This is a genomic window from Nocardioides sp. (genome assembly GCF_035576065.1).
Lineage (GTDB): Bacteria > Actinomycetota > Actinomycetes > Propionibacteriales > Nocardioidaceae > Nocardioides.
Genome location: NZ_DATLWX010000013.1, coordinates 1 through 83,659 on the forward strand (window position 1 = coordinate 1; position 83,659 = coordinate 83,659).

Annotated in this window: 70 protein-coding genes and 1 tRNA gene; 36 read left to right on the forward strand and 35 right to left on the reverse strand. The window is 69.7% G+C overall.

Annotated elements, in window-relative coordinates:
- The first annotated feature begins 358 nt into the window (after nt 1–358).
- Nucleotides 359–706, forward strand: a complete 348-nt coding sequence (locus tag VNJ48_RS06325; RefSeq protein ID WP_325600227.1) for a hypothetical protein — start codon at nt 359–361, stop codon at nt 704–706.
- A gap of 87 nt (nt 707–793) precedes the next feature.
- Nucleotides 794–2,185, forward strand: coding sequence for a PIN-like domain-containing protein (locus VNJ48_RS06330; RefSeq protein WP_325600229.1), 1,392 nt, complete (start codon nt 794–796; stop codon nt 2,183–2,185).
- 858 nt (nt 2,186–3,043) lie between these two features.
- On the opposite strand, the gene VNJ48_RS06335 is transcribed toward VNJ48_RS06330, so the two are convergent.
- A tRNA-Leu gene (locus VNJ48_RS06335) sits at nt 3,044–3,132 on the reverse strand.
- Between the two features lie 90 nt (nt 3,133–3,222).
- Here VNJ48_RS06335 and VNJ48_RS06340 point away from each other — a divergent pair.
- On the forward strand, nt 3,223–4,554 hold the full coding sequence (locus VNJ48_RS06340) for a M20/M25/M40 family metallo-hydrolase (protein ID WP_325600231.1): 1,332 nt from the start codon (nt 3,223–3,225) through the stop codon (nt 4,552–4,554).
- A gap of 55 nt (nt 4,555–4,609) precedes the next feature.
- Here VNJ48_RS06340 and VNJ48_RS06345 read toward each other — a convergent pair whose 3' ends face one another.
- The 3 genes from VNJ48_RS06345 to VNJ48_RS06355 are packed head-to-tail and all read right to left on the reverse strand — an operon-like array spanning nt 4,610 to nt 6,479.
- Nucleotides 4,610–5,296 (reverse strand): MOSC domain-containing protein, encoded by a 687-nt coding sequence (locus VNJ48_RS06345; protein WP_325600233.1) that lies wholly within the window; start codon nt 5,294–5,296, stop codon nt 4,610–4,612.
- Nucleotides 5,297–5,301: 5 nt separating this feature from the next.
- Nucleotides 5,302–5,529, reverse strand: a complete 228-nt coding sequence (locus VNJ48_RS06350) for a DUF5703 family protein (protein ID WP_325600235.1) — start codon at nt 5,527–5,529, stop codon at nt 5,302–5,304.
- A 2-nt stretch (nt 5,530–5,531) separates the two neighbouring features.
- Entirely contained in the window at nt 5,532–6,479 is a 948-nt protein-coding gene (locus tag VNJ48_RS06355; RefSeq protein ID WP_325600237.1) for an aldo/keto reductase, read from the reverse strand.
- Between the two features lie 74 nt (nt 6,480–6,553).
- Here VNJ48_RS06355 and VNJ48_RS06360 point away from each other — a divergent pair, with 74 nt between their 5' ends.
- Nucleotides 6,554–7,378 carry an undecaprenyl-diphosphate phosphatase gene (locus tag VNJ48_RS06360; RefSeq protein ID WP_325600239.1) on the forward strand — a complete coding sequence of 275 codons (825 nt, stop codon included), beginning with the start codon at nt 6,554–6,556 and terminating at the stop codon, nt 7,376–7,378.
- Between the two features lie 18 nt (nt 7,379–7,396).
- Here the strand turns inward: VNJ48_RS06360 and VNJ48_RS06365 are convergent, their stop codons facing one another.
- Together VNJ48_RS06365 and corA are read right to left on the reverse strand one after the other, a co-directional pair.
- Entirely contained in the window at nt 7,397–8,623 is a 1,227-nt protein-coding gene (locus VNJ48_RS06365) for an MFS transporter (protein WP_325600241.1), read from the reverse strand.
- Nucleotides 8,620–9,597, reverse strand: a complete 978-nt coding sequence (gene corA / locus VNJ48_RS06370) for a magnesium/cobalt transporter CorA (RefSeq protein ID WP_325600243.1) — start codon at nt 9,595–9,597, stop codon at nt 8,620–8,622. The genes VNJ48_RS06365 and corA overlap by 4 nt, the downstream gene beginning before the upstream one ends.
- A 32-nt stretch (nt 9,598–9,629) precedes the next feature.
- Here corA and VNJ48_RS06375 point away from each other — a divergent pair, with 32 nt between their 5' ends.
- Genes VNJ48_RS06375 through mshC form a run of 4 tightly spaced genes read left to right on the forward strand, consistent with a single transcriptional unit; the run spans nt 9,630 to nt 12,966 of the window.
- A complete protein-coding gene (locus VNJ48_RS06375; RefSeq protein ID WP_325600245.1) occupies nt 9,630–10,358 on the forward strand; it encodes a histidine phosphatase family protein in 729 nt (242 codons plus the stop codon).
- Nucleotides 10,359–10,368: 10 nt separating this feature from the next.
- A complete protein-coding gene (locus tag VNJ48_RS06380; RefSeq protein WP_325600247.1) occupies nt 10,369–10,947 on the forward strand; it encodes a DUF3090 domain-containing protein in 579 nt (192 codons plus the stop codon).
- Between the two features lie 2 nt (nt 10,948–10,949).
- The gene (locus tag VNJ48_RS06385) at nt 10,950–11,702 is read left to right on the forward strand and encodes an SCO1664 family protein (RefSeq protein WP_325600248.1); all 753 of its coding nucleotides are present in this window, start codon (nt 10,950–10,952) and stop codon (nt 11,700–11,702) included.
- A 19-nt stretch (nt 11,703–11,721) separates the two neighbouring features.
- Nucleotides 11,722–12,966: a cysteine--1-D-myo-inosityl 2-amino-2-deoxy-alpha-D-glucopyranoside ligase gene (gene mshC, locus VNJ48_RS06390; protein ID WP_325600249.1), complete on the forward strand. Its 1,245-nt coding sequence runs from the start codon at nt 11,722–11,724 to the stop codon at nt 12,964–12,966.
- Between the two features lie 9 nt (nt 12,967–12,975).
- On the opposite strand, the gene VNJ48_RS06395 is transcribed toward mshC, so the two are convergent.
- Complete coding sequence (locus VNJ48_RS06395; RefSeq protein WP_325600251.1) at nt 12,976–13,821, reverse strand: PAC2 family protein; 846 nt, start codon at nt 13,819–13,821, stop codon at nt 12,976–12,978.
- A 255-nt stretch (nt 13,822–14,076) separates the two neighbouring features.
- Between VNJ48_RS06395 and metH the strand changes: the two genes are divergently transcribed.
- Complete coding sequence (gene metH, locus VNJ48_RS06400; RefSeq protein ID WP_414689920.1) at nt 14,077–17,751, forward strand: methionine synthase; 3,675 nt, start codon at nt 14,077–14,079, stop codon at nt 17,749–17,751.
- Between the two features lie 19 nt (nt 17,752–17,770).
- Here metH and VNJ48_RS06405 read toward each other — a convergent pair whose 3' ends face one another.
- Entirely contained in the window at nt 17,771–18,421 is a 651-nt protein-coding gene (locus VNJ48_RS06405) for a histidine phosphatase family protein (protein ID WP_325600255.1), read from the reverse strand.
- 163 nt (nt 18,422–18,584) lie between these two features.
- Here VNJ48_RS06405 and VNJ48_RS06410 point away from each other — a divergent pair, with 163 nt between their 5' ends.
- The 4 genes from VNJ48_RS06410 (at nt 18,585) to VNJ48_RS06425 (ending at nt 24,372) form a co-directional block, all read left to right on the forward strand.
- On the forward strand, nt 18,585–20,459 hold the full coding sequence (locus VNJ48_RS06410) for a lysophospholipid acyltransferase (RefSeq protein ID WP_325600355.1): 1,875 nt from the start codon (nt 18,585–18,587) through the stop codon (nt 20,457–20,459).
- A complete protein-coding gene (locus VNJ48_RS06415; protein ID WP_325600257.1) occupies nt 20,456–21,907 on the forward strand; it encodes an HAD-IB family hydrolase in 1,452 nt (483 codons plus the stop codon). The genes VNJ48_RS06410 and VNJ48_RS06415 overlap by 4 nt, the downstream gene beginning before the upstream one ends.
- On the forward strand, nt 21,900–23,330 hold the full coding sequence (locus VNJ48_RS06420) for a wax ester/triacylglycerol synthase domain-containing protein (protein WP_325600259.1): 1,431 nt from the start codon (nt 21,900–21,902) through the stop codon (nt 23,328–23,330). Before VNJ48_RS06415 ends, VNJ48_RS06420 begins: the two co-directional genes overlap by 8 nt.
- Before the next feature lie 91 nt (nt 23,331–23,421).
- Nucleotides 23,422–24,372 carry an FKBP-type peptidyl-prolyl cis-trans isomerase gene (locus VNJ48_RS06425; RefSeq protein WP_325600261.1) on the forward strand — a complete coding sequence of 317 codons (951 nt, stop codon included), beginning with the start codon at nt 23,422–23,424 and terminating at the stop codon, nt 24,370–24,372.
- Nucleotides 24,373–24,392: 20 nt separating this feature from the next.
- Here the strand turns inward: VNJ48_RS06425 and VNJ48_RS06430 are convergent, their stop codons facing one another.
- Nucleotides 24,393–25,211: a bacterial transcriptional activator domain-containing protein gene (locus VNJ48_RS06430; protein WP_325600263.1), complete on the reverse strand. Its 819-nt coding sequence runs from the start codon at nt 25,209–25,211 to the stop codon at nt 24,393–24,395.
- Between the two features lie 354 nt (nt 25,212–25,565).
- On the opposite strand from VNJ48_RS06430, the gene VNJ48_RS06435 reads away from it, so the two are divergent.
- Both VNJ48_RS06435 and VNJ48_RS06440 read left to right on the forward strand, forming a co-directional pair.
- Entirely contained in the window at nt 25,566–31,268 is a 5,703-nt protein-coding gene (locus VNJ48_RS06435) for an eCIS core domain-containing protein (protein ID WP_325600265.1), read from the forward strand.
- The gene (locus VNJ48_RS06440; protein ID WP_325600267.1) at nt 31,265–34,087 is read left to right on the forward strand and encodes a DUF4157 domain-containing protein; all 2,823 of its coding nucleotides are present in this window, start codon (nt 31,265–31,267) and stop codon (nt 34,085–34,087) included. The genes VNJ48_RS06435 and VNJ48_RS06440 overlap by 4 nt, the downstream gene beginning before the upstream one ends.
- 6 nt (nt 34,088–34,093) lie before the next feature.
- Here the strand turns inward: VNJ48_RS06440 and VNJ48_RS06445 are convergent, their stop codons facing one another.
- The 20 genes from VNJ48_RS06445 to VNJ48_RS06540 form a co-directional block, all read right to left on the reverse strand.
- Nucleotides 34,094–36,109: an ATP-binding protein gene (locus tag VNJ48_RS06445; RefSeq protein WP_325600269.1), complete on the reverse strand. Its 2,016-nt coding sequence runs from the start codon at nt 36,107–36,109 to the stop codon at nt 34,094–34,096.
- Complete coding sequence (locus VNJ48_RS06450; protein ID WP_325600271.1) at nt 36,110–37,570, reverse strand: hypothetical protein; 1,461 nt, start codon at nt 37,568–37,570, stop codon at nt 36,110–36,112.
- Nucleotides 37,560–39,197 (reverse strand): hypothetical protein, encoded by a 1,638-nt coding sequence (locus VNJ48_RS06455; RefSeq protein ID WP_325600273.1) that lies wholly within the window; start codon nt 39,195–39,197, stop codon nt 37,560–37,562. Before VNJ48_RS06455 ends, VNJ48_RS06450 begins: the two co-directional genes overlap by 11 nt.
- Nucleotides 39,194–41,341, reverse strand: a complete 2,148-nt coding sequence (locus VNJ48_RS06460) for a hypothetical protein (protein WP_325600275.1) — start codon at nt 41,339–41,341, stop codon at nt 39,194–39,196. The genes VNJ48_RS06455 and VNJ48_RS06460 overlap by 4 nt, the downstream gene beginning before the upstream one ends.
- Before the next feature lie 49 nt (nt 41,342–41,390).
- Complete coding sequence (locus VNJ48_RS06465; protein ID WP_325600276.1) at nt 41,391–43,856, reverse strand: phage tail protein; 2,466 nt, start codon at nt 43,854–43,856, stop codon at nt 41,391–41,393.
- Nucleotides 43,857–43,863: 7 nt separating this feature from the next.
- Complete coding sequence (locus tag VNJ48_RS06470) at nt 43,864–46,410, reverse strand: putative baseplate assembly protein (protein WP_325600278.1); 2,547 nt, start codon at nt 46,408–46,410, stop codon at nt 43,864–43,866.
- Entirely contained in the window at nt 46,407–46,826 is a 420-nt protein-coding gene (locus tag VNJ48_RS06475; protein WP_325600280.1) for a GPW/gp25 family protein, read from the reverse strand. The genes VNJ48_RS06470 and VNJ48_RS06475 overlap by 4 nt, the downstream gene beginning before the upstream one ends.
- Nucleotides 46,823–48,463, reverse strand: coding sequence for a hypothetical protein (locus tag VNJ48_RS06480; protein WP_325600282.1), 1,641 nt, complete (start codon nt 48,461–48,463; stop codon nt 46,823–46,825). The genes VNJ48_RS06475 and VNJ48_RS06480 overlap by 4 nt, the downstream gene beginning before the upstream one ends.
- Nucleotides 48,460–49,161 (reverse strand): phage baseplate assembly protein V, encoded by a 702-nt coding sequence (locus tag VNJ48_RS06485; RefSeq protein ID WP_325600284.1) that lies wholly within the window; start codon nt 49,159–49,161, stop codon nt 48,460–48,462. Before VNJ48_RS06485 ends, VNJ48_RS06480 begins: the two co-directional genes overlap by 4 nt.
- Nucleotides 49,158–50,237, reverse strand: coding sequence for a phage late control D family protein (locus VNJ48_RS06490; RefSeq protein WP_325600286.1), 1,080 nt, complete (start codon nt 50,235–50,237; stop codon nt 49,158–49,160). The genes VNJ48_RS06485 and VNJ48_RS06490 overlap by 4 nt, the downstream gene beginning before the upstream one ends.
- Nucleotides 50,237–50,398 (reverse strand): hypothetical protein, encoded by a 162-nt coding sequence (locus VNJ48_RS06495; RefSeq protein ID WP_325600288.1) that lies wholly within the window; start codon nt 50,396–50,398, stop codon nt 50,237–50,239. The genes VNJ48_RS06490 and VNJ48_RS06495 overlap by 1 nt, the downstream gene beginning before the upstream one ends.
- A 10-nt stretch (nt 50,399–50,408) precedes the next feature.
- Nucleotides 50,409–51,272: a LysM peptidoglycan-binding domain-containing protein gene (locus VNJ48_RS06500; protein ID WP_325600290.1), complete on the reverse strand. Its 864-nt coding sequence runs from the start codon at nt 51,270–51,272 to the stop codon at nt 50,409–50,411.
- A complete protein-coding gene (locus VNJ48_RS06505) occupies nt 51,272–51,904 on the reverse strand; it encodes a phage tail protein (protein ID WP_325600292.1) in 633 nt (210 codons plus the stop codon). Before VNJ48_RS06505 ends, VNJ48_RS06500 begins: the two co-directional genes overlap by 1 nt.
- A gap of 1 nt (nt 51,905) precedes the next feature.
- Nucleotides 51,906–54,167 (reverse strand): phage tail sheath C-terminal domain-containing protein, encoded by a 2,262-nt coding sequence (locus VNJ48_RS06510; RefSeq protein ID WP_325600294.1) that lies wholly within the window; start codon nt 54,165–54,167, stop codon nt 51,906–51,908.
- Nucleotides 54,168–54,177: 10 nt separating this feature from the next.
- Nucleotides 54,178–54,630 carry a phage tail protein gene (locus tag VNJ48_RS06515; protein WP_325600295.1) on the reverse strand — a complete coding sequence of 151 codons (453 nt, stop codon included), beginning with the start codon at nt 54,628–54,630 and terminating at the stop codon, nt 54,178–54,180.
- A 25-nt stretch (nt 54,631–54,655) separates the two neighbouring features.
- Nucleotides 54,656–56,569, reverse strand: a complete 1,914-nt coding sequence (locus VNJ48_RS06520; RefSeq protein WP_325600297.1) for a phage tail sheath subtilisin-like domain-containing protein — start codon at nt 56,567–56,569, stop codon at nt 54,656–54,658.
- Between the two features lie 52 nt (nt 56,570–56,621).
- Complete coding sequence (locus tag VNJ48_RS06525) at nt 56,622–57,410, reverse strand: hypothetical protein (RefSeq protein ID WP_325600299.1); 789 nt, start codon at nt 57,408–57,410, stop codon at nt 56,622–56,624.
- Nucleotides 57,407–57,982 (reverse strand): DUF4255 domain-containing protein, encoded by a 576-nt coding sequence (locus VNJ48_RS06530; protein WP_325600301.1) that lies wholly within the window; start codon nt 57,980–57,982, stop codon nt 57,407–57,409. Before VNJ48_RS06530 ends, VNJ48_RS06525 begins: the two co-directional genes overlap by 4 nt.
- Nucleotides 57,983–58,181: 199 nt before the next feature.
- Nucleotides 58,182–58,349 carry a hypothetical protein gene (locus VNJ48_RS06535; RefSeq protein ID WP_325600303.1) on the reverse strand — a complete coding sequence of 56 codons (168 nt, stop codon included), beginning with the start codon at nt 58,347–58,349 and terminating at the stop codon, nt 58,182–58,184.
- Entirely contained in the window at nt 58,346–58,597 is a 252-nt protein-coding gene (locus VNJ48_RS06540; RefSeq protein ID WP_325600305.1) for a helix-turn-helix domain-containing protein, read from the reverse strand. Before VNJ48_RS06540 ends, VNJ48_RS06535 begins: the two co-directional genes overlap by 4 nt.
- A gap of 216 nt (nt 58,598–58,813) precedes the next feature.
- On the opposite strand from VNJ48_RS06540, the gene VNJ48_RS06545 reads away from it, so the two are divergent.
- On the forward strand, nt 58,814–59,440 hold the full coding sequence (locus tag VNJ48_RS06545; protein ID WP_325600307.1) for an HAD family phosphatase: 627 nt from the start codon (nt 58,814–58,816) through the stop codon (nt 59,438–59,440).
- Between the two features lie 57 nt (nt 59,441–59,497).
- Here VNJ48_RS06545 and VNJ48_RS06550 read toward each other — a convergent pair whose 3' ends face one another.
- Nucleotides 59,498–60,397 carry a PD-(D/E)XK nuclease family protein gene (locus tag VNJ48_RS06550; protein WP_325600309.1) on the reverse strand — a complete coding sequence of 300 codons (900 nt, stop codon included), beginning with the start codon at nt 60,395–60,397 and terminating at the stop codon, nt 59,498–59,500.
- Between the two features lie 63 nt (nt 60,398–60,460).
- On the opposite strand from VNJ48_RS06550, the gene VNJ48_RS06555 reads away from it, so the two are divergent.
- The 6 genes from VNJ48_RS06555 (at nt 60,461) to VNJ48_RS06580 (ending at nt 65,553) form a co-directional block, all read left to right on the forward strand.
- The gene (locus tag VNJ48_RS06555) at nt 60,461–61,603 is read left to right on the forward strand and encodes a site-2 protease family protein (protein WP_325600311.1); all 1,143 of its coding nucleotides are present in this window, start codon (nt 60,461–60,463) and stop codon (nt 61,601–61,603) included.
- 25 nt (nt 61,604–61,628) lie between these two features.
- The gene (locus tag VNJ48_RS06560; protein WP_325600313.1) at nt 61,629–62,609 is read left to right on the forward strand and encodes a tRNA (adenine-N1)-methyltransferase; all 981 of its coding nucleotides are present in this window, start codon (nt 61,629–61,631) and stop codon (nt 62,607–62,609) included.
- Entirely contained in the window at nt 62,606–63,154 is a 549-nt protein-coding gene (locus VNJ48_RS06565; RefSeq protein WP_325600314.1) for a GrpB family protein, read from the forward strand. Before VNJ48_RS06560 ends, VNJ48_RS06565 begins: the two co-directional genes overlap by 4 nt.
- Nucleotides 63,155–63,286: 132 nt before the next feature.
- Nucleotides 63,287–65,041, forward strand: coding sequence for a proteasome ATPase (gene arc, locus VNJ48_RS06570; protein ID WP_325600316.1), 1,755 nt, complete (start codon nt 63,287–63,289; stop codon nt 65,039–65,041).
- A complete protein-coding gene (locus VNJ48_RS06575) occupies nt 65,038–65,406 on the forward strand; it encodes a hypothetical protein (protein ID WP_325600318.1) in 369 nt (122 codons plus the stop codon). Before arc ends, VNJ48_RS06575 begins: the two co-directional genes overlap by 4 nt.
- 18 nt (nt 65,407–65,424) lie before the next feature.
- Nucleotides 65,425–65,553, forward strand: a complete 129-nt coding sequence (locus VNJ48_RS06580) for a hypothetical protein (protein WP_325600320.1) — start codon at nt 65,425–65,427, stop codon at nt 65,551–65,553.
- Between the two features lies 1 nt (nt 65,554).
- On the opposite strand, the gene VNJ48_RS06585 is transcribed toward VNJ48_RS06580, so the two are convergent.
- Nucleotides 65,555–66,181 (reverse strand): class I SAM-dependent methyltransferase, encoded by a 627-nt coding sequence (locus tag VNJ48_RS06585; protein ID WP_325600321.1) that lies wholly within the window; start codon nt 66,179–66,181, stop codon nt 65,555–65,557.
- Between the two features lie 48 nt (nt 66,182–66,229).
- Here VNJ48_RS06585 and dop point away from each other — a divergent pair, with 48 nt between their 5' ends.
- Nucleotides 66,230–67,741 (forward strand): depupylase/deamidase Dop, encoded by a 1,512-nt coding sequence (dop, locus tag VNJ48_RS06590; protein ID WP_325600323.1) that lies wholly within the window; start codon nt 66,230–66,232, stop codon nt 67,739–67,741.
- Here dop and VNJ48_RS06595 read toward each other — a convergent pair.
- A complete protein-coding gene (locus VNJ48_RS06595) occupies nt 67,728–67,895 on the reverse strand; it encodes a hypothetical protein (RefSeq protein ID WP_325600325.1) in 168 nt (55 codons plus the stop codon). The genes dop and VNJ48_RS06595 overlap by 14 nt on opposite strands.
- A 49-nt stretch (nt 67,896–67,944) precedes the next feature.
- On the opposite strand from VNJ48_RS06595, the gene VNJ48_RS06600 reads away from it, so the two are divergent.
- From VNJ48_RS06600 to prcA, 3 genes are all read left to right on the forward strand, one after another.
- Nucleotides 67,945–68,142 carry a ubiquitin-like protein Pup gene (locus VNJ48_RS06600; protein WP_325600327.1) on the forward strand — a complete coding sequence of 66 codons (198 nt, stop codon included), beginning with the start codon at nt 67,945–67,947 and terminating at the stop codon, nt 68,140–68,142.
- Between the two features lies 1 nt (nt 68,143).
- On the forward strand, nt 68,144–68,974 hold the full coding sequence (gene prcB / locus VNJ48_RS06605) for a proteasome subunit beta (protein ID WP_325600329.1): 831 nt from the start codon (nt 68,144–68,146) through the stop codon (nt 68,972–68,974).
- A 73-nt stretch (nt 68,975–69,047) separates the two neighbouring features.
- A complete protein-coding gene (gene prcA / locus VNJ48_RS06610) occupies nt 69,048–70,088 on the forward strand; it encodes a proteasome subunit alpha (RefSeq protein ID WP_414689919.1) in 1,041 nt (346 codons plus the stop codon).
- Between the two features lie 9 nt (nt 70,089–70,097).
- On the opposite strand, the gene VNJ48_RS06615 is transcribed toward prcA, so the two are convergent.
- Nucleotides 70,098–71,558 (reverse strand): FAD-dependent oxidoreductase, encoded by a 1,461-nt coding sequence (locus VNJ48_RS06615; RefSeq protein WP_325600331.1) that lies wholly within the window; start codon nt 71,556–71,558, stop codon nt 70,098–70,100.
- A gap of 102 nt (nt 71,559–71,660) precedes the next feature.
- On the opposite strand from VNJ48_RS06615, the gene pafA reads away from it, so the two are divergent.
- From pafA to VNJ48_RS06660, 9 genes are all read left to right on the forward strand, one after another.
- Nucleotides 71,661–73,022, forward strand: a complete 1,362-nt coding sequence (gene pafA / locus VNJ48_RS06620; RefSeq protein WP_325600333.1) for a Pup--protein ligase — start codon at nt 71,661–71,663, stop codon at nt 73,020–73,022.
- A 147-nt stretch (nt 73,023–73,169) separates the two neighbouring features.
- On the forward strand, nt 73,170–74,135 hold the full coding sequence (locus VNJ48_RS06625) for an FKBP-type peptidyl-prolyl cis-trans isomerase (protein ID WP_325600335.1): 966 nt from the start codon (nt 73,170–73,172) through the stop codon (nt 74,133–74,135).
- A gap of 34 nt (nt 74,136–74,169) precedes the next feature.
- A complete protein-coding gene (locus VNJ48_RS06630; protein WP_325600337.1) occupies nt 74,170–75,141 on the forward strand; it encodes a helix-turn-helix transcriptional regulator in 972 nt (323 codons plus the stop codon).
- On the forward strand, nt 75,138–76,124 hold the full coding sequence (locus tag VNJ48_RS06635) for a WYL domain-containing protein (RefSeq protein WP_325600339.1): 987 nt from the start codon (nt 75,138–75,140) through the stop codon (nt 76,122–76,124). The genes VNJ48_RS06630 and VNJ48_RS06635 overlap by 4 nt, the downstream gene beginning before the upstream one ends.
- Before the next feature lie 39 nt (nt 76,125–76,163).
- Complete coding sequence (gene tatA / locus VNJ48_RS06640) at nt 76,164–76,451, forward strand: twin-arginine translocase TatA/TatE family subunit (RefSeq protein WP_325600341.1); 288 nt, start codon at nt 76,164–76,166, stop codon at nt 76,449–76,451.
- 27 nt (nt 76,452–76,478) lie between these two features.
- Complete coding sequence (tatC, locus tag VNJ48_RS06645; protein ID WP_325600343.1) at nt 76,479–77,318, forward strand: twin-arginine translocase subunit TatC; 840 nt, start codon at nt 76,479–76,481, stop codon at nt 77,316–77,318.
- 23 nt (nt 77,319–77,341) lie between these two features.
- Nucleotides 77,342–77,752: a hypothetical protein gene (locus VNJ48_RS06650; RefSeq protein ID WP_325600345.1), complete on the forward strand. Its 411-nt coding sequence runs from the start codon at nt 77,342–77,344 to the stop codon at nt 77,750–77,752.
- A gap of 55 nt (nt 77,753–77,807) precedes the next feature.
- Complete coding sequence (locus tag VNJ48_RS06655; protein WP_325600347.1) at nt 77,808–78,680, forward strand: diacylglycerol kinase; 873 nt, start codon at nt 77,808–77,810, stop codon at nt 78,678–78,680.
- Nucleotides 78,677–81,415: a DEAD/DEAH box helicase gene (locus VNJ48_RS06660; RefSeq protein ID WP_325600349.1), complete on the forward strand. Its 2,739-nt coding sequence runs from the start codon at nt 78,677–78,679 to the stop codon at nt 81,413–81,415. The genes VNJ48_RS06655 and VNJ48_RS06660 overlap by 4 nt, the downstream gene beginning before the upstream one ends.
- On the opposite strand, the gene VNJ48_RS06665 is transcribed toward VNJ48_RS06660, so the two are convergent.
- Both VNJ48_RS06665 and VNJ48_RS06670 read right to left on the reverse strand, forming a co-directional pair.
- Nucleotides 81,394–82,029: a hypothetical protein gene (locus tag VNJ48_RS06665; RefSeq protein WP_325600351.1), complete on the reverse strand. Its 636-nt coding sequence runs from the start codon at nt 82,027–82,029 to the stop codon at nt 81,394–81,396. The two genes, VNJ48_RS06660 and VNJ48_RS06665, sit on opposite strands and share 22 nt — an antisense overlap.
- A complete protein-coding gene (locus tag VNJ48_RS06670; RefSeq protein WP_414689921.1) occupies nt 82,026–82,937 on the reverse strand; it encodes a 5'-3' exonuclease in 912 nt (303 codons plus the stop codon). The genes VNJ48_RS06665 and VNJ48_RS06670 overlap by 4 nt, the downstream gene beginning before the upstream one ends.
- Nucleotides 82,938–83,019: 82 nt before the next feature.
- Between VNJ48_RS06670 and VNJ48_RS06675 the strand changes: the two genes are divergently transcribed.
- On the forward strand, nt 83,020–83,457 hold the full coding sequence (locus VNJ48_RS06675; protein ID WP_325600357.1) for an Lrp/AsnC family transcriptional regulator: 438 nt from the start codon (nt 83,020–83,022) through the stop codon (nt 83,455–83,457).
- The last annotated feature ends 202 nt before the right edge of the window (nt 83,458–83,659 follow it).

Genomic DNA, 83,659 nt, shown 5'->3' on the forward strand with positions numbered 1-83,659 from the left:
ATCAGCTCTTGGGCTCACCACCCCATCATCAAGCCGGGCGGCGTCAGCAGTGGTCATCGTCATCAGGTGTCTCGCCTCTCGCCCCGTGCAGAGGGATCGAACTCAGAAGTGGTGTCTCACCTCAGCCTGACGCACAGGGGAGTCGCCGGGTCCGCCGCAGTCTCTGCCGCACGGTGGCCCCTACTGACCGGAGACGACGAGTCCCCCCGGTGGTGTTGACCTCCGACCCCGGTGACCTGTCCAAACTGGTGGACGGGTCAGACGTGTCATCCTCAAAGTGTGAGCGCAGGGCGGGGGACACACTTTCGTCCGCGCCCCGGCGAACACCTGCCTGCCGGGTCACCCCTACGCTCGCTCGATGGCCACCACAACGCCCGCAGACCTCGCCGCTGCCCGGTACGCCCTCGCTAACGGTTGGGACATCCTTGACGACGAACACGAAGACTTCGCAATGGGCAACCACGGCTCCGTCGCTCGGGAGTCCTATGACCTACTCATCGGAGAGGTCAACTGGGAGTACGCGAAAGAGAGTCACGACGAAGACATCTCTGACGGACGCGCTTGCGGCATCTCGTCAGACCCGGCGTGGTGCCCCCACTGCACCCCCGGTGGAACCGAAGCGGGAACCATTGCCGCCATCGTCGAGATACTGGACGCGGACCAAACCCGCCCGCCTCTTGCTGATTACCCACGCCCTGGTCGTTAGGTAAGCCGCCAGACCCGCGCACCTACTGGTGGGCGTGTGCGCGTATACATTCGTGTAAGCAGGCCGGTACTGGGGAGAGGGCACCAAGTGAGGGACAGATTCCCTGAGTTCTACGCGCCATCGAACGACGACCTGAAACGGTACGTGACCTCGGGCGTCATCATTCCTGACGCCAACATCCTCCTTGGTCTCTACCGGCTCAGCACGCCTGAGCGTGACGAGGTGTTCACGGCGATGGAGGCGGTCAAGGACCGCCTGTGGCTGACCTACCAAGCCGGGCTTGAGTACCAACGCAACCGGATGGGTGTCATCCGGCAGCAAGCGGCGCACTACGAAGCCTTGACGCGGTTGCACGGACTCAAAACCCCTGACGAAATGGGCGCGGCGCTGAACGGCAAGGCACTGCCAGACGACGTCAAGGAGGCAGTGTCTCCACTCCTGACTGGCCTGCACGCCAAGTTGAGCGAGGCAGCACGGGACTACACCGCTGAAGTTGAAGCGGTGACAGCCCGACACGTCGTCACGGTCGAACAGGGACAGTCCAACGACCCCGTACGAGCACGACTCGACGCCCTCTTCGCCGGACGGGTCGGGGAGGCACCTCGTGCAGAGGACCGAGCGAAGAGTGTCAAGGAAGCGCAGCGCAGATACGCCGAAGGCATCCCGCCCGGGTACAAGGACTCCGGCAAGGAAACTGCCGAGAGCGCCGCGGGGGACTACCTCATCTGGGCAGAAATTCTCGACCACGCTTCGACAGTCCAAGATGCAGGCAAGCCGGTGCTCTTCGTGACCAACGACGCTAAGGAGGACTGGTTTGAGCGGTCGGGTGGGGAACCCACCGGCCCACAGCCCGCCCTGGTGCGCGAATTCGCCGCGAGAAACACCCACGGGTATCACCAAGTGACCCTGTCGACGTTCCTAAGGCTCACCAATGAGCACCTAAACACATCAGTGCTGGAAGCAACCATTGAACGGACCTCCGAACTCGACGACACCAATGGGCAGTTCGAGCGCAACGCATCCGTACAGGAAAGACGCTTCGGGGAGTGGCTCGCCACCGAGTCGTTGACGGCACACCCCAACGGTCTTGCGGGCCTCATCGACCCAGACGACGTCAAGAGGGCTGCGGGTCTCTGGCGGTTTGACCCGGAGGCGTTCAAGGCGGCTGCTGGTTTAGGGCGCATCGACCCTGAGACGTTCGGGGCGGCGGCGGGCCTACGCGGCATCGACCCGGAGACGTTCAAGGCCGCTGCGAACCTCTGGCGAATCGACCCGGACACAATTAGAGCGGCTCAGGGTTTAGGCCGAATTGACCCCGAAATGCTGCGGGCGGCGCGAAGAGCGATTTCAGAGGTCGACCCGGAAACCATTCGTCGCGCCAACAAGGCCCGTGACGACGCTGAAAGGTCTTGGGCTCCTGAGGCCGACGACGCGGACGAGGGTGAGAACGAAGAGTCACCCGAGCCAACCGACGACTAAGGACACATTCGCGCCCCTCTCTTGTTCACGACGACCTGTCAGTGGCGCGGTCTACCGTTACACCGATTGGGATAGATGTAGCAGTGCAGGTCAGAGCGTCGGGACACTGGAAACGGTCCGCAAAGTCGACTTGGCGGAATTGCTGGTCTCGAATGTCCGTGGCAGCACGGAGCGGCAGGTCGACGAGAGCAGTGCACCGGTAGCAGGACCCGACCTGCGAGTCGCTCGAACAGGCGTTCTAACATCCTCACATGGTGTCAGAAGGGCGGGGTCATGCCACGCCCGTCCCGGCTGGACCTGCGCTGACCCGGCCCCAACACGTGTGGGTGTGCGTCACCGGCGTCTGGGGAGACACGAGGAATCCCGGACTGCTGTTGGAGTGGCGGCGAAGAAAGGACCAAGGCTGGGAGGGCCTGGTCATCTGGGTAGCCACGTACTCCGGTGGGTGGGACCTCAAACAGGGCTGGATGCTGGCGGAGCACGTCCGGCGTCGAGACTGAACTGAACCGACACCTGAGCGGACTATTCGGACACGTCCCCGACGTGGCGGTCCGCGCGGCGTTTCTGGAACGTTAAGATTGACTGCCGTGTTGACCTCGTCATAGAGACTCACCGCTACGACGCGCTGAGGTGCTGCATCTGTGCCGCGAACTCATCGGTCCTGTCGATGTAGGGCGACGCCGATGGCCTAGAACAGGTCTTCGGGGACACCGCCGACTTCGGTGACTTGTCCGAGTTCCTGTCCGCCCTTGGTCTGCGTATCGACTACGACTCCCAGACGCGTGCCGCTGTCGCCTCCGTGAGCCTCACCGGAGAAGCAGGTAACCCCCACAGCGGGGAAGCCGTGGGGGTTAACGGTGGTGTCCGAGGGGGGACTTGAACCCCCACGCCCTAATACGGGCACTAGCACCTCAAGCTAGCGCGTCTGCCAATTCCGCCACCCGGACGAGTGCTGGGGAACAGTAGCAAAGTGAGCGACGAACTTCCGCATCGGGGGAGGCCGGCAACAGCCTCCGAATCCGGGGCAGGATGGGGGTATGTCGCAGTCCTCGGAACCACGCCCGCACGGTGCCGCCTACGACCCCGCAGCGGAGGTCGTCGACGTCTGCCGCGACCTGATCCGGATCGACACCTCCAACTACGGCGACGACTCCGGACCGGGGGAGCGCAAGGCCGTCGAGCATGTCGCCGCACTGCTCGACGACGTCGGCATCGACTCCAACGTCTACGAGTCCGAGCCCGGTCGGACCTCGCTCATCGCCCGTTGGGGAGGGGGCGACGGGCGACCACCGCTGCTCGTGCACGGACACCTCGACGTCGTGCCGGCCGCTGCCGAGGACTGGCAGGTCGACCCGTTCTCGGGCGAGGTCCGCGACGGCTTCGTCTGGGGCCGCGGCGCCGTCGACATGAAGGACTTCGACGCGATGCTCCTCAGCGTCGTCCGGGCGCGTGCTCGCGCTGACCGTGCCCCCCAGCGCGAGATCGTCATCTGCCTGACCGCCGACGAGGAGGCGGGCGGCCACAAGGGCGCAGAGTTCCTGATGGACCACCATCGTGACGAGCTGGCCGACTGCACCGAGGCCGTCGGTGAGGTGGGCGGCTTCAGCGCCACCATCCGCGGTCGACGGGTCTACCTCATCGAGGCGGCGGAGAAGGGCATGGCCTGGATGAAGCTGACCGCGCGTGGGCGAGCAGGCCACGGCTCGATGATCAACGACGACAACGCGGTCACCAGGCTGGCCCAGGCGGTGGCCAGGATCGGTGCGCACCAGTGGCCGGTGCGGCTCACGCCCACCATGGAGGTGCTCCTGGCAGCGGTCGCGGAGATCGCAGGCACCGAGGCGACACCGGAGAACGCGGAGTCGTTGATCGACGAGTTCGGCAGCGCCGCCCGGATGCTGGGCGCCGTCATCCGCAACACCGCCAACCCCACGCAGCTGGGCGCCGGCTACAAGGTCAACGTGATCCCGACCGAGGCCACGGCCCACATCGACGGTCGCTTCCTGCCGGGCTACGAGGACGAGTTCTTCGAAACCCTGCGGGCGCTCGCCGGCGACGGGATCGAGTTCGACTACGTCTCCCACCAGCAGCCGTGGGAGACGCCCTACGACGGCGACCTGGTCGCGGCGATGACGCGGTCGTTGCTCGCGGAGGACCCGCAGGCCGTCGTGGCGCCGTACCTCATGAGCGGTGGCACGGACGCCAAGCACTTCAACAAGCTCGGGGTGCGCTCCTACGGCTTCGCCCCGCTGCGGCTGCCCGCCGACCTGGACTTCACCGCGCTGTTCCACGGCGTGGACGAGCGGGTGCCGGTCGACGCGCTGGAGTTCGGGGCCCGCGTCTTCGACCGGTTCCTCGAGGACGCCTGACCCGGCAGCAGGTCGTCTGTGGGTCGGGTGTCGCCGGGTGACACCAATCCCACCATCAGTCGAGGACGGTGACCCTGTCGCCGACCCGGATGAGTCCTGGGCGGGTGACGTCCGCATAGACCCCGAGCGCGAGGTCGCGCTCCGCACCGAGGCGCTTGAGCAGTCGGTCTCCGGGAGTGAACCCGTCCTGCGCGATGTCGACCATCCGGCAGCGTGGTGTGCGCGACACGACGTTCAGGGCGACGGGTCCCAGGGAGAGCGCCTTCCCCAACCAGGACTCCTCGATGAAGGGCTCCGTCGTGGCGACGACCGCGTTGACCCGCAGCCGTCGCGGATCGGCGTCGATGCCCCACTGGTCGGCGCACCACTGCAACGTCGCGGTGCCGACCAACGAGAAGGCGCCGGCGTCCTGGTGTGGCACCGAGCGTTCCGGGACGACGCGAACCGGCGCCCCCATGTCGACACCGAGCTGTGTGTCGAGCTCCGTCGACCCCGCGGTCCAGGCCCCAGCAGGCCCCGTCACTGACACCGCCCCGTCCGGACGTGTCTTCGCGGTGTAGCTGAAGACCGCGTCTCGGCGACGGAACCGCCGCGTGTCCTTGCCGGACGCGAAGTGACCACTGGAGTCCTCGACCGCGAACCACCGATCGCCGACCAGTCCCCGCGCGTCGATCTCGACGGCGCCCAAGCGCTCACCACCCATGGACTTCACGGGGTAGCGGCGAAGGGCAATGAGGTGCACGACGCTCAGCCGGCGAAGAGCGTCAACCGCTGGCGGATGATCTTGCGGCGCAGCACGACGCGGCGGACACCGTCACTGTGGATCCGCACCCGGTCGAGCTCCCATCCGCCGTGCTCGGCGCGCTCGACGAGCATCCTCGTCACGACGTTGCGGGAGTAGTCGCGGGGGAGCGTCAGGGTGTCGAACTCCCACTCCACCCCGGGTCGCGGCGGGCGGCGGAGCTCGCGTGGCATGGTCAGTCCCCGCTCACGTCGTCGAGGGCGTCGATGATCTCGGCCGGCAGCGTGAGGTCCTCGACCCCGAGGGCGCTGTCGAGCTGGGCTGCGGTACGGGCGCCGACGAGGGGGGCCGTGACCCCCGGCCGGTCGCGGACCCAGACGAGTGCCACCTCGAGCGGGGTCCAGCCGAGGCCTTCCGCCGCCCGAACGACGCTCTCCACGATGCCGCGGCCACGCTCGTCGAGGTAGAAGTTGGCGAACCCGGCGAAGTGCGGCGTCGCGGCCCGTGAGTCGGACGGGGTGCCGGTGCGGTACTTGCCGGTCAGCACGCCCCGCCCGAGCGGTGACCACGGGAGCACGCCGAGGCCGAGCGCGGCGGCTGCGGGGAGCACCTCGTGCTCGACCCCGCGTGCCAGCAGTGAGTACTCCACCTGGGTCGAGGCCAGCGTCGCGCGGCCGGGCACGGCGCGCTGCCACGTCGCGGCCTGAGCGGTCTGCCAGCCGGTGTAGTTGGAGATCCCGACGTACGACGCACGGCCGGACGACACGGCACGGTCGAGCGCTGTCAGGGTCTCCTCGAGCGGGGCCTCGTCAGTCCAGACATGCACCTGCCAGAGGTCGACGTGGTCGACGCGCAGCCGCTTCAGCGAGGCATCGAGGGCAGTCAGCAGGTGGCCGCGCGAGGTGTCCAGCACGCGTTCGCCCGACCGGCGGGAGATGCCGGCCTTCGTCGCCAGCACGATGTCGTCGCGGCCGACGACGTCACCGATCAGCGTGCCGATGAGCTCCTCGCTGGCGCCGTCTCCGTAACCGGCGGCCGTGTCGAGGAGGGTGCCGCCCTTCTCCGAGAAGGCGATGAGCTGGTCGCGTGCCTCGTGCTCGTCGGTGTCACGACCCCAGGTCATGGTCCCGAGGCCGAGGCGCGAGACCTTCAGGCCGGTCGAGCCGAGCGTGCGCTGCTGCATGCGCCGAGATTAGCCACGCCAGTCGAGCGCGCCCACGCGGCTCGCCGTGATCGCCCCGCGTAGGCTCCTGCGACGTGTCAGATCTCCTCAAGGCCGTGGTGCTGGGCACCATCCAGGGCCTGACCGAGTTCCTGCCGATCTCCAGCAGCGCTCACCTGCGCATCTTCCCTGAGCTCTTCGGCTGGGGTGACCCGGGAGCGGCCTTCACAGCCGTCATCCAGATCGGCACCGAGCTCGCCGTCCTCATCTACTTCCGTCACGACATCTGGCGCATCGGCAAGGCGTGGGTGCTGTCGCTGGTCAAGCCCGAGTGGCGAGGACACCTCGACGCCCGGATGGGGTGGTTCATCATCATCGGCTCGCTGCCGATCGTGATCCTGGGCGTGCTGCTCAAGGACGTGATCGAGAACGACTTCCGCAACCTGTGGATCATCGGCTCGACCCTGATCGTGATGGGCGTCGTGCTAGGCATCGCCGACCGCTTCTCCCGCAACGACAAGACGATCAAGAACATCACCCTCCGCGACGCCGTGCTGATGGGTATGGCGCAGGCGCTGGCCCTCGTCCCCGGTGTCTCCCGCAGCGGCGCGACCATCTCGATGGGCCGGGCCCTCGGCTACGAGCGGGAGGCCGCCACCCGCTACGCGTTCCTGCTCGCGATCCCAGCGGTCGTCGGCGCCGGGCTCTTCGAGCTCAAGGAGATCCCGGGTGGCGACAACTCCTACGGCTGGGGCCCGACCCTGGTCGCCACGGTCGTCAGCTTCGTCGTCGGATACGCCGCCATCGCCTGGTTGCTGCGCTACGTGTCGACCAGGTCCTACACGCCGTTCGTCGTCTATCGCATCGCGCTCGGCACGGCCACGCTCGTCCTGGTCAGCGCGGGCGTCCTCAACCCGTGAGCGGGCGCCTGACTGACGTCAGTCAGGCGCGTGCAGGGTGCTCACCAGCAGCCCGAGCGCCACGATCTGGCTGACGGCGACCGCGACGACCAGGGCTGGCAGGGAGCGGTCGTAGAGCCAGCCCGCGCCGGCGCCGCCGACGATGGCCAGCGCGCCCTGGATGCCCGCGAACACGCCGTACGCCGTCGCGCGACGGTGCGCCGGCACGAGGTCGGCGACCGCGGCCTTGATCGTGGAGTCCTGCACGCCGTGCGCGAAGCCCCACACGGCGACTCCGACCAGGACGAGCCCGACCGATCCTCCGAGCGCGAGCGCCGGGACACCGGCGACCAGCACCGGCACGACGAGCAACACCCGGGCGCCCGTGCGGTCGTAGACCGCGCCGACCACCAGCGCCGCCACCGCCTCGACCGCCATCGCCCCCGCATAGATCAGTGGCACGGCCGCCACCGGCACCAACCCGTCGACGGTCAGGTGGTAGCCGATGATGCCGAAGGTCACCAGGGCACCTGTGGTCAGCGAGCATGCCAGCGCATAGCGGAAGAAGACCGGTGGCAGGCCGGCACCCATCGCGTCCGCCAGCCAGGCTCGCGGGGGCTCGGCCGTCGCCGGCCGCGGTGAGTCGTCGTACACCGAAGGATCCGGCACGCGCCAGCACAGGACCACCAGGAGGGCCATGGCCAGGGCCCCTGGGATCGCGAGCACGGCCATGCCGGCCCAGATGGAGGTCCCGGTGACGACGGCGGCCACCAGCAACGGCCCGGCGAACGCCCCGACCTGGTCCAGCGCCTTGTGCACCCCGAACCCGCGGCCACGTCCCACCGCCCCGGCAGCGTGCGCGAGCAGCGCCGACTTCGAAGGCGACCGCACGGCCTTGCCGAGACGCTCGAGCAGGATCATCGCGACGGCGAAGGCCAGCCCGGCGGCACCGAGACGGGGAGCGAACCAGAGCAGTGGGACGCACAGGGCGGTGAGCGCGTAGCCGGCGATCGTCAGCGACCAGTAGCGACCGGTGCGATCGGCGACCGGTCCGAAGACCAGCCGCAGCACCAGCGCCATCGCCTCACCCGCACCGGTCACCAGGCCGACGACGAGGCCGGACGCGCCGAGCGCCGCCAGGAGTGGGCCGTACATCGACCGTGCGCCCTCGTAGACCATGTCGGCGGCCAGGCTGACGAAGCCGAACCACCACACGACCTGCCACGCGCTCAACCGCCGCCCGGGAGGCGCCAGGGGAGCGCTCACAACCACCCGGACTTCTTGAACAGCGCGACGAGCGACAGGGCGGTGCCGATCATCAGGGCCCAGGCGAAGCCGTAGCCGTACTTCCAGTGCAGCTCGGGCATGTGGTCGAAGTTCATCCCGTAGATGCCGGCGATCATGGTCGGCACGACGACGATGGCGGCGCCGGCGGAGATCTTGCGCATGTCGTCGTTCTGCTGCACGGAGATCCGCGCGAGGTGGGCGTCGAACGCCGTGGAGAGCAGCGTGTCGAGGTTGTCGACGACCTCCGAGACGCGGTGGAGGTGGTCGGCGACGTCACGGAAGTAGGTGGCCGTCTGCTCGTCGATCCCCTCGAGCTGGCCCGCGGCGAAGCGGCGCATGGGCTCCCGGAGCGGCATCACCGCGCGGCGCACTTCCGCGATCTCCCGCTTGAGCGCGTAGATCCGGACCGAGTCGTCGCTGCGAGCAGGGGAGAAGACCGACTCCTCGACCTCGTCCACGTCGATCTCCAGCGCGGCGCCCACGCGTTCGTACTCGTCCACGACCCGGTCGCAGATGGCATACATCACGGCCATCGGACCGTGCTGGAGCACCTTCGCACGGTGCTCCAGATCGCGGCGTGAGGTGGCCAGGTCGATCCCCTCACCGTGGCGCACGGTCACCACGAAGTCGGGGCCTACGAAGAGGTTGATCTCCCCGGTCTCGACGGCGTCCTCCTCGTCGATGTACCAGAGCGTCTTGAGCACGAGGAACAGCGTGTCGCCGTAGCGCTCGACCTTGGGTCGCTGATGGGAGTCGCCGGCGTCCTCGACCGCGAGCGGGTGCAGGCCGAACGTGGTCGCGATCTGCTTGAGCTCCGCTGGGGTCGGATCGTGGATCCCGATCCACTGGAAGTCCCCGGACGCGCACGGCACCCGGGCGTCCCCGAGGCTTGCGCCGTCCCCGTCCACGGGGACACGCACGCCCTTGCGGTACAACGCGTTGTCGACGATCACCGCCTCAGGCTAGTGCCACTAGGGTCGCGGGCATGGCAACCGTGATCCTGGTCCGGCACGGCCGAACCACCGCCAACGCCACCGGTGTGCTGGCGGGCCGGCTCGCCGGTGTGCGGCTGGACGAGCGCGGCGCCGAGCAGGCGACGGCGACCGGCATGCGACTGGCGCCCGTGCGGCTCGCAGCGGTGGTCTCCAGTCCCCTCGAGCGGTGCAAGCAGACCGCGCGGGCGATCGGCAGCCACCAGCCCCAAGCGCCGACGATCACGACCGACCGCCGGCTGAGCGAGTGCGACTACGGCGAGTGGCAGGGTCGTGCCCTCAAGGACCTCGCCAAGGAGCCCCTGTGGAAGGTCGTGCAGTCACAGCCCTCGGCCGTGGTGTTTCCCGGCGGCGAGTCGATGCGGGCCATGCAGGACCGCGCTGTGGAGGCCGTACGCCGCCACGACCGACTCGTCCAGAAGGAGCACGGCGACGACGCGGTCTGGGTGGCGGTGAGCCACGGCGACGTGATCAAGGCGATCCTCGCCGACGCGCTGGGCACCCATCTCGACCTGTTCCAGCGGATCCAGGTGGACCCGGCGTCCGTGTCGATCGTCCGCTTCACCGAGGCCCGGCCCTACGTGCTCGGGATCAACACCACCGGAGGCGACCTGTCGTGGCTCACGCCCGCGCCGTCGCCGCGCAAGCGTCGCAGGAAGGTGGGCCAGGACGCGGTGCTCGGCGGGGGAGCCGGACCCGCGGCGGCTGGGACGCCGTCCTAGGGTGAGTGACATGCCTCTGGTTCACGCCTTCGACCCGCCTGAGCGATTCGTCGTGGGCACGGTCGGCCCTCCGGGCGCCCGCACCTTCTTCCTCCAGGCGCGCGCAGGTGCCCGGATCACCAGCATCGCGTTGGAGAAGCAGCAGGTCGAGGTGCTCTCCGAGCGCGTGGACGAGTTGTTGGACGAGGTGATGCGCGCCGAGGAGACCACCACCCTGATCCCGGCGGTCGCGCCCTTCGACCAGATCGACAACGACCCGCTCGAGCAGCCGATCGAGGAGGAGTTCCGGGCTGGGACCATGACCTTGTCGTGGGACGTGTCGTCCGAGCGTCTCGTGATCGAGGTCTTCCCGTTCACCGAGGCCGCTGTGGTCTCCCCTGACCAGCTCGACGAGGAGCTGGCGGAGCCCGAGCCAGACGAGATCTTCATGGTCCGGCTGACCGCGGGGTGGGCTCGCGCCTTCGTCGCGCGGGCGCGCAACGTGGTGAGCGCCGGCCGTCCGGACTGCCCGTTCTGCGGCACGCCCGTCGATCCCGACGGCCACCTCTGTGTGCGTGCCAACGGGTTCCGGCGTCGGGAGCCGCAGTAGCCGTGGACGATCCGCTCGTCGGCGAGCTCACGCTGCACGGCCGGGTGATGCCTGCCTCCAACGCGACGTTCGTGGGCGAGGTCGGTGCCCATCGGGTGGTCTACAAGCCGATTGCGGGAGAGCGCCCTCTGTGGGACTTCCCCGACGGCACCCTGGCGGGGCGCGAGGTGGCGGCCTACCTCGTGAGCGAGTCCCTCGGCTGGAACATCGTGCCGCGGACCATCCTGCGCGACGGGCCGCACGGCCCCGGCATGGTGCAGGTCTGGCAGGAGCCCGATCCCGAACAGGCGGCAGTGGCGATCGTCCCCGCCGACAGCACCCCTGACGGGTTCCGTCACGTGTTCGACGGCGTGGACGCGCAGGACCGCGAGGTCTCACTCGTCCACGAGGACACGACAGTCCTGCGGTTGATGGCCGTCTTCGACGTCCTGGTCAACAACGCCGACCGCAAGGGCGGACACGTGCTCGCGATGGCCGACGGACACCGCTACGGCGTCGACCACGGCCTGACCTTCCATGTCGAGCACAAGCTGCGCACCGTGCTGTGGGGCTGGCTGGGGGAGCGTCTCAGCGAGCAGGAGCAGGACGGTGTACGCCGCGTGCTGGCAGACACCGAGCTCCGCGAGGCGCTCGCCGAGCACGTGACCCGCCTCGAGGTCGCGGAGTTCGTCCGGCGCTGTCACGCGCTGCTCGAAGCAGACGAGCTGCCGTCACCGCGTGACGAGTGGCCGGTCATTCCCTGGCCTCCCTTCTGAGCCGGATAGGCTGCCCGCCATGCGTGCGTGGTCATCTCCTGACGTCCCCCGACTGACCGCCAGCGGTCCAGCCGTTCGGATCTACGACACCACCACGGGTGGCCCGGTCCTGACCAGGCCGGAGGGCCCGGCCCGTCTCTACGTCTGCGGGATCACTCCCTACGACGCGACGCACATGGGCCATGCGGCGACGTACCTCGCCTTCGACCTGCTCAACCGCGCGTGGCGCAACGCGGGTCACGAGGTGGCCTACGTCCAGAACGTCACCGACGTCGACGACCCCCTGCTGGAGCGCGCCGACAAGGTGAACATCGACTGGGTCGAGCTGGCGGAGCGTGAGACCGAGCTCTTCCGACAAGACATGCAGGCGCTGCGGGTCCTGGCGCCCGACCACTACATCGGTGCGGTGGAGTCCATCCCGCTCGTCATCGAACTCATCACCCGGTTGCAGGAGCGTGGCGCGGTCTATCGCGTCGAGACCGACCTCTACTACTCGGTGACGGCCGACCCCGACTTCGGTGCCGTCTCAGGCTGGACCCGTGACGAGATGCTGCGCGTGTTCGGCGAGCGTGGGGGAGACCCCGACCGCGAGGGGAAGCGTGACCCCCTCGACTGCATCGTGTGGCGCGGCGAGCGCGAGGGCGAGCCCTCGTGGGACAGCCCCTTCGGGCCGGGCCGCCCCGGGTGGCACATCGAGTGCGCCGCGATCGCCACCGAGCACCTCGGTGCCGGGTTCGACGTGCAGGGCGGCGGCAGCGACCTGATCTTCCCGCACCACGAGATGTGCGCCGGTGAGGCCCAGGTCGCGGACCCCGGGCAGAGGTTCGCGCGCGCCTACGCCCACGCCGGGATGGTGGCCTACGACGGGGAAAAGATGTCGAAGTCGAAGGGCAACCTCGTCTTCGTCTCGGCGCTGCGCCACAGCGACGTGGACCCGATGGCGATCCGGCTGGTGCTGCTCCGCCACCACTACCGCAGCGACTGGGAATGGACCGACGACCAGCTCTGGGACGCGGTGGACACCGTCGACCTGTGGCGCAAGGCACTGTCCTTGGGCGCGGGTGCTCCCGCCGCGCCGGTCGTCACCGCTGTGCTCACGGCTCTTGCCGACGACCTCGACGCGCCCACCGCCCTGGTCGCGGTCCAGGAGTGGGTGGCGTCCACTCTCGGGGACACCCAGCACGGGCTGGCGGACGCCAGCGACCCGGACGCCGCAGCGGCGGTGCGCCAAGTCCTGGACGCAGCGCTGGGCCTGGCACTCTGAGCCGGCGGCTCAGTCCTCCGTACGCCGCTTGAGGTAGCGCTCGAACTCCCGGGCGATGGCCTCGCCACTGGCCTCCGGCAGGTCGGCGGTGTCGCGCGACTCCTCCAGCGAGCGGATGTATTCGGCGACATCCTCGTCCTCCTCGGCGAGCTCGTCGACGCCGCGCTCCCAGGCACGCGCGTCGTCGGGCAGCTCTCCGAGGGGGATCGAGCAGTCGAGCAGGTCCTCCAGCTGGCCGACCAGGGCCAGCGTCGCCTTCGGGCAGGGCGGCTGCGCCACGTAGTGGGGGACTGCGGCCCAGTAGGAGACTGCAGGGATGTCGAGCTGCACGCAGGCGTCCTGGAAGACGCCGACGATGCCGGTAGGTCCCTCGTAGGTCGACTGCTCGAGCTTGAGCCGGTCGACGAGGTCGGGCTCGGTCGCGGAGCCGGTGACGGGGATCGGCCGGGTGTGGGGCGAGTCGGCCAGCAGCGCTCCCAGGGTGATGACGAGCTGGCTGCCCAGGTCGTCGCACGCCGCCAGCAGCTCGGCGCAGAACTGTCGCCACCGCATGTTGGGCTCGATGCCGCGGATGAGGATCACGTCGCGGTCCATGTCAGGAGGCGACGCAACAGCGATGCGGGTCGTCGGCCAGGTGAGACGTCGGTAGCCGAACTCGTCGGAGGCGACCACCGGGCGGTTGACCTGGAAGTCATAGAACTCCTCCGGGTCGATCGCGCCGACCACCCGGGCCTGCCACACCTCCATGAGGTGGTCGACCACCCCCGAGGCCGCGTCGGCTGCATCGTTCCAGCCCTCGAATGCCGCAATGACCACCGGGGAGGTGAGCTCCTGGACGCCGTCGAACTCGATCACTCATCCACCCTAGGACCCGCAACCACCTCCGCGGCGATTTCGCGGTCCCTCTGGCGCGGTGGAACCATCGTGGCCTGCGTCCAACCCGTGGAAACGCCGTCCGCACTGTGGACGGCGATCCGTAGGCTGGGCACCCCGAGAGGAGCTCAAGACCCTGTGACTGCCACGCCCTCGACCCCCGTCGACGCTCTCGCTGCGCCCCATCACCGTCCGGACGCCACCGAGACGCTGTCACGGCTGCTCGGCGAACGGATCATGGTGCTCGACGGAGCCATGGGCACGGCCATCCAGCGCGACCGCCCAGACGAGTCGGGCTATCGCGGGGAGCGGTTCAAGGACTGGCCGAGCGACGTCCAGGGCAACAACGACCTGCTGACCCTGACGCAGCCCGAGATCGTCGCCGGCATCCACCGCGAATACCTCGTCGCCGGCGCGGACATCCTTGAGACCAACACCTTCAACGCCAACTCCATCTCGCTGTCGGACTACGGCATGGAGGAGCTCGCCTACGAGCTCAACTACGAGTCCGCCCGACTGGCGCGTCGGGAGTGTGACGCCGTCACCGCGGAGCAGCCCGACCGGCCGCGGTTCGTCGCGGGTGCGCTCGGGCCCACGACCCGGACGGCGTCCATCTCTCCCGACGTCAACGACCCGGCCGCCCGCAACGTCTCCTACGACCAGCTCGTCGAGGCCTACATGGAGGCCGGTCGTGGGCTGCTCGACGGCGGCGCCGACCTGCTGATGATCGAGACGATCTTCGACACCCTCAACGCCAAGGCCGCCATCTTCGCGGTCGAGACCCTCTTCGAGGACTACGGCCGCCGCTGGCCGGTGATCATCTCCGGCACCATCACCGACGCGTCCGGGCGCACGCTGTCCGGCCAGGTGACCGAGGCGTTCTGGAACTCCGTGCGCCACGCGAAGCCGCTCGCCGTGGGCCTCAACTGCGCGCTGGGCGCCAAGGAGATGCGGCCCTACATCGAGGAGATGAGTCGCATCGCCGACACGTTCGTGTCGTGCTACCCCAACGCGGGCCTGCCGAACGCCTTCGGTGAGTACGACGAGGCGCCGGCCGAGACCGCGGCGATCATCAGCGAGTTCGCCGGAGCCGGGTTCGTCAACCTCGTCGGGGGTTGCTGCGGCACCACCCCGGCCCACATCGCCGAGATCGCGCAAGCCGTCGAGGGCAAGCCCCGACGCGAGGTCCCCGAGGTCCCGGTCGCGATGCGGCTGGCCGGGCTGGAGCCGTTCACGATCGACGACGACAGTCTCTTCGTCAACGTCGGCGAGCGCACCAACATCACGGGCTCGGCCAAGTTCCGCAACCTGATCAAGGCGGGCGACTACGACATGGCGTTGAGCGTCGCCCTGCAACAGGTCGAGAACGGCGCTCAGGTCATCGACGTCAACATGGACGAGGGCATGATCGACGGCGTCGCGGCCATGGACCGGTTCCTGAAGCTGATCGCCAGTGAGCCCGACATCAGCCGCGTCCCGGTGATGGTCGACTCGTCGAAGTTCGAGATCATCGAGGCCGGCCTCAAGTGCGTCCAGGGGAAGGCGATCGTCAACTCGATCTCCATGAAGGAGGGCGAGGACACCTTCCGACAGCACGCGCGTCTGTGCCGCAAGTACGGCGCCGCGGTGGTCGTGATGGCGTTCGACGAGGAGGGACAGGCCGCCGACCTCGAGAGCCGCAAGCGCATCTGCGAGCGGGCCTACAAGATCTTGGTGGACGAGGTCGGGTTCCCGGCCGAGGACATCATCTTCGACCCCAACGTGTTCGCCGTGGCGACGGGCATCGAGGAGCACGCCAACTACGGCGTCGACTTCATCGAGGCGGCTCGCTGGATCACCGAGCATCTCCCGGGCGCCCAGGTCTCCGGGGGCATCTCCAACGTCTCCTTCTCCTTCCGCGGCAACAACGCCGTCCGCGAGGCCATCCACGCCGTCTTCCTCTACTACGGCATCCAGGCCGGTCTCTCGATGGGCATCGTCAACGCCGGCGCTCTGGTGACGTACGACAGCATCGACACCGAGCTTCGCGAGGCGATCGAGGACGTGATCCTCAACCGCCTGTCCGACCCGATGGCCGCGACCGAGCGCCTCCTCGAGATCGCCGAGAAGTACCGCCAGACCGACGCCGTCGAGGAGAAGGCGGCGGCCGAGTGGCGCTCGCTGCCGATCCGCGAGCGGATCACGCACGCCCTGGTCAAGGGCATCGACGCGCACGTCACCGAGGACACCGAGGAGCTCCGCGCCGAGATCTCGACGGCCGGCGGCCGCCCGATCGAGGTGATCGAGGGGCCGTTGATGGACGGCATGAACGTCGTCGGCGACCTCTTCGGCGCCGGCAAGATGTTCCTTCCCCAGGTCGTCAAGAGCGCCCGGGTGATGAAGAAGGCCGTGGCCTACCTCCTGCCCTACATCGAGGCGGAAAAACTGGCGTCGGGGGACCTCGATTCTGGAGAGACGAAGAACGGCACCATCGTGATGGCCACGGTGAAGGGCGACGTCCACGACATCGGCAAGAACATCGTCGGCGTCGTGCTGCAGTGCAACAACTACGAAGTCATCGACCTCGGCGTCATGGTGCCTGCCCAGAAGATCCTCGACGCCGCGAAGGAGCACGACGCAGACATCATCGGGTTGTCCGGCCTGATCACCCCTTCGCTCGACGAGATGGTGCACTTCGCGGCCGAGATGCAGCGCACCGGACTGACCATCCCGCTGATGATCGGCGGCGCGACGACGTCCCGCGCCCATACGGCGGTCAAGGTCGACAAGAAGTACGACGGCCCGGTCATCTGGGTCAAGGACGCCTCCCGGTCCGTGCCGACCGCGGCCGCGCTGCTAAGCGACGAGCTGCGGCCGAAGCTGATGGCGGACATCAAGAGCGACTACGACTCACTGCGCGAACGTCACGCAGGGAAGAACGACCGGCCGATGCTGTCCCTCGAGGCGGCCCGCGCCAACCGGACGTCGATCGACTGGGACGGCTACACCCCGCCGGCGCCCAGGTCACCCGGAGTGCAGATGTTCGAGGGCTACGACATCGCCGAGCTGCGCGACTACATCGACTGGCAGCCGTTCTTCAACGCCTGGGAGATGAAGGGCAAGTTCCCCGACATCCTCAACAGCCCGACGGCCGGCGAGACCGCGCGCAAGCTCTACGACGACGCGCAGGTCATGCTCGACCGCATCATCGCCGAGAAGTGGCTGACCGCCAACGGCGTGATCGGGTTCTTCCCTGCTGCGGCGTACGGCGACGACACGCTCGTCTACACCGATGAGTCGCGCACCGAGGTGCTGACGACGCTGCACCACCTCCGCCAGCAGGGGCAGCACCGCGACGGCATCCCCAACCGCTCCTTGGGCGACTTCATCGCGCCCGCTGACACCGGGCTCCAGGACTACGTGGGCGGCTTCGCCGTCACCGCCGGGCTGGGCAGCACGGACAAGATCCTGGAGTTCAAGCAGGACCTCGACGACTACTCGGCGATCCTGCTGGAGTCGCTGGCCGATCGTCTGGCCGAGGCCTTCGCCGAGCGGCTGCACCAACGCGTCCGCACGGAGTTCTGGGGCCACCAGCCCGACGAGGACCTCGACCACGAGGCGCTGATCCGGGAGAAGTACGTCGGGATCCGGCCGGCTCCGGGCTACCCGGCCTGCCCCGAGCACACCGAGAAGACCACCCTCTGGGAGCTCCTCGGCGTGGACAAGATCGGCATCGAGCTGACTGAGTCGATGGCGATGTGGCCGGGGGCCTCTGTCAGCGGGTGGTACTTCTCGCACCCGCAGGCGCAGTACTTCGTCGTGGGCCGCCTCGGCCGCGACCAGGTCGCCGACTACGCCGAGCGCAAGGGCTGGGACCTCGCGACGGCCGAGCGCTGGCTGTCCTCCAACTTGGGCTACGACCCGGAGGACTGAGTCCCCCCCGGCCCGGCCCCTACAGCTCGTCGCCGGTCGGGTCGGGCGCGGTCACGTCGTCGAGCCGGGCGCCGCCGATCGGCTCGCGCTGCCAGGACACGATCACCCACCCGTCCTCGGGGCTGCCGTCCAGGGTGACGCACCCGGTGTTGTGGAGGCCCTCGTGGACCGGCGCGTGCTCACCTGTCGCCCGATGGGTGACCCACGTGCGGATCGCGGCTCCGTGGCTGACGACCAGCGCTGAAGCAGGATTGCCGGTGCAGATCTCGGCGATCGCTTCGTCATACCGCGCGAGGAACCCCGTGCCGGTCTCGCCGCCGGGCATCACGCGGTCCAGGTCCCCGTCGAGCCAGGCGCCGATCGTCTCGAGGAATGCGTGGACCGAGACCTGGTCGCTGCACATCTCGAAGTCACCGGCGGAGATCTCGCGCAGCCCGTCGTGCACGGTGGGCGTCAGGCCCGACACGTCGGCCAGCGGGCGCGCTGTCTGGCTCGTGCGCGTCAGGGTGGAGACCGCGATCGCGTCGATGCCCGCTCCGTCGAGCTCCCTGGCGGCTGCCCGAGCTTGCTGCTGGCCGAGGTCGGTGAGCTCCAGACCGGGGTGGGCGGTGTCGAGGGCACCCGAGACGTTGGCGTGGGTCTGGCCGTGGCGCAGCAGGTACAGACGCATGGGGAGCAGCCTAGGGTCGGTCGGGTGACGATCGGACGGGACCGTCCGCCGTGTGCTCGATCCTCGGAAGTCAGGGCTGGTGCATGTATGTTCCCGCCATGTCTGGACATCGGATCACGCCGGTTGCCGCCACGCCGCCGCCCGCGGAGGATCGGTGACCGCGATGATGCGTCGGAGCCGCGGGCTGGCCGCCAGGGCCGTCGAGCGTGTGCGTCCGGGCAGCCTGCCACGCGAGGCCGTCGAGCTCCTCGAGGACGACGCCTTCGACCTTGAGCTCGCCGAGGTGGCGCGTGAGCAGGGCACCGACGTGGGTGCCGCTCGGGCCGAGGCCACCGCCTACCTGCGCGAGATGGCCGCAGATCACGGCGACCGGATGACCGAGCAGTGGGCCAGGCTCGGCGCCTGGTTCATGCGGGCCTACGACATCGTGGTCGACGAGGAGCAGATCCAGCGGCTCCGCAAGCTCGACAGCCAGCACAGCCTGGGCATCGCCTTCAGCCACCGCTCCTACCTCGACGGTATGGCGATCCCCAACGTCCTGGGTGCACGCCGGTTCAGCCCCACGTTCACCTTCGGCGGCGCCAACCTCAACCTTCCCGTCCTGGGCGCCGTCGCCAGCCGGACCGGGATCATCTTCATCCGGCGGGCGACCACCGACCTGCCGGTCTACCGGCTCACGCTTCGCTCCTACGTCCGACAGCTCGTGAGGAACCGGCGCAACGTCGCCTGGTCGATCGAAGGCGGACGGACCCGTACCGGCAAGCTCAGGCCGCCGGTCCACGGGATCTTGAAGTATCTCGTCGACGCGGTCGAGGGTCCCGGCTCGCCCGACACGCAGGTGGTGCCGATCTCGATCGTCTACGACCAGCTGCATGAGGTCTCCGGCATGACGGCCGAGGCCCGCGGCGCTCGCAAGCGACCCGAGGACCTCCGGTTCGTGGTGCGCTTCGCTCGACTCCAGCGAACCCGGATGGGCCGTGCCTACCTCACCGTGGGGGAACCCTTCTCACTGCGCGAGCGGCTCGACCAGCTCCATGGCCACGGTCTGTCGTCCCACCAGGCGATCGAGCGGATCGCGCTCGACATCTCCCACCGGCTCAACCGGGCCACTCCGGTGACGGTCACGGCCATCGTGTCCCTCGCGCTGCTGGGGGCTGACCGGGCGCTCACCCTGGACGAGGTCCTCGAAACAGTGGAGCCGCTCGCGGTCTACATCGACGAGCGCGAGTGGCCCGTTGCCGGTGGTGCCAACCTGCAGGACCGGGCGACCGTCCGGAGGGTGTTGCAGGAGCTGTCCACCAGCGGTGTTCTTCGCCAGTACGAGGGGGGCACCGAGCCGGTGTGGAGCATCCTCGACGATCAGCACCTCGTCGCGGCCTTCTATCGCAACACCGTCATCCACATCCTCGTCGACCGGGCGATCGGGGAGCTGGCGCTGCTCACGATCGCGGAGCTCAGGTCGGACGCCACCCTGCCGGCGGGTGGCGCCGTGGAGGTGGGCTGGGACGAAGCCAAGCGGATCCGCGACCTGCTCAAGTTCGAGTTCTTCTTCCCGGGCCGCGTCCAGTTCGAGGAGGACCTCCGCACGGAGCTGCGCATCCTGGCGGGCGAGGAGCTGCTCGACATCACCCCCGAGCGGGCCGCCGATCTGTTGCGTCAGGCTCGGCCGCACCTGGCCCACCTGGTCCTGCGTCCCTTCCTGGACGCCTACCTCGTGCTCGCCGACCGTCTTGCGGAGCAGGGGGACGCCGAGATCGACGACGACACGCTGCTGGCAGACGCCCTGGCGGTGGGTCAGCAGTGGCAGCTCCAGCGCAAGGTCGGCTCGGCGGAGTCGGTCTCCCTCGAGCTCTACCGGACCGCCCTGGCCCTGGCTCGACACCGTGGCCTGCTCGACGCGGGACCGGAGCTGGCCACCCGGCGCGAGGCGTTCCTGGTCGAGATCCAGGACTCGCTGCGTCGGCTGGCCGTGATCTCCACCCTCAGCACCCCCGACCGCGCTGACGTCCCCGTCAGTGCGTCGGACTCCGTCCGGTGACCGCACTCTCGCCGGCGGTCGATGCTGCCATCGAGGAGATCGAGGCCGGCGAGAGCGGGCCACACGTGGGGGCCTTCTTCGACCTCGACGGCACCTTGGTGGCCGGCTACACCGCTGCGACCTTCTACGGCGACCGACTGCGCAAGGGTGAGGTCTCCGCAGCCGAGTTCGTGCGCACGGTCGTCACCGCCTTCGACGGGGAGATCCTGGGCGGCGATCCCACCCGGGTCGCCGACGTGGCGTTCGCAGCGCTGCGCGGGATCAGTGAGGAGACGTTCTCCGAGCTGGGGGAGCGCCTGTTCCTCCAGAAGATCGCCGGCACCATCCGGGCCGAGGCACGAGCGCTGGTCCGGGCACACCAACGGATGGGCCACACCGTGGCCGTGGCGTCCGCTGCCACGAGCTACCAGATCGCACCCGTGGCCCGCGACCTCGGGATCGAGCACCTGATCTGCACCCGGCTCGAGGTCGAGGACGGGGTGCTCACCGGGCAGCCCGTGGGCACCATGCTGTGGGGGCGGCACAAGGCCGCCGGTGTGCGCGCTTTCGCCCGCGAGCACCAGGTGTCGTTGGCGGACTCGCACGCCTACGGCAACGGCTACGAGGACGTGGCCTTCCTCTCCAGCGTGGGTCACCCGGTCGCCCTCAACCCGCACCGCGGCCTGCGGATGGCGGCCCAGCGCCTGGGCTGGACCGTCCTCGACCTCCGCGACCCCGTCACCCCGTCGCTCGCGGCCCTGGGCCGGACGGTGGCCGCGCTCGGCGCGATGAACGCCGGTGCCGGCGCCGGGCTGGCGGTCGGGCTGCTCACGCGGGACGGCCAGCGTGGCCGCAACACCGCAATCGGCCTGGGGAGCACGCTCCCGCTGGCTTTCGCGGGCGTGGAGCTCAACGTCCTCAACGCCGACCGCCTGTGGTCCCATCGGCCGGCTGTCTTCGTGGTCAACCACCAGAGCGCACTCGACGTCCTGGTGATGGGGTCGCTCCTCAAGGAGGACTTCACGGTCGTGGCGAAGAAGGAGGCCAGGTTCGACCCACGCGCGATGCTGGGCTCGCTGCTCATCGCCCCGGCCTTCGTCGACCGCTCCGACTCGGCGCAGGCGCTCGCGGCCCTCGACGCGCTCGTCGACCGGATCCGGGGCGGCACCTCGTTGCTGATCTTCCCCGAGGGCACCCGTTCCGCCACCCCGGTGCTGGGGCCCTTCCGCAAGGGTGCGTTCCATCTCGCGGTCCAGAGCGGAGTCCCGATCGTCCCCGTGGTGCTGCGCAACACCGGCGAGCTGATGTGGCGCCGCTCGAAGATCGTCAACCCCGGCGTCGTCGACGTGTGCGTGCTGGAGCCCGAGAATGATTGGACGGCTGACAACATGAACGACAAGGTCGCTCGCCTGCATGCCCGCTTCGCCGAGACGCTGGCCAGGTGGCCGCAGGTGGACGACGATGCCTGACGAGCCGAAGGCCACCGATCTCGAGCGCTGGGAGGCCGCCGCGGCGTGGTCCCGCCGGCCCGTGCTCGATCCGCTCGAGACCATGACGTGGCGCTCCGAACGCCACCCCGCGCGATCGGGGACCTCCTGCACCGTGATCCTGCTCGACCGCGAACCCGACTGGGAGCGGTTCCGTGCCGCCCACGAGTGGGGGACGTCCCTGGTGCGCCGGCTCCGACAACGGGTCCTCGACCCGACCGTTCCGACCACTGCGCCGATCTGGGTCGACGACACGCACTTTGCCCTGGACTACCACCTCCGGCGCCAGCCGGTCGGGGGCAGCGGCTCGATGGACGACGTGCTCGACGTGGCTCGCCAGCTCGCACTGCGCCCGTTCGACCGGTCCCGTCCGCTCTGGGAGGGGGTGCTGGTCACGGGGCTCGAGGGCGGCGGTGCGGCATACGTCCTCAAGATCCACCGCGTCCTCACCGACAGCGCCGGCACCGTGCAGCTCCTGTCGTTGCTGCAGTCACCGACCCGGCGGCACACGCCGAACAAGCCAGTCCTCCCGCCGGACGAGGACATGCCGGAGACCGATGCCCTCACACTGGCGCGGGCGGGCCTGCGCGACAACCTCGCCACCGCACCGACCCGGGCGGCACAGGCACTGGGTGCCGGCCTGTCGGCGTCGCTGCGTCCACAGACGGTCGTCGCGGAGGCGCTGCGGTACGGCGCCTCGGTCCGCCGTCTCGTGGCGGCACCCCCAGCTCCCAACTCACCGCTGCTCGCCGACCGTGACGGCCGCTCGTGGCGGTTCCTGGCGCTGTCGTGCTCGCTGGCCGAGCTGCGGGCCGCGGGCCGCGTCGGCGGGGGGTCGCTCCACGACGCGTTCGTCGCGGCCCTGGCCGGGGGCCTCCAGCGCTATCACGCAGCCCACGGCGTCCACGTGGACGAGATCCCGATCCGGTTGCGGGTCTCCCTCGACCGCGCCGAGGACCCGATGGGTGGCCTGCGCTTCGCGGGAGCAATGATCGCGGCCCCCGCCGGGATCGAGGATCCCGCCGACCGGATCGCGGCCGTGCGTGGCGAAGTGCTCGCCCTGCACACCGAGCGCGCGCTCGACGCCGTTCGGGCCTTCGCCCCCCTCGTGAGTCGGCTGCCCTCCGACATCGGGGCCGCGGTCCTGGGGGTCGGCGTGGCGGCGGACGCCTCCGCGGCGACGATGCAGGGGCCCGTGCGGGCCACCTACATGGCGGGGGCGAAGGTGCAGGGCATGTACCCCTTCGGGTCGCTGCCCGGGGTGGCGCTGGCCGCGACCCTTCTCGCCCACGGCGACCGGGCCTGCATCGGGGTGAACATCGACGAGATGGCGGTGCGGGACCCCGAGGTGCTCCGGGCGTCCCTGCAGGATGGACTGGACGAGGTGGCGGCGCTGGGAGGCTGAGCGCCAGCGACACCCCGGCTCAGGCTCCTCCCAGGATGGCTTCGTAGGGTGGACACGTCCTTCCCGACTAGCAGTTCGAGGTCTTCCCTTCATGCGTCGTTCCCTGGCAGCACTTCCGCTCACCGGTGTCCTCCTTGCAGGGTTGGTGGGCTGCGGCGACAACAGCTCCGAAGAAGCCAGTCCTGCTGAGCCCGTCCCCACAGTCGTCGACGGCGTCTCGGTGACCGGTGACTTCGGCGAGAAGCCGACGATCGAGGTCGACGGCCTCGACGTCGACGAGCCCGTCGATGGCGTCGTCATCGAGGGTGAGGGCGCTGAGGTGACCGAGACGACGATGCTCGACTACCGGTTCCACATGGTCTACGGCAGCAACGGTGAAGAGGTGGCGAGCAACTACGCCGAGCCAGCAGCGCAGCAGATGGACTTTGCCGAGCAGGCCGCCGCCATCACCGACGCCGTCGTCGGCACGACGGTGGGAAGTCGCGTCGTGATCGCCCTGCCGGTCGACGACCTCGTCGGGGAAGGCGGGGCCGAGCAGTTCGGGCTCCGCGCCGACGACGACCTCATCATGGTGCTGGACCTCGTCTCGGAGAGCGAGGAGCCGCTCGCGGGCCCCGACGGTGAGGCGGTGGAGGCCCCGGCGGATGCCCCGACGGTGGTCGAGTCGGACGGCGTCGTCACTGGCATCGACTTCAGCACCGCAGCACCGAAGCCGTCCGGCGAGCTCCAAGTCATCCCCCTCATCGAGGGCTCTGGCGATGCCATCAGTGAGGGCGACAGCGTGACCGTCGACTACTACGGCGCGGTGTACGGCGAGGACAAGGCGTTCGACGAGTCCTACTCGGGCGAACCCGCTTCCTTCACCCTGGCCGAGGGCAGCCTGATCGATGGATGGGTCACGGGCCTTGCGGGAGTGAAGGCCGGCAGCCGGGTCATGCTCATCATCCCGGCGGAGCAGGGATACGGGTCGGAGGGGACCGGGGGCATCCCGGGGGGCTCGACGCTCGTGTTCGTGATCGACGTGCTCGGCGTCAACCTCTAGGACGATTCGGGAGACACGCCCTAGGCCGAGGCGGTCGGCCGCGACAGGTGGCTGGCGATGCTGCTCTTGCGAGGAGCACTGGCCCACTCGGTGGTGGAGGCGCCGGCCAGGGCGCCGGAGATCAGGTCGTCCATGGCCGCCGACGGACGGACTCCGAGCTCGAGGTCGAGCAGGTCGGCATAGCCGCGATATTGGCGCAGGGCCTCGGCGAGGTTGCCCTCGCACAGGTGGGCTCGGACGAGGAGGCGGTGGGCGCTCTCGCGCAGTGGCTCGGAGGCGACCGCGAGCAGGCCGACCTGGACGGCCTCGGAATATCGGTGGGCGCGCAGCAGGAGCTCGCCGCACTGGTCGAGGACGTGCAGTCGAAGCTGGCGGAAACGCTCGCGTTCGAGCAGCAGCCAGTCGTCATACCACCCGACGAGGATGTCCTCGGTGAACCACGACAGCTCGTGGTCTAGGTCGATCATCGTCGGATCGAGGGCGGGGGCATCGAGCATGCTGCGCGCGAGGCCGATGGCCGTGTGCAGATCGACCTGGACGTCCTCACGGAGCCAGACGTGAGTGTTGGAGGCGAGGACCAGCGGACCGTCGGCGAGGACCGGGCTGCGCCAGATCGCCGAGCGGAGACTGGCGTTGGCGCGCGTCTCTGTTGCGTCGAGCCACAGGGTCCCGCTGACCAGGCTGCGGCGCACCGACCGGGGCCCCTGCAGGGCGAGGAAGCCGATCAGGCGCTGTGCGGTCGGTGGCACGTCGATGAAGGCGTTGCTGTTGCGGAGCTCGAAGTCGCGCACCAGCGACAACGTCAAGCAGTTGCTCGTTCCCGCTGTTCCAGCTGACATGGGCCGTCCCCGAGTTGACTCAAGTGGTCTGCCCTCACCTGCACCACTCCCTAGCGCACGTCCGCGACGAGGACTGATCGATCGTGATGCATCCGACTCGGCGCTGTCCATAGTCAATATGGGCGTAGACATCGGACCCCTCGTTTCCGGCTCTCCCGAGCACCCCCCTGGTGCAGATCCAACGTGACGGGCGCCGGTCACTGCCGTGTGGGCCGTTGCGTCACGCCTGCGGTGCCGCCGCGTGACGGCTCCGTCGCAGCATCGTCACGGTGCCGTCACGAGAGCGTCACCGTCTCGAACGCGACGTCGCCCGATGGTGACGGCGCGGTGACTGGGCGGGCCGAGAGTGGTCGGGTGGCCGTCGAACCGCTCATGGCTCCGCCGGCACCGGAGGCCCAGCCCATGGAGCGGGCACGTGCGGTGGTGGAAGCAGGCTGCCTGCGTGACCTGCCGGCCTGGGTCGCCTCCGTCGGGGCCGAGGATCCCGACTGGGTCACCAGCCATGACGACGCCGACGAGCGGCTGGCCGAGAGCGTGGCCGATGCGCTACTCGCCGTACCGCCGCCGGGAGCCGACCCGCCCGACGACCCGGAGCCGCGTGACGAGGTGCCGGACCGGCCGCACGTCGAGATCCCGGAGGCCTTCCGGCCGCAGGGTGGACGCCCGCTCCCCGATGCCGTACGGCGCTGGGCGGAACCGGCGACGGGACGTGACCTCTCCCAGGTGCGGGTCCACGACTCCCCGAGCGCCCAGCGGCAGGCCGACGCGATGCACGCCCACGCCTACACCCTGGGCCGCGACATCGTCCTCGGCAGTGCCGTCGGGCGGGTCGAGACCGCACTCACCGACCCGGTCGGCCGGCACACCATCGCCCACGAGATCGGGCACGTCGTGGCGCCCCCGCGCGGCGGAAGAGTGGGGCGCGACGAGTCCGAGAAGCCCGTCGACAAGAGCACGACCTGGAGGCCCTACGTGCCGCCGCAGGACGTGGAGAAGGTCATCGGCGAGGTGCGTGCCTACATGGAGACCCTCGGCGGGGTCGAGTGGGACAAGACGGTGCGCGACGCCTTCGGCGAGGAAGAGGTGGCCAACGGGACACCGGCTCAGGTGCTGGAGCCGGTGTCGATCACGATCCTGTGTGACAACTACGAGATCGTCGTCGACGGGAAGGGCTCAGTCATGTCCGTCCGGCCCCAGGAGGAGGCGAAGCTCCCGCCCGGAGACGCCACGGGGATCGCTCTTGCCTATCCGGCACTGGGATTGGTGTGGCAGGTAGGGGTGCAGACCCGGGCTGACAAGTCCCAGGCGTTGCTGCTGCGCCCCACCGCCAAGAGGCCGGCAGTCACCGGCGCGACGCCGGGCCAGAGCTTCCTGGTCGTCTACCTGCCCGGTGTCTCGGCCCCTCAGGAGCTGATCGACAAGCTCCGCAGGCCGAAGTCGAACACGTCCGACACCCCGGGCTGGACCAAGGACCAGCTTGCGCAGATCAAGAAGCGCAAGGCACAGAAGGCGGCCCAGAAGTCGTCCGAACCTCCGCCGGGCAGCAAGGAAGGAAGCGAGCAGGGGGAGGGCAAGGGCGACACCGGCGAGGGCAAGGGGGCCGGCCACGGCCAAGGGGAGGGAATAGGTGACGGGACAGGCCCCGGCGAACAGGGTGGCGGCGGCGAGGCGCCGGCTGCGGAGAAGGAGGACCCACTCCGGGGTCCGGTGAAGTACAGCTCGTGGCAGGGAGAGAAAGGCCCGCCCCAGCTGGTGATGGAGATCGACCGAGCCTGGACCTCGGTCCCGCTCAAGGAGGGGGAGAGCACCGAGGACCTCGAGGCTCGCGCTGACGCGGCGCTCACTGCGCTCCAGGCATCCCGGGACCCCGCCAACTCGACCCGGATCGAGAAGGGGGTCACCGAGACGGGGATCGTCCAGCCCAAGGGCAGCACCGAGGGCGTCATGCAGACCAAGGCCCAGGCCGAGGCGCAGGCCAGTTCGACCCCGACCCACGCAACGCCCGGCGAGATGGGCACCCCGGGCAAGGGCGGCATAGCGAACGCTCCGGAATATCCATCCAAGATCATCATGACCGGACGCGACGAACGCTTCCCGGCAGTGACCACGTCGGGCGCGACCAACGAGTTCACGATGGACGTGAACTACGCAGCCCGGTCGATGGGCACCATGGACGAGGTCTTCAACCGGATGCAGCGCATCCAGTTCTACTGGGAGGTCATCGACGTCACCGGGCTCACCGTCGCCAAGGCGAAGGAGATGAGCGAGGGCGAGGACAAGAAGCGCCAGGAGGAGGCGGAGAAGCTCGCCGCGCAGACCGCGATCGGGAAGGGCGAGCAGGAGACCAGCCTCGGCGCGACGGGCACCAACCTCGAACGCGACCTCGACGCCATCGCCGAGGACCAGGCCAACGACATCGAGATGATGTCGGAGGAGGACTGGCCCTGGGAGGCGCGGGCGGCCTACCTCGGAGTCATCGGGATCTCCAACGTGATCCGCACGATCGGCTCGATCGTCGGCAGCTTCATCGACGTCCTCACCCAGCCGCTCGACGCACAGTCGATCGGGTTCGACCACGACGGCGACTACATCGTGCGCTGCGTGGCGACGCCGGTGGTCTCCGACGAGGCACGTGAGGACCCCGATCACCACGTGATCCGCAAGTCGAGCATCTCCGTCCTGCCGATCCGGGTCTCCCAGGTCAAGGCCCGTGCGGTCGAAGCGCTGAACCGCGAGGACGACGTGATCGCCGCGAAGGAACGCAAGCTCGAGGAGGCGAAGGCCAAGGGCGAGCAGTGGGCCATCGACAACGCCCAGGCCGAGGTGGACGCGCTGAAGAAGGCCAAGGGGCGCAGCGCGAGCGAGGAGTTCAGGACTCGCGTCGACTACCTGCGCGACCAGGTGCGCGTCGCGGAGTCGCTGCAGAAGCGCCGGACCGCGCCGCTGCCGACGACCCCAGCCGGCGAGAAGCATTCGCCGTACGCCGATTGGGACGACGCCGAGGTCGACCTCGCCTTTCGCCTGCACGGGATGGGCAAACCGCTCCAGGCCTATCTCCAGGAGATGAAGACGGCGCTCGAGCAGATGACCAAGAGCGGTCACGCAGCGTGGGTCAAGGAGCACGCCACCTTCGAGCCGGTCGGCTCGGTGAAGGCAGAGTTCCGGCCCCGGTTGGTGCTGGCCAGCGAAGTCACCGGTCAGGTGACCGACGTGCTGTGCATGCTCGGCCAGGTATCGAAGGGTGACAACGCGCCCTGGAAGTGGAAGCTCGTCGACATCACGAGTCCCGGCAGCCGAGACGAATATGTCGGCACCAGCTCGAAGCCGGGCGAGGAGGGACGCGCCGAAGCGATCCGGGACTGCTTCAGGAGATTTGCGGAGAAGTCGGGCTACGGCAGAGGCACGCTGGCCATCCGACTGTCCGACGACCTCCGCGCGGCCGTGCCTACCGCCTCGGTCGAGGCGACAATGAGGTCCGCCCCGGGCGGCGCCGATCGGGGACTTTCCCGGCTGGGTGACCTCGCCAAGGCAGCGATGATCGCGGGCCTGTTCGTCACCGGCCCGGCCGGCCTTGTCATCGGGGCCGTCGGCGGCGTCGCCGGGGCCGTCGTCGCGGCCAACTCGCTCGTGAAGCGGGCACGCACCGGTCACCTGCTCGAGATCGGCACCGTCTTCGACGCACTCGGGGTCATCGGCAGCGCTGCTGCCTTCCTCAACTCAGGTGTGGCGCTGATCAGGGGCAGCGCCGAGTGGAGCAAGCGCCTCCAGAACGCACCGAAGTGGCTGTCGCGACTGGAGAAGCTCGAGAACCGGCTGCACATCTACGGCAAGTTCGACAACGTGCAGCAGCTGTTCTCGATCCCGGTGCAGCTCGCCGTGGAGTGGCACGAAATCGAGGAGAGCGGTGGTAGCGAGGGCCAGAAACGCTCGCGCAAGATGAAGGCGCTCCTGCACGCGATCGAGACCGGCGCCATCACGGTGACCATGATGGGAGGCGGGCTCCGAGCCAAGGACGAGCACGCCGTCAATCCCCCGGACAGCACCGCACCGCTGCCGAAGGGCACCGGCGAGGCCGACGCTCACGCCCGCGCTGACGGAACCGGGCCGGCCAAGCCGCCGACCGTGCACCCGGACGAGGGGAAGGGGGCTGCGCAGTCCGAGGAGTCCGCGCCGCCCGCGAAGCCGATCACCCCCGACGATGCCAAGGCGCTCGCCAAGAGCAAGCTGGAGGCGACGGCGCAGGCCGAACGCAAGGCGGCGCACGACAAGACCGACGCGACGAGCAAGCCCAAGGGAGACGAGAAGGTCACACCCGACGAGGACAGTCGGACCACTACCGGCACGGCGAAGCCCACCCCGGAGCGCCCGTTCGAGCCGATCGCGGACAAGAACGTGGCCGAGAAGCAGAAGGTCGTTGAGACGCTCCAGGGTCGGCTCGGCAAGGAGGTCGCACAGCCGAGCAGTCAGGGCAAGCCCGCACCACAGGGCGAGTACGGCGCGAGGACCATGAACTCCAAGGAAGCCGTCGAGAACTACGACAAGGCAGTTGCCGAGTCGGCCGGGCGTGAGGTCGGGTTGTTCTTCAACCCGAACACCGGCGAGTTCCAGGTCATGGTCGGCACCGAGAACTCGGTCCGTGGCCCACGCGGCGACGGCTGGCAGGCCCTCGTCCACCTGCACCCCAACCCCGAGAACGTGATCACCTTGCGGCTCCCCGCGCCGGCCGACGTCTGGGGCGCGGTCAAGGCGGCCATGCGCACCGGCAGCCACACCGAGTTCGTGCAGTCGACGCGTCCAGACGGCAGCACCGGTCTCGCGAAGGTCACGGTCACCACGCCGCCGCTCAAGATCCTGGTCGAGCTGCCCGCCTCGCCGGGTGAGCCGGCCCGGACGATCGTGGCCAAGACGCCCGATGAGTACGTCGCGGAGTATGGCCGCGACTCGTCCTACATGGAGCCGGGGTCCGACCTCTACAACTGGGTGATGAGGGACCTCGACGACTACTACGACCTCAAGCGCAAGGACGCAGACGAGCGCACCGCCGCCGGCGTCGCCGGGAAGCCGACGCAGACCGAGCCGGGACCGGCAGAGCAGAAGGGCGCTCACAGCAAGGCCATCGAGGCGTTGCGACGCGAGGTCCTGCGTCAGCAGGAGCAGGCCGACCCGGCCACCAAGAAGATGTATGACGACGTCCTGGCCGACCTAGCCAAGCTGGCTGACGACGATGCGGCCGGCACGTTGCCGAGCGAGGTCAGGAAGCGGATCAAGGAGAAGCAGGACGACCTCGCGCAATATCACGACAAGTTCAAGCCGGTGCCCCTGCATGCCGTCGAGTCCAAGGCGCAGCGCATGCGCACCGAGGCCAGCGAGACCAAGAAGTCCGACCTCAAGCCGAAGCTCATCGACCTGGCGACGAGGTTCGACAAGCTCGCCGAGAAGATCAAGAAGAACCCGAAGTTCGACCCCCGGCTGGAGTACGCAGCGCTGGTCAGCGAATGGGCAGGGCTCAGGGCACGGGAGGGCGACGTCGTCTTCGACCTCCGCGACCCCGTGCTCCGCAAGCAGACCGTGGACTGGTTCACCGCCAACGCCGCGAAGCTGACGACGGACAGCATCGGTGAGCTGGTGCTCAAGCGCCTGGTCGAGCACCTGGGCTCGACCGACCTGCTGGTCCTCGGCCAGTCCCCGAGGAGTGCGGCGCGTGGACAGGGGCTCGAGAGCGACCTGCAAGGCGCGGTCAAGGCAGCAGTCAAGGGCGGCCGCTTCCCCGACTGGTATCTCGCCGAGTTCGCGAAGGGGGTGGACCGCGGCAGGGAGGACGGGCGCACCGACGGCTGGCCCAACGACGAGGTGGGCGTGGCCTGGGAGGTCGACCACGTGATCGAGCTGTGGCTCTCCGGCGCCGACGACGTGTCGAATTTCCTGGCGATCCCGAAGCGGGTGCACAACGACAAGAACGCCATGATGGCGAAGTTCCGTGCCGAGTACCGTGCCAGGGCGGTCGCGGGTGAGTCGACCGATGTGCGCGCCACCGATCCGAGGGAGCAGGGGCAATGAGCCCTGCCGGGGAGCGCGACCGACGGCCAACGCCCGGGACTGCATCGACCACATCGGGCACCAGCGGCAGGGCCGAGGAGAGTGCCGCCGAGCCGACTGCCACGACGCCGCTGTGGGCGCGCACCCCTCGACGTGTCGATCGCGAGGTCGAGGCGGACTCACTGGCGGCGCATGCGCTGCGATCGACGCCGGAGCCAGGGCGTGCGCTGCGCAACCTCCACCCGGCACCTGCCCCCGCGGAGGTCGAGAGTGGTGCTGATCGGTTGCCTGTGAGAGAGCGCGCGGACTTCTCCGCGCGTTTCGGCTACGACCTGTCGGAGGTCCGGTTGCACGGTGCGTACGACGGTGCGCGCGACCTGGGTGCCGACGCCTTCGCTCTGGGCCGGGTGGTGGCGTTCGCCCCCGGCGCCTTTGACCCGACCACACCACGGGGCCGGGCCCTGCTCGCGCACGAGCTGGCCCACGTGGTGCTCGAACGGGGTGAACCGCCCGCCGTCTCGACGCAGAAGTCGCCCCCCACGCCGACGACCTTCTATCCCGAGGTGGAGGACGCGTTCCAGCGCAGCTGGGGGCACCATGAACTGGCGATCAGGCCGGTGCTCCAGCTGTGCCAGGTCGTGGAGTCCGAGCAGGGCGCGGAGGTGGAGAAGGCGCTCGTCGCAGTGGAGAAGACGAACGTCCACCTGTTGCCGACCTTCGTCCCACGCACCAGCACCGCGGCCGAGCTGATGGCCCGACTCATGCTCATGGGGCGTCCGGCCCAGGCAATGCGGTTCCGGACCTGGCAGGTGTCCCTGCTCGATGTCTATGGCAGATCTGGGACCGTAGCGACGACCTTCGACACCGAGGCCTGGCTCACCGAAGATGCTCTGGGCAGGCTTCGCACCAAGATCAGCTGGTCTGACCCGAAGGGTGCTCTGACGCTGCTCGACGCCGAGCTCGGTCTCATCCCGGTCCTGGTGCGAGAGCTCCAGGGCCTGGATCCGAAGCAGGTCGCAGAGGACCGCAAGCGGCTGGCCGCGAACACCGATCCGTTCACGCAGCCGGGCTTCGGCAACCAGAGCGGCGACCACCTCACGATCCATCTCTGGGAGCTCAAGCTGGCCGCGCTCGCGAGGGCGGCGTTCATCGACGCCCAGGCACCGGTGCAGGCGCTGATGGACCTCGCTGCCGCGGACCTGGCTGCCGGGCGAGGGGACGCGACGCTCGTAGCCCTCGAGCAACGCCTGGCCACGATGGCGGGTCTGTCCATGCCGCAGACCGGGCTGGAGAACAACACGACCGAATATCGCAGCAAGGGTCGCAAGGACGTGCTGGTGCAGGTGGACTCGTGGCTTGACCAGCCCGGAGCCAAGGACCGCAAGGCCCAGCTCGACTCCTATGACGTCGAGGACGAGCGGAGCAACATCTATCCGCGCCCGGACCAGCCCGTCGAGCCCGGGCGGATTCTCGCCCTGCGACAGCGGCAGATCAACGTGCTGAAGCTGATCCATGGGCAGGAGTTGGACAAGAGCGGCAAGAACAGGACGAGCGATACGCTGGAGAACGAAGCGGCGGCCAAGACGCTCGGCAAGGACGGGCTCAACCTGCACAGCGACGACGACTGGCGCAGGTTCCTGCTCGCGAAGTACACAGCTCGGCGCGCGACTTCCAGCGCCGAGGTGGCCTTCGAGTCGCTGCTCGACCTGCTCAAGGTCTATCTCAAGACCTTCACCACCCACTCGCCGTTCAACATGGACGACTTCGGCGACAGCTTCCTCACCATGCAGTTCCCGCGGGCCCTCACCGGGCAGCTCGTGCACGACTGCGGTGTCTACGCGTTGCGGATCGCCTACATGCTCTCGCTCGTCCGCGAGGAGCCCACCTTGAAGCTTCAAACGCGCTTCGTGCAGCTGCCGGTGCACATCGGGCTGATCATCACGAGCTCGACGGCTCCGATCGGCGCCTACCTCGTGCACAACGACGACGTGACCCACTACGACCAGACCGCCATCGACGCGATGCGTGCGAAGTTCGACGTCACCGACGAGCAGGGACAGCCGCGTCCCGCAGCCAAGCACAATGCCGCGACCGACGACGCGTTTCTGGGCGAGCTGGCGACTGATGCGTTCGTCCAGATCACCGACGCGCCCTATGCCGTGAGCGCCGTTCCGCACCTGTCGGGAGCGGCCGCCGCCGACAAGTCGAGCCTGTGGGCGGCGTACCAGCAAACCCTGAAGGCCAAGCTGTTCGGCAAGGTGGCCGAGGATCCGAAGAGTCCCTACTACCAGTTCCACCTCCGCTACCTCGACCTCCTGAAGGCCACGAAGACCCATCACAACGAGAAGCTGGTGCCGTTCTGGAAAGAGGGAGGGCACGCCGCCTGGAAGGCGCACAAGGACAAGCTGAAGGCAGCCGACGACGCGCGGACCAAGGCAAGCACTCCGGCCGAGAAGGGCCAGGCGGAGGCTAACTTCGCATCGGCTCGCAAGGCCTACCTCGAGGCAGAGACCGAGCGCGAGGAGCTCCCGGCGGGCAGTCAGGCGAAGGTGAAGGTGAAGCGCCAGCTCGAGGCGTGGTTCGACGAGGTGGATGCGGCCTACACGAGTCACGTGGTGCCGAAGTCGCACGCCATCAGCAACGACGTCGTGGCCGACCCGAGCGTCATCGGTCCCGGAGCTTCTCGTGCCTCGGCCCTGCGTCTGATGGAGGTGCTGGACCCGGACATCGACCCGGGGTGGAAGGTCGAGGTCGGTCGGCACTTCACGGCCCTGAAGGCGGGGTCGTTCGACGAGCCGAGATATGCCGACGAGAAGGAGTTGCTCGACCGGATCGACTGACCGCGACTACCAGCTCGGCAGACTCACTCGTCGGTCCCCGTTCGCTCGGTCCCCGTTCACGTCGTTCACCCCGCGCCCGCCGTCTGCACCCGAGTTGAGTGGGCAGGCCGCTCCTGCCCGACGATATTCGCGGCGCACGGCATCGGTCACGAAGAGACCGCCGATCACGGCCCCCTCGTCGAGAGCGAGCAGCAGGGCATGCAGCGACGCGTTGCGGATCTGACCGCCGGTGAGAGCGCAGCGCCGGGCGATGTCGCGCAGCACGGCGGGATCGACCTCGTGGTCGGCAGGCAGGTGGGTGTGCCACAGCTGGAGTCGCTGCTCGGCGTCGGGTGCGACGAAGTCGACGGTCACGTCGATGCGGCGCAGGAAGGCCGGGTCGATCCGGGCTGCGGCGTTGCTGGTCACCACGACGATGCCATCGAAGGTCTCGAGCCGCTGAAGCAGGAAGTTGGTCTCCAGGTTGGCGTAGCGGTCGTTGGCGGTGGACACCTCGGTCCGGCGGGTCATCAGGGCGTCGCCCTCGTCGAGGAGGAGCAGCACGTCGAGCTCCTCCGCCCGGCCGAGGACCCTGTCGAGGTTTCGCTCCGTCTCACCGATGTACTTGTTGACCACCGAGGCGAGGTCGACCCGGTAGACGTCGAGCTGCAGCAGCGCGGCGACATGACGCGCGGCGAGCGTCTTGCCTGTACCGCTCGGTCCGGCGAAGAGGGCCCGCACACCGCGATTGAGACCCCCGTGGCTGCCTCCCGTGACGACGGAGAGCCGCTCCCGGTTGCGGCAGCGACGCACCAGGGTCTTCAGCTCCTCCGCGGCGTGGTGGGGCAGGATCGGCCTGGACGCTTCGGGGAGCGGCTCCAGCAGGGTGGCGAGCGTCTCGAGGTCCTGCCGGCGCAGTGAGCGGGTGGCCGCTCGCACGTCGCCGACGGTCGGCACAGCACGCCCCTGCGCTCGCGCGGCCATCGAGGCGAGCGGGGCGGCGCGAACGATGTCACCGGGATTGAGCAGGAACCGCTCCACGATCTCGGGCAGGTCGGGTGCCTCCGCCGGCACCCCGGCAGAGCGCCAGAGGAGCCGACGGTCGTCGGGACCGCAGGGACCCAGGACGAGGGTGACGGCGCGCTCCAGGGCAGCCCCGGTCACGCTTCCCGAGCACCCCAGGACCACCCCGGGGGGACGAGAGCCCGGCGGGAGCGCTGGCAGCACGATCGTCTCGCCCGGACCGGGGTGGCAGCGCGCCACCAGGGTCAGGTCCGCCAGTCTTGCCAAGGCACCGGCCAGCTGCCATGCGGGGTCGCCGGGATCACCGTCGTAGACGAGAAGGTCAGGGCCCGCCAGAGCGGCGAGCACCGTGGTGCGGCCGCTGCCCGTCTGGCCGCGTACGACGACGGCCGACACCACACCGTCGGCAACGAGCTCCGGCAGGCGCACGGCTGCGGCGTACGAGGGTTCGCTCAGGGCGAGCTCGGACAGAGGCGGGAAGCCGCTGCGCAGCTTCAGCTGCTGCGGCAGAGCCGACCCGTCCAGAGAGCCCGTGGCCAATAGCTCCCAGACCGCGGCGGGGAGTCGCAGCGTCCACTCGGCCCGGGGGTCGCCAGGATTGTCCACCAGCAGGACGCCACGGGCGATCAGGTCGTGGCAGCCTCGGGCATAGGCCGCGGGTCCGCCAGAAGCAGGCGACCCGAGCACCCAGCCGACCAGGCCGACGCAGGGTCGACGACTGCGGAGCGGCTCCTGCAAGGTGGCGAAGAGACTGCCGAAGCGAATGTCGTCCTCGATGAGACCCGCCATCGTGACCACCAGAGCCTCGTCGAGGCTGAGGCGGCCGAGGGGTGTGCTGGGGTCTGTCGCGGACAGGGCCGCAGCGGTCCACCACGTGTCGGGGTCGGGGATGTCGTCGGGCGCGCACGTGGCGGCCCGGTCGTGGAGGGTCTCCAGCCAGGGGGCCTCGGTGCCGGCCTCGGCCAGCCGGTCCAGCAACCGGCGCTGGACGACAGCTCGGACCAGGGCTGCGTGTTCCATTCAGCCCACCTGCTCGAAGTGGAAGAGCACGACGCGGCCGAGACTGGGGACCCACCCCGGGTCCTGGTCCAGCCCCGCGGAGCGAGCGGCAAGGTCGATCCGGTCGAGGTCGAGGACCACGTCGACGTGCGTTCGCGACACCAGGATCTCGCCGGGCTGGGTGAAGGTGTCCACGCCGATCCGGCGTTCGGTGAGGAACTGCCGGACCGGTCGCACGGCCCCGAGTCGCACCGGAGTCCGCCGATCGGCTGGCCGGCCGTCCAGGTCGGCGAGCAGCTGCAGGAGCGGGTCGGCGAGGAGGGTCCTGCGACGAGGCGGGGGGACAGTGCGCAGCAGCCAGCGGCTCAGCGCCTCGACGACCGCCCAGCCGGTCGCGGCGTCGGCACTGGCAGGACTGAGTCGGTCGAGCCCGAACCTGCGCACGAGATTGACGGAAAAGAGCATCGTCGCCAACTCGCTGTGGATCGAGGGCCCGCTGCCGGCCCAGGGTGCGTGGCGCCACGATCGGTCGGCTGGTTCCGTCGGCGGCGTGCGTCGACGGGGCTTCCAGGCAACGACGGGTTCGCGCCCCGGCCCCGGCGGGCGTTCCTCGTCACGCGGGTCGGCTGCGGGGTGGGGCGGTTCCGGCGCGGAAGGCTGCAGGCGCAGGGTGGGCAGCGGATCCGGCGCCGGGACTGGGCGCACTGGGTCCGTTGGCGCCTCCGGCGATGTGGGTATGGCGGACGCCAGCCGGACCGCCTGCTCGACCCAGGTCCGCAGCCCTGAGACACTGGCCGGTCGTTCGTCGAGCAGGCGCACCAAACCCAGCAGCAGCCTGGTGGCAGGCGGCCCCGCCGGCAGGTCGGACTCGGGGACGCACGCCGGTGCCGGCTTGAGCGCGGTGTGTTCGCGGGCGGCCGTCGGCTCGGTGGTGCGGTCTTGAGCATCGACGGCATCTCCGGCATCGCCGGCATCGCCGACATAGGTGGTGACGATGGCGGCGACGACCCGCGCCACCTGCTCCGGGGTGAGCAACGAGACCATCGCCACGGCCAGCTCGGGGTGCTCGCGCAGCACTGGTCCGAGGGCGGCGGGCAGCCAGTGCGGTGATCGGAGCCAGGCGGTCGTGAGCGCCTCGCCGGCGTCACCTGCCGGCAGGCTGTCGCGCCACCACCAGCGATGGCGCGCCACCCCGTCGGCGAGGTCCTCAGACAGGCATCGGAGGGCTTCGGCCTCGTCGGAGAACTCCACCGCCTCGGCGCGCGGGTCCACCGGACCGAGGGCCGGTCGCGCTGCGCGACGGCGCAGCTCGTCGAGGGCCCGGCGGGCCTCGAGCGGGTCGTCTACCGACACCGAGAGTCGGCGTACGACGAGCACGCGCCGGTCGTCGCCTCGGACGAGGTCGAGGCGTCGCACGGTCGCCTCGGCGTCGAGTCGCGGACCCGAGACTCGAAGGACACCGATGCTGAGCTCAGCGGGCACCGGTCATACCCGTCGGGTGGTAGGACAGCCATGGTGGCCGCGACCGGGTCGCCCAGCGGCGGTTGGCGATGAACACGACGTACAACCTGGAGGCGGAGAAGCCGCCGTTCGCCCGTCGTTTGCGGCTGCTCATCTGCCGGTAGAGCGCCGTGTTGTCGGCGGCTGTCTCGAGGTTCTGGATGACGTAGTAGTAGGTGAAGGGCGTCGCCCGGCGCATGTCCGCGTGGTCGCGCCGCTCCCTGTTCGACTTGGCGTCGGCGATCGCGTCCGGGTCGTCGTCCTCGCGGGTCCGCGTGGCCACGGGCATGGCCCGCCATGACTGCTCGAGCGCCCACTCGGCCAGCTCCCAGTCGAGGAAGCCGCCGGAGCGCCCCAGGGACCCGAAGAAGCGCTCCGGGTCGTAGCCGTGGCCGACCGAGGCGTCCGCCACCGCCAACAACTGCTTGAAGGCGCTGATGTGCTCTTTGCGTAGCGTCTTGACGGCTTCCTTGACCCCGCTGACGATCTCGATCTGCTGGAGCTCATTCTCGGCGGACTCGCCGGGCACCGAGTCCGTCATCCGGTAGCGTCGCGAGGTCCAGGCATTCTCGGCCGCTTCCGCCGCCTCCTCATAGGTCGGATGGGCGGGTTGCTTCGCGAGGTCGCGCACGCCCTCCTCGGCGAGCTTGCGAAAGCCCGAGTTGTCGACCGGCAGGAAGCCGACGGGTGGCAGCTGGCCGAAGAACGTGTCGGCCCTGGCCGATCCGGCGAGCGCCCGCGACACCAGCTCCTCGGCCTGGTCCTGGAACTGCAGGAACCTCGCGATCCCGTCGGACTCACGCCGCTCCGAGACCGTCGCCGACCACGCCGAGGGCACTGCGTCCGGCTGGGTGACTCGGCGCCGCGCGGACCAGTTGTCGAGGTCGATGACCGCGTGGCCGTCCCAGTGCAGCACGGCCAGCGGCACGTCGTACGGCGTGAGGTCGGCCGCCGCGAGCCGGTCGAACCCGCCATAGGCGGGATCGAAGGCGAAGGGGTCGCGGCCGAACCGCAGCAGCTGCTCGGTGCCGAAGCACCAGTGCGCGACCAGGTTGCGGCGGTTGGTGTCGGTGACCGCCGCGCCGGCGACCACGCTACCGACGGGCAGCACGATGGCCCGAAACTCCACGCCCTCGACCTGCCACTGGGCGGCGCAGCACGACGACACCTGGGTCGTGGGTGGCGGCACCAGCGGGGCCTGGCCGTCGAGACGGCAGCTGGCTCGTGCGGTCAACAGCAACATCCCCTCGGTGAGGGCGGAGCCCTCTTCCCCGCCGGGTGCGCCGCCACAGCAGCTGAAGTCGGAGTCGTCGACCGGCTGCGCGGCCACGGCGTGGGTGAGCTTGAGTGTCACCGCACGCGGCACCACGACCGGGCCGCCCGCCCGGCACAGGGCGAGGCCGGGCTGGATCGTCAGCGTCGTCTGGCTCCCGGTGACCCACAGCCCGCGGACGGTGCCCGCACCCGCTGCCTCGCCGATCCGCGTGTCGCGGGTGCGCAGGCTCTGTTGGCTGGTGGCCAGGTCCTCGGCCACCAGCAGCCGGCCGTTGACGTAGTTGGGCAGGAGCGCGCCGTCGGTGAAGTCGGCACCGACGACCTGGCTGCTCATCGGGGACCGCCGCCCTTCTTGGCCGGCGTCTTCTTCGCGGGCGTCTTCTTGGCCACGGTCTTCTTGGCCACGGTCTTCTTGGCCACGGTCTTCGCCGCTGTCTTCTTGACTGCCGTGCGGGGCACCGTCTTCTTCGCCGCGAGCCTTCGCTCGTCAACGTCCGAGTGGATCGGGGAGCGGTCGGTCGGCGGGGAGGCGTCCCGGAAGGCGAACGGGCCGACCAGGATCCGGCCCGGCGCGGGGGGTTCGCGCCTTGGCCGGGGGAAGACCTGGCCGTCTTCGAAGAGGTTGGAGACCTCGACCTCGCGGAACGGCTCCGATCTGCTGAACGCGACCACCTCGGCACGAGTCTCGTCCCAGCCGAGGTAGAGGATGTCGGCGCGATCGATCCACTCGTCGAGCTGCACCTTGTTGCCGTCGGGGTCCTGCACGACCGCCTCATGGGTGAGGAAGAGATGGCGCAGCAGGATGGGCACGTTGCGACCGGGCTGGGGGTGCTTGAGCTCGAAATACCACAGGTTCGGCGACACCGACGACTGGACCTTCTGCCCGATGGAGACCTGGTTTCCCGTCGTCTCGTCGAACATCTTGACCTCGAAGTCGAGCATCGCGACGTTGTCCAGCCACTCTCGCGGCTGCAGGTGGAACCACATCTCCAGGATCAGCCGCTCACCGTCGTTGAGGATCGTGGTGATCTCGACGAACTCCTTGCTCGCCACGGCCGCGGCCTGCACCTGCTCGGGGCCGTGCACTGCGGCATACGCCGTGACGTCGCCCTGCGAGTCCTGGTCGAGGAACGGCACGCCGGTCGCGTCCTCGAAGTCGAGCAGGGTGGTGCCGAAGTCGGCGATACGGACGCTGGTCGCCGGGAACAAGGCCCGCAGCTGGAGTCCGGGACGGGCGCTGATCCTCGGCTCCTTGGCCGTGAGCGTCCACACGAACGCGAAGTCGACCGGGTTGCCCTGGTCGTCGAGCGCCGAGGTGACGAACTCGCTGTCGCCGCCGTCCTCGTCGGTGACGTTGATCGTCTCGGGCAGGTGCACCGGCTTCTCGAGCTGGAACCACGCGTCGATCTTGGTGGGGTCCTTGCTGGTGCCCCCGGTCGCGAAGAGCGTCACCAGCGTCACGGGCGGGTTGGGCTCCGACGGCGGGACCGTCTCGCTGCGCTCACCGAGCCAACGGAGCTCCTGGACGAGCTGGGTGTGCAGGAGGAACGGGCGTCCCTCGTCGACCGGGTCTTCGCAGGACACGATCTCCGGCGCGGCGGAGTCGAAGGGCTGGGCCGGCTCGAAGGTGATGGTGGCCAGCAGGATCGCGGGGTCCGAGGCAGGGTCGGGCTCGATCAGGTCGGGGGTGAGGCCGTCGGCGGGGCCGGGCCGCACCCGAGTCACCCACACGGTGAGCAGTCGGTCGAGGGTGGCCGCGGCAGTCTCCAGCGGGAGTTTCCAGGTGGTGCCGGGAGCCGGGTCGAGGTCGCCCGGCCCGTCATCGGCGCGCTGGGCGAGTTCGAGTACGGCGGCGAGGATGTCGTCCTCGTCGGAGCTAGCCGCCGGCAGCCCGGCCACGAAGTCCACCGAGCCGAGCAGCCGCGCCAGCCGGCGGTCGGTGTCCCACCGCGGCATCGGCGGCGGCTCCCAGCGCAGCTCGACGTCCCAGGCGTCGCGCACCCGAGACGGCACCATCGTCTGGTCGCTGCTCGAGCACGGCTGGCCCGGCAGCGGCACGAGCGCGTCGAGGCACTCGGCATAGGACGCCACGACATAGACGGTGGCCGTGCCGTCGGGCTGCAGGTGCCGGCCGAGGGTCCCGGGGTCGGCCTGCTCCTGGACGCCGAGCCAGGCTCCGAGCCGCGCGCACTGGTCGCAGCGGATGACGATCTCGCGTCCCCATTGGTCGACGGCTATGCCGGTGGTGACGCTGATCGTGTAGTCGGTGGTCCCGGTCGGCGCCACGGAGACGGCGAGCCCGGACACGGTGCCGAAGCCGTGCTGGCCGCGCTCGTGCAGCCCGTCCCTGGTGAGGCGGTGCAGCTGCTCCTGGAGGAACTCGTCGAGCCCGAGGACCATGCCATAGGCGTAGTTCACGCGCAGGTCGGGACCGAGGGTGCCGGTCGTCGGCGAGACGCACGGTTCGGTGACGGTCATGGTTGGCTCCTTGCGGTTGCTGGGAACGGTGGGAGGAAGGGTGGGTGTGTCACAGGACCGGCGCTCCTGAGCCGCGTGCCACCCGGTCGCGGTCGGAGACGATCCGGTCCGTGAGGTCGAAGGGGTGCGGATGGGCCAGGTGACCGGCCGCCAGCGGGGTGCTCCCGGTCTTCACCGGGACGTAGGACGGGGCGTGCCCGATCTCGGTGTCGAGCCCCAGCCGGGCCTGGCCGATCACGAACAGCTCGTAGTAGTGGCGCAGGCTGAACGCCGCGTGGGCTGGGCGAGCCAGCTCCACGATCCGTTGGACCATGGCGACGTCCTGATCGGACAGGCCTTGCGGGACGAGGACCTCGAAGCGGTGTGCCGCCGCACGCACCCGGGCGCGCAGGTCCGGGACGGGGGCGTCGGCTGCGGCGCCGTACGACACTCCGCCGGTGTCGCGGGTCAAGAACCGCTCCACGACCCGGATGCCGCCGGTGCCGAAGGCCGCGGAGCGGAACACGCCCTCGTCGACCACGGGCTCGAGATAGACCCGCAGGGTCGCGACCACCCCGAGGGCGGTGCCGCGGATCCGATAGAAGCGGTCGATGTGGCGGATCAGGAACCGTCGCCGCGACTCGTCCCACAGCGGGTCGAGGGCCAGACCGAACCAGGCGGACAGCCACGTCAGGTCGGGGCCGGGCGCGGTGCGGCTGTCGAGCAGGAGGTGGCTGTGCTCGATCTTCTCCTCGAGGGCGGTGAGCACCCCCTCGGGGTTTGCCAGGAACCGCTCCAGGAACCGGTCGGGGCCGTCGTGCTCGGCAAAGACCGCGGGGAGGTAGTGCTCGGGGTAGGAGAACCGCGGATACCACACTCGCAGCGAGCGCAGCCAGGGCGTTGCGCGACCGCTGCCGGTGAAGGTGAGCTCGAGCTGGACGTAGCGGCCGACGACGTTCTGGAAGAGCAGCTCGTGCGTACCCATCCCCTCGGGCAGGGGCGCCGGATCTCGGACGTCTCCGCGCCGGTCCGCCCAGGGGTCGGTCCAGGGCAGCTCGGAGCCGCCCGAGCGCAGGTAGGGCACCGGCTGGATGAGCCAGGTCTCCAGCCGCAGCAGCGTCGGGTCGTCGCCCGCGCGAGCCCGGACGGTGACCGAGGTGCCGGTCGGGACGTGCATGTCGAGCAGCAGCCGGTGCCAGACGCAGGCAGGGGTTCCGCTGTCGAAGCTGTCGCCGGGCAGTCCCGGCTCGTCGCCGAAGGTGATGGGAGTGAGCAGCGTCCCCGAGGCGACGAACCGGCACTCACTGAAGACCTGCAGACTGATCCACCGCTCGCCGAAGTCGTAGTGGACGCCGTCGGGCGTGCGCACGAGCGCGCGCTCGGCCCACCGGCGCAGCGGCAGGAACTCGTCGCGGGCGATGACCTCGCCGGTGTCGGGGTCGAGGGCGAAGGCGATCACCTGGTCGCCGGCGACGTCCGCGACATAGAGCATGGGCGGGTCGAGCGGGCCGCCGGCCCCGGCGTGCATGAGGTCGTAGGCGAAGTCGTGTGCGACGACTGAGAACAGGGTGGACTGCGCTTCGGGATCGTCCGGATCGACCACTTGGACGACGTCCTTCAGCGGCCTCTGCCACCGCAGGGTGACGCCGTCATAGCAAAAGAGCACCGAGTGATCGCGCGACGCCATACTGTCGATCACGAGCACGCTGCCCCCGGGCCCCGGCTCGATGCTGATCGGGTGGACCGGGTCGCCGTCCTTGTCCAGCAGCACCAGCGGTGCCGGGATCACGGTCCCGCTGATCACCACGGGATCCGAGCCGTCAGTCGGGGTGAATCCGATCGGGTGACTCGGCTGTTGGCCGCGGAGCCGGAGGTGCTCGTCGAGCCGCCAATAGCAGCCGGCCTCTCGGTCGAGCACCAACGCGCCACCGTCGGGGGTGTCGCTGAGGTCCCAAGGCTGGAAGCCAGGCGGCCAGAGCATCCGCAGCGGCGCCCCACCGGCCTGCAGGTCGAAGACGAGCAGCCCGGCCTCGGCCGCGCCAGCGTCGATCGGGGAGGTGTAGCCGACGAGCAGGTAGTGGTGGGTGGTGACGGCGAGCCCGCTCAGCTGCAGCTGCGAGGGAGGGCAAATGCAGACGCTCGTGAAGCCGCTCGTGACCGGGCTGTCGCTGCAGGTGCACGCGGCGTCGAGGTCGCTGACCGACCACCACGTCGCGGCCCACCGCTGGCCGGCCGGGAGCCAACAGATGCAGGTGCGCGTCTCGTCGATCCAGAACCAATTGCCATAGCCGTCCCGGCCTGCGCCACGACGACGCTCCACATCGAGCGACTCGCTGCCTCCCGCCCGCCGGAACAGCGGGGTCTCCCGGCGCAGCCGCAGCACCAGTCTGTCGTCGTCGTGCTCCCAGGCGGACGAACCGACGCCGGGTGTGCCTGCCCAGTGCGCGGCCAGGGTGTGCCCGGACACGTCGTCGACGCACCTGGCCCAGTCGGGCCGGTCGTGCAGCAGGTGGAACTGCGATCCCTGGACATCCATGGCGGCCTCAGCACGTGTCCGGGACGACAGGGACAGGGACAATGTGCGTGCTGATCGCCTGGCTGCCGGCGATCAGGGTCGCCGGGTCGACGGCGGGTGGCGGGCCGCAGAAGACTGTGGCCGCGGGCAACTCCAGACCGGACATCGCGATCGTGTCGACAGGCGACAGCACCGAGCCGTCCGGTCCGATCGTGGCCAGCAGCACCTTGTCGACGTACCGCACCCCGAGAACGCGGGTGGCGACCGCCTCGATGTCTTGTGCTCGCAGACTCACGCCCAGGGGCCAGCCGGTCCCACTGGACGGGCGGGTCGTCCGGATCAGCCCGTCGTCGACGGTCTCCTCGGGCAGGCCTCCGGTCAGCGGCGAGAGGAACTCCTCCACCGCCCGGGTCACGGCCTGCTCGACGATCGAGGGCACCTGGCCGGGGAGTGGCACGACCCCGATCGATGCCCACACCGGCATATACACCGGCCCGCGCACGTGCAGCTCGGTGGTGACCAGCCGCCGGGGGGCCAGCCAGGTGCACACCGCGTCGAGGAACAGCCGGTCGGGCAGTGGGGACTTCGGCCGGACCGGGTCGGACCGGGGGATCACCATCACGGTGACCATGCCCGGCCAGTCCTGGGGCGGCCCGCTGACCGTCGGGTTGAACAGCGGCAGGGTCTCGACCCGGCCCAGGTCGACCCCGGGGGTGCGTCGGGTCAGGTCGGTGAAGTCGTCCATGGTGACCAGACGGTCGCGGTGCCGCAGCCACCGGGTGATGGCGGCCTCGCCGTCCGCGACACTCTCGCCGGCGCTCGCACCCCACGTCGGCACCGGGTTGGCCACCGCGAACCCGCCGGGCAGGGCGACGCTCTTCTTGATCCCACCGATCGCGACCTGGCCCTGCGGCCCGCCGCCATACCAATAGGACGCCCGGATCCGGGCGCCGCGCGTCGGCCGCAGGCCGGAGAGGCCGCTGCCGAAGGTGATCGTGCCCGTTGCCGCGTCCACCGTGTAGGCACGTTCCTCGCGCCCGGCCGCAAAGATGTCGTCGATCTGGTGCCAGCTGACCCAGGTGCCGTCGATCTCCTGGACCTCGACGCTCACCCCCGTGACGTGGGGTACGGCGGGGAGAGGTGCCCCGATCACCGGCGTGTTCGCGAGCCGGACCACGTGGAAGGGCGTCCCCGGCGCTAGGCCGAGTGATTCTTGGCGCACCGCCACGGCCTGCACGACCCGGGTCGCGTTGACCCCGACCCAGGTGATCCGGCCGGTCGCGGTGGCCGTTGCGCTGGTCGGCGCGGACGGGAAGGGACTCCCGTCGCCGTCGCAGCAGCAGCCCGCCATCGACAGGTCGGGCATGGCGGGTGCGCTCTCGGCGACGACGACCTCTGCGACGGCGCCCGCCGCCGCGCTCGGGGCCGACCCGGCGCCCTGGCCGGCGCCGCACCCGCAGCCCGATGACCCGGAGCCCACGGCGTGGTGCCCGGCCGCGACGGCAGGCACAGGGGCCGCGGTGACCGCTGTCGCGACCTCCTCCGCCAGGGGTGGATAGCGCAGGCGCACCCAGGTGACCACCCGGCGAGCGACGGCGGCGTCGTCGATGCGGGGCGGGAAGTCCCCGGTGCCGTCCTCCTCCGGGTCGAATTCCCAGAGCAGGAGCTGCTCATAGGCCGGGAGCGTCACGTGGATCAGCCCGGGGGACTCGAGCACGGGCTCGGCATAGGTGACCGGGAGGCGCGTGTAGCGCGGGCCCCCCACCCCGAGGCCCTGACCCGCGACGTCCAGGGGGTCGGTCGGATCGGGTTCGGGTGCGGCGATCTCCACGACGAGCCCGGGGTCGAGGCTGCCGACGTCGGTGTGGAGCGGCGGGAGGACCTTCCCGGGCAGCGCCACTTCAGGATAGACGCCGATCGACAGCGTCTGGCCTGCGATCGCTCGGCGGACGTCCGCCGACTCCCGGCCGGCCTGGCCGAGCAGCGCCACCCACAGCGAGCGGTCGATCGTGCCGTTGAGCTGATCGCCGAGGTCGACGACCGGGTCCGGCTTGCCGGTCGCGGGCGGGTCCAGGGAGACCGACCGATAGAAGGTCAGGACGTCGGCGTCGGACTCGAGGAAGGTCTGATAGAGCAGTTGGTAGTGCGCCAGGGTCGCCGCGTCGAGCTGCTGCGGCTGCTTGTAGTAGGCCGCGGCCGTCACTGGCAAGACGGCGACCGGGTTGGCGGTCAGGAACGGCACCTGGCCGGCCCGCACCTCGCTCCCGACGGGCACGGGGAGCATCGGCAACGGCGCCTTGTCGTTGCTGATCGTGACCAGCCCGACGCCCGGCGAGGCCGGCTGGAGGCCGATGCCGAGCATGTTCAGGAACTTCAGCCGGTTGGCCTCGGGGATCCGATTGCCCCGATAGAGGAGGTTCTCGGTCAGGAAGGAGAACAGCTCCAGGATGGTGACACCGGGGTCGCTCTCGTTGAGGTTGGTCCACTCGGGCGTGTGCACCGGCACCCGAGCCCGCACCTCGCGCACGAGCTGGGCGTAGGACCGGTCGTCGAGGGCCGGGATGGGGATGGTCACGATGCCTCCAGTTCGCCTGAGCCGCTGACAGTGAGCTGCATGCGCTCGCGAATGCCGGTGGCGACGAGCGTGTAGGCGATGGTCACGTCGACGGCACGGGAATCGGCCGGGCTGACCGACGCGGTGACACCGTCGACGCGGATGCGCGGCTCCCAACGGGCGAGCGACTGCTGCACGTCCTCGCTGATCAGCCGCAGGGTTGCCACGTTGTTGGGTTCGTAGAGATAGCGGTCCAACCCACAGCCGAAGGCCGGCATCTCGACCCGCTCTCCGGGCCGGGTGCGCAGGATCGTGCAGATGCACTCGCGGACGTTGAGCTCGCCGGCCGACCACACCAGGCCGCCGTCGGGGCCGACCCGGGGTGGGAAGGAGATGCCGCGCCCATACAGGACGCCGTCGGCAGTCAGGCCGCTCATGGCGTGGGTCCGGGCGGAGTCTTGGTCGGCACCGGCACCGGGAAGCAGATCTTCAGGAAGGGCATCCAGAAGAACACGATGTTCAGCAGCAACAAGAAGATGAACATCACGATGAAGGCGACCAGGAAGATGATCTGCAGCGAGAACGAGCAGATCCACCCGAGGGCGATGCCGTTGTCGGGTCCCATCGGGTCGCCCTTGAGCATCTCCGGGGTCACCCGGTCGAGCGCTCGCTGCAGCCCCGGTGGCAGCTCGATGGCGACCCCGCGGTCGAACTGCCGCATGTTCGTCACATCCGGCATCTGCAGCAAGATCTTGCGCGCCGGGGCGTCCGCGTCGAGGGCTCGGGCCAGCTCGAACCGGTGCGTGGGTGCACTGATCACGGGTTCGCACGGCGCGTGGTCATAGACGACCCGGATCACATAGGTCGTCCCCGAACCTGCGGGTGCGCCGGGCAGTGGCTCCTCACGCTCCAGAATCATCCCCTCGAGCTCGGGCGGCACTACCGGCGCCTCGGGCGCCACCGCGAGTGCGGCCCGGGCCAGTCCGGACAGGCTGGTCGCCGAGGTGGGGCCGGCCAGCCAGGAGCCCAACCCGCTGACCTGGTCGAGGCGATACTTCGTGCTGGGTCCGGCGATCTCGGCGCCGGTCACCAGCGGGCGGAAGGGGACGGTGGCCGCCAAGGCCGCGCGCAGGGTGACACTGCCGCCGCCCTGGAGCGGGACGTCGACGTCCTCGAGGGCGTCGAGCAGGTCGCCGACCGCCCCGGTAAGGCTGCCGCCGCCGACGATCGCCTGGTGCACGGTCGACAGGTGCTGAGCCAGCCAGTCGCCGAGGTCGAGCAGCAGGAAGAGCGAGGCATAGCTCGGGTTGGCCGGTGCTGGGAGCGGGGGAAGCATCCGCCGCCACGGGTCGATGACGCGCTGGTGGAGCCAGCTGTGGATCGGGTCGGGCCAGCCGCCCGGCGGCGCCGGGGTGGTGATCAGCTCGGCGAGCTTCTTGGCCGGGTCCGGCATCGGGCGCGCCAACGTCTCGCGAACCCCGACCGGGATGTAGCCATAGAACAACGTGCGGCCCGACCCCGACTCCAGGCCGAGACCCAGGGCGGCGGTCGTCGATCCGGCCGCGGCGTAGGGGGCCACGGGCGCCGGAAGCATCGGATGGCGCTGCTCGCCGTCGAGGAGGCCGGCTCCCGCGGGCAGCCAGCTGCCGGTCTTGCCCGAGCCCGGCACGAAGCCCTCCTCGGTGCCGTTGGCGCGGAGTCGTCGCATCACGAAGAACGCCGACTCACCCGCACCGACGACGTGGTCGGGGATCCCGGGGCGGCGGCACACGAGCTCGGCGGCGACGAAGTAGTAGCGCTGGCTGAGCGGCTGGAAGAGTCGGTATGGCGCCGTCGACACCCCGCCCACGGTCGTCTCTGGGGCCAGGTCGGCCAGGTCGGCGGGAGATCCCGCGGTGCCCGCGAGCAGGCCGAGGAAGTCGTCGACGAACGTGTCGGTCTTCAGCTCGGCGATCCAGGGGTTGAGCAGTCCGGCGGCAGCGGTCCCGACGGGTCCGCTGTCCCAGAGCGGGGAGGGCGCCAGCCATTGGACCACCTCGCGGCGGCCGAGTGGAGCGATCGCGACGGCGGTCACCAGACGTTCCCAGCGCCCGGGGTGTAGGCCGAGCTCACCACCGTGGTGGCGAGCAGGGTGTCCACCTTGACCACTCCGCTGAACGTCGACATCGGCACGTTGGCCGTGATCGTGGACGCGCTGATGTCGATGGTGCTGGCGCTCATGCTGAGCTTCCCGCTGGTCTGCACGGTGATCCCGCTCGAGGCGAGCTCCACCGAGTTGCCCAGCGGATCCTCGACCCGCAGCGTCTGGCCCGCGTCGGACAGGGTGACCTTGCGCCCACCCGGCGTCGACAGGGTCAGCACCTCGGCGCCGTCGTGGTCGTCGAAGACGATCCGGATGTCACCGCGCGAGACGATGGCGCGGATGTTGTTGTCGCTGTCGATGGCCTCGGGTGCCGCGTCCTGGCCGTTCCAGAGCGCCCCGACGACATAGGGGTGGTCGGGACTGCCCGCACCGAACCCGACCAGCACCTCGTCGTCGATCTCCGGGATGAACCAGGTGCCGCGCGCGTTGCCGGCCATCGTGGTCGCGAGCCGCGCCCACGCGTCATAGGACTCGGAGCCGTCGGGTGCCCAGGGCAGCACCACGCGGACCCGGCCCTGGCCGTCGGGGTCCTGGTTGTCGCTGACGGTGGCGGGATAGACGCCGTACCACCGCCCGGTGCCCGGGTTGTTGATCGGCGGCGTGAGTGCCGGCAGCAGGTGGATCGTCACGAGACCGCCCCGATCCCGACTCGCTCGACGTCGAACTCGGTGCCATAGCCGTTGACCAGGTCGAAGCGGTGGCTGGTGCGCACGACCCGGTATTCGCCCGAGAACAAGTCGCCCAGCCGGTCGATGGCCACGCGGGAGCCGACGCGGAGGCCCGGCGTCCCGTCGGTGACGCCGGTGCCGGTCACGAACCGGCGCGCCCGCTCGAGATAGGCCGCCTTGGCCCGGCCCCGGGCGTCCTCGGTGGTCAGCGGCTCGGCGAGGACGAGACGCTCGTGCCGTTCGCCCAGCGCCTCGGCCAGGACGTCGGAGCCCGACGAGTCGCCGCCGGCCAACTCCGCGCCCAGGTCTCCGGAGTCGGCGGTCTCCTCGATGACGTCCTTGTCGGCGACCGACCAGCCGGTCACCGCGACGTCGCTCACCTGGTGGGCCAGGTCGGCGGTGACGTGGAAGGCGCTCAGGCTGGCGCCATAGCTGAGGGTGACGGTGCCGACGTCGCGGTCCACGCGCCGCTGCAGGTGGAGGCCGCCGCCGTCCAGCCAAACCTCGGCGCCGTCGGCTCGGGCGAGGTCGCGCAGGAAGGCGAGGTCGCTGAGGTTGAGCTGGTTGACCACGCGACGCGTTGGGCCGTCGAGGTCGATCGAGGGAGTGAGGCCGTGGTCGGCGGCCAGGGATTCGGCGATGTCGGCGGTTGAGACGTCGCTGAAGGTGCGGGTGCGCCGAGCGAGCCGGAAGTCCTGGAGCCGGTCCTCGGCGCAGAAGCTGAAGGTGACCGCCTCGGCCTCCGTGAAACTGGCGCTGAGGGCGCTGATTCGGCCCGCGAAGAGCTCGGTCTCGTCGTGCGCCGGGCCGAGGCTCACCGTGACCTCGGCTCCGAAGTCGAAGGTCCCGCGGTCCAGGTAGGGATAGTTGCGCGAGGTGCGGTCTCGGGGGACGTTGATCAGCCGCGCCTCCAGGGAGCTCATGCCCCAGATGTCCTCATCGACACTCAGCGAGAGCAGGTCCTCTCGGGCGGCGAGCATCTCCTGCCCGCCGACGACCAGCTTGGGCGTGGACGAATACAACGACAGGGTCGGCATCAGTCGGCCCTCAGCCGATCGGCGCGTACGGCGAGTGCCCGCTGCCACGCCCCGAGCGACCGGGAGATGTCGGGACCGGGGGCTGCCTGCGGCTCGGCGGCCGGCGCCAGCGGCTCAGGCGCGATGCTCGTCACCTCGACCTCGTTGATGATCACCGGCATCGTCGACTCCTCATCCCACGTCGATTCGTGCGCTCGCGTCGAGCACGGTCCCCGTCGGCAGCAGCCGCGGGTTGTCGATGCCGTTGGCTGCGGCCACCGCCTGCCAGCTGGCGCCGGTGCGCGCCGCGATCGCCTGGAGGCTCTCGCCGGACGCGCTCATGGTGAGCGGCGTCGTCCCCACTCCTGCCGAGGCCCCGATGGAGGCCCCGATGGAGGCCCCGATGGAGGCCCCGACGGAGGCACCGACGGAGGCACCGGCCGACACCCCGGCCGAGGCGCTGGCGCCCACCGAGGCGCTGGCCCCGAAGGAGGCCGAGGCGCCGAACGAGGCCGACGCACCGACCGACGCACCGATTGAGGCGGAGGCCCCGATCGCGCCGCCGAAGCCGCCGCTGCCGTCGCCCGCGCTGGCGGGATCGGCGGGGGCGACCTCGCTGAGCGAGATCCGCACGTCCGCGCGCAGCGGGACGCCGACGTCGGAGAAGAAGTCGATGGTCTGGCTGAGCGAGGTGACCGTCCCGTAGTAGAGGAACGCGCCCCAACTGAAGCGGAGCACCTTGCGTGCGGGGGCGTTGTCGCTCTTGGGGGTGGGCTTCGTGAACATCACCAGCTGGTCGGTTCGGGCCTGCACCGACGACCCGTCCCGTGAGGTGTCGAAGGTGAGCTCGAACGACAGGCTGCTGCTCGAGCCCGTCTGCTGGGTCGGGGCCGAGCTGTAGGTGCCCGACGATGTGGGGGCAGTGCCCTGGGTGGGACCGGTCGGGGTGTGCGTCAACGACAGGCTCTTGGGGTCGAAGTCGACGACGAAGTCGATGCCGCCCGAGATGGCGGTGCCCTTGTCGAGGTCCCACTCGGTGATCTGCGCGGTGCCCATCAGCCGAACCCCCCGCCGATGCCCCCGCTGATCCCGGCGCTCGCACTGGCCCCGACGCCGAAGCCCGCGCCAGCGCTGACGCCCCCGCTGATCCCGGCGCTCGCGGAGACCGAGACGCCCGCGCTGAAGCCGACGGACGCACCGATCGAGAAGCCTGCGTTCGAGCCTGCCGGTCCGACCACCAGCTGCTCATAGACCAAGGTGAGCTCCTCCACCGCGACCAGGCCGTCGCGGGCGTTGAGGCTGGGTGCGCGCATCTTGACCGGGAGAGCGCCGAGCACGGTGAACTGCGTGGCGGCGTCACCGGCAGCGGTCCACAGGGTGATCTCCCCGTGTGCGGTGAGCACCGAGCCGGGCCGGGTGCCGTGGCTGAACCACGTCCACAGCTGGGTGTTGTGGGTCATGCCGCGTTTGAGCGTGAGCTGTCCGTTGGCGATCGGGCCGATCAGGTGCTGCTGCCGGTCGTTGACCCCGCCGGACTCGACGGTCTTGTGGGTCATGGTCAGGTCGAGCCCGTCGCACTCGGCGAAGGCCGCCTCGCACAGCGGGCTCTCGAGCCCTGCAGTGGGCTCGTCCAGGTCGAGCACCACCTCGAACCGGAAGGTGGTGAGCGGGTGCGTGTCGATCGCCATCTCAGCCCTCCAGGACGTCGAGGAGGCCCTCGCCGGTGCGGACGAGGGTCACGGTGATGAACTCGATCGGGCTGGTCGGGGCGATCCGGAGCACGACGATGAAGCGCCCGGCGTCCTGGTCCTCGGGGGTGTTGACCCCGCCCGCGACCTCGACCCGGAATCCGTGGATGGCACCGCGTTGGACCAGGGCGTTCAGGATCCGGTCGAACCGCATCCGGACCAGCTGGCGGAAGCGGTCGTTGTTGATCTCGAAGGTGTAGCGCACGCCGAGTCGCAGACAGATCTTCCGCAGCAGGATGAGGAGTCGGCGCACGCTCAGCTGGAGGACCTGCGGGTCTCCGGTCATCGTGTGCGCGCTGAGGGCGGTGAAGGTGCCGGGGTGTTGGGTGAACAGGTTGGCGTGCGCGTCGAAGAGCCGCTTCTGGTCCTGCTCGCTCAGCGGCTGCGGGCTGGCCAGCCGGACGACTCCCCGAAGGGGGATCCCGGCCGGCGCCAACCAGGCCCCGCGCGCCAGCTCGCGGGCCGCGACCATGCCGGCCGCGGCGCCGTCGGGAGCCACGTCGCGCAGCACCGAGCGGGTGCCCTGCTGGTCAGTGACGACCGAGACCCACGGATGCCAGTAGGCCGCATAGCCAAGTGGTGACGTGCCGGTGTTGTTGCCGTCGGCGATGCGCGACTCGGCCGACAGGCGGGCTCGCCAGGCGAGGGTGTCGACCACGTCGAAGTGCTTCGGCACGCTGAGGATCGCGACCCGGTCGGCGGTGGCCGCGCACAGGACCACCAGAGCCGCCTGGATGCTGCGGAGCCCGGCATCGTCATAGGACGCGACCGGGTCGAGCATCGGGAGCAGGTCGACCGGCGTCGGCGGCTCGGGCGGCTCCTCGGCCACCGGTTCGGGCCGATTGTCGGAGCAGCAGTGGAAGTCCGACCAGTTCTCCGGCTCCTGTTCAGGCTCCGGCGGTGGCTCCGGCGGCGGGGGTGCCGCGAAGGGGATCCAGCCCCGGTTGAGCGCGTCGGGGACCGAGATCATCGCCACCTCGTCGATGCCGACCAGGGCGTGGATGCCGCGCAGGCGCCGCGGGGTGTGACTCAGCACGGTCAGCTGCTCCGCGTGCGGCACCAGGCTGAACACCGTGTCCGTCGCCAGCTCCGGCTCGAGGAACCACGCCCAGTCCGCGGCCGGGTCGAAGGTGTCGAGGTCGTCGGTGCCGACCTGCAGCGGCGCCGGCAGGTCGTCGTCGGGAGGTGCGACCGACGCCGCCTGCGCCATCGCGACGGGTACCGCGACGCCGTTCGCCAACGCCGTGGTGGTGTCGGCGTCCTGGCGCAGGAACTGGGATCGGGTGAGGTCCGGACCGCCATCGCCGGCTGGTTGGAGGATCCCGGACCAGGACGGCCGGATCGCGAGGGTGGTCGGGACCGAGGCATCGCCGAAGGCCAGGTCGTCGTCCTTGGCCAGCACCCGGGACTCGTCGACGTGACCATGACCGACCACCAGGCACAGCCGGTGCAGGCGCACCTCGTCGAGCGCAACATCGTCGGGCAGCAGGGCGAGCAGGGCTGGCTGGGGCACCGTCGGATCCGAGAGGTCGAAGGTCACCTCGAAGTCGGTGGACACCGTGCCGGCCCCGGCGTCGACCGCGAGCACCCGCACATAGAGACCGGCACTTGACGCGTCGAGCCGGAGCAGGTCACCTGCCTGCACACTTGCGGTCGCCAGTCTGCCCACGGGCAGCAGGCCCGGCAGCTCCGCCGTACGCCGTGTGTAGTTGCCGACCACCGGCAGCGCCCGGGTGAGGAGCTCGGCCCGAACCGTCGTGCCCACCGACCAGGCTCCGGGCCACGCGGACTCGACGACTGCGTCCTTGGTCGTTCCGTCCGCCTGCCAGACCTGCAACCCGGGGACCTGCCAGCGTCCGGGAACCGCGGCCGGCCCCGCGACCCGGACGACGTGGCAGCGGCGCCCGCCATTGTCGAAGAAGGCCCGCACCGCGCTCGGGAGCTGCGCCTGCACGGGCGTGCGCTGCTCCTGGGCCAGCGCGAGGTCGCCACCGAAGACGGCGGCAAATTGCGTCGCGTCGGCCACGGCGATCGGCGTGTGCAGCGGCCCCTTCGCGGCGAAGCCCACAAACGCGGCCACGTCGAGGCGCACCGGCTCCTCGGCCGCAGGCAGCGCCGGGTCGCACGCGACTCCAGGGAGTCGCCCGCGGAAGGTCAGCGCGCCGGTGGGGGACCCGTCGAGATCGGGCAGGACGGTGGTCATCGGCGCCGGATCACTCGATCTCGATGTCCTCGATCGAGAGCACGAGCTCCTCGATCGCGACGTCGGTCCCCGTCTTGGCGTTCAGCGAGGGGGCTGTGTAGCGGATGGGCCGCGCGTTGGTGAGCTTCCAGGTCATGACCGGGCCCTCGTGCGCCTCGTCCTGCAGGCTGATCGTCACCGACCGCTGCACCTTCGCGCCCTTGCGCACGTCGTCGACCCATTGATAGAGGTCGAGACTGCCCATCACGCCGCGCTTGAAGGTCACGTCCCCGACTTTGTAGACGCCGTTGACCTTGACCGGTCGGTTCACCTTGGAGTTGCCGTTGCGATAGTCCGCCGAGGTGACCTCGATGTTCATCCCGCTGACCTCCTGGAAGCCCGCCAGCACGCTGGCGCTGTCGCCGTTGGAGAAGTCCACGAGGAAGTTGAAGCTGCCGTAGGGGTTGTCGCGGGTGGTTGCCATTGCTGCTCCTCGAACTCGTTGTGGTCTAGGCGGTGGTGGCCGTCAGTTGGCCGATCCGGAAGATCACGAACTCGGCCGGTCGGGCGGCGGCGATGCCGACGACGCAGATCAGGCGGCCTTGGTCGAGGTCGTCCGAGGTCATGGTCGAGGCGTCGCAGCGGACGAAGAACCCGTGCTCCGGCTTGGACCCGAGCAGTGCTCCGGAACGCCACTCGTTGAGGAGGAAGCCCTCGACCGTATGGCGGACGGCGTCCCAGAGCGCCGGGCCGTTGATCTCGAAGACGCACCACTGGGTGCCCTCGTCGATCGATTTCTCGACATAATTGAAATATCGACGAAGGTTGAGATATTTCCACTCGGGGTCGTCGGAGATGGTGCGCGCACCCCAGACCAAGAAGCCCGAGCCGGGGAAGTAACGCAGGCAGTTCACGCCCTGCGGGTTGAGCAGCTCCTGCTGCGGCTTGTTCAACCGGATCTCGAGGTCGAGGGCCGAGCGGACCGGCTCGTTGGCGGGCGCCTTGATCACGCCGCGGGCGTTGTCGCTGCGGGCCCAGATCCCCGTCATGAACGGCGCCGGGGGCACATTGATCCGGTTGCCGTCGACCGGATGCGCCACCGTGAGCCACGGGTAGTAGAGCGACGCGTGCGTCGAGGACCCGAGGTTGCGGAAGTCCAGGGCGTCACCCGGCAACAGGCCGGCGGGGGTGTCGAGCGCGGCGGTGCGATATTGCATCCGCTCGCAGTGCGTGACCACCTCGCTGTTGACGGCCTGGGTGTAGGCACCGACGGTGTTGGCGGCGGCTCCCCAGCCGCCGGCGGCGCCGGGGGCACAGACGGTGGAGATGTCCTCGATCGGCTCGAACGCCAGTAGCCCGTTGAGCAGGCTGTCGGCTGGGTTCGGATTGACGGTGTCGGCCGCCTGCAGGTCGACGAACATCGGGCTGCCCTCATAGGTCGTCGACGTCGGGCGGTCACCATCGCCGCCCCCAGCGAACACCAGGGTCACCTGCCGTTCCTCGACCGACGTCGCCGCTTCGGTGGCCGTCTTGAGGATCGCGTCGGTGAAGATCTCCCCGACGACCGCGACGGTCCACTTGGCGGGGTCGTTGGGCAGTGACGCCGCGGGCTCGAAGGCGATCGGCACCGTCATCGCCTGGCCGCGAGACGGCGGGTTGGCGGTGAGGACCGTCGTCACTCCGGTGCCGATGGCACGCTGGTCGAAGCCGAACTCGCCGACGGCCGTCCTGGGCCCATATGTCGCCTGGCCCTGCCGGTTGAGGGTGGGGGTCTGGGTCTCCACCAGGACCGTGAGCAGGTGGACGCCGACCCCGGCGACCAGGGTCGTCAGGTCCAGAGCGCCCGAGCCCTGGCCGACCAGCTCCATCGCGTCCGTGGCCGGGTTGTGAGCGACGACATAGACCTTGCCGGCCGCGCCGGGCGTCGCCGAGTTGGGCACCCACACGGTGTCGAAGGGTCGCACCCGGGTGAGCGCCGACGTGCTGCCCTGACCGACCTTGATGCTGTTGCCGACGCGGAGCGTGAAGGTCGCTCGAACCCGGCCCGCCTGTCCGGGGAAGCGGGCGATGGCGGGCAGCTTGGAGGTCGCGCCGAAGGTCGCAGTCGCGTGGTCCTTGCGCAGGTCGGCGTCGGCATACTCGAAGAGCCGGGCGACATAGAGGCTGCCGCCGCCCTCCTCGAAGAAGCCGCGGACCGCGATCGCCATGTGGTTGGTCGTCGGCGAGTCATCGAGGTCGAGGTCGACGGCGTCGCCATAGATCCGGACATAGTCGGCATACGACGTCAGCAGCCGTGGCCGGCCACTCGTCGGGCCATAGCGAGTCGGGCCGACGAAGGCAGCCGTGGTCGTGCTGACTCCGGCGATGGTGCGAGGCCCGGAGATCTCTTCGACGTACACACCTGGGGCTAGGTATTGGGGCATGGCGAGATCGCCTCCACATCTGGTCGGACCTGCGGGCTGGACGGGATAGAGGTCATGCGGGCACCGCCCTCAGAGCGAGGACGAGCGGGACACCGAACGCGAGGGGCGCGGTCAGCGTGGGATGCGGTCCACCGTCAATCAGTTGGGCCGCAGCTTGGGTCGTCACCGAGCCGAGCTCGGGCGGGTCGTGGGGTCGGGTCCCGGGTGAGCGCATGAGGGCGCTCGGCTTGCTGCGCACGGAGATCGTGACGTCCCAGGTGACCGCGCCCAGCCCGACCGGTGGCGATGCGAGGGGTGGGAGCGCCTCGGGATAGGGGAGCTGGAGCAGGAACCGGCCGTGGTCGTCGGCGACCGTCTGGAAGACCCCGGCGCCGGTGTCCACGCGCACCAGCGCCCAACCGAGCGAGCTGTCGTCGCTGTCGCGGTGCACCTCGCCCCGGACGGTGGCCATGCCGCTGCGCAGTGGACGTTGTGGCGCCGACGAGAGGGGTACGGCGACGGGGGCGTTCACCGGCACGGTCGTCCGGACGATGACCGGCAGATATCGGCCCGCGGTGTCCTCCACGCGCACGCAGAAGTCGATCGGGGTGGGTGTCGGGAACACCAGGTCCTCGCCGGGTGCGGCGACCGCGTGCGTGGAGCGCCCGGTGCCGGGGAGCCTGCCCCAGCCGAGGATGCCGGAGACAGGTGAGCGGCGCCCGGAATAGCTCCGAGTCGGATCGTCACGCCGCCAGGCGGTGGCCACCAGGTCGCCGGCGACGACCGCGTCGCTCACCCCGTCGCGACACAGCACGGCCAAGGGTGCGCGATAGCCGGTGCGCTCGAGCACCCGAATCGTCACGGCACCAGCACCCCGTAGTCGAGGTCACGCTCGACCACCGGCGGACCGACGGTCTCGACCAGGGTGGACTCGATGCGCAGCACTCGGGCGAGGTAAGGCATCGACAGCTGAAGGTCGCCGGGCAGCGACTGCCACAGCTGGAAGACCTCGTCGTTGGTGAGCGCCGCCGGCGACAGCTCGACGGTCTCGTCGTTGCGGAACACGCCGCTGGTCGCGGCGTTGAGGAAGCCGCTGTTCAACGCCGGATGGTCGGCCACGGCTCGCATCGCCCAGCCCAGCAGGGCGTGCTCGGTCGACGCGTCCTGAGCCCAGGCGGTCAGGAGCAGCCAGATCCGCACCGGGAGCGGTCGCTTGTGCTTCGGCTCGGCAGGCGGCAGCGTGCGCTGGACGTCGTCGATGCCGACCTGATAGACGAACACCGAGATCCCGGCCGCCATCGGAGTGGCGAAGTCCTTGCCGTGATAGACCTCGAAACTCGGCGTGATCCCCGGGATCAGCGCGGGCTTCCACGACTGGGCCAGCAGCCTGCTGACCGCCTCCGCGGTGGCTCCGATCGCTTGGTGGGTCGCCATGTCGGCAAGCCAACGGGGTCGGCATCATTCTTCGGTTGCGCCAGCGTCCTGGCGCCGTACCCGTCGCGTTCGCGGTGTGTCACCGGGGCGTCACCTCCGGCTGGACCGGACGGGGCCTGCCGCCAGCATCGACGCCCGGCGGCAGGGCAGGCTGGGCTTGGACAATCTGACGGTGAGGACTGCAGCGAATGGGCGGACATCACTCGCGACCTGCCGAGGTCGAGGATCGGACGCCGCGAATCGACTGGGCGGTGATCGTGCCGTTCGCGGTGGTCACGCTGGCCGCGATGATCTGGATGTGGCCCTCCGAGGACACCGACGTCGCCCCGCCGCAGGCACCCATGCAGCAATACGCCGCAACGATCATCGCGGTGGATCAGGTGGAGTGCCCTGACGAGTGGCGATGCAGAAGGTCTCCAGGAACGGACGTCGGGGGATGAGGACCCGGCGGCCGATGCGCACCGCGGGGATGGTGCCATCGTCGATCCCGTGGTCGACGGTGCGCGGGTCGATGGCCAGCAGGCGGGCGACCTCGACTCGGTTCAGAACCTCGAGGTCCGGCGTGCGTAGCTCGGCCCAGGTGGTGATCGCGGGTGCGATGGTGTGGTTGCTCATACCCAGCAGGTGTGCCGCGGCGCCACCCAATAGGGGTGTCGGCGTCTGGATGTCAGCCGTTCACCGGGATGCCCGCCCATGCGCCGCACCCCCGAACTAGGGTGGATAGTCGCATCGATACTCGCATGGAGCCCTGGGGAGAACATTCTGAACACCGCCGTATCACGAGAACCTGCAGGTCAGCGCCTGGAAGGCAGTCCGCGGCTCCCCAAGGCCGTGCTGTGGGACATGGACGGAACCCTCGTCGACACCGAGCCGTACTGGATCGAGACCGAGTACGCCATGGCCGAGAAGTACGGCGGCACGTGGTCGGAGGAGCACGCGCTCAACCTCGTCGGCAACGACCTGCTCGAGTCGGGCAACTACATCCGGGTGCACATGGACATCGACCGCACCCCGCAGCAGATCGTCGACGAGCTGCTGGACGGCGTCGTCGCGCGCGTGCAGCAGTCCGTGCCGTGGCGTCCGGGCGCCCTCGAGCTGCTCGCCGACCTCCGTGCCAACAACGTGCCGTGCGCGCTGGTCACGATGTCGTGGCAGCGCTTCGTCGAGCCGATCCTGGCGCACCTGTCCGCCGACAGCTTCGGGTCCATCGTCACCGGTGACCGGGTCGAGTTCGGCAAGCCGCACCCCGAGCCCTACCTCACCGCGGCGGCAGCGCTGGGGGTCGCGCCTGAGGACTGCGTGGCGATCGAGGACTCCAACACCGGCGCGAAGTCCGGGGTTGCCGCCGGTTGCCTCGTGCTGTGCGTGCCCCACCACGTGCCGATCCTGGCGGGCGAGCGCCGCGTCTTCCGCGACACCCTGCTCGGGATGACGGCGACGGACCTGGGGCAGCTCTAGCGGCGTCACAGCGGTAGTCCGGTGCCACCGGGTGGCACCGAATCACCGCCATCCTCGTCAGGGCACCGTGAGGCCCTCGACGGTGTCGAGGTCGCCTGCCGGGTCAGGCACCGGGAGACGCGCGGGCAGCGGGAGGATGGTGCCGCCGAACTCGGGGCAGTGCTCCTGGAAGGAGCACCACGAGCACAGGCGGGACCTGCGGGGGCGCCAGTCGCCCGACTCCTTGCACTCGGAGACGGCGCGCCAGATCGCCTCGACCTTGCGCTCGGTGGCGAGCAGGTCGGCCTCGTCGGGCTCGTAGCGGAGGATCTCTCCGTTGCCGAGGTAGACGAGCTGCAGCATTGCCGGGACCACACCGCGGGTGCGCCAGATCACCAGGGCGTAGAACTTCATCTGGAACAAGGCCTTGGCCTCGAACTCGGGGCCGGGGCTTCGGCCCGTCTTGTAGTCCACCACCCGGATGCGGCCGTCGGCGGAGATGTCGATGCGGTCCACGAAGCCGCGCAGCAGCAGCTTGCTGCTCAGCAGCGCCTCGACGTACAGCTCACGCTCCGCGGGCTCGAGGCGAGCAGGGTCCTCCAGCGTGAAGTAGCGGGTGAGCACCTCCCGGCAGCTGGTGAGCCAGGAGGCGACGTCCGGGCCATCACCGCCGAACATCTCGGCGAGCTCCGGAGACTGCTCGAGCAGAGCGCTCCACGACGGCACGAGCAGGTCAGCCGCCCGGTCGGAGGTCCGCTCGGTCGACGGCAGGTCGAAGAGGTCCTCGAGGACCTTGTGCACGAGGGTGCCGCGCACAGCGTCGGCTGACGGCTGGTCCGGAAGCTTGTCGATGGTGCGGTAGCGATACATCAACGGGCACGTCATGAAGTCGGCAGCCCGGCTCGGCGAGAGCGCGCCGAGCACCTCGACGCCGTCCACGGGCGTGGAGACGATCTCGGCGGGCGACGTCCTGGGCATGGCGGCACCCTAGGCCGCGGCACCGACAACGGCTTGCGACGTCGTCCCGGCTAGGCTCCGGTGGTGACGCAGACGCCTCCCGCGAGCCCGAACCGGCCTCCCGGGACGCTCCGGATCGGCTCCGTGGCCGGCATCGACGTGCTGGTCAACAGCTCGTGGTTCATCATCGCCGGGTTGATCGCCTTCGCCATCGAGCCCCGGATCGAGCAGGTCGAGCCCGGCCTGGGGCCGCTCAAGTACGTCGTCGGGCTCGTCTTCGCGATCGTGCTGTACCTCTCGATCCTGCTCCACGAGGCGTCGCACGCCATCATGGCGCAGCGGTTCGGTTTCCACGTCAACTCGATCACGTTGCACTTCCTCGGCGGCCAGACGGAGATCGACAACACCGCGCAGCGGCCCCGCCAGGAGTTCTGGATCGCTGTCGTCGGTCCGCTCACCTCGATCGCCGTCGGAGCAGCCGCGGTGGGGTTGTGGTTCCTGCTCCCGGAAGGGCTGGTCCGGGTCGCGGTCGAAGGCCTCGCCGGGGCCAACCTCCTGATCGGTGTTCTCAACCTGGTCCCGGGGCTCCCGCTCGACGGTGGGCGCGTGCTGAAGGCACTGGTCTGGGGTGCCTCCGGCAATGCCACCCTCGGCACCATCGTCGCCGGCTGGGGCGGGCGCCTGACAGCCGTGCTCGTGCTCGCCTGGCCGATGATCCAGCGAGAGGTCTTCGACGTCCGGGCCACGCTGTTCGACTACCTGCTCGTGGTCGTGCTGGGCCTGTTCCTGTGGACCGGGGCCACCGCCGCGATGGCGCAGGCGCGACTGCGCAGCCGCATCCCGCTCCTCGTGGCCCGGGGGCTTGCCCGTCGTACGCTCGCAGTGCCCGGCGACACCCCGCTGGCCGAAGCCCTGCGCCGGGCGCAGGGGGTGGACGCCAGCAGCATCGTGACGGTCAGCCCGACCGGGACACCCACCGGGATCGTCAGCGAGTCGGCCGTCCGGGCGACCCCGGAGGAACGCCGGCCGTGGGTCACGACCAGCACGGTTTCCCGGCCCCTGGAGGAGGGACTCACCCTCGCCGCGACGATCGCAGGGGAGGACCTGATCACGGCGATCAGCCGGCGACCGGCCGAGGAGTACCTCCTCCTCGAGGAGGACGGCTCGGTGCTGGGCGTGCTCTCCACCGCCGACGTGGACAAGGCGTTCCGGGAATCACGCGCCTGACTGTGGCCCAACTAGGGTTCCGCGCATGCCTGAGAGTTCAGTACAGCCCAGTCCCGACGTGCCCGCAGAGGCGTGGTCGGGGGTCCACCGCGGTCCGCTGCGCGAAGGCGAGTGGGTGCGTCTCAAGGACCAGAAGGGCCGCAAGCACAACTTCGAGCTGACCGCCGGCAAGCGCTTCTTCTCCAACAAGGGCCACCTCGACCATGACGAGATGATCGGCCGCGACGAGGGGTTCACGGTCGTCTCGTCCGCCGGCGGGGAGTACCTCGTCTTCCGTCCGCTGCTCTCGGAGTTCGTGGTCTCGATGCCCCGTGGGGCGGCGGTCGTCTATCCGAAGGACGCCGCCCAGATCGTCGCGCTCGTCGACATCTACCCCGGTGCCCGGGTGGTCGAGGCCGGAGCCGGTTCTGGAGCGCTGACCTGCTCGCTCCTGCGGGCGGTGGGTCCGTGGGGCCGGGTCACGTCCTACGAGCTGCGTGAGGAGTTCGCGGAGGTCGCCAAGCGCAACGTCGACCAGTTCTTCAACGCGCCCCCCGGTGCCACGCACCCCGCCTGGGACCTCCGACTGGGCGACCTCAAGCTCCTGCTGCCCGAGCTGGACGGGCAGGTCGACCGGATCATCCTCGACATGCTGGACCCGTGGAACTGTGTGGACGTCGTCGCCGACAAGCTCGTCCCCGGCGGCATCGTCTGCGCCTACGTCGCCACCACGACCCAGCTGTCGCGGGTGGTGGAGACCCTGCGCGCTCACGGCGGCTTCACCGAACCCCACCCCTGGGAGTCGCTCGTCCGGGACTGGCACGTCGAGGGCCTGGCCGTGCGACCCGACCACAAGATGATCGGGCACACCGCGTTCCTGGTCACCGCCCGGAGGATGTCGCCGGGGGAGAAGCCGCCACGCAAGACCCGCCGGCCCGCACCGGGCGCGTACGGCCCCGACTACACCGGTCCTCGACCGGCCGACCTCCCGCCCGCGACCGAGGCCGCCGCCGAGTCCGTGGAGTGAACATCGAGGTGGTCCCGTGGTCGGACGCCTGGGCACGGGACTTCGACGAGGTCGCCTCGGTCCTTCGTACGGCGCTCGCGACCCTTCCGCACGCGCGGGTCGAGCACGTGGGCTCGACCTCGGTGCCGGGGCTCGCGGCCAAGCCGATCCTCGACATCGACGTGATCGTGCCGGGACCTGACGTGCCGGCCGCGGTCCGGGCACTCGAGTCCGTCGGCTACGTCCACCGCGGCGACCTCGGAGTGGTCGGTCGTGAGGCGTTCCGGGCCCCGGACGACCACCCGCGCCGGCACGTCTACGCCTGCGCGGAGGGGACGATGAACGTCCGCAACCACCTGGCCGTCCGCGACGTGCTCAGGGCGCGCGACGACCTTCGCGACGAGTACGCCGACGTGAAACTTTCCCTGGCGTCCGACCCGACGATGGACATCGACACCTACATCGCCCGCAAGTCAGCGGTGGTCCAGCGGGTGCTGGTCGCGTCCGGGGAGTTCACCGAGGACGAGCTGCTGGACATCCGGCGGCTCAACGACCCTGACTCGTGACCACGGCGGGCCGCCGGCCCTCGGCGGGTCCTGGGCGGCGTACTGCGTCGAAATCGTGATCAACACGATCCGATATTCACTGCCGTCCCATCGGGCGGTGGGTAATGTCAAGGACAACAGGAGGTGACGCACATGTCCGATTCGACAGAAGCTTCCTCGGGTGCCGGGATGAGTCCCGAGGAGCTCGCCACGCAGGTCCGCTTCCTGGAGGCCGAGGTCTCCGACCTTCGGCGCCGGCTGACCGAGGGGCCCGGCCACTCGCGCGGCCTGGACCTACGACTCGCCGACACGCAACGCTCGCTCGCTGCGGTCACCAGCCAGAACGAGCGGCTGGCCCAGACCCTGCGTGAGGCCCGCGACCAGATCATGAAGCTCAAGGAGGAGGTCGACCGGCTGGCGCAGCCGCCGGCTGGCTTCGGCACCTTCCTGGCTCGCAACGAGGACGACTCCGTCGACGTCTTCACCGGCGGGCGCAAGCTCCGCGTCAACGTCAGCCCGGCTGTCGACCTCGACGAGCTGGTCAAGGGCCAGGAAGTCATGCTCAACGAGGCGCTCAACGTGGTGGCCGCGCTCGACTTCGAGAAGGTCGGCGAGGTGGTGATGTTCAAGGAGCTCCTCGAAGACGGGCAGCGCGCCCTGGTGATCGCCAACGCGGACGAGGAACGCGTCGTCCGCCTCGCGGCGCCGCTCCTGGCCGCCCTGCCCAAGGCCGGTGACTCGCTGCTGCTCGACGCGCGGGCGGGCTACGCCTACGAGCGGGTGCCCAAGTCGGAGGTCGAGGAGCTCGTCCTCGAAGAAGTGCCTGACATCGACTACTCCCGCATCGGCGGCCTGGTCACGCAGATCGACGCCATTCGCGACGCGGTCGAGCTGCCGTACCTCTATCCCGAACTCTTCAAGGACCACAAGCTCAAGCCGCCGAAGGGCGTGCTGCTCTACGGCCCTCCCGGCTGCGGCAAGACGCTGATCGCCAAGGCCGTGGCCAACTCGCTGGCCAAGAAGGTGAGCGAGAAGACGGGAAGCTCGGGCAAGTCCTACTTCTTGAACATCAAGGGCCCCGAGCTCTTGAACAAGTACGTCGGCGAGACCGAGCGCCACATCCGGCTCGTCTTCCAGCGCGCCCGGGAGAAGGCCTCGGAGGGGACCCCGGTGATCGTGTTCTTCGACGAGATGGACTCCCTGTTCCGCACCCGCGGCTCGGGGGTGTCCTCCGACGTGGAAAACACCATCGTCCCGCAGCTGCTGAGCGAGATCGACGGTGTCGAGACGCTGGAGAACGTCCTGGTGATCGGCGCCTCCAACCGCGAGGACATGATCGATCCGGCGATCCTGCGCCCGGGGCGCCTCGACGTGAAGATCAAGATCGAGCGGCCCGACGCGGAGTCGGCGCGCGACATCTTCACCAAGTACCTCACCGCCGACCTGCCCCTGCACGCGGTGGACCTCGCCGAGTTCGGGGGAGACGCCGAGGCCTGCGTGGGCGGGATGATCCAGGCCACCGTCGAGCGGATGTACACCGAGTCCGAGGAGAACCGCTTCCTCGAGGTCACCTACGCCAACGGCGACAAGGAGGTCCTCTACTTCAAGGACTTCAACTCCGGCGCGATGATCCAGAACATCGTCGACCGCGCCAAGAAGATGGCGATCAAGGACTTCCTCGACCAGCAGCAGCGGGGCATCCGCGTCCAGCACATGCTCCAGGCGTGTGTCGACGAGTTCAAGGAGAACGAGGACCTGCCCAACACGACCAACCCCGACGACTGGGCGCGGATCTCCGGCAAGAAGGGCGAGCGGATCGTCTTCATCCGCACACTCGTCACCGGCAAGCAGGGGACCGAGCCGGGCCGGTCCATCGACACGGTCGCCAACACCGGCCAATATCTGTGACACCCGGCGACGAGCTGGAGCGATCAGAGATCGAGGCGGTGCTGGAGACCCGCCGCGAGCTCGGGCTGCGCTATGACACCGAGCTCGTCGACGGGTTCGCCGACCGGATCCAGGCGGAGGTCGAGCGTCGCGTCGGCGCCGAGGTGCAGATCCGAGATCGCCGCCAGGCCGCGCAGAAGTCGGCCGGCGCCCGTCAGCTCGCCCTCGGCATCGTCTCGGTGCTGGCGGGCATCCCGATGACGGCCATCTGTCTGGCTGTGCCCGAGAACGGGGAACTCTCGCTCTTCAGCTTGATCTTCGCGTGGGGTGGCATGAGCGCCGTCAACATCGCCCACGCCCTCCAGGCGCGTCAGTCCCGCTCCTAGCGCCTGACGAGGGCTAGAGTGCCCAGACCGGGCACAACGCAGTGCCCCACACCCCCGGGAGCTCCCATGCTGCGCACCATCATCATCATCGCCGTGATCGTCGTCGTCGTGCTGCTGGTCATGGGCCTGCTGCGCGGACGCCGCTGACTCAGCGAGGCGCTCGCGCCACGCCGAAATAGACATAGCTCCACGGCCGCGACACGCGCGGGCCGGGAGCGTAGACCTTCTCGAGCGTCTCGATCTCGAAGCCTGCCTCGCGCACCAGGCCCGGGATGTCTCGAGTGAGGTGACAGCCTCCTGCCATCCGGCGCTGCATCGGTTCCAGTCGCCGCTGCCACTTCTCGACCCCGGCATCGGGAGCCAGTCCGTGCTCGAGGAAGTGCAGAGCCGCGCCCGGCGCGATGACGCGGCGCACCTCCGCGAGCGCACGCCTGGGGTCAGGGATCGTGCAGAGGCTGAAGGTGCTGAGCGCGGCGTCGTGCGAGCCGTCCGGCTCCGTGAGGCGCTGTCCGTCCAGGCCTGACCTGTGGACAGGCGCGCTGGAGGCCGACCGACGCTTCTCCGAGAGCTGCCACCCGACGTCGGAGGGCTCCACGGCGCTGACGCTGGTGACCTCATCGGGGTAGCAGGTCACGTTGAGACCGCTGCCGAAGCCGATCTCGAGCACCTTGCCGTACAGGCCCGGACACACACGCGCCCGCAGCTCCATCACCTCAGGTGTCTTCAGCGACGCATCGGCCAGGCGTGGGACGACCCGGTCGGTCCAGAGCGACATCTCGCCTCCCGTGGCGAACTTGTGGTGCTGTGCTCGTAGGCTCGGACCATGAGCGTACGGCGCGTGATGGGCACCGAGGTCGAATACGGCATCTCGGTCCAGGGCCTGCCCCTGGCCAATCCGATGGTCGCGTCCTCGCAGGTGGTCAACGCCTATGCCTCGAGCACCGTCAAGGCCAGGCGCGCCCGCTGGGACTTCGAGGAGGAGTCCCCGCTGCGTGACGCGCGAGGCTTCGACATGGCACGGCAGATCGCAGACCCGAGCCAGCTCACCGACGAGGACCTCGGGCTCGCCAACGTGATCCTCACCAACGGCGCGCGGCTCTACGTCGACCACGCCCACCCCGAATACTCCACCCCCGAGGTGACGACGCCGTTGGACATCGTCATCTGGGACAAGGCGGGGGAGCAGGTGATGCTCGACGCCCAGCGGCTCGCCTCCCAGGCCCAGAGCACGACGCCGATCGTGCTCTACAAGAACAACACCGACAACAAGGGCGCCTCCTACGGCTCCCACGAGAACTACCTGATGCGCCGTTCGACCCCGTTCGGCGACATCGTCCGCCACCTCATCCCGTTCTTCGTCAGCCGTCAGGTCGTGACCGGAGCGGGCCGGGTGGGCATCGGCCAGGACGGGCGCGAGCACGGGTTCCAGATCAGCCAGCGGGCCGACTTCTTCGAGGTCGAGGTGGGCCTCGAGACGACGCTCAAGCGGCCCATCATCAACACGCGCGACGAGCCGCACGCCGACCCGGAGAAATACCGCCGGCTCCATGTGATCCTCGGTGACGCCAATCTCGCCGAGGTGTCGACCTACCTCAAGGTCGGCACGACGGCCCTCGTGCTGTCGATGATCGAGGACCGCTTCATCACCATCGACCTCGCCGTCTCGTCGCCGGTGGCTTCGCTGCGTGCGGTGTCCCACGACCCGACGCTCCAGCACCTGTTGACCATGCACGACGGCCGCACCATCACCGCCGTCCAGCTCCAGCTCGAATACCTCGACCTGGCCAGCAAGTACGTCGCCGAGCGACTCGGCGACGACGCGGACCCCCAGACGCGCGACGTGCTCGCGCGGTGGGAGTCCGTGCTCACCCGGCTCGAGCAGGACCCCATGCTGTGCGCGGGGGAGCTCGACTGGGTCGCGAAGCTCAAGCTCCTCACGCAGTACCGCGATCGCGACAACCTCGACTGGGACGACGCCAAGCTGCACCTGATCGACCTCCAGTACAGCGACATCCGGCCGGAGAAGGGCCTCTACTACAAGCTGGCGGCAGCCGGCCGGATCGAACGGCTGGTCGACGACGCCACGATCGAGCGCGCCATGCACGACCCGCCCACCGACACCCGAGCCTACTTCCGGGGCCGGTGCCTGGAGAAGTTCGCCGGCGACGTGGCGGCCGCCTCGTGGGACTCGGTGATCTTCGACCTTCCCGGCCGGGAGTCGCTGCAGCGGGTGCCCACGATCGACCCGCTCCGCGGCAGCAAGGAGCACGTCGGCGACCTGCTCGACGAGTGCGACACCGCACTGGAGCTGGTGTCGCGACTCACCGCCCGCTGAGGGCCGCGAGCGCCGGATCCAGGCCGGCGTCCCGGCTCAGGATGCCGGTGGTGTCGCAACTGGCGGCCCGCGACATCGTGTCGACCATTTCTGCTGTCGTCCGCCACCAGTTTGGCAGGCTCGCCCCGGCCCGGTCGGCGATCCGGCGGGCCATCCCCGCCCTCTTCCCGTGCGCGCTTTCCTTTTCTGGATAGGGTCAGGACATGGCCCAGGAGCAGAAGCAACCGCGCAAGTCCACCCAGGACGAGACGTCGACCGAAGAGGTCGTCGAGACCGACGTCGCGGAGCGCAAGGAGGTCATCGACGATGACGTCGACGCGATCCTCGACGAGATCGACGAGGTGCTCGAGACCAACGCCGAGGACTTCGTGAAGTCCTTCATCCAGAAGGGCGGCCAGTGAGGTGAGCGAGCCTCGACTGCCGTTGGCCTACCTCATGCCGGGGTCCGCGTCCTTCAGCGAGTTCCTCGCCGGCCAGGCCCCCGACCTGTTGCCGTCGCGGCGAGCAGTCCCCGCCGGCAACGCAGGCGACCTCGCCCCGCACGCCACCACCATCGTCGCCGCCACCTTCCCGCACGGGGTCGTGATGGCCGGTGACCGGCGCGCCACCATGGGCAACATCATCGCCCAGCGCGACATCGAGAAGGTCTTCCCGGCCGACGAATACTCCGTGGTCGGCATCGCCGGGACCGCCGGTCTCGCTGTCGAGATGGTGCGGCTGTTCCAGACCGAGCTCGAGCACTACGAGAAGATCGAGGGCACGACGCTGTCCATGGACGGCAAGGCCAACCGGCTCGCAGCGCTCATCCGCGCCAACCTCGGGCTCGCCATGCAGGGCCTCGCGGTCGTCCCCCTGTTCGCGGGTTTCGACCTCGCGGCGGACCAGGGCCGCATCTTCAGCTACGACGTGACCGGCGGACGCTACGAGGAGCAGGCCTTCCACAGCGTCGGATCGGGCTCGCTGTTCGCTCGCGGTTCGCTGAAGAAGCTCTATCGCGAGGACTTCTCGGCCGAGGAGTGCGTGATGGCCGTGATCCAGGCGCTCTACGACGCCGCCGACGACGACTCCGCGACGGGCGGTCCCGACCTGACGCGCCGGATCTTCCCGGTCGTGCACGTGGTGACGGCCGAGGGCGGTCACCGAGTCCCCGAGGCCGAGGTCGCCGAGATCGCCGACCGCATGCTCGCGTCCCGCATGCAGCGCCCCGACGGCCCGGCCGCGGCCCTGATCTGAGGATGGTCATGAACTCAACCAGCAGTTCCACGCCCCCCACCCACGCCGCCCGCCCTGCCAAGGAGGCGTCAAGATGAGCACACCGTTCTATGTCTCGCCCGAGCAGATGATGAAGGACCGTGCCGACTTCGCCCGCAAGGGCATCGCGCGGGGGCGGTCGGTCGTGGCGATCCAGTACGCCGACGGCATCCTCTTCGTCTCCGAGAACCCGTCGCAGGCCCTGCACAAGGTCTCCGAGATCTACGACCGCATCGCCTTCGCCGCCGTGGGTCGCTACAACGAGTTCGAGAACCTCAGGATCGCCGGCGTACGCCTCGCGGACATGCGCGGCTACGCCTACGACCGGCGCGACGTCACGGGGCGTGGGTTGGCGAACGCCTACGCCCAGACGCTCGGCTCGATCTTCTCCAGCGGCGGTGAGAAGCCCTACGAGGTCGAAATCTTCGTCGCAGAGGTGGGCGACGCGGCAGCCGGCGACCAGGTCTACCGGCTCACCTACGACGGCCAGGTCGCCGACGAGCACGGCTTCGCGGTCATGGGCGGCAACGCCGAGTCCACGGCCAGCCACCTCAAGGAGCACTACACGGAAGGCGCCACCCTCGAGGATGCGCTGCACGTCGCAGTGGCTGCTCTGGGCCACACGGATGCCGGCGACCGCGTGATCCCGGTGGCCGACCTCGAGGTCGCCGCCCTGGACAGGACGCGGACCAAGCCCCGGAAGTTCGTCCGGCTGCGAGAGGAGCGCCTGGCCGCGATCCTCGGCGACCGCGGACCGGAGGAGGCCGACACCCCGCTGACCGAGGACAACGGTGGCGCGACGCCGCCCTCGTCCGGAGCGACCGACGACCCGAGCGACCCGACCGACCAGGTCAGTGGGGGAGTGCCGCCGTTGGAGCACCCGACGTCCGGAGAGCCGCTGGAGCACCCGGTGGCCCCACCGACCGGCCCGCCCAGCACGTCGCCGGTGCCGCAGCCGACCGATCCGGTCCAACCTGGGCAGGCGCCACCGCCCGCGCCACAGCCGCCCGTCCCTGACCCGACCCAGCCCCCGAGCCCGGCCACCCCTCCTGCCGACCCCACAGGCCCGTCGGACCCGTCGGACCCGCTGCCCTGAGGGGAAGCGTCAGAGGGGGGAGAGCGGCTGCGTCGCCGGTCCCTCCAGCACGTGCCCGTCCGGGGTGAAGCGGGAGCCATGCAGCGGGCAGTCCCATGACTGCTCCGCATCGTTCCAGGACACGATCCCGTGCAGGTGGGGGCACACGGCCGAGACCTCGCGGGTGACTCCGCCGACCGTGCAGACCGCCACCGGTCGTCCCGCGCGCTGCGCGACCGTGCCTGTGCCCTCAGCCGGCTGGGGAGGCTGGCCCCCGGCGAAGGCTCGCAACCAGCCCTGCGCCATGCGGTAGCCCACGGCGCCGTTCGCCAGCAAGGCCCGGGGGATGCCGGTCGCCTCCCAGGGCGACCAGCTGCGCATCGCCTCGGAGTCGAGCTCGCGCCCGGTCATCCTCGCCGTCAGCAGCTCGGCGGCGCCCGCGGCGTTCGTGAAGCCCCACTTGTCGAAACCGGTGGCCACGAGCACCCGGTCGTCCCCCGGGAGCAGCGGCCCGACGTAGGGCAGCTCGTCCACGGGGCTCTGGTCCTGGGCCGACCACGTGTGCGTGACCTCGCCGGCACCCAGGTCCGACTGCGCCCAGTCGAGCAGGTCGGCCAGGTGGCCTGCCTCCGAGTCGACCCGGCCGGTGACGTGGCCGTGGCCCCCGACCAGCAACACGGGTTCGCCCTGCCACTCAGCGCGCCTGATGGACCGGGACGGCGCCTCCGCCGACAGGTACATCGCGTCAGGGAGCCACCCCGGTCGGAGTGTTGCGGCGTAGGAGCGTTGAGGTGTCTGGCGGGCGAAGAAGCCGCCGCGGTCCAGGATCGGCATGCTGGTGGCGACCACGAGGTGACGCGCCGTGATCGTCCCGGTCTCGGTCCGGGCCTCGACCCCGTCGTCGATGCTCGAGACGCCCTGCACACGGGAGTGCTCGTGAAGCACTCCGCCGTTGGCCTGCAGGTCTGCGGCCAGTGCCTCCACCATCTCGATCGGATGGAGCTGGAACTGGTTCGCCAGCCGCACGCCGCCGATCACGGGGAAGGGCAGCTCGGACGCATCGGTCCACTCGGCGTCGAGACCCACCTCCCGCGCCACCTCCAGCTCGGCACGGACCCTCGCCTCACCGGCAGGGGAGGTCGCGTAGGTGACGGCGGCCTGGCTCTCGGCGGCGACGCCGGAGGCTCGGCAGAAGTCCCACAGCCATTCCTGGCCGCGACTGTTGGCGTCGACGTACGACCTCACGATCGAGAGGGGGTGCGTGCGTCGGATCCGCCGCAGCTTCGTGCCCTGGAGCAGGCTCACCTTGGCGGTGGTGTTGCCGGTCGTCGCTGCCCCGGCCGTCCGGGCCTCCAGGACGATCACGGACAGCCCGGCGCGCGCCGCCTGGACAGCGGTCACCAGGCCGGTGACCCCCGCCCCCACGATGACGACGTCGCAGACGGCGTCGTCCGGCAAGACGGCGTGCGCGGCCTGGGGTGCTCGAGCCACAAGGAGGTCATGCCCCCTGTCTACCCACTTCCGCGTCCGGGTGCGCCAATCCCTCACCCGAATGAGCGGGACCCGCGACCGTGTGCGGCCTAGGGTGGAGACATGGACCGACGCATCTTCGGGATCGAGAACGAGTACGGCGTCACCTGCACGTTCAAGGGGCAGCGACGACTCAGTCCCGACGAGGTGGCGCGCTACCTCTTCCGCAAGGTGGTCAGCTGGGGGCGCTCGAGCAACGTCTTCCTCCGCAACGGCGCGCGGCTCTACCTCGACGTCGGCAGCCATCCTGAATACGCGACGCCCGAGTGCGACGACATCGCCGAGCTCGTCGCCCACGACAAGGCCGGCGAGCGGATCCTCGAGGGACTGCTCCTCGATGCCGAGCAGCGCCTGCACGACGAGGGCATCGCCGGCGACATCTACCTCTTCAAGAACAACACCGACTCGGCCGGCAACTCCTACGGCTGTCACGAGAACTACCTCGTCGGCCGGGCGGGGGAGTTCAGCAAGCTCGCCGACGTGCTCATCCCCTTCCTGGTGACGCGGCAGATCGTCGTGGGGGCGGGCAAGGTCACCCAGACCCCTCGAGGGGCGTCCTACAGCGTGTCCCAGCGCGCCGAGCACATCTGGGAGGGTGTCTCCAGCGCCACCACCCGCAGCCGGCCCATCATCAACACCCGCGACGAGCCGCACGCGGACGCGGAGAAGTACCGCCGCCTGCACGTGATCGTCGGCGACTCCAACATGAGCGAGACCACCACCATGCTCAAGGTCGCCTCCTGCGACCTGGTGCTGCGGATGATCGAGGAGGGCGTGGTGATGCGCGACCTCACGATGGAGAACCCCATCCGCGCGATCCGGGAGATCTCCCACGACGTCACCGGGCGCCGCAAGGTCCGCCTGGCCAACGGTCGTGAGGCGAGCGCGCTGGAGATCCAGGGCGAATACCTCGGCAAGGCCCGCGACTTCGTCGATCGTCGGCAGATCAGCACCCCCCTCATCGAGCAGGCCCTGGACCTGTGGGAGCGCGGGCTCAAGGCAGTCGAGTCCGATGACCTCGGGCTCGTCGACCGGGAGATCGACTGGGTGATCAAGTGGAAGCTCATCGACCGCTATCGCGCCAAGCACGGGCTGCCGATGGGCCACCCTCGCATCGCGCAGCTCGACCTGGCCTACCACGACATCCACCGTGGTCGCGGGCTCTACTACCTGCTGGAGAAGCGCGGGGCCGTCGCGCGGGTGACCACTGACCTGAAGATCTTCGAGGCCAAGAGCGTCCCCCCGCAGAACACCCGAGCCCGGCTGCGCGGGGAGTTCATCCGCAAGGCCCAGGAGCGCCGTCGCGACTTCACCGTCGACTGGGTGCACCTCAAGCTCAACGACCAGGCGCAACGCACTGTGCTGTGCAAGGACCCGTTCAAGGCGTACGACGAGCGCGTACAGCGCCTCATCGACGGCATGTGAGGCGTTTCTGGCGGTCGCGACAGCGGAGCATTCACATGGCCCAGCGGTCGCGACACCGGAGCACCCGACTACTCCGCGCAGCCCTGGGGGGCGGCCGGATAGGGTGGCGCCGCTGTCCTGCACACCAACCGATTAGGTGACTCCATCGTGTCTCGCTCCGCCGCCACCAGCGCCCGCCCTCGCACCCGACTCGCTGCGGTGGGTGGTGCGCTTCTGCTGTCCGCCCTCACCCTCACGGCCTGCGGCGACGACGACGGCTCCGACGCCGACGCGGCCGGCGGGCTGGACACCATCAAGGTCTCCGGCGAGCTGGGCAAGGCGCCCAAGGTCGAGTTCGACGGGGAGGTGCTTCCTGACGAGATGGAGACCGACGTCGTCAGCGAGGGCGATGGCGAGGAGCTCGCTGCCGGGAGCAACGCGCTCGCGCACATCTGGATCGGCAACGGCTTCACCCAGGAGAAGGTGTACGACACCTACGAGACCGACTCCCCCCAGCTCCTGATCTCGAGCGAGATCTCCGAGCCGTTCAAGAAGGCCATCGACGGCAACACCGTCGGTTCCCGTGTCGCCGTCGCGAGTTCGGCGGAGGACGCGTTCGGTGAGGTCGGCAACCCCGAGCTCGGCATCGGCAACAAGGACGGCGTCGTCTTCGTTATCGACCTGCTCGGCGCGGTCGCAGCCGAACCGACCGGTGAGGAGCGCCCTGCCGCCAAGTGGGCGCCGACCCTGATCGAGGCCGACGGCATCATCACCGGGTTCGACTTCGCTGAGGCCAACAAGCCGAGCAAGAACCTCCTCGACACCACCCTGATCAAGGGCGAGGGCGCAGTGGTCGAGAAGGGGCAGACCATCGCCGTCGACTACCTGGGCCAGGTCTACGACGCCAAGAAGTCCTTCGACGAGTCCTACACCAAGGACCCGACGTCCTTCCCGATCGGCATCGGCAGCGTCGTGCCCGGCTGGGACAAGGCGCTCGTCGGCAAGACCGTCGGATCGCGGGTCATCCTCTCCATCCCGCCTGCCGACGGCTATGGCGAAGAGGGCAACGAGAGCGCGGGCATCAAGGGCACCGACACGCTCTTCTTCGTCATCGACATCCTCGGCGTGGCCTGAGCGGACTCGTCCGGAGCGGAAGGGAGGGCGGGTCATGGCTGAGAAGTCCGAGCGGTTGCTCAACCTCTACATCATGCTGCTCGCCCAGACCCGCTTCGTCTCCAAGCAGGACATCCGCCGGGCGCACTACGGCGAATACGCCGACAACCCTCGTGGCGACGAGGCCTTCGAGAAGGCCTTCGAACGCGACAAGGAGGACCTGCGCGAGCTGGGGGTCGTGATCGAGATCGGCTCCCTCGACCACTACTTCGACGACGAGCAGGGCTATCGCATCTCACCCGACACGTCGTCCCTGCCGGAGATCCGGTTCGAGGCCGACGAGGCTGCGGTGCTCGGCATCGCTGCGCGGGCGTGGGAGCAGCACACGCTGGCTCGTGCCACGACGGAGGCCATGCGCAAGCTCGCTGCCCAGGGTGTCGAGATCGACACCAGCAGGCTCGACCTCGTGCCGCCGAGCCTGCGCGCCGAGGAGCCGGCCTTCGACGCGTGCTGGGACGCCACCCAGAAGCGCCGCGTCATCGCCTTCGACTACCGACGACCTGGGCAAGCGGCCACGAGGCGCCAGCTGCAACCCTGGGGCGTCGTCCGGTCCTCGGGGCGCTGGTACGTCGTCGGACACGACGTGGACCGCGAGGCCGAGCGGGTCTTCCGCCTCTCCCGGGTCCAGGGCAAGGTGACGGCTCTGGGCAAGTCCGGGGCGTACGCCGTCCCGCCCGGCACCGACGTGAAGGCCATCGCCGACCGCCTCGTCCACAGCACCCCGGACATCGATGCGACGGTCCTGGTCCGACAGCGAGCGGGCGTCGCGCTGCGCCGGTCGGCCACGTCGATCGAGGAGGACGTGACCGGACCCGACGCTCTGTCCGCCTGGGACCGTCTGGGCGTAACCGGTCAGTTCCGCGACCTGGTCAACGCGGTCCTCTCGCTCGGGCCCAGCGCACTGGTCGAGGGTCCTCACGAGCTTCGCTCCGACGTGCTCGCGCGGCTCGCTGAGGTGGCGCGATGACGACCCCCCGTCCGGTGGTCCACGCGGCCCGGGAGCAGGTCGGCCGGCTCCTTGCGCTGGTGCCCTACCTCCACCAGCGGGGGGAGGTCCGCATCTCCGAGGCGGCCGCGGCCCTCGGGGTCGATGCGGCCCAGCTCGACAAGGACCTGCGGGTGCTCTTCATGTGCGGTCTGCCGGGCGGATTCCCCGACGACCTGATCAACGTCGACCTCGATGCCCTCGAAGGGGAGGGCATCATCCGGGTCGACAACGCCGACTACCTCGCCCGTCCGGTCCGGTTCGGCCCCTCCGAGGCGGCCGCCCTCGTGGTGGCGTTGCGCGCGATCGAGCAGAACGCGTCAGCGGAGACTCGCGAGGTCGTCGAACGGACGCTGGCCAAGCTCGAGGCGGCGGGGGCTGCGTCAGCGGCGCAACAGATCCACGTCGCTGCCGAGGACAACCCCGGCGAAGAGCTGTTGCCGGTGTTGCAGGGGGCGCTGGAGCGTGCCCGTCAGCTCGAGATCTCCTACTACGTGCCGAGCCGCGACGAGCAGTCGACCCGCGTCGTGGACCCGCGCGCCATCACGCGGGTCGGCGATGCGACCTATCTCGACGCGTGGTGCCATACGGCCCAGGGCGACCGCGCCTTCCGGTTGGACCGCATCCTGACGGCCACGGAGCTCCCCGATGCCGTCTCCGAGCTGGCGGCGCAGCCTCGGGACCTGTCGGCGGGTTGGTTCCGCGGGGAGGGGGAGACGGTGGCAGTGACCCTGCGGCTGTCCCCGGAGGCCCAGTGGATCCCGGAGTACTACCCCGTGGTCGACACTGCGTCCGGTCCCGGCGGCACCCTCGATGTCGCCCTCGACGTCGCGAGCGAGGCCTGGCTCCAGCAGCTGCTCTTCCGGGTGGCGCCGCACGCCCGGGTCGTGGCTCCCCAAGAATTCGCCGAATCGTTCACGGCCAACGCGCAGGCAACGCTGCGCCTCTACGAGGGCACCGCGTAGGATGAGGCAGACAGCCGTCCCCGACTTTTGGAGCACCTCATGATCAACCCGTTGATTGGCATGCCGCAGGGCGCCGAATGGCTGATCATCCTCGCGATCGTCGTGCTCGTGTTCGGCGCCGCCAAGCTCCCCGAGCTTGCCCGCGGGACCGGTCAGGCGCTGCGGATCTTCAAGACCGAGACCAAGGGCCTCAAGGACGACGAGGACAAGGACGAGAAGTCTCCCGCCCCCGCCGCCGAGCTGCCTTCCACGTCGACCGCTCGAGTTGAGCCCACGGTGCAGTCGGACGTCGAGCCGGAGATCCCCACCCACAAGAACCTTGGCTGAGCGCGGCCGCGTCACCACCCCAGGTCTATGAGCTTCGTCGGGCGCTTCGCCCGTCTCTACTCGACCAAGCCGTCGAGCCCCGTCGGTCCCGACGGCCGGATGGCGCTGGGCGACCACCTGCGGGAGGCGCGCGGGCGCATCCTGCGCACGGTCACCGTCATGATCGTCGCGTTCGGCTTGGCGCTGTATTTCTTCGAGCCCCTCAACGAGATCGTCTACGGCCCCTACTACTCGGCCAGGGAGCGGCTCCCCGAGGGCTCCTCGTTTCCCGCCACAGCCGGGGCTTCCGGTGGAATCATGCTCTACCTGAAGCAGTCCGGCTTCACGGCGCTGGTGGTGACGGCGCCCTACTGGCTCTACCAGGTGTGGGCCTTCATCGTGCCCGGCCTGCACGCGAGCGAGCGGAAGTGGTCACGGATCTTCGCGGCGATCGCGGGCCCGCTGTTCCTGATCGGCATCGCCCTCGGCTACTTCACGCTGCCCAAGGGCCTCGAGGTCTTGATCGGACTCAACCCCGAGGGCGTCACCAACATCCTTGACGTCAACGAATACCTCCAGTTCTTCACCCGCACCCTGTTCGTGTTCGGCCTCGCCTTCGAGATCCCGGTGTTCGTGGTGATGCTCAACCTCGCCGGCGTCGTCTCCGGCAAGACGTTGGGCGCCCACCGCCCCTGGATCATCGTCGGGATGTTCATCTTCGCCGCGGTCGCCACCCCGTCGGCCGACCCCTTCACGATGACCTTCATGGCCGTGCCGATGGTGTTCCTCTACTTCATCTCCGAGATCATCGCGCGCTGGAACGACCGCCGGAAGGCGTCGCGTGGCCTCAACGCGGACCTCGCGCCCGATGAGCTCTCGACCATCTGAGCGCGTCTGACACAGTGGCGATCATGGAGTCCACGCCGATCATCGACGTCGATCCCTTCGACCTGCCCGACTGGCTGGGCGTCGGTCAGGTGGTCTGGCACGCCGACCGGGGACTGCGCACCGGCCATCTGGTGGCCGGCCGCCTCGTCTCCGGGGACGACGTCCTCGCCTGCGACCTGTTGGCCGTCGACGAGGCCTTCCCTGCACCGGTGACCGACGACGACTCCCGCCACCGCGCACACCAGGCGTGGCGGCACGGACAGGTCCTTCTGGGGCAGTACGCCGACCGGCTGACCATCGCGGTGCCCGGGACCCGGTTCGACGCCGAGCGTGTCCTCGACAGCCTCTCGCGCTTGGCACGAGCCGTCGGCGGGTCGCCCGAGAACATGGCGGCGCTTCTCCGCATCGGATCCGACAGGACCGATCGCCGCTGAGAGCCGTCCCCGTGTCTCCACGGCGCCGACCACGGTGGTCGATAGGGTCGACGCCATGGCCCGCGAGATCGCTTTCCTCACCAACCCGACCTCGGGCAGGGGCAGAGGCGCGCGCTACGGCGCCGTGGCAGCCGCCAGGTTGCGCGACAGCGGGCTGGTGGTCCGCAACCTCCAGGGGCGCGACGCGGACGAGGCGGAGGACCTCGCCCGGGCGAGCGTCGCCGACGGGGTCGACGCCGTGGTCGTGTGCGGCGGTGACGGCCTCGTGCACCTCGCAACCCAGGTCCTGGCCAACACCGGCATCCCGCTCGGGATCATCCCGGCGGGATCCGGCAACGACGTGTCGCGATACTTCGACCTCCCACGCAAGGACCCAGTCGCCGCGGCGGATCGGGTCATCGCGTCCCGGCTGCGCACGATCGACCTGGCGCGGTGCGGTTCGCGCTCCTACGTCACCGTGCTGGCCGCGGGTTTCGACGCGGTCGTCAACGAACGCGCCAACAGCCTGACGTGGCCGCGCGGCCAGATGCGCTACAACGTCGCGACACTGGCGGAGCTGAGGACCTTCCGGCCGCTGCCGTTCACCCTCGACCTCGACGGCACCTCGCTCCGCGTGGACGCGATGCTCGTCGCGGTGGGCAACGGCCCGTCCTACGGGGGTGGGCTCCGCATCACCGAGGGTGCCCTGCTCGATGACGGCTTGCTCGATGTCGTCATCATCAAGGAGATGACGAAGACCAAATTGATCCGCACCTATCCGAAGCTGTTCTCGGGCACGCACGTGCACGAAGCCGAATACGTCCACCACCGCGTCCGGTCGGTCACCGTCGCTGCACCCGGAGTCGTGTCGTACGCCGACGGCGAACGGTTCGGTGAGCTGCCGCTGACGGTCACGTGCGAGCCTGACGCCCTGGCGGTGTACGCATGAGTCTCACCGCCGCCTTCTCGGACCTCTACGACTTCCCGCTCGACGACTTCCAGGTCCGCGCGTGCCAGGAGATCGAGGCGGGCCGGGGTGTCCTCGTCGCAGCGCCGACCGGATCGGGCAAGACGATCGTCGGCGAGTTCGCCGTACACCTTGCGCTCGAGACCGGCCGCAAGTGCTTCTACACGACTCCGATCAAGGCGCTGAGCAACCAGAAGTTCAACGACCTCGTCGCCCGCTACGGGCCTGACAAGGTGGGTCTGCTGACGGGCGACAACGTCGTCAACGGCGAGGCCCCGATCGTCGTGATGACCACCGAGGTGCTGCGCAACATGCTCTATGCCGGGTCCCGCACCCTGCTGGGCCTGGGCTACGTGGTGATGGACGAGGTGCACTACCTCGCGGACCGGATGCGTGGCGCAGTCTGGGAAGAGGTGATCATCCACCTCCCGGAGTCCGTCACCCTGGTCTCGCTGTCGGCGACCGTCTCCAACGCCGAGGAGTTCGGTGAGTGGCTGGCCACGGTGCGTGGGGAGACGACCACGATCGTCGAGGAGCGGCGCCCGGTGCCGCTCTTCCAGCACGTCATGGTCGGACGCAGGCTGTTCGACCTGTTCGCCTCCTCCGACGTCGATGCGAGCGCCGGGTTCGTCAAGGAGGGGGCACCGGTCAACGACGAGCTCGTCCGCATCGCCCGTGACGACTGGGCGAGCTCGCGACTGATGCGCGACCGGCGGTCGCCGCGCAAGGGCAAGCCCGGCTCTTCGAAGAACAGCCGCAGCGTCGGCAACGGCCGCCGGGTCTGGATCCCGAGCCGGGTGGAGGTCCTCGAGCGGCTGGACAGCGAGGGACTGCTGCCCGCAATCTTGTTCGTCTTCAGCCGGGTCGGCTGCGACGCGGCGGTGACCCAGTGCTTGTCGGCCAACGTCCGGCTGACCTCCATCGAGGACCGCGACACGATCCGTGACTTCGTCGAGGAGCGCTGCCAGCACCTGCCCCCCGACGATCTGGAGGTGCTCGGCTACCACGAGTTCCTGGAGGGCCTGACACGTGGCGTCGCCGCACACCACGCCGGGATGCTGCCGACCTTCAAGCAGTGCGTCGAGGAGCTGTTCGTCCGCGGGCTGGTCAAGGCGGTCTTCGCCACCGAGACGTTGGCGCTGGGCATCAACATGCCGGCGCGCACCGTGGTGATCGAGAAGCTCTCGAAGTGGAACGGCGAGACCCATGCCAACATCACGCCGGGGGAGTACACCCAGCTGACGGGTCGCGCCGGTCGCCGCGGGCTCGACGTCGAGGGCCACGGTGTCGTGCTGTGGCAGCCCGGCATGAATCCCACCGAGGTCGCCGGCCTCGCCTCGACCCGCACCTATCCGCTCCGCAGCTCCTTCCGGCCGTCCTACAACATGGCCGTCAACCTGGTGCACCAGTTCGGGCGGGAGCGCTCGCGCGAGCTCCTCGAGCAGTCCTTCGCCCAGTTCCAGGCCGACAAGGCCGTCGTCGGGCTGGCCCGACAGCTGCACAAGGCCCAGGAGGCGCTGGACGGCTACGCCGAGTCCGCGACGTGCCACGTGGGCGACTTCATGGAATACGCAGGCTTGAGGCGTCGGATCACCGACGTCGAGAAGGGCGCTGCGCGTGATCGTCGGACCGACCGTCGCAGCGAGGCGGTCGAGTCGCTGACCAAGCTGAAGCCCGGCGACGTCATTATGGTGCCGAGCGGGAAGTTCTCCGGCTTCGCCGTGGTCATCGATGCGGGGCTCGGCGGCCACGAGCCGCGGCCCTACGTGCTCACCGCCGATCGTCAGGCGCGACGACTCGCCGCCATGGACTTCCCGACCCCGGTGGAGGCGATCGCCCGGATGCGGCTACCCAAGTCCTTCAACGGCCGCAACCCCGCGATGCGGCGCGACCTGGCGTCGGCACTGCGGACCAAGACCCATAACCTGACGCCGCCTCCTCCGCGGCGTACGCCGAAGGGTGAGTCGTTCTCCGACTCGCCGATCGACCGCGAGATCGCCGAGCTGCGCACCCGCCTCAAGGCGCACCCGTGCCACCAGTGCCCCGAGCGGGAGGACCACGCACGATGGGCCGAGCGGTGGTTCAAGCTCTCCCGGGACGCGGAGACGCTGAAGCGCCGCGTCGAGGGTCGCACCAACACCGTGGCGCGGACCTTCGACCGCGTGTGCACCGTCCTCACCACCCTGGGATATCTGGACGGCGACACGGTGACCGAGCGGGGCAAGCACCTCAGGCGGATCTACACCGACATGGACCTGGTTGCAGCGGAGTCGCTGCGCGACGGGCTCTGGGACGACCTGACGGCCTCCGAGCTGGCGGCGGTGCTGTCCTCGCTGGTCTACGAGGCGCGCCGGGCCGACGACGCGTCTGCGCCTCGGGTCCCCGGTGGCCGCGTGCAGCCGGCGCTCGTGGAGACGGTGCGGGTGTGGGGACAGCTGGATGCCCTGGAGCGTGAGAACAAGCTCGACTTCCTGCGCGAGCCGGACCTCGGGTTCGCCTGGGCGGCCTACCGCTGGGCCGAGGGCGACGACCTCGACGAGGTGCTCGGCGGGACCGACCTGGCTGCTGGCGACTTCGTGCGCTGGATGAAGCAGCTGCTCGACCTGACCGGACAGGTGGCGGACGCAGCCGGCGACGCGCCGCTGCGCAAGACCGCCCGTGAGACCGTGCACGCGCTCAAGCGGGGGGTCGTGGCCTACTCGTCGCTGACCGAGTGACCGGCGCCCACGAGCCTCAGCTGGGGCTGGTGGGCGCGGAGCCAGGCTGCGACGTCATGCGCGTCCGGGCTCGATCCGGGTAGCTCGAGCCAGGTCAGGAGTCCCTCGGCCGCCGGGACCTCGAGGATCTCCGCCCGGACGTCCGAGCGCCACACCTCGCGGTGGGTCTCCACCCGGTCTTCGGCCACCGGCAGAAACTGGACGTAGCGGACAGGTTGGACGGGCCATTCGGTGCGCCTGGGTGCGGCGCTGACCACCACCGCGGCGCAGTCGGCCCAGGGCAGGCTGGCGCCGTCCAGGTTCATCGTCACGTCGCGGACCCGCACACCGACCTCGTCGAGCTGGAGCGTCGGGAGCCCCAGGGAGAGCATCTGGTGCCTCGTCCTCGCGTGCGGCACGAGCCGCCAGAGTCCCCAACCGGACCAGCCGACCAGGATCGCCCCGATCACCAGCAGCGCTGGCGAACCGGGGTCCGAGAGGACCAGCAGGACGGCCCAGACGATCAGCGCGACGCACCACACCAGGTGGAGGGCGATGCTCCCGAACGCGGCCCGGCGCAGCCGGTTGTTCATCGTCACCCGCACGACCAGCGTCGCCGGGGCGTCCACTGTCATCGGCCGGCCAGCACAGCGGTGAGCCGCTCCACCGGGCTTCGCAGGCCCCAGCGCTCCGCGAGTGCTCCGAGAGCCTCGGGGTCCTTGGGTTCGCGGGGGAGGGTGGCGTCGGGGGTCCCGAGGTCGACGTCGCGCGCCACGGCCACGACAGTCGGGGCGACGTCGAGGTAGTCGGCCGCGGCCACGATCTTGCCCCGCGGGCCGGGTCCCAGGTCTGACGCCGGGTCCGCCGCGGCGGCGCGGACGCCTGCCAGGTCGCCGTACTTCAGCAGCAGGGTCGCGGCCGTCTTGTCGCCGACCCCGGCCACACCGGGCAGGCCGTCGGATGCGTCACCGCGCAGGGTGGCGAAGTCGGCGTACTGCTGCGGCAGCACGGAGTACTTCTCCACGATGGTGTGCTCGGTGATCCGCTCGTGCTTGCCGACCCCGCGGGCGGTGTAGAGCACGCGGACGCCCGCTTGGTCGTCCACCAGCTGGAAGAGGTCGCGATCACCCGTCACGATGTCGACGGGCATGCCAGCACCCGTGGCGAGGGTGCCGATGACGTCGTCCGCCTCATAGTGGTCGGCACCGACGATGCACAGTCCGAAGGCGTCGAGCACGTCGACGATCACCGGGATCTGGACCTCCAGCGGGTCCGGGACCTCTTCGACATCGGGCACGTCGCCGGGGCGTACGGCGACGACGCGGTGCTGCTTGTAGGAGGGGATCAGGTCCACCCGCCACTGAGGGCGCCAGTCGTTGTCCCAGCAGCACACGAGGTGCGTCGGCTGGTAGTCCTCGACCAGTCTGCTGATGAAGTCGAGCAGCCCGCGGACGGCGTTCACGGGCGTGCCGTCGGGGGCCTGCACGGAGTCCGGGACGCCGAAGAACGCGCGGAAGTAGAGCGAGGCCGTGTCGAGGAGCATCAGTCGCTGTTCGGTCACGTCGGGATCCTTGCACGAGTCACCCGCCGGACATCGCTACCCTGAGCGCGTGACGAGCCCTGCAGTGGAGACCACCGACCGCCTGATCCTCTCGCTCCTCGCGACGGACGGGCGGATGTCCTTCACCGATCTGGGCAAGGCGACGGGACTCTCGACGTCCGCGGTGCACCAGCGGGTCAAGCGACTCGAGTCACGCGGCCTGATCCAGGGGTACGCCGCCCTTGTCGACCACGAGCAGCTGGGCCGGCCGCTCACAGCCTTCATCTCCATCACGCCGATCGACGCCTCGCAGCCCGACGACTACCCCGAGCGGCTGATCGACATCCCCGAGATCGAGGCCTGCTGGTCGGTGGCGGGCGAGGAGTCGTACATCCTCAAGATTCGGGTCGCCACGCCCCGCGCCCTCGAGGACCTCCTCGGCCGCGTCCGCTCCGCTGCCAACGTCTCGACCCGGACCACGATCGTGCTCTCGACGCCGTACGAGAACCGTCCCCTCGGCTGAGTAGGGGCAGTGATGCGCTGTCGGAGTCCCCGCCTAAGCGGGGACTCCTGCACTTACTGACCGGGCGGAGTCCATCGGTCTAAGCAACGCTGACTGAGGAGCGTTGTGATGCCGAAGTGGATCTCGTTCGAGATGCAGGAGGAGTTCTTCGATCTGGTGTGTGGGGGTGCGCCGATCACGCATGCCGCTGATTGGTCTGGCG

What these genes read in the sequence shown, in the direction of transcription:
- VNJ48_RS06325 (WP_325600227.1), top strand. Translation starts at nt 359, where the DNA reads ATGGCCACCACAACGCCCGCAGACCTCGCCGCTGCCCGGTACGCCCTC.
- VNJ48_RS06340 (WP_325600231.1), top strand. Translation starts at nt 3,223, where the DNA reads ATGTCGCAGTCCTCGGAACCACGCCCGCACGGTGCCGCCTACGACCCC.
- VNJ48_RS06350 (WP_325600235.1), bottom strand. Translation starts at nt 5,529, where the DNA reads ATGCCACGCGAGCTCCGCCGCCCGCCGCGACCCGGGGTGGAGTGGGAG.
- VNJ48_RS06355 (WP_325600237.1), bottom strand. Translation starts at nt 6,479, where the DNA reads ATGCAGCAGCGCACGCTCGGCTCGACCGGCCTGAAGGTCTCGCGCCTC.
- VNJ48_RS06375 (WP_325600245.1), top strand. Translation starts at nt 9,630, where the DNA reads ATGGCAACCGTGATCCTGGTCCGGCACGGCCGAACCACCGCCAACGCC.
- VNJ48_RS06380 (WP_325600247.1), top strand. Translation starts at nt 10,369, where the DNA reads ATGCCTCTGGTTCACGCCTTCGACCCGCCTGAGCGATTCGTCGTGGGC.
- mshC (WP_325600249.1), top strand. Translation starts at nt 11,722, where the DNA reads ATGCGTGCGTGGTCATCTCCTGACGTCCCCCGACTGACCGCCAGCGGT.
- metH (WP_414689920.1), top strand. Translation starts at nt 14,077, where the DNA reads ATGGTGCTCGACGGAGCCATGGGCACGGCCATCCAGCGCGACCGCCCA.
- VNJ48_RS06405 (WP_325600255.1), bottom strand. Translation starts at nt 18,421, where the DNA reads ATGCGTCTGTACCTGCTGCGCCACGGCCAGACCCACGCCAACGTCTCG.
- VNJ48_RS06410 (WP_325600355.1), top strand. Translation starts at nt 18,585, where the DNA reads ATGATGCGTCGGAGCCGCGGGCTGGCCGCCAGGGCCGTCGAGCGTGTG.
- VNJ48_RS06420 (WP_325600259.1), top strand. Translation starts at nt 21,900, where the DNA reads ATGCCTGACGAGCCGAAGGCCACCGATCTCGAGCGCTGGGAGGCCGCC.
- VNJ48_RS06425 (WP_325600261.1), top strand. Translation starts at nt 23,422, where the DNA reads ATGCGTCGTTCCCTGGCAGCACTTCCGCTCACCGGTGTCCTCCTTGCA.
- VNJ48_RS06430 (WP_325600263.1), bottom strand. Translation starts at nt 25,211, where the DNA reads ATGTCAGCTGGAACAGCGGGAACGAGCAACTGCTTGACGTTGTCGCTG.
- VNJ48_RS06440 (WP_325600267.1), top strand. Translation starts at nt 31,265, where the DNA reads ATGAGCCCTGCCGGGGAGCGCGACCGACGGCCAACGCCCGGGACTGCA.
- VNJ48_RS06445 (WP_325600269.1), bottom strand. Translation starts at nt 36,109, where the DNA reads ATGGAACACGCAGCCCTGGTCCGAGCTGTCGTCCAGCGCCGGTTGCTG.
- VNJ48_RS06455 (WP_325600273.1), bottom strand. Translation starts at nt 39,197, where the DNA reads ATGAGCAGCCAGGTCGTCGGTGCCGACTTCACCGACGGCGCGCTCCTG.
- VNJ48_RS06460 (WP_325600275.1), bottom strand. Translation starts at nt 41,341, where the DNA reads ATGACCGTCACCGAACCGTGCGTCTCGCCGACGACCGGCACCCTCGGT.
- VNJ48_RS06465 (WP_325600276.1), bottom strand. Translation starts at nt 43,856, where the DNA reads ATGGATGTCCAGGGATCGCAGTTCCACCTGCTGCACGACCGGCCCGAC.
- VNJ48_RS06475 (WP_325600280.1), bottom strand. Translation starts at nt 46,826, where the DNA reads ATGAGCGGCCTGACTGCCGACGGCGTCCTGTATGGGCGCGGCATCTCC.
- VNJ48_RS06490 (WP_325600286.1), bottom strand. Translation starts at nt 50,237, where the DNA reads ATGCCGACCCTGTCGTTGTATTCGTCCACGCCCAAGCTGGTCGTCGGC.
- VNJ48_RS06495 (WP_325600288.1), bottom strand. Translation starts at nt 50,398, where the DNA reads ATGCCGGTGATCATCAACGAGGTCGAGGTGACGAGCATCGCGCCTGAG.
- VNJ48_RS06500 (WP_325600290.1), bottom strand. Translation starts at nt 51,272, where the DNA reads ATGGGCACCGCGCAGATCACCGAGTGGGACCTCGACAAGGGCACCGCC.
- VNJ48_RS06505 (WP_325600292.1), bottom strand. Translation starts at nt 51,904, where the DNA reads ATGGCGATCGACACGCACCCGCTCACCACCTTCCGGTTCGAGGTGGTG.
- VNJ48_RS06510 (WP_325600294.1), bottom strand. Translation starts at nt 54,167, where the DNA reads ATGACCACCGTCCTGCCCGATCTCGACGGGTCCCCCACCGGCGCGCTG.
- VNJ48_RS06515 (WP_325600295.1), bottom strand. Translation starts at nt 54,630, where the DNA reads ATGGCAACCACCCGCGACAACCCCTACGGCAGCTTCAACTTCCTCGTG.
- VNJ48_RS06520 (WP_325600297.1), bottom strand. Translation starts at nt 56,569, where the DNA reads ATGCCCCAATACCTAGCCCCAGGTGTGTACGTCGAAGAGATCTCCGGG.
- VNJ48_RS06530 (WP_325600301.1), bottom strand. Translation starts at nt 57,982, where the DNA reads ATGGCGACCCACCAAGCGATCGGAGCCACCGCGGAGGCGGTCAGCAGG.
- VNJ48_RS06535 (WP_325600303.1), bottom strand. Translation starts at nt 58,349, where the DNA reads ATGATCGTTGCGGCGTATTGCTGCATGGGTGCCTGCGGCGGGGCGACG.
- VNJ48_RS06540 (WP_325600305.1), bottom strand. Translation starts at nt 58,597, where the DNA reads ATGAGCAACCACACCATCGCACCCGCGATCACCACCTGGGCCGAGCTA.
- VNJ48_RS06550 (WP_325600309.1), bottom strand. Translation starts at nt 60,397, where the DNA reads ATGCCCAGGACGTCGCCCGCCGAGATCGTCTCCACGCCCGTGGACGGC.
- VNJ48_RS06560 (WP_325600313.1), top strand. Translation starts at nt 61,629, where the DNA reads ATGCCTGAGAGTTCAGTACAGCCCAGTCCCGACGTGCCCGCAGAGGCG.
- arc (WP_325600316.1), top strand. Translation starts at nt 63,287, where the DNA reads ATGTCCGATTCGACAGAAGCTTCCTCGGGTGCCGGGATGAGTCCCGAG.
- VNJ48_RS06585 (WP_325600321.1), bottom strand. Translation starts at nt 66,181, where the DNA reads ATGTCGCTCTGGACCGACCGGGTCGTCCCACGCCTGGCCGATGCGTCG.
- dop (WP_325600323.1), top strand. Translation starts at nt 66,230, where the DNA reads ATGAGCGTACGGCGCGTGATGGGCACCGAGGTCGAATACGGCATCTCG.
- VNJ48_RS06595 (WP_325600325.1), bottom strand. Translation starts at nt 67,895, where the DNA reads ATGGCCCGCCGGATCGCCGACCGGGCCGGGGCGAGCCTGCCAAACTGG.
- VNJ48_RS06600 (WP_325600327.1), top strand. Translation starts at nt 67,945, where the DNA reads ATGGCCCAGGAGCAGAAGCAACCGCGCAAGTCCACCCAGGACGAGACG.
- prcA (WP_414689919.1), top strand. Translation starts at nt 69,048, where the DNA reads ATGAGCACACCGTTCTATGTCTCGCCCGAGCAGATGATGAAGGACCGT.
- pafA (WP_325600333.1), top strand. Translation starts at nt 71,661, where the DNA reads ATGGACCGACGCATCTTCGGGATCGAGAACGAGTACGGCGTCACCTGC.
- VNJ48_RS06630 (WP_325600337.1), top strand. Translation starts at nt 74,170, where the DNA reads ATGGCTGAGAAGTCCGAGCGGTTGCTCAACCTCTACATCATGCTGCTC.
- VNJ48_RS06635 (WP_325600339.1), top strand. Translation starts at nt 75,138, where the DNA reads ATGACGACCCCCCGTCCGGTGGTCCACGCGGCCCGGGAGCAGGTCGGC.
- tatA (WP_325600341.1), top strand. Translation starts at nt 76,164, where the DNA reads ATGATCAACCCGTTGATTGGCATGCCGCAGGGCGCCGAATGGCTGATC.
- tatC (WP_325600343.1), top strand. Translation starts at nt 76,479, where the DNA reads ATGAGCTTCGTCGGGCGCTTCGCCCGTCTCTACTCGACCAAGCCGTCG.
- VNJ48_RS06650 (WP_325600345.1), top strand. Translation starts at nt 77,342, where the DNA reads ATGGAGTCCACGCCGATCATCGACGTCGATCCCTTCGACCTGCCCGAC.
- VNJ48_RS06655 (WP_325600347.1), top strand. Translation starts at nt 77,808, where the DNA reads ATGGCCCGCGAGATCGCTTTCCTCACCAACCCGACCTCGGGCAGGGGC.
- VNJ48_RS06660 (WP_325600349.1), top strand. Translation starts at nt 78,677, where the DNA reads ATGAGTCTCACCGCCGCCTTCTCGGACCTCTACGACTTCCCGCTCGAC.
- VNJ48_RS06665 (WP_325600351.1), bottom strand. Translation starts at nt 82,029, where the DNA reads ATGACAGTGGACGCCCCGGCGACGCTGGTCGTGCGGGTGACGATGAAC.
- VNJ48_RS06670 (WP_414689921.1), bottom strand. Translation starts at nt 82,937, where the DNA reads ATGCTCCTCGACACGGCCTCGCTCTACTTCCGCGCGTTCTTCGGCGTC.